General features: G+C 32.0%; 113 protein-coding genes and 2 riboswitches (1 of these 115 running past the window's edge). Of the genes, 73 read left to right on the forward strand and 40 right to left on the reverse strand.

The genetic code is table 11. The features are described from left to right. Window positions 1-246: 246 nt before the first annotated feature. Window positions 247-1,434, reverse strand: a complete 1,188-nt coding sequence (locus ACJDUG_RS11670) for a zinc-binding metallopeptidase family protein (protein WP_406770054.1) — start codon at window positions 1,432-1,434, stop codon at window positions 247-249. Window positions 1,435-1,650: 216 nt separating this feature from the next. Here ACJDUG_RS11670 and ACJDUG_RS11675 point away from each other — a divergent pair, with 216 nt between their 5' ends. The 3 genes from ACJDUG_RS11675 to tmk are packed head-to-tail and all read left to right on the forward strand — an operon-like array spanning window position 1,651 to window position 3,950. Next, window positions 1,651-1,863: a sigma factor G inhibitor Gin gene (locus ACJDUG_RS11675; protein WP_406770055.1), complete on the forward strand. Its 213-nt coding sequence runs from the start codon at window positions 1,651-1,653 to the stop codon at window positions 1,861-1,863. Then, entirely contained in the window at window positions 1,842-3,287 is a 1,446-nt protein-coding gene (locus ACJDUG_RS11680; protein WP_406770056.1) for an aminotransferase class I/II-fold pyridoxal phosphate-dependent enzyme, read from the forward strand. The genes ACJDUG_RS11675 and ACJDUG_RS11680 overlap by 22 nt, the downstream gene beginning before the upstream one ends. A 21-nt stretch (window positions 3,288-3,308) precedes the next feature. Then, the gene (tmk, locus tag ACJDUG_RS11685; protein WP_406770057.1) at window positions 3,309-3,950 is read left to right on the forward strand and encodes a dTMP kinase; all 642 of its coding nucleotides are present in this window, start codon (window positions 3,309-3,311) and stop codon (window positions 3,948-3,950) included. A 57-nt stretch (window positions 3,951-4,007) separates the two neighbouring features. Here the strand turns inward: tmk and ACJDUG_RS11690 are convergent, their stop codons facing one another. Continuing rightward, complete coding sequence (locus tag ACJDUG_RS11690; RefSeq protein WP_406770058.1) at window positions 4,008-4,232, reverse strand: hypothetical protein; 225 nt, start codon at window positions 4,230-4,232, stop codon at window positions 4,008-4,010. 375 nt (window positions 4,233-4,607) lie between these two features. On the opposite strand from ACJDUG_RS11690, the gene ACJDUG_RS11695 reads away from it, so the two are divergent. From ACJDUG_RS11695 to ACJDUG_RS11740, 10 genes are all read left to right on the forward strand, one after another. Further along, window positions 4,608-4,937, forward strand: a complete 330-nt coding sequence (locus ACJDUG_RS11695) for a cyclic-di-AMP receptor (protein WP_406766695.1) — start codon at window positions 4,608-4,610, stop codon at window positions 4,935-4,937. A gap of 39 nt (window positions 4,938-4,976) precedes the next feature. Beyond that, the gene (locus ACJDUG_RS11700; protein ID WP_406770059.1) at window positions 4,977-5,924 is read left to right on the forward strand and encodes a DNA polymerase III subunit delta'; all 948 of its coding nucleotides are present in this window, start codon (window positions 4,977-4,979) and stop codon (window positions 5,922-5,924) included. A 33-nt stretch (window positions 5,925-5,957) separates the two neighbouring features. Further along, complete coding sequence (locus ACJDUG_RS11705) at window positions 5,958-6,869, forward strand: PSP1 domain-containing protein (RefSeq protein ID WP_406770060.1); 912 nt, start codon at window positions 5,958-5,960, stop codon at window positions 6,867-6,869. A 16-nt stretch (window positions 6,870-6,885) separates the two neighbouring features. Further along, the gene (locus ACJDUG_RS11710; protein WP_406770061.1) at window positions 6,886-7,089 is read left to right on the forward strand and encodes a heavy-metal-associated domain-containing protein; all 204 of its coding nucleotides are present in this window, start codon (window positions 6,886-6,888) and stop codon (window positions 7,087-7,089) included. Window positions 7,090-7,167: 78 nt separating this feature from the next. Further along, on the forward strand, window positions 7,168-7,338 hold the full coding sequence (locus ACJDUG_RS11715) for a DUF362 domain-containing protein (protein WP_406770062.1): 171 nt from the start codon (window positions 7,168-7,170) through the stop codon (window positions 7,336-7,338). Between the two features lie 244 nt (window positions 7,339-7,582). Next, window positions 7,583-8,377 carry a motility protein A gene (locus tag ACJDUG_RS11720; RefSeq protein ID WP_406770063.1) on the forward strand — a complete coding sequence of 265 codons (795 nt, stop codon included), beginning with the start codon at window positions 7,583-7,585 and terminating at the stop codon, window positions 8,375-8,377. Then, the gene (locus tag ACJDUG_RS11725) at window positions 8,374-9,129 is read left to right on the forward strand and encodes a flagellar motor protein MotB (protein ID WP_406770064.1); all 756 of its coding nucleotides are present in this window, start codon (window positions 8,374-8,376) and stop codon (window positions 9,127-9,129) included. The genes ACJDUG_RS11720 and ACJDUG_RS11725 overlap by 4 nt, the downstream gene beginning before the upstream one ends. 176 nt (window positions 9,130-9,305) lie before the next feature. After that, window positions 9,306-10,046: a tRNA1(Val) (adenine(37)-N6)-methyltransferase gene (locus ACJDUG_RS11730; protein ID WP_406770169.1), complete on the forward strand. Its 741-nt coding sequence runs from the start codon at window positions 9,306-9,308 to the stop codon at window positions 10,044-10,046. 90 nt (window positions 10,047-10,136) lie between these two features. Further along, window positions 10,137-10,982 carry a 16S rRNA (cytidine(1402)-2'-O)-methyltransferase gene (gene rsmI / locus ACJDUG_RS11735; RefSeq protein ID WP_406770065.1) on the forward strand — a complete coding sequence of 282 codons (846 nt, stop codon included), beginning with the start codon at window positions 10,137-10,139 and terminating at the stop codon, window positions 10,980-10,982. 129 nt (window positions 10,983-11,111) lie between these two features. After that, the gene (locus ACJDUG_RS11740; RefSeq protein WP_406770066.1) at window positions 11,112-12,257 is read left to right on the forward strand and encodes a C40 family peptidase; all 1,146 of its coding nucleotides are present in this window, start codon (window positions 11,112-11,114) and stop codon (window positions 12,255-12,257) included. Between the two features lie 182 nt (window positions 12,258-12,439). Here ACJDUG_RS11740 and ACJDUG_RS11745 read toward each other — a convergent pair whose 3' ends face one another. Then, window positions 12,440-12,685 carry an AbrB/MazE/SpoVT family DNA-binding domain-containing protein gene (locus ACJDUG_RS11745; RefSeq protein ID WP_406766687.1) on the reverse strand — a complete coding sequence of 82 codons (246 nt, stop codon included), beginning with the start codon at window positions 12,683-12,685 and terminating at the stop codon, window positions 12,440-12,442. 651 nt (window positions 12,686-13,336) lie between these two features. Between ACJDUG_RS11745 and fsa the strand changes: the two genes are divergently transcribed. Continuing rightward, window positions 13,337-13,984, forward strand: coding sequence for a fructose-6-phosphate aldolase (fsa, locus tag ACJDUG_RS11750; RefSeq protein ID WP_406770067.1), 648 nt, complete (start codon window positions 13,337-13,339; stop codon window positions 13,982-13,984). 411 nt (window positions 13,985-14,395) lie between these two features. On the opposite strand, the gene ACJDUG_RS11755 is transcribed toward fsa, so the two are convergent. The 7 genes from ACJDUG_RS11755 to murI all read right to left on the reverse strand — a co-directional run bounded on the left by ACJDUG_RS11755 (window position 14,396) and on the right by murI (window position 19,053). Continuing rightward, the gene (locus ACJDUG_RS11755; RefSeq protein ID WP_406770068.1) at window positions 14,396-15,292 is read right to left on the reverse strand and encodes a selenium metabolism-associated LysR family transcriptional regulator; all 897 of its coding nucleotides are present in this window, start codon (window positions 15,290-15,292) and stop codon (window positions 14,396-14,398) included. Between the two features lie 99 nt (window positions 15,293-15,391). Beyond that, window positions 15,392-15,823, reverse strand: coding sequence for a DMT family transporter (locus tag ACJDUG_RS11760; protein ID WP_406770069.1), 432 nt, complete (start codon window positions 15,821-15,823; stop codon window positions 15,392-15,394). A gap of 127 nt (window positions 15,824-15,950) precedes the next feature. Further along, entirely contained in the window at window positions 15,951-16,409 is a 459-nt protein-coding gene (locus tag ACJDUG_RS11765) for a dUTP diphosphatase (RefSeq protein WP_406770070.1), read from the reverse strand. Window positions 16,410-16,628: 219 nt separating this feature from the next. Beyond that, the gene (locus ACJDUG_RS11770) at window positions 16,629-17,015 is read right to left on the reverse strand and encodes a DUF3783 domain-containing protein (protein WP_406770071.1); all 387 of its coding nucleotides are present in this window, start codon (window positions 17,013-17,015) and stop codon (window positions 16,629-16,631) included. A gap of 32 nt (window positions 17,016-17,047) precedes the next feature. Beyond that, window positions 17,048-17,566 carry a peptidylprolyl isomerase gene (locus ACJDUG_RS11775; protein WP_406770072.1) on the reverse strand — a complete coding sequence of 173 codons (519 nt, stop codon included), beginning with the start codon at window positions 17,564-17,566 and terminating at the stop codon, window positions 17,048-17,050. Between the two features lie 117 nt (window positions 17,567-17,683). Next, the gene (locus ACJDUG_RS11780; RefSeq protein WP_406770073.1) at window positions 17,684-18,124 is read right to left on the reverse strand and encodes a hypothetical protein; all 441 of its coding nucleotides are present in this window, start codon (window positions 18,122-18,124) and stop codon (window positions 17,684-17,686) included. Between the two features lie 143 nt (window positions 18,125-18,267). Beyond that, entirely contained in the window at window positions 18,268-19,053 is a 786-nt protein-coding gene (murI, locus tag ACJDUG_RS11785) for a glutamate racemase (RefSeq protein WP_406770170.1), read from the reverse strand. Window positions 19,054-19,371: 318 nt separating this feature from the next. On the opposite strand from murI, the gene ACJDUG_RS11790 reads away from it, so the two are divergent. Continuing rightward, the gene (locus ACJDUG_RS11790; RefSeq protein ID WP_406770074.1) at window positions 19,372-21,270 is read left to right on the forward strand and encodes a type I glutamate--ammonia ligase; all 1,899 of its coding nucleotides are present in this window, start codon (window positions 19,372-19,374) and stop codon (window positions 21,268-21,270) included. Between the two features lie 162 nt (window positions 21,271-21,432). Beyond that, the gene (locus tag ACJDUG_RS11795) at window positions 21,433-21,798 is read left to right on the forward strand and encodes a zinc ribbon domain-containing protein (protein WP_406770075.1); all 366 of its coding nucleotides are present in this window, start codon (window positions 21,433-21,435) and stop codon (window positions 21,796-21,798) included. 57 nt (window positions 21,799-21,855) lie between these two features. Here ACJDUG_RS11795 and ACJDUG_RS11800 read toward each other — a convergent pair whose 3' ends face one another. Further along, a complete protein-coding gene (locus ACJDUG_RS11800; protein WP_406770076.1) occupies window positions 21,856-22,404 on the reverse strand; it encodes a 2'-5' RNA ligase family protein in 549 nt (182 codons plus the stop codon). A 154-nt stretch (window positions 22,405-22,558) separates the two neighbouring features. On the opposite strand from ACJDUG_RS11800, the gene ACJDUG_RS11805 reads away from it, so the two are divergent. From ACJDUG_RS11805 to ACJDUG_RS11840, 8 genes are all read left to right on the forward strand, one after another. Then, window positions 22,559-22,735, forward strand: a complete 177-nt coding sequence (locus tag ACJDUG_RS11805) for a DUF1540 domain-containing protein (RefSeq protein WP_406770077.1) — start codon at window positions 22,559-22,561, stop codon at window positions 22,733-22,735. A gap of 405 nt (window positions 22,736-23,140) precedes the next feature. Beyond that, window positions 23,141-24,406, forward strand: a complete 1,266-nt coding sequence (locus ACJDUG_RS11810; protein WP_406770078.1) for a UDP-N-acetylglucosamine 1-carboxyvinyltransferase — start codon at window positions 23,141-23,143, stop codon at window positions 24,404-24,406. Window positions 24,407-24,430: 24 nt separating this feature from the next. After that, window positions 24,431-25,219, forward strand: coding sequence for an MBL fold metallo-hydrolase (locus ACJDUG_RS11815; RefSeq protein WP_406770079.1), 789 nt, complete (start codon window positions 24,431-24,433; stop codon window positions 25,217-25,219). Between the two features lie 14 nt (window positions 25,220-25,233). Next, window positions 25,234-25,803, forward strand: coding sequence for a GerMN domain-containing protein (locus ACJDUG_RS11820; RefSeq protein WP_406770080.1), 570 nt, complete (start codon window positions 25,234-25,236; stop codon window positions 25,801-25,803). 143 nt (window positions 25,804-25,946) lie between these two features. Continuing rightward, window positions 25,947-26,450, forward strand: coding sequence for an SEC-C metal-binding domain-containing protein (locus ACJDUG_RS11825; protein WP_406770081.1), 504 nt, complete (start codon window positions 25,947-25,949; stop codon window positions 26,448-26,450). Window positions 26,451-26,531: 81 nt separating this feature from the next. After that, window positions 26,532-27,011 carry a 23S rRNA (pseudouridine(1915)-N(3))-methyltransferase RlmH gene (gene rlmH / locus ACJDUG_RS11830; protein ID WP_406770082.1) on the forward strand — a complete coding sequence of 160 codons (480 nt, stop codon included), beginning with the start codon at window positions 26,532-26,534 and terminating at the stop codon, window positions 27,009-27,011. A 173-nt stretch (window positions 27,012-27,184) separates the two neighbouring features. Next, window positions 27,185-28,630 (forward strand): lipase family alpha/beta hydrolase, encoded by a 1,446-nt coding sequence (locus tag ACJDUG_RS11835; protein ID WP_406770083.1) that lies wholly within the window; start codon window positions 27,185-27,187, stop codon window positions 28,628-28,630. An 830-nt stretch (window positions 28,631-29,460) separates the two neighbouring features. Beyond that, a riboswitch (cyclic di-GMP riboswitch) is annotated at window positions 29,461-29,544 on the forward strand. Window positions 29,545-29,574: 30 nt separating this feature from the next. Then, complete coding sequence (locus ACJDUG_RS11840; protein ID WP_406770084.1) at window positions 29,575-32,331, forward strand: beta strand repeat-containing protein; 2,757 nt, start codon at window positions 29,575-29,577, stop codon at window positions 32,329-32,331. A gap of 324 nt (window positions 32,332-32,655) precedes the next feature. On the opposite strand, the gene ACJDUG_RS11845 is transcribed toward ACJDUG_RS11840, so the two are convergent. Next, window positions 32,656-33,489 carry a MurR/RpiR family transcriptional regulator gene (locus ACJDUG_RS11845; protein ID WP_406770085.1) on the reverse strand — a complete coding sequence of 278 codons (834 nt, stop codon included), beginning with the start codon at window positions 33,487-33,489 and terminating at the stop codon, window positions 32,656-32,658. 85 nt (window positions 33,490-33,574) lie between these two features. Continuing rightward, window positions 33,575-34,486 (reverse strand): N-acetylmuramic acid 6-phosphate etherase, encoded by a 912-nt coding sequence (murQ, locus tag ACJDUG_RS11850; protein WP_406770171.1) that lies wholly within the window; start codon window positions 34,484-34,486, stop codon window positions 33,575-33,577. 454 nt (window positions 34,487-34,940) lie between these two features. Between murQ and ACJDUG_RS11855 the strand changes: the two genes are divergently transcribed. From ACJDUG_RS11855 to ACJDUG_RS11865, 3 genes are all read left to right on the forward strand, one after another. Continuing rightward, on the forward strand, window positions 34,941-36,368 hold the full coding sequence (locus ACJDUG_RS11855; RefSeq protein ID WP_406770086.1) for a PTS transporter subunit EIIC: 1,428 nt from the start codon (window positions 34,941-34,943) through the stop codon (window positions 36,366-36,368). A gap of 30 nt (window positions 36,369-36,398) precedes the next feature. Next, complete coding sequence (locus tag ACJDUG_RS11860; protein WP_406770087.1) at window positions 36,399-37,445, forward strand: MupG family TIM beta-alpha barrel fold protein; 1,047 nt, start codon at window positions 36,399-36,401, stop codon at window positions 37,443-37,445. A 197-nt stretch (window positions 37,446-37,642) separates the two neighbouring features. Next, complete coding sequence (locus ACJDUG_RS11865; protein WP_406770088.1) at window positions 37,643-39,136, forward strand: WD40/YVTN/BNR-like repeat-containing protein; 1,494 nt, start codon at window positions 37,643-37,645, stop codon at window positions 39,134-39,136. A 94-nt stretch (window positions 39,137-39,230) separates the two neighbouring features. On the opposite strand, the gene ACJDUG_RS11870 is transcribed toward ACJDUG_RS11865, so the two are convergent. Beyond that, window positions 39,231-40,058: a methyl-accepting chemotaxis protein gene (locus ACJDUG_RS11870; RefSeq protein WP_406770089.1), complete on the reverse strand. Its 828-nt coding sequence runs from the start codon at window positions 40,056-40,058 to the stop codon at window positions 39,231-39,233. Window positions 40,059-40,122: 64 nt separating this feature from the next. Beyond that, window positions 40,123-41,091, reverse strand: a complete 969-nt coding sequence (locus ACJDUG_RS11875) for a Gfo/Idh/MocA family protein (protein WP_406770090.1) — start codon at window positions 41,089-41,091, stop codon at window positions 40,123-40,125. Window positions 41,092-41,314: 223 nt separating this feature from the next. Here ACJDUG_RS11875 and ACJDUG_RS11880 point away from each other — a divergent pair, with 223 nt between their 5' ends. Then, on the forward strand, window positions 41,315-42,193 hold the full coding sequence (locus tag ACJDUG_RS11880; protein WP_406770091.1) for an aldose 1-epimerase family protein: 879 nt from the start codon (window positions 41,315-41,317) through the stop codon (window positions 42,191-42,193). Between the two features lie 221 nt (window positions 42,194-42,414). Next, window positions 42,415-43,170: an exodeoxyribonuclease III gene (locus ACJDUG_RS11885; RefSeq protein ID WP_406770092.1), complete on the forward strand. Its 756-nt coding sequence runs from the start codon at window positions 42,415-42,417 to the stop codon at window positions 43,168-43,170. Between the two features lie 139 nt (window positions 43,171-43,309). Here ACJDUG_RS11885 and ACJDUG_RS11890 read toward each other — a convergent pair whose 3' ends face one another. Genes ACJDUG_RS11890 through ACJDUG_RS11900 form a run of 3 tightly spaced genes read right to left on the reverse strand, consistent with a single transcriptional unit; the run spans window position 43,310 to window position 47,790 of the window. Further along, a complete protein-coding gene (locus ACJDUG_RS11890; protein ID WP_406770093.1) occupies window positions 43,310-45,181 on the reverse strand; it encodes an ABC transporter ATP-binding protein in 1,872 nt (623 codons plus the stop codon). Then, window positions 45,178-47,400, reverse strand: coding sequence for an ABC transporter ATP-binding protein (locus tag ACJDUG_RS11895; protein ID WP_406770094.1), 2,223 nt, complete (start codon window positions 47,398-47,400; stop codon window positions 45,178-45,180). Before ACJDUG_RS11895 ends, ACJDUG_RS11890 begins: the two co-directional genes overlap by 4 nt. A gap of 21 nt (window positions 47,401-47,421) precedes the next feature. Beyond that, window positions 47,422-47,790 (reverse strand): MarR family winged helix-turn-helix transcriptional regulator, encoded by a 369-nt coding sequence (locus tag ACJDUG_RS11900; protein ID WP_406770095.1) that lies wholly within the window; start codon window positions 47,788-47,790, stop codon window positions 47,422-47,424. Window positions 47,791-48,318: 528 nt separating this feature from the next. Between ACJDUG_RS11900 and ACJDUG_RS11905 the strand changes: the two genes are divergently transcribed. The 6 genes from ACJDUG_RS11905 (at window position 48,319) to ACJDUG_RS11930 (ending at window position 56,608) form a co-directional block, all read left to right on the forward strand. Then, entirely contained in the window at window positions 48,319-49,005 is a 687-nt protein-coding gene (locus ACJDUG_RS11905) for an ABC transporter ATP-binding protein (RefSeq protein WP_406770096.1), read from the forward strand. A 55-nt stretch (window positions 49,006-49,060) separates the two neighbouring features. Beyond that, on the forward strand, window positions 49,061-51,553 hold the full coding sequence (locus tag ACJDUG_RS11910) for an ABC transporter permease (RefSeq protein WP_406770097.1): 2,493 nt from the start codon (window positions 49,061-49,063) through the stop codon (window positions 51,551-51,553). 119 nt (window positions 51,554-51,672) lie between these two features. Further along, on the forward strand, window positions 51,673-52,368 hold the full coding sequence (locus ACJDUG_RS11915; protein ID WP_406770098.1) for a response regulator transcription factor: 696 nt from the start codon (window positions 51,673-51,675) through the stop codon (window positions 52,366-52,368). After that, window positions 52,365-53,606 carry a HAMP domain-containing sensor histidine kinase gene (locus ACJDUG_RS11920; protein WP_406770099.1) on the forward strand — a complete coding sequence of 414 codons (1,242 nt, stop codon included), beginning with the start codon at window positions 52,365-52,367 and terminating at the stop codon, window positions 53,604-53,606. The genes ACJDUG_RS11915 and ACJDUG_RS11920 overlap by 4 nt, the downstream gene beginning before the upstream one ends. A gap of 138 nt (window positions 53,607-53,744) precedes the next feature. After that, window positions 53,745-53,846, forward strand: a riboswitch (purine riboswitch). Between the two features lie 110 nt (window positions 53,847-53,956). Further along, the gene (locus ACJDUG_RS11925; protein ID WP_406770100.1) at window positions 53,957-55,294 is read left to right on the forward strand and encodes an NCS2 family permease; all 1,338 of its coding nucleotides are present in this window, start codon (window positions 53,957-53,959) and stop codon (window positions 55,292-55,294) included. A 321-nt stretch (window positions 55,295-55,615) separates the two neighbouring features. Continuing rightward, window positions 55,616-56,608 (forward strand): NADH:flavin oxidoreductase, encoded by a 993-nt coding sequence (locus tag ACJDUG_RS11930; protein WP_406770101.1) that lies wholly within the window; start codon window positions 55,616-55,618, stop codon window positions 56,606-56,608. 114 nt (window positions 56,609-56,722) lie between these two features. Here the strand turns inward: ACJDUG_RS11930 and ACJDUG_RS11935 are convergent, their stop codons facing one another. After that, a complete protein-coding gene (locus tag ACJDUG_RS11935) occupies window positions 56,723-58,111 on the reverse strand; it encodes a DUF4179 domain-containing protein (RefSeq protein ID WP_406770102.1) in 1,389 nt (462 codons plus the stop codon). Window positions 58,112-58,120: 9 nt separating this feature from the next. Next, on the reverse strand, window positions 58,121-58,654 hold the full coding sequence (locus ACJDUG_RS11940) for an RNA polymerase sigma factor (RefSeq protein ID WP_406770103.1): 534 nt from the start codon (window positions 58,652-58,654) through the stop codon (window positions 58,121-58,123). Window positions 58,655-59,323: 669 nt separating this feature from the next. Here ACJDUG_RS11940 and ACJDUG_RS11945 point away from each other — a divergent pair. Then, window positions 59,324-59,941, forward strand: a complete 618-nt coding sequence (locus ACJDUG_RS11945; protein ID WP_406770104.1) for a HutD/Ves family protein — start codon at window positions 59,324-59,326, stop codon at window positions 59,939-59,941. A gap of 28 nt (window positions 59,942-59,969) precedes the next feature. Next, a complete protein-coding gene (gene msrA / locus ACJDUG_RS11950) occupies window positions 59,970-60,545 on the forward strand; it encodes a peptide-methionine (S)-S-oxide reductase MsrA (RefSeq protein WP_406770105.1) in 576 nt (191 codons plus the stop codon). 107 nt (window positions 60,546-60,652) lie between these two features. On the opposite strand, the gene ACJDUG_RS11955 is transcribed toward msrA, so the two are convergent. Next, window positions 60,653-62,956 (reverse strand): sodium-translocating pyrophosphatase, encoded by a 2,304-nt coding sequence (locus tag ACJDUG_RS11955; protein WP_406770106.1) that lies wholly within the window; start codon window positions 62,954-62,956, stop codon window positions 60,653-60,655. A 231-nt stretch (window positions 62,957-63,187) separates the two neighbouring features. On the opposite strand from ACJDUG_RS11955, the gene ACJDUG_RS11960 reads away from it, so the two are divergent. Both ACJDUG_RS11960 and ACJDUG_RS11965 read left to right on the forward strand, forming a co-directional pair. Continuing rightward, a complete protein-coding gene (locus ACJDUG_RS11960) occupies window positions 63,188-63,970 on the forward strand; it encodes a hypothetical protein (RefSeq protein ID WP_406770107.1) in 783 nt (260 codons plus the stop codon). A gap of 27 nt (window positions 63,971-63,997) precedes the next feature. Further along, entirely contained in the window at window positions 63,998-65,122 is a 1,125-nt protein-coding gene (locus tag ACJDUG_RS11965) for a radical SAM protein (protein ID WP_406770108.1), read from the forward strand. Window positions 65,123-65,230: 108 nt separating this feature from the next. On the opposite strand, the gene ACJDUG_RS11970 is transcribed toward ACJDUG_RS11965, so the two are convergent. The 3 genes from ACJDUG_RS11970 to ACJDUG_RS11980 form a co-directional block, all read right to left on the reverse strand. After that, window positions 65,231-66,292 carry a lactonase family protein gene (locus tag ACJDUG_RS11970; RefSeq protein ID WP_406770109.1) on the reverse strand — a complete coding sequence of 354 codons (1,062 nt, stop codon included), beginning with the start codon at window positions 66,290-66,292 and terminating at the stop codon, window positions 65,231-65,233. Between the two features lie 187 nt (window positions 66,293-66,479). Next, window positions 66,480-66,992: a hypothetical protein gene (locus ACJDUG_RS11975; RefSeq protein ID WP_406770110.1), complete on the reverse strand. Its 513-nt coding sequence runs from the start codon at window positions 66,990-66,992 to the stop codon at window positions 66,480-66,482. A 214-nt stretch (window positions 66,993-67,206) separates the two neighbouring features. Further along, a complete protein-coding gene (locus ACJDUG_RS11980; protein ID WP_406770111.1) occupies window positions 67,207-68,508 on the reverse strand; it encodes an Nramp family divalent metal transporter in 1,302 nt (433 codons plus the stop codon). A 223-nt stretch (window positions 68,509-68,731) separates the two neighbouring features. Between ACJDUG_RS11980 and mntR the strand changes: the two genes are divergently transcribed. Then, on the forward strand, window positions 68,732-69,193 hold the full coding sequence (mntR, locus tag ACJDUG_RS11985) for a transcriptional regulator MntR (protein WP_406770112.1): 462 nt from the start codon (window positions 68,732-68,734) through the stop codon (window positions 69,191-69,193). Between the two features lie 13 nt (window positions 69,194-69,206). Here mntR and ACJDUG_RS11990 read toward each other — a convergent pair whose 3' ends face one another. Next, window positions 69,207-70,109, reverse strand: a complete 903-nt coding sequence (locus tag ACJDUG_RS11990) for a helix-turn-helix domain-containing protein (RefSeq protein WP_406770113.1) — start codon at window positions 70,107-70,109, stop codon at window positions 69,207-69,209. 210 nt (window positions 70,110-70,319) lie between these two features. Between ACJDUG_RS11990 and ACJDUG_RS11995 the strand changes: the two genes are divergently transcribed. Beyond that, the gene (locus tag ACJDUG_RS11995; RefSeq protein ID WP_406770114.1) at window positions 70,320-71,597 is read left to right on the forward strand and encodes a dicarboxylate/amino acid:cation symporter; all 1,278 of its coding nucleotides are present in this window, start codon (window positions 70,320-70,322) and stop codon (window positions 71,595-71,597) included. A 166-nt stretch (window positions 71,598-71,763) separates the two neighbouring features. Here the strand turns inward: ACJDUG_RS11995 and ACJDUG_RS12000 are convergent, their stop codons facing one another. Further along, window positions 71,764-72,456, reverse strand: a complete 693-nt coding sequence (locus tag ACJDUG_RS12000; RefSeq protein WP_406770115.1) for a CDGSH iron-sulfur domain-containing protein — start codon at window positions 72,454-72,456, stop codon at window positions 71,764-71,766. Window positions 72,457-72,667: 211 nt separating this feature from the next. Between ACJDUG_RS12000 and ACJDUG_RS12005 the strand changes: the two genes are divergently transcribed. The 5 genes from ACJDUG_RS12005 to ACJDUG_RS12025 all read left to right on the forward strand — a co-directional run bounded on the left by ACJDUG_RS12005 (window position 72,668) and on the right by ACJDUG_RS12025 (window position 76,002). After that, window positions 72,668-73,213: a chromate transporter gene (locus tag ACJDUG_RS12005; protein WP_406770116.1), complete on the forward strand. Its 546-nt coding sequence runs from the start codon at window positions 72,668-72,670 to the stop codon at window positions 73,211-73,213. Continuing rightward, entirely contained in the window at window positions 73,213-73,737 is a 525-nt protein-coding gene (locus ACJDUG_RS12010) for a chromate transporter (RefSeq protein WP_406770117.1), read from the forward strand. The genes ACJDUG_RS12005 and ACJDUG_RS12010 overlap by 1 nt, the downstream gene beginning before the upstream one ends. Window positions 73,738-73,807: 70 nt before the next feature. Further along, complete coding sequence (locus ACJDUG_RS12015) at window positions 73,808-74,224, forward strand: acyl-CoA thioesterase (RefSeq protein ID WP_406770118.1); 417 nt, start codon at window positions 73,808-73,810, stop codon at window positions 74,222-74,224. Window positions 74,225-74,454: 230 nt separating this feature from the next. Beyond that, a complete protein-coding gene (locus tag ACJDUG_RS12020) occupies window positions 74,455-75,735 on the forward strand; it encodes an L-cysteine desulfidase family protein (RefSeq protein ID WP_406770119.1) in 1,281 nt (426 codons plus the stop codon). A 96-nt stretch (window positions 75,736-75,831) separates the two neighbouring features. Then, window positions 75,832-76,002, forward strand: a complete 171-nt coding sequence (locus ACJDUG_RS12025) for a hypothetical protein (protein WP_406770120.1) — start codon at window positions 75,832-75,834, stop codon at window positions 76,000-76,002. A gap of 118 nt (window positions 76,003-76,120) precedes the next feature. Here ACJDUG_RS12025 and ACJDUG_RS12030 read toward each other — a convergent pair whose 3' ends face one another. Further along, window positions 76,121-77,074 carry a TRM11 family SAM-dependent methyltransferase gene (locus ACJDUG_RS12030; protein ID WP_406770121.1) on the reverse strand — a complete coding sequence of 318 codons (954 nt, stop codon included), beginning with the start codon at window positions 77,072-77,074 and terminating at the stop codon, window positions 76,121-76,123. A 37-nt stretch (window positions 77,075-77,111) separates the two neighbouring features. Then, window positions 77,112-77,708 carry an HD domain-containing protein gene (locus ACJDUG_RS12035; protein ID WP_406770122.1) on the reverse strand — a complete coding sequence of 199 codons (597 nt, stop codon included), beginning with the start codon at window positions 77,706-77,708 and terminating at the stop codon, window positions 77,112-77,114. A gap of 123 nt (window positions 77,709-77,831) precedes the next feature. Here ACJDUG_RS12035 and ACJDUG_RS12040 point away from each other — a divergent pair, with 123 nt between their 5' ends. From ACJDUG_RS12040 to ACJDUG_RS12110, 15 genes are all read left to right on the forward strand, one after another. Next, window positions 77,832-78,566 carry a DUF434 domain-containing protein gene (locus ACJDUG_RS12040; protein WP_406770123.1) on the forward strand — a complete coding sequence of 245 codons (735 nt, stop codon included), beginning with the start codon at window positions 77,832-77,834 and terminating at the stop codon, window positions 78,564-78,566. Between the two features lie 72 nt (window positions 78,567-78,638). Then, a complete protein-coding gene (locus ACJDUG_RS12045; protein ID WP_406770124.1) occupies window positions 78,639-79,673 on the forward strand; it encodes a hypothetical protein in 1,035 nt (344 codons plus the stop codon). Window positions 79,674-79,772: 99 nt separating this feature from the next. After that, window positions 79,773-80,852, forward strand: coding sequence for an FAD:protein FMN transferase (locus ACJDUG_RS12050; RefSeq protein ID WP_406770125.1), 1,080 nt, complete (start codon window positions 79,773-79,775; stop codon window positions 80,850-80,852). 251 nt (window positions 80,853-81,103) lie between these two features. Further along, on the forward strand, window positions 81,104-82,222 hold the full coding sequence (locus ACJDUG_RS12055) for a substrate-binding domain-containing protein (protein WP_406770126.1): 1,119 nt from the start codon (window positions 81,104-81,106) through the stop codon (window positions 82,220-82,222). Between the two features lie 104 nt (window positions 82,223-82,326). Next, on the forward strand, window positions 82,327-83,820 hold the full coding sequence (locus ACJDUG_RS12060; protein WP_406770127.1) for a sugar ABC transporter ATP-binding protein: 1,494 nt from the start codon (window positions 82,327-82,329) through the stop codon (window positions 83,818-83,820). Window positions 83,821-83,835: 15 nt separating this feature from the next. Then, window positions 83,836-84,864, forward strand: a complete 1,029-nt coding sequence (locus tag ACJDUG_RS12065) for an ABC transporter permease (RefSeq protein WP_406770128.1) — start codon at window positions 83,836-83,838, stop codon at window positions 84,862-84,864. Window positions 84,865-84,883: 19 nt separating this feature from the next. Then, the gene (locus ACJDUG_RS12070) at window positions 84,884-85,873 is read left to right on the forward strand and encodes a sugar phosphate isomerase/epimerase family protein (RefSeq protein ID WP_406770129.1); all 990 of its coding nucleotides are present in this window, start codon (window positions 84,884-84,886) and stop codon (window positions 85,871-85,873) included. 13 nt (window positions 85,874-85,886) lie between these two features. Next, entirely contained in the window at window positions 85,887-87,038 is a 1,152-nt protein-coding gene (locus ACJDUG_RS12075; protein ID WP_406770130.1) for a Gfo/Idh/MocA family protein, read from the forward strand. Window positions 87,039-87,228: 190 nt separating this feature from the next. Beyond that, a complete protein-coding gene (locus tag ACJDUG_RS12080; protein ID WP_406770131.1) occupies window positions 87,229-87,660 on the forward strand; it encodes a DUF6241 domain-containing protein in 432 nt (143 codons plus the stop codon). A gap of 193 nt (window positions 87,661-87,853) precedes the next feature. After that, window positions 87,854-88,711 carry a nitroreductase family protein gene (locus ACJDUG_RS12085; protein ID WP_406770132.1) on the forward strand — a complete coding sequence of 286 codons (858 nt, stop codon included), beginning with the start codon at window positions 87,854-87,856 and terminating at the stop codon, window positions 88,709-88,711. 61 nt (window positions 88,712-88,772) lie between these two features. Further along, the gene (locus ACJDUG_RS12090; RefSeq protein WP_406770133.1) at window positions 88,773-89,369 is read left to right on the forward strand and encodes a flavin reductase family protein; all 597 of its coding nucleotides are present in this window, start codon (window positions 88,773-88,775) and stop codon (window positions 89,367-89,369) included. A gap of 96 nt (window positions 89,370-89,465) precedes the next feature. Then, complete coding sequence (locus tag ACJDUG_RS12095; RefSeq protein WP_406770134.1) at window positions 89,466-89,681, forward strand: hypothetical protein; 216 nt, start codon at window positions 89,466-89,468, stop codon at window positions 89,679-89,681. Window positions 89,682-89,692: 11 nt separating this feature from the next. After that, on the forward strand, window positions 89,693-90,016 hold the full coding sequence (locus ACJDUG_RS12100; RefSeq protein ID WP_406770135.1) for a hypothetical protein: 324 nt from the start codon (window positions 89,693-89,695) through the stop codon (window positions 90,014-90,016). Between the two features lie 140 nt (window positions 90,017-90,156). Then, window positions 90,157-90,714: a TetR/AcrR family transcriptional regulator gene (locus ACJDUG_RS12105; protein ID WP_406770136.1), complete on the forward strand. Its 558-nt coding sequence runs from the start codon at window positions 90,157-90,159 to the stop codon at window positions 90,712-90,714. A gap of 88 nt (window positions 90,715-90,802) precedes the next feature. After that, a complete protein-coding gene (locus tag ACJDUG_RS12110) occupies window positions 90,803-91,171 on the forward strand; it encodes an HsmA family protein (protein ID WP_406770137.1) in 369 nt (122 codons plus the stop codon). A 166-nt stretch (window positions 91,172-91,337) separates the two neighbouring features. Here the strand turns inward: ACJDUG_RS12110 and ACJDUG_RS12115 are convergent, their stop codons facing one another. Further along, window positions 91,338-91,799, reverse strand: a complete 462-nt coding sequence (locus ACJDUG_RS12115) for a hypothetical protein (RefSeq protein ID WP_406770138.1) — start codon at window positions 91,797-91,799, stop codon at window positions 91,338-91,340. Window positions 91,800-91,972: 173 nt separating this feature from the next. Between ACJDUG_RS12115 and cax the strand changes: the two genes are divergently transcribed. Both cax and ACJDUG_RS12125 read left to right on the forward strand, forming a co-directional pair. Beyond that, complete coding sequence (gene cax, locus ACJDUG_RS12120; RefSeq protein ID WP_406770139.1) at window positions 91,973-93,016, forward strand: calcium/proton exchanger; 1,044 nt, start codon at window positions 91,973-91,975, stop codon at window positions 93,014-93,016. A gap of 141 nt (window positions 93,017-93,157) precedes the next feature. Beyond that, a complete protein-coding gene (locus ACJDUG_RS12125) occupies window positions 93,158-93,508 on the forward strand; it encodes a hypothetical protein (protein WP_406770140.1) in 351 nt (116 codons plus the stop codon). 59 nt (window positions 93,509-93,567) lie between these two features. Here the strand turns inward: ACJDUG_RS12125 and ACJDUG_RS12130 are convergent, their stop codons facing one another. Then, complete coding sequence (locus ACJDUG_RS12130) at window positions 93,568-93,954, reverse strand: VOC family protein (RefSeq protein ID WP_406770141.1); 387 nt, start codon at window positions 93,952-93,954, stop codon at window positions 93,568-93,570. A 237-nt stretch (window positions 93,955-94,191) separates the two neighbouring features. Between ACJDUG_RS12130 and ACJDUG_RS12135 the strand changes: the two genes are divergently transcribed. Both ACJDUG_RS12135 and helD read left to right on the forward strand, forming a co-directional pair. Further along, window positions 94,192-94,920 (forward strand): MBL fold metallo-hydrolase, encoded by a 729-nt coding sequence (locus ACJDUG_RS12135; protein ID WP_406770142.1) that lies wholly within the window; start codon window positions 94,192-94,194, stop codon window positions 94,918-94,920. Between the two features lie 110 nt (window positions 94,921-95,030). Then, window positions 95,031-97,238 (forward strand): RNA polymerase recycling motor HelD, encoded by a 2,208-nt coding sequence (helD, locus tag ACJDUG_RS12140; RefSeq protein WP_406770172.1) that lies wholly within the window; start codon window positions 95,031-95,033, stop codon window positions 97,236-97,238. Between the two features lie 163 nt (window positions 97,239-97,401). On the opposite strand, the gene ACJDUG_RS12145 is transcribed toward helD, so the two are convergent. The 6 genes from ACJDUG_RS12145 to ACJDUG_RS12170 all read right to left on the reverse strand — a co-directional run bounded on the left by ACJDUG_RS12145 (window position 97,402) and on the right by ACJDUG_RS12170 (window position 102,266). After that, complete coding sequence (locus tag ACJDUG_RS12145) at window positions 97,402-97,863, reverse strand: peptidylprolyl isomerase (RefSeq protein ID WP_406770173.1); 462 nt, start codon at window positions 97,861-97,863, stop codon at window positions 97,402-97,404. A 239-nt stretch (window positions 97,864-98,102) separates the two neighbouring features. Next, window positions 98,103-98,264 carry a hypothetical protein gene (locus ACJDUG_RS12150; protein ID WP_406770143.1) on the reverse strand — a complete coding sequence of 54 codons (162 nt, stop codon included), beginning with the start codon at window positions 98,262-98,264 and terminating at the stop codon, window positions 98,103-98,105. Window positions 98,265-98,475: 211 nt separating this feature from the next. Continuing rightward, window positions 98,476-98,604, reverse strand: a complete 129-nt coding sequence (locus ACJDUG_RS12155) for a hypothetical protein (RefSeq protein ID WP_406770144.1) — start codon at window positions 98,602-98,604, stop codon at window positions 98,476-98,478. A 191-nt stretch (window positions 98,605-98,795) separates the two neighbouring features. Continuing rightward, entirely contained in the window at window positions 98,796-99,668 is an 873-nt protein-coding gene (locus ACJDUG_RS12160) for a hypothetical protein (protein ID WP_406770145.1), read from the reverse strand. Window positions 99,669-99,688: 20 nt separating this feature from the next. Continuing rightward, entirely contained in the window at window positions 99,689-100,141 is a 453-nt protein-coding gene (locus ACJDUG_RS12165; protein ID WP_406770146.1) for a hypothetical protein, read from the reverse strand. An 853-nt stretch (window positions 100,142-100,994) separates the two neighbouring features. Then, the gene (locus ACJDUG_RS12170; RefSeq protein ID WP_406770147.1) at window positions 100,995-102,266 is read right to left on the reverse strand and encodes a tetratricopeptide repeat protein; all 1,272 of its coding nucleotides are present in this window, start codon (window positions 102,264-102,266) and stop codon (window positions 100,995-100,997) included. A 310-nt stretch (window positions 102,267-102,576) separates the two neighbouring features. Between ACJDUG_RS12170 and ACJDUG_RS12175 the strand changes: the two genes are divergently transcribed. Then, on the forward strand, window positions 102,577-103,929 hold the full coding sequence (locus ACJDUG_RS12175; RefSeq protein ID WP_406770148.1) for an MATE family efflux transporter: 1,353 nt from the start codon (window positions 102,577-102,579) through the stop codon (window positions 103,927-103,929). A 1-nt stretch (window position 103,930) separates the two neighbouring features. Then, window positions 103,931-104,689 (forward strand): GNAT family N-acetyltransferase, encoded by a 759-nt coding sequence (locus ACJDUG_RS12180; protein ID WP_406770149.1) that lies wholly within the window; start codon window positions 103,931-103,933, stop codon window positions 104,687-104,689. A 45-nt stretch (window positions 104,690-104,734) separates the two neighbouring features. Here the strand turns inward: ACJDUG_RS12180 and aspD are convergent, their stop codons facing one another. Both aspD and ACJDUG_RS12190 read right to left on the reverse strand, forming a co-directional pair. Beyond that, entirely contained in the window at window positions 104,735-106,372 is a 1,638-nt protein-coding gene (gene aspD / locus ACJDUG_RS12185) for an aspartate 4-decarboxylase (RefSeq protein WP_406770150.1), read from the reverse strand. A 276-nt stretch (window positions 106,373-106,648) separates the two neighbouring features. Beyond that, the gene (locus ACJDUG_RS12190) at window positions 106,649-106,975 is read right to left on the reverse strand and encodes a HesB-like protein (RefSeq protein WP_406770151.1); all 327 of its coding nucleotides are present in this window, start codon (window positions 106,973-106,975) and stop codon (window positions 106,649-106,651) included. Window positions 106,976-107,164: 189 nt separating this feature from the next. Here ACJDUG_RS12190 and ACJDUG_RS12195 point away from each other — a divergent pair, with 189 nt between their 5' ends. The 6 genes from ACJDUG_RS12195 (at window position 107,165) to ACJDUG_RS12220 (ending at window position 113,298) form a co-directional block, all read left to right on the forward strand. Further along, entirely contained in the window at window positions 107,165-108,292 is a 1,128-nt protein-coding gene (locus ACJDUG_RS12195; protein WP_406770152.1) for an aldo/keto reductase, read from the forward strand. A 24-nt stretch (window positions 108,293-108,316) separates the two neighbouring features. Then, window positions 108,317-109,036: a pentapeptide repeat-containing protein gene (locus ACJDUG_RS12200; protein ID WP_406770153.1), complete on the forward strand. Its 720-nt coding sequence runs from the start codon at window positions 108,317-108,319 to the stop codon at window positions 109,034-109,036. A 94-nt stretch (window positions 109,037-109,130) separates the two neighbouring features. Next, the gene (locus tag ACJDUG_RS12205; protein ID WP_406770154.1) at window positions 109,131-110,414 is read left to right on the forward strand and encodes a 4Fe-4S dicluster domain-containing protein; all 1,284 of its coding nucleotides are present in this window, start codon (window positions 109,131-109,133) and stop codon (window positions 110,412-110,414) included. A 227-nt stretch (window positions 110,415-110,641) separates the two neighbouring features. Continuing rightward, window positions 110,642-111,805, forward strand: a complete 1,164-nt coding sequence (locus ACJDUG_RS12210; RefSeq protein WP_406770155.1) for an MFS transporter — start codon at window positions 110,642-110,644, stop codon at window positions 111,803-111,805. Window positions 111,806-111,808: 3 nt separating this feature from the next. Next, entirely contained in the window at window positions 111,809-112,459 is a 651-nt protein-coding gene (locus ACJDUG_RS12215) for a DUF6483 family protein (RefSeq protein ID WP_406770156.1), read from the forward strand. A gap of 101 nt (window positions 112,460-112,560) precedes the next feature. Further along, window positions 112,561-113,298 carry a WecB/TagA/CpsF family glycosyltransferase gene (locus ACJDUG_RS12220; RefSeq protein WP_406770157.1) on the forward strand — a complete coding sequence of 246 codons (738 nt, stop codon included), beginning with the start codon at window positions 112,561-112,563 and terminating at the stop codon, window positions 113,296-113,298. A 121-nt stretch (window positions 113,299-113,419) separates the two neighbouring features. Here ACJDUG_RS12220 and ACJDUG_RS12225 read toward each other — a convergent pair whose 3' ends face one another. Both ACJDUG_RS12225 and ACJDUG_RS12230 read right to left on the reverse strand, forming a co-directional pair. After that, the gene (locus ACJDUG_RS12225) at window positions 113,420-114,370 is read right to left on the reverse strand and encodes an SDR family NAD(P)-dependent oxidoreductase (RefSeq protein WP_406770158.1); all 951 of its coding nucleotides are present in this window, start codon (window positions 114,368-114,370) and stop codon (window positions 113,420-113,422) included. Further along, window positions 114,367-115,343, reverse strand: partial view of a UDP-glucose dehydrogenase family protein gene (locus ACJDUG_RS12230; protein ID WP_406770159.1) — the 3' portion only. 340 nt of this gene lie beyond the right edge of the window; only the last 977 of its 1,317 coding nucleotides appear in the window; the start codon falls outside the window, past its right edge; the stop codon is at window positions 114,367-114,369. Before ACJDUG_RS12230 ends, ACJDUG_RS12225 begins: the two co-directional genes overlap by 4 nt.

The following is a 115,343-nucleotide window of genomic DNA, read 5'->3' on the forward strand; positions in this document are numbered from 1 at the left end:
CGAACACGATGGTTAAGCTTCTCAGCGCCGATGGTACTGCTTGGGCGACTAAGTGGCAGAGTAGGACGTTGCTAGGTCAAAAGCATTAAGTTTAAATACTTAGTGCTTTTTTTATTTTATGAAAAGTCGCCCATGGCATTACGACGGGGTAGCCTGACACGACCAGTGCCATGGTCTAGTCTACCCATGGGAGCCCTAAATGGGCTCCCATCTGCTTGGGCAATTAAATTATAATTTTAGTATTATCTATACTATACAAGGTTTATCTTTATGTTCTTTTACTGATTCAAAGAATTCCGCTTTAATTTCTCTCAAAAGCTCTTGACTTTCTAGTAGGTCAAGCCCTGTCATAGCAAGTGCAGAGGCTGCCTTTAATATTTTATCTTGAGCAAATTCTGAAATTGTAGCTTCAGCAAAATTTGTTGTAGAATATTTAATAGTACTATTGTCAATTATTGAAATGTAGGGCTGAATGCAGGGAACTAGGTGACTGACAGTTCCAAGGCTTAACCCGGCAAGGGTGTTTTTTGGTTCTAAGGTATCGATAATGCCAGCTTCCTTAAGATTGTGAGCGAATATTCTTGAGAGAGCCTGATTTGGTATAATTTCATCATAAGGAAGCTCATCCATGGTTATTTCATAGTTAACATTCATTAAATATGCTGTCACTTTAACTAATTCTTTTATTTTCTTTTCAATTTCACAAGCTTCAATCATTTTAGAGGTTCTGATATAAAATTTAATTTCAGATTCCTTTGACTGAATATGGCGAGAATCACCATTCTTAATTCTAATACCATCAATAGCACAATTTCTTTTAAAGCCAGTTTTTAATGTACTTATTGCATTTAAGGTAAAAATAGCAGCATCAGAGGAAGAGTATTCATCTTTTTTTAAATATGTGATGAACTCTTTACTTAAATATTTTATTTTTATGGGCAGCTGGGCCATAGAGGATCCTGTTCCAGCATTCTCTATATCAGGATGAGCCATTAAGACAACATCTATATCTGTAAAGGTTCCTTGTTTTGCCATTGTAATCTTTGATCCACTTACAAACTCACCAGGGCAGCCTAATAATATTATAGTTCCGCTTTGAAATTTGTTAAGAACTTTAGTTAAACTTAAGGCTGAGCTTATAGACATGGCAGAAATTAAATTATGTCCTGTAATATGCCCAGATTTAGATGCAGCATCATATTCACAAATGAAGCAGAGTTTTGGATGGCCGCTCCCAAATTCAGCGTAAAATGCTGTAGGTATATCTAAGTAATTTTCTTTAACGCGAAAGTTCTTGTCCTTTAATAATTTCATAATGTACTTACAAGCTTTATATTCACAAAAGCTTTGTTCTGGATTATCATATAAATACTTAGAAAGGTTATATATTTCCCCCTTTATGGTAGAAAGATAGCTTTTCATCTCCTGATTCATAATTTTTGATTGCCTCCTGTATTTATCTTTATGTATTAGTTCTTAAATTTGTAATTCATATAAATTATTGTTTCCCGAAAATTAGTAATATATTTGAATAAAGTTTTAAATTTTATGTGGACAAAATAAAAAGGGAAGCCTATTTGAATAAAATATAGTATAAGAGGCAAAGTTTAACCAATAGATACTAATTAAAAAATATTATAGGGGGAAATTATGATAAGACAAGAATGTATAATATGTAGAAAGCCTCTAATTAGTGGTATAATGGTTAATGGAAAAAGAATTTGCAAATGCTGTGAGAATAGACTCCTAAGTGCAGAAATGGAAACGGATTTTTATGAATACTATAAGGACTGCATAAAAAAAACAATAGTTAAAGTTACTTTAAGGGGAGAGGATATTAGGTGTCAAAGTTACCGCTTATAGAGGGTGTTTTAAGGTACGTGAAAGAGAATAACGTGTCCTTTTCCATGCCTGGACATAAGGGAGGAGAAGGCTTTTTAGGTGTACCTGAAGTTGAAGAATTTTTTAAAAATATAATTAAAGCTGATTTGACTGAAGTTGATGGATTAGATAATCTCCATAATCCGGAAGGTGTTATAAAAGAATCATTAGATAAATTAAGTCAATTTTATAATAGCAGAAAATCCTACTTTTTAGTGAATGGAAGTACAAGTGGAAATTTAGCGATGATTTTTTCTTGTTTTAATGAAGGAGATAAGATTATAGTTGAAAGAAATTGCCATAGAAGTATTTTCAACGGTGTTGTCCTAAGAAAATTAAGGCCTGTATATATAAGAAATGAATTAATTAAAAAGTATAATGCTCCTATGTCCATTGATGTGGAGCATTTTCTTTGTTTAATAAATAAAAATAAAGATGCCAAGGGTATAATACTGACTTATCCTAATTATTATGGTATTTGTACTAATTTACAGTTAATTATTAATGAAGCTAAAAAATACAATATGAAGATATTAGTAGATTCAGCTCATGGTGCACACTTTGGAGTTTGTGAAGAACTTCCAGAAAGTGCTTTAACAATAGGTGCTGATATGGTAGTAATGAGCTCACATAAAACTTTGCCAAGCTTTACACAAACAGCCTTTCTTCATATTGGAAACAACTGCGAGATTAATATGGAAAAGGTTGACTTCTATGTAAGTACATTTTTGAGTACAAGTCCATCCTATATGCTTATGTGCTCTATGGATTATGGAAGGTATTTTTTAGAGGAGTTTGGTAAAGAAACTTATAAAGATTTAATTAAAAGGGCAAACAAATATAGGAATCTTATAAATAAATTGAATTGGGTTCATGTATTGGAAGAAAAGGATCTAATTAATGTATCTTGCTGCCAATCAAAATATCCAATTATTGACTTAAGCAGGTTTGTAATTAATGTGCAAGAAGGTTTAAGTGCCCATAAGCTTAATAATTATTTAAGGAAAAATAAAATTCAAGCAGAAATGAGTGATGGATCTAATGTAATACTAATTTTTTCTCCATTTAATTATGAGGAAGATTTCAAAATATTATATGATGCATTAATTAATTGCAGCACTAATGATATAAGTGAGCGATCTGTACCAATAAAAGAAATTTATATTCCTGAAGCAAGGTTATTGCCATATGAGGCATCAGAGAGAAAACGGGTTGAATTAAATATTGATAAGGCATTAGGAAGGATTTGTGCCTTAGCTGTAGTGCCATATCCGCCAGGAGTCCCTATTTTAAATCCAGGTGAGGTTATAGATTATAACTGTATATATATGATAAAATACTATTTAGAAAACGGAATATCAGTACTTGGTATAAATGATAATAAAATAACTGTATTAGATAGCTGATAAAATAGGAGTGTTTAAGAAATGAACAAAGGAATGTTTATAACAATCGAAGGCGGAGAAGGTACTGGAAAAACAACGCAGCTTAAACTTATTGAGGAATATTTAAAAGAAGAAAAGCTTAAGTATATAGTAACTAGGGAGCCAGGAGGAATCGATATTTCAGAACAAATAAGAAATATAATTTTAGACAGGGATAATACTGCTATGGATGCAAGAACAGAGGCACTACTATATGCAGCATCTAGAAGGCAGCACCTTATTGAGAGAGTTATACCGGCAATTAAGGAAGATAAAATCGTAATATGTGATAGATTCATTGATTCATCATTGGCCTATCAAGGCTTCGCAAGAGGCTTAGGTATTGATGAAGTCCTAAAAATAAATGATTTTGCTATAGAAGGGTATATGCCTAATTTAACAATCTATCTTGATATTGAACCTAGTATGGGGCTAAACAGAATTAATAAAGATTGTGAAAGAGAGATAAATAGATTAGATTTAGAAAGAATCAGCTTTCATGAAAAGGTTAGAGAAGGGTACCATATCCTTATAGAAAGATACCCAGATAGGATTAAGCAGGTTGAAGCGAATCAAACTATTGAAATGGTATTTGAAGATATAAAATTATATATAAATGATATATTAAAGCTAAACGCCAAATAATAAACATGGCCCTTAAATATAAGGGCCATGTTTATAAGTAAAGGGTTCATTGGTTAATTAGAATGGTTTTTCACATTCCTTGCAAGGATTGCAGCAGCTCAAATAGAAAAGTGCAATTATGAACAATATTCCATTGTCAATGCCTCCAAAGTCCTTATGATCATCTAAGTCTCTGTTTGAAAACTGCAGGAGTATTAAAATAAGGATAATTAAGGTTGGTAATGTTGGCCTTATTCCACCAAACATACCCATTGGTTCATGTTTTCTGTGTTTTCTGCTCATTAAGAAGTTCCTCCTTTATCATAAAATAGGTAAACAAATTTTAAACTTTATCTTGTGTTCTTAATTTTAGTATATTCTTTATGTTTATTTTGGTGATTTGTATGAGGGTTTAAAATAATAATTTTAGTCGAAAATATAGGGTAACATATAAAATTTTGCTTAACACTTAAATAAATATTTACATATTTTCTATTGCAAACATATAGAAAAAGATGTAAATTATATATAATTAAATAAGTTCTTTAATATGATTTAAAAGTAACATAGTAATGAATTATTGGCATATATATTAAGAAATGCAATTTAAAAAAAGTGATAAGTAGGCATAAAGATTAAAAATCTCTATGTACTATTGATAAAAAGAGGAGGGTTATTATGAAACTTATAATTGCTATTGTCCAAGATGATGATGCAGGTGAGCTTATAGATATTTTAACTGATACAGGTTTTAGAGTTACAAAGCTAGCCACAACTGGAGGTTTTTTAAAAGCTGGAAACACTACTTTAATGATTGGTGTTGAGCTTGAAAAGGTTGATGAAGTTTTGAAGGTTATTGAAGATGTATGTAAAACAAGAGACCAAGTTATTACTTCACCCTCTCCGGTAGCTGGTTCAACAGGAGTTTATGTTCCTTATCCAATAGAAGTAGAAGTGGGTGGAGCAACAGTCTTTGTAGTTGATGTAGATAAATTTATAAAGATGTGATAGATAAATATTTAAATTAGACTAAAGTAGGCGGTAGAATTGAGCTTTAATCAGATAGTAGGTCATGAGAGTATAAAAAAGCAAATTGAAACTTCTATAAGGAAGGGCATGTTTTCTCATGCCCATCTTATTATAGGTGAAGATGGAATTGGTAAAAGTATATTGGCTCGAAATATAGGACTTAGTATTTTAGAAAAAGAAGTTGATAGAGAATATGCAGATCTTATAGAATATAGAGTACCGAGTAATAAGCAGTCCATGGGAATTAAAGATGTAACTGGGAAAATAATGGTTGAAATCTATAAGAAGCCTTATGAAGGAGATAAAAAAGTCATTATTATTTATGAGGCAGATAAGATGACAGTTGACGCACAAAATGCATTCTTAAAAACTATTGAAGAACCTCCTAAGGGAGTTTTTATTATTTTATTATGTGAAAATCTTCAGGCTATTCTTGAAACAATAAGATCAAGGTGTCAGATTCATAAGCTTGAGAGACTAAACTTTGCAGAAATGAAGTACTACTTAAATAACAGGTATCCGATGCTAAAGGATGAAGAAATAAAAAGAATAATTGCGTTTAGTGATGGAATACCAGGCAGGGCAGATAGATTTATTGAAGATGAGGAATTTAAAGAAATTAGAAATTTAGCTATTAATTTATTAATAGATGTAAATAATAAGGATACAACAGAATTTTTAAAATATGAACAGCAGCTGCTCAGGTATAAAAACAACTCACAGGAAATATTAACCTGGATTTTAGCATGTATAAGAGATGCTATGGTTTATAAAGAAACAGGAAGTAGTGAGTTAATTATAAGTCAAGATAAAATTCAAAGAATAAAAGATATGGCAGCCATGTTTTCTTTTAATAGATTAAATGATATTATATATATAGTAAATGAAACTAGGCAAAAGTTAGACAGAAATGTAAATCCTTCATTATCGTATACAAATATGCTGCTTAAGTTTTTGGATACATAGTATAATTTAGTTTGTCCGCGCAAGGAGGGCTTTATGATAAAGGTAGTTGGTGTTCGTTTTAAAAAGGCTGGAAAGATATATTATTTTGATCCTGGTGATATAGATGTTCAAAAAAGTAATAATGTTATTGTAGAAACAGCCAGGGGTATTGAATTTGGAGAATGTGTTACTGGACCAAAGTTGGTGAAGGAAGAAGATATAATATCACCACTTAAAAATGTTATAAGAAAAGCTACGGAAGAAGATATAGAAAGCCATAATCAAAACAAAATCAAGGAAAAAGAAGCTTTTGAAATATGCATGCAGAAGATTTCGGAGCATAAGCTTGTAATGAAGTTAATAGATGTAGAATATACTTTTGACAATAACAAGGTCATATTTTATTTTACAGCAGATGGAAGGGTTGATTTTAGAGAACTGGTAAAAGACCTAGCTACTATATTTAGAACGAGAATTGAGTTAAGGCAAATTGGAGTAAGAGATGAATCTAAAATGGTGGGAGGACTTGGGCCTTGTGGAAGACCATTATGCTGTTCAAGTTTCCTAGGGGATTTTGTACCAGTTTCTATTAAAATGGCAAAGGAACAAAACCTTTCGTTAAATCCAACTAAAATTTCAGGTATATGCGGAAGACTTATGTGCTGCTTAAATTACGAACAAGATACCTATGAAGAAACAAGAAAAAAACTTCCTAGGGTAGGGTCAATAGTTGAAACTGAGGATGGAAGAGGAGAAGTTGTTTTTAATAGCGTTATTAAGGAAATTATTAAAGTAAAGTTTAAAGCTAAAGATGGAGAAGAACTAATAAAAGAATATGGTCTTGATCAAGTTACCTTAATATCAGGAAATTACGAAGGTACTATAGATGAAGAGGAAATTCAATTGGAAATTCAAGATGTAGATGCTGATGATAAAGAAATTAAAGAACTTTTTAAGGAAAACTAAGGGGAGCACAAACTTTATGAAATCTACGATTAAGATTGCCAATCTGAGAAGTTCATCGGATATTAATATTATTAGAGAGGCTATATCCAATAATGAAGGGGTTATAGCCTGTCAAATTAATAAAGAAAAGTCTGAGGTGAATATTGTTTATGATTCTAATTTTTTAAATGAAGATAAGCTTGTTCAATCCTTAGAGGACTTGGGATATACCATTCTATAAAAAGCCTTGAAAATGTTTATAAAAGTGTTAAAATAGAAATGGACAAACTATGTCTAATTTTTTAGGAGGTGTTATATTATGGCATTTGCAATTAGTGATTCATGTATAAGCTGTGGTGCTTGCGCTGCAGAATGTCCAGTTAGCTGTATTAGTGAAGGGGATAGCATATTTGTAATAGATGCTGATAGCTGCATTGACTGTGGAAATTGCGCTAATGTTTGCCCTGTTGGAGCACCAGTTCAAGAATAATTTTATTTAAAAAGATCGCATTTAATTTGCGATCTTTTTGTTTGCAAAAATATTTAAATTAGAATTATATATAATAATGTATTTCCTCAAGAAAATTAATAAAGTTTATTATGATATAAATATAGACTATAAATTACATAAAACTAAAGAATGTTTAATAATAAACGAATATTAAATTATGAAGGCATAATTTTGCTTTATTCGGCAATTTTTGTGGCAAGAGGGATGTAAGGAGGATGGAAAATTGACAGGGTATATTGCGATATTAGTAGGTTTTGCTTCTTTAATAATAGCATTTATTGGTGAGGGAGGGGTTATATCTGCACTTTTTCAATGGACTGCAGCATTAATAGTTTTTGGAGGAACAACTGGAGCAACAATGCTTGCTTTTCCTATTAGTCAATTAAAAAAGTTAGGTAAAATATTAAAGGTAGCATTTTCAAATAACACTAAGGATCTGCCTGCTTTAATAATTTATTTTAAGGAATTGGCTTTTAAAACAAGAAAAAATGGTTTATTGAGTATTGAAGGTGAAATAACCGCTGATGATAAAATGGATCCATTTATTAAAAAAGGACTTCAAATGATAGTGGATGGTGTGGAACCACAGTCAGTAAGAGAAATTCTAGAGCTTGAAGCAGATATGACAGCAGAAAGGCATAAAGCAGGTTATGCTGTTTTTGAGGCTGCTGGAGGAACTGCTCCTACAATGGGTATAGTTGGAACCGTACTAGGACTTGTACATGTTCTCGGTGGACTTGCCTCTAGTTCACCAGATAAGCTAGGTGAAAGTGTATCCTCAGCCTTCTTAGCAACACTATATGGCCTTTCAAGTGCCAATTTAATATTCTTACCAATTGGTGCTAGGCTTAAAAATATAGATAAGCTTGAACAGGCTGAAAAAAATCTTATAATTGAGGCTGTTCTTCTAATTCAAGAAGGAGTTAATCCAAACACCTTGGCTGAAAAACTTAAAGGTTTCTTAAATAAACAAGAGCTTGTTAAGTATGAGGCGCTAGACAAGAAGGTGGAGGCATGAGTAGAAGGAAGAAGCACGAGGAAGGCCATGATAACAGTGAACGGTGGTTATTATCTTATGCAGACTTCATAACCTTATTGATGATATTTTTTGTAATTTTATATTCTATGAGTAATCTAGATAATAAAAAGTATCAGCAGATAGCTGCAGGTTTTAATAAAGCAATGGGCGGTGGAGGTGCAACACTTATTGGAAAAGATCAAGGGACTCCAATAAATGATAACAGTGCACCTGTTGATACAAATTTAGTAAATGCTGACGAGCAGGCGAAGCTTGAACAAGTTAAAACTCTAGTTGATAAATATCTTAGCAGCAGCGGACTTAGTGATAGTGTAACGACTACTATAGAAGAAAGAGGTCTTGTTTTAAGCTTTAAGGATAGCTTGTTTTTTGACAGTGGTAAAGCTGAAATAAAAAGTGAACAGGCAAAAAAGCTTGTGGAAATAGGTAAAATATTAAACCAACCTATCATTAACAGCAGTTTTATAAGAGTAGAGGGTAATACGGATAATGTTCCCATAAACACCTATGAATATAAATCAAATATGGATTTGTCAGTTATTAGAGCCGCTAACGTGTCTGAATTATTAATTAATCAGTCTGGCATATCTCCGGAAAGAGTTTCAGCTACAGGTTATTCGGAATATAGACCTAAGGCAAGTAATAACACAGAAGAAGGAAGAGCAAGTAATAGAAGAGTGGATATTCTTATAATGAACACTAAATTTAATGAGGTGGAAAAGAATAATTAAGTGTCTAAAATAAAGCATTTTAGATGCTTTTTTTATTAAAAGTATTTACCTTTTTATAATTACTTGTTAAGATAGAAATCAAAATATATAATAAGATAATATTAGCAGCAATATTTATAATGTTAAAAACATACTTGAAAAATATAATATTTAAGAAAAATAGAAAGAGTGATTTCATGGAATATTTAAAAGATGATGAATCAATAGACGATCTTCAGCTAGGGGGTATTTATGTCATACAAAAGAAGGAGTCATTTAGATTTGGAGTAGATGCAGTTTTATTAGCTAACTTTGTAGTAGTGAAAAGAGGAATGAAGGTTATAGACCTATGTAGTGGTACAGGAATAATTCCCTTTATTCTTGCTGGGAAGACTGAGGCATCTCATATTACAGGTATAGAAATACAAGAGGAAATGACTGAAATGGCTATAAGATCAACAAAATATAATAAGCTTTCTGGTAAAATAGAATTTATTAATGGTGATTTAAAGGATGAAAAATTATTAAAGGAACTTTCAAGAGCGGACATAGTGACAGTAAACCCACCTTACAAGCTTATGAATTCAGGTATTATAAACTCAGATGATAAAAATGCAATTGCAAGACATGAGATATGCTGTACACTTGAAGATGTAATAATTGCCTGCAGAATATTACTTAAGGATAATGGAAGAATGTATATGGTTCACAGACCCGAAAGACTTGCAGATATACTTTGCTTAATGAGAAAGCATAAGATAGAGCCTAAAACAATAAGAATGGTCCACCCAAATACAAAGAAGGCACCTAACATAGTACTTATTGAGGGTCAAAGAGATGGAGGAGTATTTCTTAAATGGGAGAAACCGCTATATATATATAATGATGAAGGCGGGTATTCAGAGGAAATAGATAAAATTTATGGTAGAATTATATAAGTTAAAGCCCTAAATGGACTTTAACTGGTAATTTGCGAGTGGCAACGAGCAATCTTAAACTACCCAGTGTGACCAGTGAAAGGAGAAATTATGAGCGGGAAGCTATACTTAGTACCTACCCCGATAGGCAATCTTGGAGATATAACTCTTAGAGCCTTGGAAGTTTTAAAAGCAGTGGATTTAATAGCAGCAGAGGATACCAGGCAAAGTTTAAAGCTATTAAATCACTTTGAAATTAAAAAATCATTAATAAGCTACCATCAGCATAACGAACAAGAAAAAAGCAGCTGTATTATAGACAAATTAGAGCAAGGAGTAAATATAGCAGTTGTAACGGATGCAGGTACTCCTGGAATTTCTGATCCTGGTAGTGTATTAGTTTCTAAATGTATTGAAAAGAATATAGAGTTTGAAGTCCTTCCAGGTGCGACAGCTATTACAACCGCCTTAGTATACTCTGGACTTGATACGACTAAATTTTTGTTTAGAGGATTTCTCCCAAGGGAAAAGAAAGACAAAAAGGTAGTTGTTGAAGACTTAAAAGATAGAAAAGAGACATTAATATTTTACGAAGCACCTCATAGGATTCAAGATACACTTCAATTTTTAACCGAATATTTTGGGGAAAGAAAAGTAGCTATTTGTAGAGAACTTACGAAGCTTCATGAACAAATATTAAGGTTTACCTTAAGTGAAGCTTTAGAGTATTATAAATTAAATTCCCCTAGAGGTGAATATGTAATTGTTATTGAGGGCAAGACAGACATGGAAATCCTTGAGGAGGAAAAAGCAAAATGGGAAACGCTTTCAATAGAAGACCACATTAAAAAATATATAAAAGAGGGGCTAAATAAGAAAGAAGCTATTAAAAAGGTAGCCAAGGATAGAAACATACCCAAGACAGATGTTTACAAATATTCTTTTAATATTAATTAATAATAACTTGTTACATATAAACAGAATTAGTAAACAAGTGAAAGTACAAAGTAAATTGCGGCAATTTGTATTTTAATGTTATAATAAACTTAAGCTAAACTGAAGGTAAAGGGGAAGGGGTTTTTGTTTTTGAAAAAGAAAGTATTGTCTGCATTAATGGCAGTGGGAATAATTATTTCCATAGGCGTACCTGTGTTTGCAGATCCTAGTGAGGATCAGTTAAATAATCAATTGCAAAATCAGCAAAATCAGCTTCAGAAAAATAGCAATTCTCTTCAGGAGATACAAGGTAAAAGGCAGGAAATAGAACATAGTATAGAAAAGCTAGATTTTCAAATTGAAGGCTTAATGAGAGACATAAACGATACAAAAAGTAAGATTCAGCAAACTCAAGACCAAATTAAGCTTGCTGAAGCTGATATACTTAAGGCTGAAGAAGATATGAAGGCTGAAAAGGATATATTTAATAAAAGAATGAGAGCCATGTATATTAATGGTGCAGATGGATATTTAAATATATTATTAGAGGCTTCATCTTTTAATGACTTCCTGTCAAGAATAGAAGCAGTAGAGAAAATTATTCAAGCTGATTCAAAAATTATGTCAAATTTAAAAATAAAAAAAGATGATGTGAGCCAAAAGAAAAAGATTTTAGATGATAAAAATAATAAGCTAAATGCATTAAAATCAAATAATGAACAAAAATTGTCCAAGCTTAATGAAAGTAAAAACCAGCAGGCAAGTCTAATTTCTGATTTAAAAAATCAGGAGAGACTTTACGGCGCGGATATAGACAATTCAAAGAAAGCTATTGAGGCAATTAAAAAACAAATTGATGATTTGAGAATTTCTAGGGGCACTACTTCAGGCTATAATGACATAATCAGCTATATATTTAGTAATAATGCTGATGGAAAGCCTAGATTCATAGGAACTCCTTACGTTTGGGGAGGCTCAGCACCTTATAATTATAGTACAGGTACTGGTGGATTTGATTGCTCAGGTTTTGTACAATATGTATATAGGCAATTTGGTGTGTATTTACCTAGGACAACCTATGATCAAATTAACTCAGGTATTGAGGTATCTAGGAATGATTTAAAACCTGGGGATTTAGTTTTGTTTGGAACCTGGAGTAATCCACACCATATTGGTATATATTATGGTAAGATTGATGGAGTGGATCAATTTATACATGCACCACAAACCGGTGATGTAATAAAGGTTTCGCCACTTATAAGAGCAGATTACCTTACTGCAAGAAGAGTAAAATAAATAACATTTTAAGGGCCCTAAGTGCTTAAAACTTGCTGAACCTAGCAAGAAAAGCTTAAAGGGCCTTTTGTATGCATATTTCTAGGCTGTATTTTCTTTTGATAAATTAAAAAATAAAACCCACAGGATAACCTGTGGGAGGGGATAGAGTGTATTTATGTTAAAAGTCGTTAGCAAATAAATTATTTTTCAGTTTTTAATTCATGCATGCAGTTTTTACAAATATTTTTTCCTTTGTAGTTAATAACGTCTCTAGCATCTCCGCAAAAGATACATGCTGGTTCATACTTCTTAAGAATGATTTGTTCTCCGTCAACATAAATTTCTAAAGCATCTTTTTCTGCGATATCTAAAGTCCTTCTTAATTCGATTGGAATTACTATTCTTCCTAACTCATCCACTCTTCTTACTACACCTGTTGATTTCATAATCTTTCCTCCTAATAATTACAACATTCGACAACTTTATAAATAAATAATAACAAATATGACATAATAAGTCAAGGATTTATTTATAAAAAATTACAAATTTCTTACTAATTTCTATCTATAGCTAATATACTACCATATTATTGAAAAGTCAATATACAATTTTATATATTTCTACAAATTTTATCCCCAAAGATTTAAGCAATAACACAGTAATATCAATGGTTGCACACATTGTTCAAATAAATATGAATTAAATGTTTATTTATTAGAAAATATTTTATTAAAATAAAAATAGTAATAAAATGGAATATTAACAGGAATGTGTCGAAATATCTTATAAAAATATAGTAAATATAGGCAATATAATAAGAATTAACAATTAAAATTCATATTATAGTTTATAGTTTTACCATAAAGGTTTTTAATATACACATTATGGAATTTATGTATAATATAAAAAATTATATATTTAAGATATGTAAAAAATAAGCAATTTTATATAAAATAATATAGTGATAAAATAAAAAGATAAGCCTCAAAAAATATGAATAAATTCGAAACTATAATAATATTTGATAAATTTATTAATATGGTATAATAAATCTATTAGAAAATATTATTTCATAAAATTTACATGGAGGGATAATTATGAAATTATTTATTGACACTGCCAATGTGGAAGAAATCAAAAAGGCTGCTGCTCTTGGAGTCTTAGATGGTGTAACAACAAATCCATCTTTAATAGCAAAAGAAGGCAGAGACCTAAAAGAGGTAATTAACGAAATTTGCAGTATTGTTGATGGGCCTATAAGTGCTGAAGTTATGAGCTTAAAATCAGAAGAGATGTTAAAAGAAGGTAAAGAATTATCTAAGCTTCATAAAAATATTGTTATTAAAATACCTATGTGTGAAGAAGGACTAAAAGCTGTTAGTGGTCTTTCTAAAGTTGGAATTAGAACTAATGTTACTTTAATTTTTTCGGCACAGCAGGCTTTACTTGCTGCTAAAGCAGGTGCAAGTTTTGTAAGTCCATTTTTGGGGAGACTTGATGATATTGGAAACGGCGGCATTCAAATTGTGGAAGATATTGCAGTGATTTTTGATTACTATGGATTCGAAACAGAAATTATAGCTGCAAGCATTAGGACACCTATGCATGTTCTAGATTGTGCAAAGGCTGGAGCTCATATTGCTACTATTCCATATAAAGTTTTAATGCAAATGATAAAACATCCATTAACTGACGCAGGTATAGAAAAATTCATAGATGACTATAATAAAGTTTATAATAAGTAGAATTAATTTATTAACTAATAAAGTTTATATTGAACTAAAATTTTCCAATTATTGTTCAATATAAACTTGTTTTTTTGTAAAATATTTTACAAATATTGGTCAAGAATAAAGTAAAAAGTTTAAAAATTGAAGGAGTAAATGGGTGCTTATTATAAAATTTCATGATAAGAATTAACACTATTATTGTGGACAATGTTAGCAAAACAATTTTATGTTAATTTAAAGTTAATTATATCAAGGATTACTAGTTATCCACAAAATCTGTGCATAAAGTCAGTAAAACTGTGGATAACCATAAAATAATGTGAATAATTTTCATATTTGAAATAAAATTGGTGAATTAATTCAGTTTTTAGAACAATTATTTTGTCGAATATTTAAAATAGAAGTAGAAAGAATATATTGTCTTTTTCATTCTTCAAAGTTAAATTCGTTTTTACAAATATTATAAAATGCCTTAGCGGTAGGAGTAAGAGCTCTCCTCGAACTTGTAATCATATATATGTACCTTTTTAGCGATAAATTAGAAACCCTGCTTACCTTTATGCTTCCTGCGTTTATATAATCTTCACATACTCTTTTTGAAACAATAGATACCCCTAAGCCGCATTTTACTAATTGCAGTAAGGTATCAATGCTGTTAACTTCACATAATATATTCATTTGCTCTATATCTAATCCTAAATCAAGAAGAGCCTTTTCAAAACTCTTTCTTGTAGCCGAATTTCGTTCTCTAAATATAAATTTATAATCTAGTAATAAATCTATAGGTACGTTATTAGGAATATTTAAAGAAGGATTAGAAATAAGAACAAGTTCGTCGTTAGCAAGTTTATAGCTGTTTAATCTTTCATCCTTTATGCAGCTTCCAATTAAACCTATTTCACTGTTAAATTTAAGTATACTATCAATTATTTCACCTGTTGGCTGCTCAGTTATATTAAAGGTTACCATAGGGTACTTCTGTGAAAATTTTTCAACAAGCATAGGAACAATAGAATTACAGGGAGTACTGCTGGCAGATAATGAAAATCTTCCAGAAATGCAATTAGAGGAGTCTGACAATTGACATATGGCAGCATTTCTAGTATTAATCAAATCTAACGCATACTGTAAAAATGCTTCACCCTTTTCTGTAAGGACTACTTCTTTAGAGTTTCTATCAAATAGCTGAGAGTTAAGTTCCTTTTCTAAAGCAGAAATTTGAGCACTAATGGCTGGTTGAGATAAAAAAATTATATTAGCTGCCTTTGAGAAACTTTTATGTTTTGCTACACTAATAAAAGCCTCTATCTGTTTAAAATCCATAAAATGCTTCCTTTCTGTTAAATACTGATTAATTCAATTATAACAGTTTAATTCCATAAAAGCATTAAGATATTATAGCTAATAAGCAGTAATATAAGGTCAGCATTTCCATCTAAAAATAATAATCCCTGCAATTATAATTACTACACCAACTATTTTAGTTGAACCAAATACTATTTTTTCAGAATCAAATAATCCTAGGGCATCTATTATAGCGGCTGCACTAAGTTGAGCTACTAATATTATTGATATTGAGCAAGTAGGGCCTAAATTTTTTATACCCATCATAACTGTAAATATGATAACAACACCAAGCAGCCCACCAAGCAAATATAACTTATTAATACCTTTTATATCTTTAAAGCTGCCGTTTCCTGCAATTAAAAAAATAATTACACATAAAATTAGTCCCGTAGCTTGAACAAAGACATTTGTCTCCCAGGTTCCAATTTTATATGAAAGCCTGGTATTAAATACCCCTTGAAGACTCATAGCCACTCCTGCTATTATAGAAAAAATTACGCCTAACATAAAAAGTCACCTTCTATTATCATATTTTATTTTTAATTAGTATTATTATCTTAGTTTGCACTTTTAAGATAAATTTATTATTACTAATAAAATTCAATATAATAATTAAGGTGACAAACAGATTACACTATGCGCTGAAAACTTCGCAATTTGCGTTTAAAATGTCATCTTCTGTGAAACCTAAGAACAAGCTTAAGCTTAAAAGGTCCTCTATAATAGTTATATAATGATCTTTAGATGAACATACCATAAAGTCGTTCATATCAACAAATAAATTTAAAAAATTTTCTGTAAGCTCATATTCAACTTCTTTAACTTCAAAATCAGTTTCAGTAAATCCTTTTTCAACTCCAATACTTAGAATAAGATATATAGCTTCTATATATTTTTCTAAGATTCTTTTTCTAGCTTGTATTTTCCTAGAAGTCCAATAGTGAAAACATTTAGTTTCATTTGCTAATTCTCCAACCTTTACTTCTAAAGCTAAAAGTTTTTGATAAAGTAAAAGTTTGCCTTGTGTATCTATTTTAGATTGGATTTCTTCATCGAGTTTATTTTGATAATCATACAGCTTTTGTAAGTTCATATAAGAGCCTGCCTTTCCTTTTAAAAAATAGTATAACTATTATTTTAAGACACTTCCTATTGTACTAAATATCAATGAATTTTAAAAGTTCTGTAAACTTTTACAAAAAAATTTTTCCCTATTTTTTTAAAATTCTAATAAATTGCTTTATTATGGTACTTTAAATAATTAAGGGATAAAAAGAAAAAGAACTCCAATAGAGAGTTCTTTTAGTAAATTTTATTTAGATTTTTGCTGAATATATTTTTTTGCCTGTTCTCTTTCATCAAGCAAATGATTAACTAAGTAATAGAATTCCCAGTTAATAGAGGTGGGTGTTACAACAGCTAAGATTGGTTTAATAGTTTCATTTTCTCGTATTTTCCTCACCATTTTATCCAGTTCCTCATCGGTAAAATTATTAAATAAAATGATTTTTTCCGCAGGCAAAACCTTATCATAAGTATCCAACATAAGGCCGTTAATAATATCCTTAAGCTTCATGTTTGCCATGTTGTTTTCAATAACCTTATACTTAGGAAGTTGAAGTTCCATAAAGATCTTATGAAGTAAAGCTTTCTCTTCTTCATTGAAGCCATAAATAAGAGTCATCTTATTATTATTCATAATCAATTCTCCTTCCACTATGGAGTCAACTGTTAATATTTAGTTGGTTCTCCGTATTCTGCACCAAAAGTATCTACGGAGACCTCTTCCATTACCTGATCAGCAAGAGGCTTATCCCTAAAGTCCCTTTTAACACCAACAATCTCTTTTGCAACTTCAATACCTTCTACTAATTTTCCAAAGGAAGCATATTGTCCATCAAGATGAGGGGCATCGGAAGTCATAATAAAAAATTGACTTCCTGCTGAATTTGGGTCTGATGTCCTAGCCATAGATAAAACTCCGATAGAATGTTTTAAGTCATTTTTAAATTTGTTTGAAGTAAATTCTCCCTTTATTGAATAGCCAGGGCCTCCCATTCCAGTTCCATTTGGATCTCCTCCCTGTATCATAAACCCAGGGATAACTCTATGAAATATAACGCCATTATAGTATTTTTTATTAATTAAGCTAATAAAGTTCTTAACAGTATTTGGTGCTACTTCAGGATAAAGCTCCGCTTTCATAATTTTACCTGTATTCATTTTAATTGTAACAATAGGATTTGGCATATTTAATCTCTCCTTATCTGCATAGTTTCATCTAGTAGTTATTACCATAGTAATAATAATTATACAATACAATTCAAAAAATAAAAACCCTGCTTATGTTAATTCGCAGGGTTAAAACTACAATTCTTCAGTGGTATAATTCATAGATAGTTTGGCATTAAGTATTGGTGTTTTTGATTTTATTATAAGACTGCCTCCAGGAATAATTATTACATAATGATTAGTTAATAGGTTTGAAGTACAAGTTATAGTAGGCAGCTGTGTCATATGTGAAATATTATTATTTTCATATAAATGCTTAATTTCTAAATTTTTATTTAAGGAATAACTAACATTATCTGTCATAAAAAGCTTCAGCTCAGTACTTTCATAAGGCTTTAAATAAAGGTTGCTTATTGTATATACTAAACCGCTGTTTATGGGGTTATTAATTTCTACATATCTAAACGGAAAAGTCTCTTCAATATTTGAAGAAAATAAATTGTCTGATTCTAACAAGGTTCTATATAGAGTTAAAGGCTTTTCTCCAGTGAATTTTGATAACCAAAAAACTTTCATTTTAATCACCTTATTTCCATTGTACTTTTATAATTCAATGTATTCTAAGGTGGTGAAATATGTTCTCTAAGAAATTGCCTAATATTAAAGTATATTTTTGCAAATCATTAAGCTGTTTAAAAGTCATAAGTGAAGTTTTAAGCTTAACTATTTAATAATTTATAAGAGAAATCTATTATATTTCCACTATCTAGGGAGTTTAATATTTCAACAGTGCCTTCCTTAGCCTGATTATTCAAAGCATTAATATTTTCAAGCTGTCTTTTTAATTGCTTTGAGGTTCCTATACTTCCATCAATTATAGTAGTGTCTTTACTAAGAACTTTTGATAATTCAGCTTTAATAAAAGGATAATGTGTACAACCTAATACAACAGAATCAACTGGGCTATTTAGGTAAGGTTTTAGTTTTTCTGTTAGATAGAAATGTACTTCATCTCCATGGATTTTACCATTTTCAATTAATTCAACAAGTCCTGCACAAGGCAGAGGTACTATTTCTGCTTCGTTTTTATAAAAATTCATTAAATTATTAAATTTTGTTTCACAAAGTGTCATTGGAGTAGCCATTATTATTATCTTACCTGAATATTGATTTTCTACAGCAGGCTTAAGTGCAGGCTCAATACCTATAATAGGAATATCTTTATAATAGGCTCTTAGATCATCTATAGCAGCGCTTGTTGCAGTATTGCATGCTATAACAACAGCCTTAACCCCTTTAGAAATTAAGTATTCAACAGCAGCAAAGGTAAGTATTTTAACTTCCTCAACTGATTTCACACCATAGGGTGCATTTTTAGAATCACCGAAATATATGAAGTTCTCATGGGAAAGAAGCTTTCTTGCCTCTTTTAGAACGCTTATTCCGCCAACCCCAGAATCAAAGAAACCAATTGGTTTATTATTAAACTCTTCTTTTGTTTTTATGTTCTTCACCCCCTGAGCTCATTATATTACAATCTACAGTAATTATACTCCAAAAAACAAAAGTTGTGTAATAAAAATATTTCTTAAAATTGAAGGAATGCATTCTTTAAAAATTTCAAAAGAATGAAATAAATAATTTTGAAACCTTCAATTTTTGTATTGACTCATGTACTTTACTATAATAAAATTGAGTTTAGAGTTTGTAATAATTATTCAAAATCAATGCAAATTTATAATAGACATGTCTGTAACTAAAGCACTATATGAACGTATAATGAAAGTATTAGGATTTAAAAATTAAAATTTTAGGGGGCAATTATGTATAAGGATTTAATATATCTTGTACCTAAGAAAGAACATTCTAAAGATAGTTTGAAAAAATTTCTTGCAGATCACTCTGAAATCAAATTTGTATCATTGGTTGGTATAGATTTAGCTGGAAATGATACAGATGAAAAAATACCCGTAAAAGTATTCTTGGATGATATTGACACCTTTCTAAATGGATCAGTTCAAACTGACGGTTCATCAGTAGCCCTGCCTGGTATAGCAAGTCTTAATAACGCAAAGGTCGATATAGTAGCTGATTTAGAAGTAAATTGGTATATAGATTATAATTATGAAAATACAGACATAGAAACTAATAAGCCAGTTGGAACACTAAGAATTCCAAGTTTCTTATTACATGAAGGAAAGGCTGTAGATTCAAGAAACATACTAAACTGTTCAATAAATTATGTTAAAAATACATTGCTAAAGCTATTTAAAAACTATCCGGAATCATTAAAGGATTACGGCATTAAATATGATGATATAGAAGACATTGTTCCAACTTCAGCAACAGAACTTGAGTTTTGGGTAAAAACCCCAAATGAAAAGGCAGAAGTTGAAGAACTTTCAACTTCTCAGGTTCTTAAGGAACAGTATTGGACAAGAACAAAGGGTTCAGTTCGTACTGCCTTAGAAGAAAGCTTAATAATTATGGATAGATACGGCTTAGAACCAGAAATGGGGCATAAAGAAGTTGGTGGAGTAAAGGCAAAGATTAATGAGTCAGGCAATCTTACTCATATAATGGAGCAGCTTGAAATAGACTGGAAGTATTCAACTTCACTTCAGGCAGCCGATAATGAACTTTTAGCTAGAACAATTGTGAAAGAAACCTTTAGAAGATATGGTCTTGATGTTACTTTCCTCGCTAAGCCTATAGAGGGTGTTGCAGGTAGCGGCGAACATACTCATGTAGGCTTAGCTTTAAAATTAAAAAATAATAAAAGGATAAACTTATTTACGGCAAATAAAGATCATTATCTAAGTACAATTGGATATGCTTCTGTAATGGGTGTACTAAATAATTACGAGGTAATTAACCCTTTTGTATCAGCAACTAATGATTCACTAAGAAGACTTAAGCCAGGATTTGAAGCACCTGTATGTATAGTTACTTCCCTAGGTCACAGCATTGAAGTTCCATCTAGAAACAGAACAATTTTAATGGGTCTTGTACGTGATGTTGAAAACCCGCTTGCAACACGGTTTGAGCTAAGAGCCCCTAACCCTCACACAAATACTTACTTGTGCCTAGCAGCTTTATACATGGCAATGATGGATGGAATAAGCTATGCATTAACCAATAGAAAAACTGAAGATGATCTTTTAGCAGAGCTTTCAAAAAAACCAGGTGAAGAAGCATCATATCTACAAAAAGATAGGGCATATAGAACTGAAGAAGATGTATTTGAAGACTTTACTACTGAAGATAGAGAAAGATTTTTTGGAAAAGCCCCAGCAACTGTTTATGAAAATCTTACTGCATTTAATAAATATCCAGAAAAGTTAAATTCACTTAAAGCAGGGGATGTTCTAAACGACAAACTGATTAACAGTTTTAGACTAGCTGTTGTTAAAAGATGGCTTACTGAGATAACTGGCAGGATTATAGTGGATTATAGTGATGAAATAAGAGACTGCAAAATGCTTCATTCCATAGATAAGGCATTAGACCTTGATGTTTCAAATTGGATGTCTATAAATAACTTAAGATATTATATAATGAAGGATTCCTATACTCAGAAAAGCTTATTTACAAGAATTAAGGATGCAGTAGATGCTGCTGACTATGAGGAAGTTTCAAAACTTCAAATAGAGTTAGAGGATAAAATGAAAGAGCTTAGAGACCTATATGCAGCTTATAAGAAAAATTTATTAGATATCTAAAAGCTTTTCCTAATTAATAATTTATAAATAGCTAAAAAGTCCCCCCCCCGGGGGCTTTTTTATTTAGACAAATTACTAATTGGCTTTCTTACTTGGAATCAATTTAATTGATTTAAACATATATTATATATAGAAATATAATTGGTTTTAGGGGTTAGATTTATGGCATTTAAAGATAATTTGTTTAAAATAGGAAAATACTTAGAGGATGGAGTCTCAAATGTTGCTTACAAATCAGAAAATCTAATAGAGATATCCAAGCTGAATATGTCATTATCTTCTAATGAGAAACATATTGACGAAATTTACTTAAAAATAGGTAAGAAAATATATAAGGAATATACAGATAATAAGGTTAATGACAGCAGCTTAATAGAAAAATGCAAAGAAATAGATTCAATAAATAAAGACATAGAATGTATAAACAAAAAGATATTAAAGCTTAAAGATAGGAAGCTGTGCAAGAAATGTGGAACAGTAATGGAAAAGGAAGACGTATTTTGCCATAAATGCGGCAAACAACAATAAACAATATGAATTATGTGAGCCACGGGAACTTTTCTCGTGGCTCATTTTTTGAATTAATTAAAATGTTCTTAAAGGAAAGCTTTTTACAAGCATCTCCTTTTTATTATTTATAGGCTTCCAAAGCTCAATTTTCTCAATTTTAGCAAGTCTATAAAAGCCGTCTTTTTTAGCATCGCTGCAGGCAGCAACATATTCTTTTCCTGTCCATTCTCTAATAGCATAATTTGCGTTAGCCAGTGAAACGTGTAAGTCCCAATTTTCTATATTTTCTCTAACATTAAAACCATGTAGTTTTAATGTATCATTAATAGTTCTTGCTAAACGAATAATATATCCCTTATTTTCAATTTTTAAATTTACAGATTTATATGGAGGATCAAAGCATATAATTCCATTTGTTTCTACTTTAAATGTCTTATATGGTTTTAACACATCGGTAAGTACCTTAGAAAGTTTATCCATATCAGGATCTTCGATTGTTTCTAAAGTTATATGAAGCATAGGAGTATTTTTGTATAATTTATATTTTTTACAAATGTTTTTTTGAATCGTTTCCATAGCAGAGTAAGACTCTGTATCGAATAAAGCAACTAAATAGTATTTCATTTTTTCCCCCTTAACTAAGTAGAAGTTATAAAAGTATTATACCATATTTATTCCAAGTATAATATGAATTGTTTATTCTAATACTAAAATAGTATACAGCTTATGTATTATGTCTATGATGTATGCAATATTTAATTGTTAGGAGGAGTTAAACATGGGAACTGTAACCAATGAAAAACATAACAGCAGTATAGGATGTACTGTGAGTGAATGTAAGTATCATTGTAAGGATGATAATTATTGTACCCTGCAGCAGATTCAGGTAGTTAAGCATGAAGCCAAAGCAAATACCGTACAATGTACTGATTGTGGAAGTTTTGTATTAAGTTAAAATTAACTGTATTAGTTGTAGAAGGTAGTTTTAACTAAAAATACTTAAGACAAATCTTAAGTGTTTTTAGTAATAAACTGCCTTTTATTTTTTTATAATATGCAAGAAATTTGTATTTTAGTATCGTACTTAAGAATTCATTAAGGATTTTTAATGCTATATGAAAGTATTTATAAATAAATTGCAGATTTGCCATAGAAATTACACTTTATTTAATATATAATAGAATATTATATAATGGAAAATGTATGTTTTCTATACTTTGTGGAAAAATATACCTAATATTAAAACTATGGTATACTATTAATTTTATGATATAATGAAACTTGTAATTTAGCATGGGAAAATATGATTTTAATTGATATAGTATTATGTAATAAAAAATAAGTAAGGATGGGTACTGGCATGGATAAGCTTGTTATAAATGGTGGAAAAAAGTTGTTTGGAAAGATAGAAATAAGCGGAGCCAAAAACGCTGCTGTTGCAATATTACCTGCAGCAATTATGGCCAGCAGTGGTGTTTCTGTAATAGACAATATACCTGAAATAGAAGATGTTCAATGTATAGAAAGAATTATTGAAAGCCTTAATTGTAAGATAAATAAAAGTAATAATTGTGCAACCATAGATAGTACAGCAATTAATAGCGTTTTTGCTAATACAGATGATGTAAGAAGGATGAGAGCTTCTTACTATCTTATTGGTGCACTTTTAGGCAGATTCAAGGAAGCAAATGTAGATTTACCAGGAGGATGCGCTATTGGAGTAAGACCTATAGATCAACACATAAAAGGTTTTGAGGCTTTAGGAGCTGTGGTTACCATAGAACATGGACTTATAAAGGCAAAAGCAGAAAAGCTTATAGGAGCAAATATTTTTTTTGATGTAGTAAGTGTAGGAGCAACAATTAATGTCATGCTAGCAGCAACACTTGCAGAAGGGACAACAATACTTGAAAATGTGGCTAAAGAACCTCATGTAGTAGACGTAGCTAACTTTTTAAATTCTATGGGTGCTAATATTAAAGGTGCTGGTACTGATATAATTAGAATTGTTGGTGTCAAAGAACTAAAGGGCTGCAATTACAGCGTAATTCCTGATCAAATCGAAGCTGGTACATACATGATAGCAGCTGCTGCTTGTGGAGGTGAGGTTGTTGTTGGAAATGTTATTCCAAAGCATCTTGAGTCAATAACAGCTAAGCTGATTGAAATGGGAGTTCATGTTACAGAAAATGAAGATTCAATACTTATAAAATCAGATAGAAGATTAAAAGGTGTGAATATAAAAACACTACCTTACCCTGGATTTCCTACAGATGTTCAGCAGCCAATGACGACTCTTTTAAGCATAGCTCAGGGGAGAAGCATTGTAAATGAGAGCGTATGGGAAAGCAGATTTAAATTTGTTGATGAACTTAAAAAAATGGGAGCAAATATAAAGGTTGAAGGTAGAACTGCAATTGTAGATGGAGTTAACAAATTTACAGGTGCTGTAGTTAAGGCCACTGATTTAAGAGCTGGAGCTGCAATGATAATAGCTGGACTCGCAGCAGAAGGAACAACAGAAGTGACCTGTATTGATCATGTCGATAGGGGATATCCATACATTGAAGAAAAATTTAAAATACTTGGTGCGGATATAAGAAGAATAAAGACAGAAGATTGTTAAAGGGTTATATATAGGTGAAGGTTTATGATATTTTGTTCGTTATATAGTGGCAGCAGTGGAAACAGTATATTTGTATCCTCCGGTAAGACAAAGGTGCTTATTGATGCCGGGTTACCAGGTAAAAATATAGAAAAGGCCTTAAAGGAAATAAACGAAAATGCTTCAGAATTAGACGCTATTTTTGTAACTCATGAACATATTGACCATATTAAAGGTGTAGGGGTATTATCAAGAAGATATGATATACCCATATATGCAAATGAGCTTACTTGGAAAGCCATGAGTAGTTTAGTAGGTAATATTAAAGAGCACAATATTATGGTTATGTCTAAAAATTATACAAGCATAAAAAATATGGATATAAAAAGTTTTCCAATATCTCATGATGCAGCGGCTGCACAAGGCTATGCATTATACCATAATAAGAAGAAAGCAGCTGTTGCTACAGACTTAGGTTATTACTCTGATATAGTAAGAGAAAATATTGAAGATGCTGATGTACTTCTATTTGAAAGTAATCATGATATAGAGATGCTAAAATTTGGACCATATCCATATAATTTAAAAAGAAGAATATTAAGTGATATTGGACATTTATCAAATGAGGACTGTGGGAAAGCCATAGCAGATATGATAGATGGCTACAAGAGAAAAAAAGTTGTTTTAGGACATTTAAGCAAGACTAATAATTATCCGGAGCTTGCATATCAAACAGTAGTAAATATTTTAACTGCTAGAAAGATAAGCTTAAATAAAGATATTGGACTCACTGTAGCTAAGAGGGATATGCCAAGTAATTATGTTGAATTTTAGAGTGGGGTGAGAGCATGAAAAGGTTACTTTCAGTATTCTTATTCAGTACTTTAGTTATTACTTCAATAGGATTTACTGGGTGCGAAAAAAAAGATAAACTTAGCTCAAATAACAATGAGAAAATACAAAGTGTAGTATTGCCTAAAGAGAAAGATAATAGTATTAGTTTAGATTTATACTTTGATGGCTCTACTACAAAGGATAAAGCAGAGGTAGTTAAAGAAGAAAGGCTTATTAATAAAGAAGAGGTTATTGGCGAAATTATAATGCAGGAATTTTTAAAAGGGCCTTCTAACGTAAGCATGTTAAAGCCAGTTCTACCTAAAGAAACAAAACTTCTTAGCTTTTCTATTAAGGATAAGGTAGCTTATGTGAACTTAAGTAAAGAAGCTAACTTTGATATGACTCCAGTTAAGGAAGAAGCCTGTCTTAGAGGCATTTTAAATTCTTTGACTCAGCTTCCATCAGTATCAAAGGTAAAAATACTAGTTGAAAACAAAGATATAGAAAGCCTAGGGGGAAATTACAATATATCTAAGCCCTTTGGGAAAGATGATATTGAAAATATATTGTTGAAAAAATAAAGAAAAATTATTATAATTGTAATAAAGTTACAACAAAAGATTTACAAAAGTAGGTTAAGTCCTGAATGGACTTTTACGGGTAGTATATGATTGGTATGAACCTATTTAACTACCCAGTTTGACCAGCGAAAGGAGAAACGAGAATGAGCCTATATAAAGAATGGACAGATATGGTTGTAGAGTATGTAAAAACTAAAGGGGAAGCTGCTTTCTGGAAGGAATATGGAGCAATTGAAAAAAGTATATATACGAAACTCTTAGCAAATCATAAAGAAATTGTAAAAGGTACAGTTAAAAACTTGGCAGAAGAATTCCAAACATCAAACATATTTTTTATGGGATTTTTAGATGGGATTAATGAAAGTTTAAAAGAAAGTATTGATTTAGAAAATATAGATGAAAATTCAGAAATAGAAATAAATATAGACTTTGAGAAGCTTTATTTCAATATGCTGGATGCAAAAGCTGACTATCTATATGAACTACCACAATGGGAAGGTATCTTTGTTAAAGAAAAGAGAAAAGAAATCCAGGTAAAGTGGAGAGAAACTAAAACTATCATTAATGAAAATAAAGTAGGAAGAAATGATCCATGTCCATGCGGCAGCGGGAAAAAGTATAAAAAGTGCTGCGGTACTAATGCATAATATCAATTGTAACTTAAATGCCGACCTATTGTATAAATATAGGGCGGCATTAATTTTATAGATAAAGGATTGAGGCTAGCTATGAATATAACGCTAATAACTGTTGGGAGAATAAAAGAAAAATATCTTAAGGATGCCATTAATGAATATTCAAAAAGGCTAAGCAGATATTGTAAACTTGAAATAATTGAACTTCAGGATGAGAAAACACCTGATAATGCTTCGGAAAAGGAAGAATTTCAGATAAAGGTAAAGGAAGGAGAGGCAATTTTAAAATGTATAAGGGATAGTATGTTTGTAGTTGCCTTGGCCATAGAAGGTAAAATGTTATCTTCAGAGGAGCTTGCAGAATTTATTAAAGATGCAGGCATAAAAGGTAATAGCAGTATAGCATTTGTTATTGGAGGATCCCTTGGCCTTTCAAAGGAAGTTTTAAATAGAGCTGATTATAAATTATCTTTTTCAAGAATGACTTTTCCTCATCAGTTAATGAGAGTTATTTTACTTGAACAGGTTTATAGGGGATTTAGAATTAATTACGGTGAACCGTACCACAAATGATGTAAGTATGAATTATGTGATATTAATTAAATTGCAATAAGATTTTAAAGGTTGAGGAAAAACTCAATCTTTTTTTCATTCACCCACCATTCTTAAAAACTATGGGTTTCTGTTGAAAAATATGGTAAAATATGATTATTTAATAAGAATTCCAACCTAAGTAAGGAGAAATTATGATAGCAGCTATAATAACTTTTGCATTAACACTAATTGTAATCAGTATTGCATACTTAGATATTAATAAGAAGATACATTTACTGAATAAAATCTTTTTGCATGTGTATTTTATTTTCGCTCCTCATATTTTTTTGTTAGGGTACTTTTTTAGTGAACGTACTAAATTTGGACAAGATAACGTTATATGTAAATGGATTATTTTAGCTGAGGCAATTTTTTTCACTTTTTATATTTGGATAAAAGTAAATATAGTTCCATATGCTAGGAATCATATTGTAAACATTAGATTAAGGGTAATGATATGTGGAAGAAGTATTGTTTTATATGGATTGTATGCAGCTTTTATTCAAATCATAATATATCAAATGGGAGTTGCAACAATACAAAACCTCGCCATACCTAAGAATATCTTAATAATAGACATTGTTATTATGGCATTAAATATTATTATATTACTTACAAATGGTATGATAAGAATTTTATGTACTTCAAGAAGATTAAATATAATGAGGCGACTTATAGTAGTTTTTGGGAGCCTTATTCCAATCATAAATGCGCTTATAATGATATATGCCTGCCATATAGCAAGAATAGAATATGATCATGAATGTTATAAAGTAATTAATAATAAAGCTCGTGTTGATTCAGAAGTATGTAAAACAAAATATCCACTCGTATTAGTTCATGGTGTTGGATTTAGAGATTTAAAATACATTAATTACTGGGGAAGGATACCTAAGGAATTAATTCGCAATGGAGCAACAGTTTATTACGGTAATCAAGAAGCTTGGGGGACAGTTGAGTATAATGCAAAGGACATTAAAAATAAAATTCTTGATATTATGAAAGAAACAGGATGTAAAAAGGTAAATATTATTGCCCATTCAAAGGGAGGACTAGATGCACGTTTTATGATAAGTAAATTAGAGATGGGGGACTGTGTGGCATCACTAACCATGATGTCATCACCACATAGAGGATGTAAGTTTGTTGATATTGCTTGTAAACTTCCTGATAAAATTTACAAAGCTATTGCAAGGTTTTTTGATAAATATTATAGGTTTCTAGGGGATAAAAATCCTGATTTTTATACTGCAAGCAGACAGTTTTCAACTAAACATAGTGAAAAATTTAATGAAGAGGTAAGGGATGCTCCGCAAGTGTATTATCAAAGTTACGCAACGGTAGTAAAGAATATATTAAGCGATTATATAGTAGCCATACCTTATATTTTAGTAAGGTTAACAGAAGGTGAAAATGATGGCTTAGTATCTATTAAATCTGCTAAATGGGGTGAATTTAAAGGGGTATTAAAAAATAAACGAAGGCGAGGGATCTCTCATGGAGATATTATAGACCTAAGAAGAGATGATTATAAAGGGTTTGATGTAATAGAAAAATATGTGGAAATTGTAGCAGCACTTAAGGAAGAGGGTTATTAAACACTTATTTTATGATAAACCTTTGCTTATCGATAGCAAAAAAGAAATTAAAGGATAAATGAATAATACGATAATAGAAGTATAATAGTTTTATCTATTAATAATAAGATATTTTTATTTTTGATAGGAGAATAGAGATGAAAAACAGAAAAATGAAGATGATATCCTTAATATCTGTTTTGATAAGTTTAATGTAAAATTTGAGATTCAAGCCTTAGGACTAACTGTTGAGAGAATCAGTGGAAGTGATAGATATAGTACATCTTTAGAGATTGTAAAATATATAGATAAGAATTGTTATAATGTAAGAAAATAGTTATAAGCAATGGCTATGGTGAAGCTAATGTTTGTTTTTGAGCTTGTTCAGGTGACGCATAATGTGCATTCTGAATGAGCTCTCTTTTTATGGTTCTATAAAAGAAATGGGAAAACCTCTTTTGAAGTAGTTACGGAGGGCCGTACTACAAAAAAATGAGGTTTTTAATCAACATTTATTATTAAATGTCCATATTTGAAATATATTGTTGAAATATATTTTTTTACAATTGTTGTTAATAATTGGTATATTGGATATAATTATATTTAAAACAGCATGTTTAATATATTTTACTGATCAGAACCTATCAATGTACTATAGGATAAATTATCAACAAATTAGATTTAGATTTGATTTCTTTGTAGAAAATATTAGAAACTTATCTTTAAATTCTAATTTTATATATTTTAGCAAGCTGAATTTAAATTATACTAAAGGATGGAGGTGATCTTTCATAATATAGGACATATCTCTAATGTCGAAGATAAGAAACTAATGCTCCTGTGCAAGTTTCTTATATTAGGGGAGCTGAGAAGTGCGGTCTGTATCTGGACACTTGGGCTGCATGGAGCTAATAGTGTAACCGCCCCTCTTAAAAAACAAAAATATTTTAAGAGGAGAAAATTTTATGAACAAGAAAAAAATATCATTGGCTCTGGCTGTTACAATGTCATTAAGCATTAGTATTGGAACCAATGCTAATGCAGCGAGTGCAACTAACATCCAAACAGGTAGAACACAAATGTCAGACATAAAGGTTACTGGGGTAATTACCCCAGATAAACCTACACATAAAAACGGAGATACAACGGTTAACTTAACTGGAACAGTTACCATTGATGGCCCACAATTAGTTGTAAAAGTAGATGGTGATGATAATACTGTTGTGAAAAAAATTAGTGATACTAAATGGTCTTATTCATATGTAGCAAAATTAGATCAAAATACAGCAACAGACCCAGTGTTTACAATTGAAGCCTATACAATATACGTAAATGGAAAGCCCGCTGGTGATGTTCACACAAAAGCGACTCCTGTTACCGAAAAAGTGGATATAACTCCACCAGTTATCACCATCTCAGATTATCCGAAAGACCCGACTAACCAAGACATCACTGTTACCGTAAGTACCAACGAAGGTACACTCAATGCAACTAGCCATACTTTCACAGATAACGGGAGTTTTGATTTTGTGGCAACTGATGCAGCTGGGAACCAAACTATTAAAACTGTAAGAATTAATAATATAGATAGAGTGGCACCTACGGCGGCAGTTAATTATTCTACCACTACCCCAATAAATAAAGATGTGGTGGCTACCATAAAACCGAGTGAGCCGGTAACTTATACAAACATCGATGCTCTACCTAGTACTATTATGTTTGACTCAGATGCATCTACATTGACATTTTCTAAAAATGGAAGTTTTGATTTGACATTTGCTGATGCAGCAGGTAATCCGGGATCTATACGGGTTAACGTGGAGAATATTGACAAAACATCTCCAGTGGGTTCAATTGAGTATTCAGAAACTGCGCCAACGAATCAAGATGTCACTGTAACACTTAATGCAAATGAACCTATTACCGTAACTAATAATGGAGGGTCATTATCATATACTTTCAAGGAAAATGGAGATTTTACCTTTGAATTTGTAGATGTAGCTGGCAACGTGGGTAAGGCTATGGCAAGTGTTAGTAATATTGACAAGGTAGCTCCAACCGCAACCGTTGAGTATTCTACTCAGAATCCAACAAATAAGGATGTTGTAGTAAAAATTACTCCTAGTGAGTCAGTTACTATTTTAAACAATGGAGGAGCAGACACATACACATTTACAGATAATGGGGAATTTACATTTAATTTTGTTGATGCAGCGGGTAATAAAGGTACAGCTACCGCGGTTGTTAGCAACATTGACAGGATTGCTCCTGAAATTACTATAGACCCATTCAATTCGACTGATCCAACTAACCAGGACATTACAGTTTATGCTCATACAAACGAAGGTTCACTTAACGCAGCTAGCCATACATTTACTGAAAACGGAAAGTTTGAATTTGTTGCAACTGATGCAGCAGGAAATGTGACTTCAAAAACCGTACAAGTCACAAATATTGACAAAGTAGCTCCTGTAATTACACTTGGAGATTATAATACATCTCCGACAAACAAAGATATTACAGTTACCGCATCTACTAATGAGGGTACACTTAATGTAGATAGTCATACATTTACCTCAAATGGAAGCTTTACTTTTACAGCAACTGATGCAGCAGGAAATGTAGCTGAAAAAACCGTAGTAATCACAAATATTGATAAAGTGGCTCCTGTAATTACACTTGGAGATTATAGGACAGATCCAACTAACCAAGACATAACAGTTACCGCAACCACAAACGAAGGTACACTTAATAAAGATAGCTATACATTCACTGAAAATGGAAGCTATACTTTTACAGCAACTGATGCGGCAGGAAATCAAAGCAGTAAAACAGTTACCATTAACAATATAGATAAAGTCGCACCAGTCATTACAACAGGCAGCTATATCACTTCATTAACTAATAAAGATATCACAGTTACCGTTAGTACTGACAAAGGTATGCTTAATGTAACAAGCCATACATTCACTGAAAATGGAAGCTTTACCTTTACAGCAACTGATGAAGCTGGAAATAAAACTGATTGCATCATAGTAATCACAAATATTGATAAGGTAGCTCCTGAAATTACACTTGGTGATTATACAAAAGATCCGACTAACCAAGACATAACAGTTACCGCTGCTATGAATGAAGAAGGGTCACTCAATGCTCAGAGCCATACATTCACCACAAATGGTAGTTTTGACTTTGTAGCAACAGATCTAGCCGGTAATACTACCACAAAAACAGTTACTATTACGAATATTGACAAGATACCACCAGTAGTAACTGGAGTTATAAATGATAAATATTACAATATAGCTGTAACACCTATTTTTAATGAGGGAAATGCTACACTAAATGGAGCACAATTTACTTCAGGAACATCGGTATCAAATGAAGGTTCTTACACACTAATTGTAACAGATACGGTTGGAAACAAGACAACAGTTGAATTTACAATAGATAAAACACCACCTCAACTGATTAATGTAACATACAACAGCAAAAACCAAACAGTTACAGGGAAAGCAGAAGTGGGATCATTTGTAAATGTATCATTCATAAATAATAATAGCAATGACGGCGCTACAACTTCCGTTGCTACTGTACAAGTAACGAATGCTGATGGTTCATTTACTATTGCAGCAAAACCAAATAAAAATCAGTCGATTATTGTAACAGCTACGGATATTGCTGGTAATTCAACAGTTGTAAACAACGTACCAACAAATTAAATATTAAGGTAATCGCTCAATATTTAAGTGCATTTATAAAGTACCTTTGGCGTGACTAACCATAATAGACCATTTAGGAGTCTATCATTAATCTGTTAAAGCAAGCTGCAGAAGAAAATGAATATATTAAAATGAATATAGAAATGGACAATGGTATTTGATGCCATTGTCCATTTTGAAATTCAATGTGAAGTTAGGTGCCAGCCTCATTAGATATTAGGATCATTGGCGTTTTCCCATAACCTTCGTTATACCAGTTATGGGAACAAAAGCTGTGCTAATAAAAAGAAATAGAAATTTAGGTTTATTACAAACAGTCTGTTTTTATCTTAATTTATTTACCAATTGTCGTGAAGCCATTATATTCTTTTTGTGATCATCCAATTTATCAGAAATCATACCTAAATATAATAAGTCTGTTAAAATTAAGGATGAATTTCTTGATGAAACAGCACCGAGTCTTAAGTCCTTTTCTTGAGATGGTACATATAACACTAGATTTGTAAATTTCAATAATGGACTTTTTATAAACTGTGTTATTGAAATTGTCGTTGCTCCTTGATTTTTTGCCTGTTCCATTGCTATGTTTATTTCTTTTGTATTTCCACTGTAGCTAACCGCAAGGGCAACATCCTCTTTAGATATATAAGTTGTTGCTGCTAATTGCATATGGAAGTCGTTATAAAACACTACATCAAATCCAACACGAGATAATTTTTGAGCTAAATCATAACAACAAATTCCAGAACTACCTATACCGTATAAATAAATACGTCTAGCATTTTTCATAGCCTGAACTGCATCATTTAGGGTTTCAATTCTTAAAAGCTTGTAAGTCTGCTCTACAGCAGAAGTATCAGATGCCTTTGACTTTTTTACTATTGTTTTTAAAGAGTCATTTTGGCAAATCTTTTCAGAAAATAGTGGAATTTCTTCAGTATTATCCTTTGCAAGGTCTATTTTTAATTCACTAAAACCATTATATCCAAGTTTTTTTGAAAACCTTATAATTGCAGCTGGAGATGTATTTGTTTTGGCAGCAATATCCTGAACTGAATCATATATTATACTATTTACATTCTCAAAAATAAATTGTGAAATTCTCTCTTCTGTCTTTGTGAAATTATCACAGGATTTAATTTTATATAAACAACTCATGAAATGACCTCGCTTTAAATTTCATTGGTTAAAATTAATATACCTATAATAATTGTACCAAATTTATTGATAAATTGCATAAGATTTAACCTTTTATTTTTCTAATAGCTTTTGAAATATTACCATTCTCATTAGTTAAAATTTCACTGCAAACTTCTTTGCTTTTCTTTGTTAAAACCATACAAATTGCAACTTTAACATTATTATCACTTTCCAATAAATATTTAGAGGCCTCATCTGTTGTACAATTTGAACTTTTAGCTATAATATTTGTAGCTCGAGACACTAATTTCTCATTTGTTGGTTGAACATCCACCATTAAATTGTGATAAACTTTACCTAGCTTTACCATTAAAGAAGTAGAAATCATATTCAATATCATTTTCTGTGCAGTTCCAGCCTTCATTCTTGTACTGCCAGTAATAACTTCCGGCCCAACTATAGCCTCAATTGATATATCAGCATGTTTACCAATTTCAGATGAATGTACACATGAAATTGTTCCAGTTAATGCACCAATTTCACGAGCATAATCAAGTCCACCAATTACGTAAGGGGTTCTACCGCTGGCAGCTAGTCCAATGACAACATCGTTCTTATTTAGTTTATTATTTATTAAATCCTCTTTGGCAAGTGTAGGTGAATCTTCAGCGCCTTCTATAGCTTTTAAAAGGGCACCATATCCACCTGCTATTAATCCTTGAACTAGGCTAGGGTCCACTCCATAGGTTGGAGGACATTCACTGGCATCTAACACTCCAAGCCTTCCACTTGTACCAGCTCCTATATATATAATTCGGCCCCCTAATAACATTCTTTCATAAGCAAGATCAACTAATTTTTCAATAAATGGAATCACCTTTTCTACTGAATAAGCAACTTGTTTGTCTTCATTATTAATTGTCTTTAAAATATCTTTAGTATCCATAACATCAATATTTACACTATTTTCATTAATTCTTTCTGTATCAAGAACATTTAAATCAACTTTCATTATAATCACTCCTTTGTAACTCCATTATAATAATATTAAAATAAAATTTCAATATTATTTAAAATAATGTGTAATAAATCTTCGAAATAATTGTTGAATATTTGTCATATTTTTTATTTTTATTAATAAACTTATTATTACAAGGTAATTAAATAAACGGCTTAATTTTAATTATGTAAACAAATACATAAAGCTGGATTACACATAAACTTCATGCTGTATATTAAATTAAACTTATTATAGTTTTAAAAGTTCTAGTTTAAAAGAATGATGAAATATTATTTTAACTATAGAAACTATTTTTTTGAAATATTATTGACATATGAATTGAACAAGCTATAATAAAAGTATACCAAATAAAAAATGCAAAGGTTATCAATGATAGTAGATATGTAGCTAGGAATTATTTTTAATAAGATTTTATTTCTACTATTTATGATGACGGAAAGGAGATATTATGGATTATAAAAGAATTGCACAAGAAGTATTAAATTCTGTTGGTGGGAAAAGTAATGTTTCAGCTAACTTCACTTGTATGACAAGACTTCGAATCTCTCTTAAGGACACATCAAAGGTAAAGCTTGATGAAGTTAAGAAAATTGAAGGTGTATTGGGTGTAGTTGAATCAGACACATTACAAGTTGTTTTTGGACCAGGAAAGGTAAATAAGGTTGGAGATGAATTTGCCTCTCTTACAGGTATAGCGCTTGGAACTTCTGATGAAGTTAATGCAGAAGATCTTGCTAGAGAAAATAAGGCTGCAAATAAAGCAAAACAAAATCATCCTGTCCAAGTTTTCTTAAGAAAAATTGCTAATATTTTCGTACCTTTATTACCAGGTATTATTGCAGCAGGTTTAATTAATGGTTTAACAAATGTTATAAATGTATCTACACATAACTCCATCAGTGGAATTTGGTGGTATGAATGTATAAGAACAATGGGATGGGCGCTATTTGCATACTTACCTATATTGGTTGGTATGAATGCAGCAAAGGAATTTAAAGGCTCACCTGTACTTGGAGCATTAGCAGGAGCTTTATCAATTGCAAATGTTGCTATGCCTCTTCTTTCTAAATATGGTGCAGGCAAATTACCAGTTAACCTTCCAATAACAAACACTGTATTTAATCCAGCAGCTGGTGGATTATTAGCAGCACTTATTGGCGGTATGGTCTTTGCATTAATTGAAAGGCAAATTCGTAAAATTATGCCAGACATGCTTGATACCTTCTTTACACCATTACTAACAGTAATTATTGGCAGCTTAGTTGCATTACTTGTTCTTCAGCCAATTGGAGCTGGACTTACAACTGGAATTTTCGGGTTATTAAGCTTCTTCTATAATAGCTTAGGAGTGGTTGGTGCATATATTTTATCTGCAGGGTTCTTACCACTAGTTGCAGTTGGATTACACCAAGCATTAACTCCAATACATGCAATGTTAAATGATCCTAATGGAGCTACAAAGGGAATAAACTATCTATTACCTATTCTTATGATGGCAGGTGGCGGACAGGTTGGTGCTGGTTTTGCATTATACCTTAAAACTAAGAATAAGAAATTAAAACAACTAACTAGAGACTCATTGCCAGTTGGTATTTTAGGAATTGGCGAACCAATGATGTATGCAGTTACTCTTCCACTGGGAAAACCATTTATTACTGCATGTTTAGGAGCAGGACTTGGCGGAATATTAGCACGTATATTTAATTTAGGAACTGTATCTCAAGGTGTATCAGGATTATTTGGATTATTAATAGTTCAGCCAGGAAGTCAAATTTATTATATAATTGCAATGGTAGGAGCTTATATAGGTGGATTTGCATTAACTTATTTCTTTGGAGTTGATCATGATAGAATTGATGAGGTATATGGAAAATAATTAGATTAACTTACGGAAAAAGGTGTTATTATGAATCAATTCGGAATATCACTATATCTTGGAACTGGATTTGAAAAAAATAAAGAAATAATTGAAAAGGCCCAAAGTAATAATGCTAAATATGCTTTTACCTCACTTCATATACCTGAAGAGAGCATAGAGGATTATGAAAAAGAGGTAAAAGCGTTACTAGATATTTGTAAAATAAACAATCTAAACTTAATAGTTGATGTAGGTCCAAGAACTTTGGGAAAGCTAGGCTTTAAAGACTTTAAAGAATTAAAGCAAACAAGTATAACTCATTTACGTTTAGATTATGGTTTTACCTATGAACAAATAATTGAGCTATCTAAAGACTTTAACATTGTATTCAATGCATCAACCCTTACAGAAGAGGACATAAAAGAATTAAAAAGACTTAATGGAGATTTTTCGAAATTTTCAGCATGTCATAACTTCTATCCTAAGCCTTTAACTGGATTGTCCTTAAAGAAGGTATTGCATATGAATCAAAGGCTAAAAAGTCTTGGAATAGCTACAATGGCCTTTGTGGCAGGAAATAAAGAATTAAGAGGGCCACTTCATAGGGGATTGCCTACAGTTGAAGAACATAGAAATGGTGATATATTATTTAATGTTCTTCAATTAATAAAGAAATGTGAAACAGATATATGTATGATTGGTGATATAGATATTTCAGATGAAGACTGGAGAAAATTAAAAGAATTATCAGTAGGATATGTAGCTTTACATGCTAATATCAATGAAGAATATTCATTTGTGAAAGATACTATTCATCATGATAGACCAGATTCCAGTGAATATGTTATAAGGTCTCAGGAATCACGCGAGTTTAGTTCACAAGGGAAAATTTTCAAAGTTGAATCTTTGAAAGAACGTAAAAAAGGCAGTATTTCCATAGGAAATCTCGATTATTTAAGATATTCAGGTGAACTAGAAATCGCAAGACAAGACCTTGAATCTGAGCCTAAAGTTAATATTATAGGTGAAGTTCATAATGAGGACATTAAGTATTTAGATTATATTACAGATGGTTTAGGCTTTAAATTAATATAGCTTTATAAATAAGAAATCCATCCTTTTAATTAAGGATGGATTTCTTATTTAAGACTTATATAAAGGTTATATAAAGCCTTAAATGATAGATTAATTTAAATAGCTGAAAGTTTGATGTATAATATAGTAAATAAATATTCAAGATAAATAATTATCTTAAAAAAATATTAAGAATTATATGGGGTGTAGAGGTAGAAGTGAGAGTTAAAAAACAAATTACAAAATCAGGATTTATCTTATCATTAATAAGCTGGTCAATATTTATATTAGTATATTGGATTTCATTTTATGAAGCATATACCTTAAGTAGATTTGGACGCTTTAAGAATAATACAACTGTACTAATGGGATGTATGGTGTTTTTTTTGCTTTGGTTTATAATTCTAGTTATTAGAATTGTAAAAAAACCAGCAGCTGTAACCGAGCAAATTGAAGATGAATACAAGTTTTATTCACGCTGTAGGACTATATGGAATTTTGTAATTATACTAATTATAGTTATTATTACTTGTACTTATGGGGTAAAAATATATCATAGTTCAATAAATTATAATGGAAAGCTATCATGGTACTTACATGATTTAAAGGATAAAAGAACTGTAAAACTTGTTCATAGCCATATATATGAAAGTGGTGTAGAAGGCATATTTACAGATATCAATAAAAAAGTTAAAATGCCTGAAAAATTATATATTTCAAGTAATTTTACCCTTAATTTTGATTCTGAGGGGGCAATAACATCTTTTGATACCTTTCTTTATGGCAAGAATGATAAAGGTGAATTAAAAAGCTATTTAATTAGTTATAACAGCAGTAAATCAAAAAATATAACTATATATTTAAATGGTAATGTAAATGCAAATTATAACAATGATAAGCTCTTAGAACCATTTATTAAGACAATGAAGGTTATAAAGCTAAAGGAAGCAGTGAGCAAATGGCCTAATGAGAAGTATGGTATACTTTACTCAGGTAAGCGGAGTTTTGGATACAATACTACAGGAATTGTTTATATTGATTCAAAGGGGAATGTAACCCCTGCAGTTAATGCCTATTCAGAGATAATAGGATATACAGTTTCTGTATATGTACCTGGTAAAGAAAATGTAATCACACCAATTAGATACAACTTAACAGATGTTGTAAATAATAGCAAAGGTGTGGAACCTTCACAGAGTAATGGCAATAATCCTAATCAATATAAGAATAATGTTGATGAATTTTATTTAACAAAGCAAGTAGGATTTCGATTAGAGGTAACGGGAGCTGCTTTGGGCAGCAGGGCTTATTCATTAACTGGTACAGTTGATAGTGGGCAAACCTGGAAGACTATAAATACAGATCCTTTCTCAGGGATGCTTGGATCTGCAGCAGGAATTACTTTTTTGAATGAAAAATTAGGATTTCTTTGTCTTTCTTACAGTGGTGGAGTTAAGGGGCAACTATTTCGGACAGAAGATGGAGGAAAGTCTTATAAAAAGGTAAATTTTCCTGAAGTAAAAGCAGTATTAAGCAGTGGTGCAGAATATAATCCCTTTGATTTACCTGAAATGCCTTATGAGGAAAACGAAATTATTGATGTTCTTGTTGGACAAGGAGCAGATGGTGATTATAAGGGAGGCTGTAAAGTCTTGTATCAATCGACTGATAAGGGAATAACATGGAAATATGTAAAGGAAGTGAATAAATAAGTTAAGGTGGTGTTGAAAGTTACTTTTAAGTAATCTTTCAGCACCACCTTTAAGTAATCCAGAAATAAATGGATTTTATATAATAATCACTAAATTATAATTCATCTGCCAATTTTCCTAAAAGTTTAGCAGTTGAATTAAGCTGTTCAATAGAAGAAGCCACATCCTGAAGAGCAACAGATTGCTTAGAGGAAACTTCATCAGTATTTCCTACTTTATTATTAATTTTTTCTATAGAGGATGAAATGCTTTTAATAACATGATCTATTTTTCCTATATATTCATTAGAGGACTTCGATAATTTTCTAATTTCCTGGGCCACAATGTTAAAGCCTTTGCCGGAATCCCCTGCACGGGCTGCTTCTATAGAGGCATTTAATCCTAGAAGGTTTGTTTGAGTTGATATTCCCTTTATAAAACTTACTATATTATCTGTTTCATTAGCCATATCATTAGCAGTATTAGTTTCGTTTAGAATTTCACTATTCATGGCAGCCAATTCTTGGACGCTGGCTGAAATTTCATTTACTACTGATTCTATCTGTGATAGCTCATTAATTAACTCGTTAGTAATTCCTGTTACAGCTTTCTTTTTAGACAAGCTTTTTCCAATAGCTATGGAGCCCACAACAGTGTGTCCATCTTTTATAGGAATCATATAGGATTTGAATGCCACTCCTAGGAAGTCCTCTGGAATAATTTTAATTTCATCTTTGCCTGATTCCATAGCCTCTTTTACAAACTTTCCTGCTGCAGACCCCACTTGAATTTTACCATCTATTTCTTTACTCCCCTGATAATATAATACTTTTTCTCTATCTGTCAGCATAATCTCAATGTCATTATCAAAAAAGATATTAATATAAGGAATGGCTGTATAAACACTTTTTAATACATCATTTGTAAAATCCTCTCTCAGCATTTTATATCCCCTTTTCAATAATTTATTATATTTATCGTGCTTTAGGAATAGAAACTTAAATTGTTTATTCTCCTGGATATATAACTCCCCATTCCTGCCTTAATACATCCATAACTTGCATAACTTTTATAGACTCAGCATGAGGCATTTCCTCACATTCAAGCTCACCCTCTTTAATAGCTCTAATTGCAGCTTTTACCTCATATTCGTAGCCAGTAATCTGTTTCGGAGCTTCATAGCAGGCTAGTTCTTTACGATTAATATCATAAACTTTAATCCTTTCGTAATTATTAATATTCTCAGCTATAATAAAGCCTTTACTGCCGCTTATTATACCTTGACGATCTGTCAGTGACAGCATGGTACTTTGCAAAACAGCCATTTTTCCATCCTTGTACACAAAAGTGATACTATTTTGTGAATCCACACCTCTATCAGTTATAACTGCAGTTGAGGCAATACTTTCAATATCGCTTCCAAAGAACATTAGAGCAAAATTTATAGGGTACACTCCAAGGTCTAATAGGGCTCCTCCTGCTAAAGCAGGATCTACTAACCTTGGAACATGATTAATTACATAACCGAGATTAGCGGTGAGCATGCTAACCCTTCCTATAATGCCGCTCTCAATAATTTCATCTAAGGTTTGTCTAAGAGGCAGATACCTAGTCCAGATTGCTTCTGTAAGAAGGAGCTTCTTTTCTTTTGCAAGGTCAAACATTTCTATGGTTTGCTTTGCATTAATTGCAAAGGCTTTCTCACATAGCACATGTTTTCTGTGGTTTAGACATAGCTTTACATGTTCATAATGATGAGAATGAGGTGTTGCAACATATACGAGTTCCACCTCTGGATCTGACAGCATTTCCTCATAGGAACCATAGGCTTTAGCAAAACTGAACTCCTTTGCAAAGTCTTCTGCATTTTTAAGATTTCGAGAGGCTACAGCATAACTTGTGACTTCTTCCATTTCATTTATGGTAGCAGCCATAGTTCTTGCGATAGAACCAGCTCCTAAAATAGCCATTTTCATATAAATATTTCTCCCTTCAATACCTTATTACTATTTATATTATAAATCTTTAGATTACTTATATAAACCTATAAAGTAAAATTATGGTGTATATTAAAAATCAGCTTTTAATATAAGTGTATTACAAAAGGAAATATCTTTATTAATAATGGTATAATAAAAGTATATTAGCTTTTAGCAATGAATTTTTAAGTAATAATAAATATGCGGAAAGGATAAGAATATGAAGTATAGTTTAGAAAATACTCTTTTAAAAATTACCTTATGTGATCATGGTGCAGAGCTCCATAATATTAAGGGTAAAAAAGAAGACGTAGAGTTTTTATGGAATGGTAACCAGGAGTATTGGAAATATCATGCTCCAATTTTATTTCCAATTGTAGGGAAGGTACTTTATAATACATATATTGTTGATGGAAATACCTATTCACTTCCACAGCATGGACTTGCAAGGGTATCTGAGTTTAGAAAAATAGATGAAACAGAGTCAAGTATAACCTTTAATCTGGATTATTCAGAGGAAACTTTAATGATATATCCATTTAAGTTTTCTTTTGAAATTAAATACACTTTGGAAGATAATTCAATAGTTATTAAATATAAGGTTATAAATAGAGATAATAAAAATATCTTATTTTCAATTGGAGCACATCCTGCTTTTATGTGTCCTCTATTACCCAATGAAAGCTTTGAGGATTATTATTTTGAATTTAGCAAAAAAGAAACTACGTCAATTATGGAAGTTTCAGAGCAGGGTTACTTTACGCACAAGGAATTTTCTTATTTAAGCAATGAAAATATAATAGCTCTATCAAAAGAAGTTTTCAAGGATGATGCTTTAGTTTTTCATAATTTAAATTCTCATACAATATATATAAAATCTAGGAAGCATAATAAATTTGTAGAATTTGATTTTGACAAGTTTCCATATTTAGGTCTTTGGTCAAAGCCAACTGGAGCACCCTTTGTATGTATAGAACCATGGTTTGGACATGCAGATTTTGAGGATTTCAATGGGGAATTAAAGGATAAGGAAGGCATAATTTCCCTAGAGAAGAACAAAGAATTTACATGCCACTATAAAATTATAATACATCAATAAAGATAATTATCACAATAAAGCCTAATATAAATATGGTGTATATAACTACCTAGAACATTATTAAGTTAATGTAATCAGAATAATATAGGATTACAGAAATCTCACAAGTAATTGTGAGGTTTTTTTACGTGCCATAGAATTTAGTAAAAAAAATAGTTATAATATTAAATATAATAATTTAACTAACATCTAATTTAAAATTTTTTATAGGAAGTGATAAAGTGAAACTTGTATCTTGGAATGTAAATGGAATAAGAGCTGCTATGCAGAAGGGATTCTTAGATTATTTTAAGGAAGAAGATGCAGATATATTTTGTATTCAAGAAACTAAGCTTCAAGCCGAGCAAATTAATCTTGAGCTAGAAGGCTATCATCAATATTGGAACTACGCTGAAAAAAAGGGCTATTCTGGTACTGCTATATTTACTAAAGCAGAACCTCTAAATGTAAGTTACGGTCTTAATATCGAGGAACATGATAAAGAAGGCAGAGTTATAACTCTTGAATTTCAGGATTTTTATATGATAACTGTGTATACTCCAAATTCTAAGGAGAAATTAGCAAGGCTTGATTACAGAATGAATTGGGAGGATGCCTTTAGAAGCTATGTTATGGAGCTTGACAAGGTTAAGCCTGTAATTATATGCGGGGATTTAAACGTTGCTCACAGTGAAATAGATCTTAAAAATCCTAAGACTAACAGGCTAAATGCTGGATTCTCAGATGAAGAAAGAAGTAAATTTACAGAATTACTAGGTTCGGGATTTATCGATACTTACCGCTATTTTCATCCTGATAAGGAAGGAGCTTATTCCTGGTGGTCCTATAGATTTAATGCTAGGGAAAAGAATGCTGGATGGCGTATTGATTATTTCTGTGTATCTAATAGATTAAAAGATAAGCTTATAAGTGCAGACATTCATGCCTCAGTACTGGGGTCAGATCACTGCCCAGTTGAACTTTCTATTGAAATATAAGCTAAAAGTTATCAACAATATATTGTGTATAATGTGAATAATAAATACAAGATATTGATTGCAGAGGAAGGCATCCTCTGCTTTTTATTTTAATAAAAAATGTGGCAGGAGAAACATCTCCACGCCACATTGCACACTATTAGCTTGCTATACTGCCTTCAAATTGACTGTTATATAGGTTAGCATAGAAACCATTCTTTGCTAAGAGTTCTTCATGAGTGCCTTGCTCAACAATGTCACCATGATCCATTACAAGGATTAAATCTGCATCTCTGATTGTTGATAGACGGTGAGCTATAATAAAGCTGGTTCTATCTTTCATAAGGTTATTCATAGCCTTTTGAATTTGTACTTCTGTACGTGTATCAACTGAACTAGTAGCTTCGTCAAGTATTAATATCTTTGGATCAGCTAAAATTGCTCTTGCTATGGTAAGAAGCTGTTTTTGTCCTTGTGAGACATTTGAAGCCTCTTCGTTTAAAACCATGTTATAACCATCAGGCAAAGTATGAACAAAGCCATCTACATGAGCTGCTTTAGCTGCTTGTATTACTTCATCATTTGAAGCGTTAAGTCTTCCGTATCTTATATTTTCCATTATGCTTCCGTTGTAAAGCCATGTATCTTGAAGTACCATACCAAACATAGAACGCAAATCGTTACGTGAAAAATCTCTTATATCGTGGCCATCTACCATTATTGCACCACTATTAACATCATAAAAGCGCATTAAGAGCTTAACCATTGTGGTTTTACCTGCGCCAGTTGGCCCAACAATTGCAACTCTTTGACCTGGTTTAATCGAAGCAGAAAAATCATTAATTATGATTTTATCTGGGTTATAACCAAAATGAACATCCTTAAACTCAACACTGCCGTGAACATTATCTAATTTAACAGGAGTTAAAGTTTCAGGAACTTCTTCTTCTTCAGCTAAGAATTCAAATACACGTTCTGCTGAAGCTGCTGTCTGTTGAAGGATATTAGATATATTTGCAATTTGTGAAATTGGCTGTGTAAATGAACGAACATATTGAATGAAGGCTTGAATATCACCAACTTCAATAGATTTCTTTACAGCAAGCCAGCCTCCTAATATACACACTGCAACATAACCTAGATTGCCTACAAAGCCCATAAGAGGCATCATTATACTTGTAAGAAATTGCGATTTCCAAGCAACACCATAGAGCTTATTATTGCCTTTATCAAATTCTTCGATACTCTTTTCTTCACCATTAAAAGCTTTCATTACAATATGGCCACCATACATTTCTTCAACATGGCCGTTTAAATTTCCTAGGAAATCCTGCTGCTCTTTAAAATATTTTTGAGACTTATTAACAATGAACATTATTAGCATAAAAGATAAAGGTAGTATGCCAACTGCTACTAGGGTCATTATCCAGCTAATGCTCAGCATCATGACTAAAACACCTATTACAGTTGTTACCGAAGTAATAATTTGACCTAAGCTTTGGTTAAGGGTCTGGCTTAAGGTATCTACATCGTTAGTAACACGGGACAATACTTCTCCGTGATTTGTGCCATCAAAATACTTAAGAGGCATACGATTTATTTTTTCTGAAATATCTTTTCTAAAACCGTAGCTGACTTTCATAGATACGTTTGACATAATCCAGCCTTGAATATAACTGAATAATGAGCTTATAACATAAAAGGCTATAAGTAGCAGCATGATATTCTGGATGTAGGTAAAATCTATTTCACCAGCTCCGGATATTTTAGCAATAACACCTTCAAACAATTTGGTAGTTGCCTTACCTAGGATTTTTGGACCTACAATGGAGAAAACAGCACTACCTATAGCAAATATAAGCACTATAAACATAGAAAATTTATAAACGCTTAGATACTCTAAAAGTTTTTTCATAGTACCCTTAAAATCTCTTGCCTTTTCACCCTTCATCATAGCCATTGGGCCACCGCCAGGACGACCTCCATGCCTTCCTTGGGGTCCATTTATTTTCGATTTGTTATTCTCACTCATGCCAATTCCTCCTTTGAAAGCTGTGATAAAGCAATTTCCTGATAAGTTTCACATGTTTTCATAAGTTCATTATGAGTACCTATTCCAACTATTTTACCTTCATCAAGAACTATTATCTGCTCAGCATTCTTAATAGTTGATATACGCTGCCCTACTATAAGAACTGTGCTTGAGCCAGTTTCAGCTTTAAGCGCCTTTCTTAGCTTAGCATCAGTTTTAAAGTCAAGTGCTGAAAAACTGTCATCAAATATATAAATACTTGGTTTCTTTAAAAGAGCACGAGCAATTGATAATCTCTGCTTTTGACCACCGGATACATTTGATCCGCCTTGTGAAATTTCACTTTCAAAGCCTTCTGGCTTCTCATCAATAAATTCCATAGCCTGTGCAATTTCAGCAGCCTTTTTAATATCTTCCTCTGATGCATTTTCATCTGCATATTTTAAGTTGGACTCAATGGTTCCACTAAACAATGAACCCTTTTGAGGTACATAGCCAACTTTATCTCTTAAATCGTGTTGAGTAACTTTTCTTATATCTACTCCATCAATCAGAATTTCTCCAGCTGTTACATCATAGAAACGTGGAATTAGATTAATAAGAGTAGTTTTACCCGAGCCTGTAGAACCTATAAATGCAGTAGTCTCACCAGATTTAGCCTTAAAGCTTATATTCTTAAGTACATCTTCCTCAGCACCTGGGTATCTAAAGGATACATTGTTAAATTCAACAACCCCTTCTGATTTCTCAAACTTAACAGGCTTAATTGGATCTAGAATTGAAGGTTTTGTTTCTATGACCTCTGCAATTCTTTGACCTGAAACAGAAGCTCTTGGAATCATAATGAACATAAAGGACATCATTAAGAAGGCAAATAAAATCTGCATAGCATACTGCATAAATGCCATCATATCTCCAACCTGCATGCTGGAGTTTGCAATTTGATGAGCGCCTACCCATACAATAAGAAGGGTAACTCCGTTCATTATAAGCATCATGGCAGGGAACATTACTACCATTATTCTGTTTACAAATAAGTTTGTGCTTGTAAGATCCTTATTAGCCTTATCAAATCTATCTTCTTCAAAGCTCTCAGTGTTAAAGGCTCTAATAACCATCATTCCAGAAAGACTCTCACGAGTAACTAGATTTAATCTATCAACAAGCTTTTGAATAGCCTTGAATTTTGGAAGAGCTGCTGTAAATACACTTAATATTAGACCTAAAAGTATTACAACGGCTAAAGCTATTATCCATGACATCGACTCGCTCTTATTTAAAGCCTTTAAAACTCCTCCTACACCTATAATTGGTGCATAAATTAACATTCTTATACCCATAACAATAAGTGTTTGAATCTGAGTAATATCATTTGTGGTTCTAGTTATAAGTGAAGCTGTTGAGAACTTATCAAACTCTGTATTTGAAAATCTTTCAACATTACTAAATACGGCCTTACGTAAGTTTCTTGATAATCCTGCAGCAGTTCTTGATGCAAGAAAACCTACTATTATAACAGCAAGTGCGCTAAGTAATGATAAACCAAGCATGTAAGCTCCTGTTTTAATTACATAATTGCTTTGGATTTTATCTGTATTCATTCCTAAAGCCTTATATTCATCCTTAAGCCCATTGGCAGCACCCTGAATAATCATTTTATCACCTAAGGCAGTAAACTTCTTATCCATATCATCAGTTATTTTTGACTTTTGACTTTCAGGAAGCTTTGAAAATAATGCAAATAGATCAGTATTTGCTGGAAGCTTAGTTCCATTAAAATTTATTTCTCCGCCCTTAGCATCAGCTTTCATTTTGTCTATTCCTGAAACTGCTAAAATAGCCTTTCCCATGATTGGATTCATTTTATCGATTTCTGATTGATTAACCTTATTTAGCACATAAATATCTTCATTTGCTAAAGTAGGATACTTTTTAACATAGGTATCATAATCTGTACTTAACTTATTAACCAAGGTATAATTGCTTAAAATCTCTGATTTATCCTCTGAATTCATAAATATCTCAAGCTTATTCATCTCGCTTGCTCTAATTGCTTCTGGTACTGCATTTTCTATACCGCCCTGTTGTATGCCTATATTTACTATATTTGACATATAATCCGGTAGTGAAAGGTCGCACATAGCCTGCACAAATAACAGTACTATTGCGCCAAGAATGAGACCAATAAATGGTTTTAAATATTTTAATATTTTAGTCATTACTTTCCTCCTGGCATATTCTTATTCTTCTTCTCTTTCAATAACCTTTTCTAGTGTATCTAGACCTTTAAAAATAACATTAAGTTCTTCAGGAGTGGCTTTATTAATCATGTCCTGAAACATCTTGTTAATTTGTTCATGGTGATCTTTAAAGCTTTTTCTACATTTAGAGGTTACATCGACGTAAACTACTCTTCTGTCTTCTCTGCTTCTAGTTCTTTCAACCAAACCTTGATTTTCAAGTCTATCTAAAATTCCTGATACTGTACTGTTAGATAGGCCAAGGGTATCACTTAAATCGCTGACTTTCATTTTTCCTTGACGGGTCAAAGTTCCAATAAGCATTCCTTGAGGACCAGTTAAATTCATTTCTCTAAAACAGCCGCCCATCTTCTGTTTAAAGATAGCAGCTACTTTTTTAATTACCTTAACTACTCTAACACCTTCATTAACTGCTTCGGTTTCCGAATTTTATCACCTTCTTTTGAATTATTCGCTTATGAATTATTTGCATTATAATATTTCGTATACAAAATATATTTTACTAAGCAAAATTCATTATGTCAATTACCTTTATTATTAATCTTTTTGATATAAACGATTACAAAGTTTAAAAATTTGTTAATAATGAATTTAAGTCATAAAGGGTAAATAAGATTCTACTTCTGGAAAAAGTGGATCTTTAAAAAGCAAGAGTAAATAGATGGGGCAAAAGCTACAAAATGAGAATTGCTAATCGTTGAAAATAGTTATCAACAGCATACTGTGGAAAATGTGATTAAATACTATAAATGCTAAAGCCTAACTTACAGTACTGTAAGTTAAGCTTTTTTGTGTAAGCTAATAGTTATGGAGTTAAAAATAAATAAATCCTATAATTGTATATAGTTAAAGATACAAAACTAAGGGGAGAAACAAATGGAAATTTTAAGAGTTGAAAATTTATTTAAAACCTATGGTAAAGGCGAGAATCAAGTTGAGGCATTAAAAAATATTAATATGTCTATAAACAGAGGAGAGTTTGCGGCCATTGTGGGGGCTTCAGGTTCTGGTAAGAGCACGCTGCTTCATTTACTTGGGGGACTGGACAGACCAACTGAGGGCAAGGTAATAATTGACGGGGAAAGTATTTATGACTACAAAGAAGAACAGCTTGCTATTTTTAGAAGGAGAAAGATTGGATTTGTTTTTCAGTTTTTTAACTTAATACCTGTACTTGATGTTGAAGAAAATATAGCGCTGCCGGCACTGTTAGATAATGACAAGGTAGATAAAATTTATTTAGGCGAAATAATAAAATTATTAGGCCTTCAAAATAGAAAAACTCATCTTCCTTCAGAACTTTCTGGTGGACAACAGCAAAGAGTAACCATTGGAAGAGCTCTGTTAAATAAACCATCTATAATTCTTGCAGATGAACCAACAGGAAACCTAGACAGCAAAAGTTCAAAGGAAGTAATAGAACTTTTAAAGCTAAGTGCTAAAAAATATAATCAAACCTTACTGCTTATCACTCACGATATTAAGCTAGCAGACATGGCAGATAGAATTATTACTATTGAAGACGGGGAAATAGTTTCGGATAAATACCTAAAAAGTAAATAGGCATGAGGATTAATAATCCCAATGTACTATTAAGGAATTCAGGGGTGGATAAAGATTGATTAATAGTTATAAGCAAATAACAAATAAATATTTAAAAGCAAATAAAAAAAGAACTATATTAACTATAGTAGGAGTAATATTATCAGTTGCATTAATTTCATCTATTGGACTTTTCTTTAAAGGTATTCAGCAATCTAGCTTAGAGGATGCAAAGAAAACTAGAGGTTCATATCATGTAGCCTTTAACAAAATAGACGAAAATTTAGTTGCTAAGATCACTAATAATCCTAAGGTTTCACGAAGCGGGCTTTATCAAATTGGTATTCCAATTAAACTAACAGATAAATTATCTACAAATCAAATAATCGCCACAGACAAGGCTTTAGAGATGTTACCTTTAAGCCTTAAAGCTGGGAGATTGCCTGAAAATAATCATGAAGTAGCAGTTGAAAGGTGGATTCTTAGATATATTGATAAAGACGCAAAACTGAATAGCAAAATTAACATTAATAACAAAGAATATATTTTAAGTGGAATATTAGAGGACAATTCTTTTACTCAAATGGATAGTACGGGGATAGTAATAACAAAAGATAATAATATAAATATTAAAAATGCAATAATGCTTGTAGAAATAAGTGATGAGGCTAATATAAAAACAACACTGAAAGAACTTGAAAGCCTAGTAAAAAAGGATCAAGTTAATGAAAATTATGTTCTTCTTACAATGGAGGGCGCTGGAGATAGTTCTACCAATAATTCTTTAAATATTACTATAGGTATAATAATTTCGGTAGTTGTAATTGTAACAATTGCAGTAATTTACAATGCATTTCAAATAAGTGTAGTTGAAAGAATAAAGGAGTTTGGACTTTTAAGAGCAATAGGGGCAACACCAAAGCAAATTAGGAATATAGTATTTAAGGAAGCATCTATAATAGCAGGTATTGGAATTCCTATAGGACTTATTTTCGGCATTATTGCTATCTACGGAATTAGTATTACCTTTAAATTAATTGGAGGCAGCTCAGGAAATTTTATAGTTCCAAATGTATCTTTTGGAATAATGCTGCTAAGTTTTGTTGTTGGACTATTATCTATATATGTTTCAGCATTGGTGCCTGCGTTATTTGCTGGAAGGATATCACCGCTTGTAGCAATTAGCAGCAGGAATTCTATTAGAAAGGAGAAAATTAAGAGAAGAAATAATCCACTTATTAAGAAGCTCCTTGGTTTTGAGGGAGAATTGGCTTTTAAAAACATTAAGAGAAACAGAAAAAGATATAGAATAACAGTATTTTCTATTGTTATAAGTGTAGCTTTATTCATAACCTTTAAATACTTTACGGATATAGCTTTAGTAATGAATGCCGATACTAATGAGTCTACTAATATTAATTATTCTATATTACTTAGCAGCAAGGCACAGGAGACCGCAGAATCTATAGATAGTAATTTAATGAATAATATAAAAGAACTTAATTCAGTAGATAGGGTATATAAGCAATATAATACAACATCCTTTGAAGCAGCTATTGATAAAAGTAAGGAAGTAAAGGATGTTAAGGAAATTGGTTCCGTATATAAAGATATAACCTACAAGGGAGATGAAAAAACTGAGTTAGATGCATCTATGATGATATATGATAATGATGCATTAGAGATTTCTAAGAAATATATCCAATCAGGAAATATTGATATAGGAAAAATTAATAATGAAAATGGTGTAATAGTTATTAATAAAAATCAGGTTTACAACGGCAAAACCAATAAATCATATATTGGAGCAGTTACAGAAATTAAGGCTGGAGATGAAATACTGCTCCAAAACGTGGATAGATTGAGTGGGGATAATGAAAAGTTTGGAAACAAAGAGGTTAACAAGGTTAAGGTTATTGCAACTCTAAAGGAGGATCCTTTCAATTTTAATGGTAATATTAGCGGGCTAAAAATCATTACTACTGAAGAGGTAGCAAAAAAGCTTGTAGGACCAAATTCTATTTCCTTAACAGGTATTAATATTATCATTAAGGATGTTAATAATGAAGCATCAGCTACAAGTGAATTAGAGAATGCAATAAAAGCTAGCCCCTCTTTAAACTTAATTAATCATATAGATGTAAATAATAATTCAAAATCAAGTATACTAATGATTCAAATTTTACTTTACGGATTTGTGGTGGTTGTATCCTTAATTGGAAGCGTTAATATTGTTAATACCATAACTACTAATATAATTTTAAGAAGAAGGGAATTCGCTACTCTAAAATCCATAGGCCTTACTCAAAAGGGATTAAGTAAGATGATTGTTATTGAGGGGCTTTTATATGGCTTTATGGGAAGTTTTTATGGTTGTCTTACTGGCATGAGTCTTTCATATCTATTATTTAAAAGTATGCATGGAATAAGAGAATTTAGTTATATGCCACCAATTAAGGCAATGATAATCTCAGTTGTATTTGCTCTTCTTATAGGGTATCTGTCAGTTTTGTCTCCTTTAAGAAGAATTAATAAGGATAATTTAATAGATACTATAAGAGAGGAGTAGAAATATAGCCTTGCATCAAATTTTACTAATGATGTAAGGTTTTATTCTTTTACTATTATTTAATTTAGACTAACAATTGTGTATTATTAAAAATATAAAGCTTAAAGAGAGGTAACGCTATGAACAAATTATTGTTAGTTGAGGATGATGAGGCCTTAGCTGTTGGCATTGAGTTTTCTTTAAAGGATGAGGGATATGATGTAAATATGGCTTCTTCTTATAAAGGAGCAATAAGTTTATTTGAAACTCAAAAATTTGACTTAATTATATTAGATGTTAATCTTCCTGATGGTAGTGGATATGATTTGTGCAAGCATATAAGAATTAAAAGTGATGTTCCAATAATATTTCTAACTGCACTAGACGAAGAGGTAAATGTAGTACTTGGCTTAGAATTAGGTGGAGATGATTATATTACAAAGCCTTTTAGAGTAAGAGAATTATTATCTAGAATTAAGGCACTGCTTAGAAGAAACTCTAAAGGTGCAGCGGCAGCTCTTAAACTCATAAGTGGAGATATTATTCTTGATACTGGAGCTGCAACTATTAGAAAAGGTGACAAAAACATTATGCTTACATCTCAGGAATACAAGCTATTATTAATTTTTATGAGTAAGCCTCAGACTCTTATGAAGAGAAATGAGATATTAAGTAAGCTTACAGAAGGGGAAGAGGCATTTTTTGATGAGAATACTCTTTCTGTTTATATTAAAAGAATAAGAGAAAAAATAGAAGATAATGATAAAGAACCCAAGTATATCGTAACTCAAAGGGGGCTTGGCTATAGGTGGGCGATGGAGGTTAATGCAAGGTGAAAACATATTTTGGAAATCCAGAATTAAGGATAAGTAATGCGTTATTAATAGTTATAATAAGTTTGTTTTTATTTGCTTTATTGCTTATACAAAAGCTTAATTACGACAACTTAAAGGACAGCTATATAAATAGTATTGGCGCAATAGCTGCAAAAGTCATAGATAAAGAGCCTAGACTAGAAAATGAGGTTATGCCAATTATAACTAAAGAAATATCAAAGGAAGAAGCCTTAAGTGGGAAGAAGCTTTTAGAACAATATGGCTTAGATACAGAAACAAGTTATAGCTACTTTCCCTATATGAAGGAAACCTTAGCTAGAAACAATTATTATCTGCTAGTTATTTTTGTGTGTCTATTAATTACATTACTTACATTTAATTATCTTCAATATGGCTTTTTCTACGACAAAATAAGAAGATTAACTTCAGCAGCTGAAAAGGTGGTAGAAGGAGAGTATGATACATCTATAAGGGAAGATAAGGAAGGGGACCTTTCAAAGTTATCAATTGCTTTTAACTCTATGAGACAGGTAATAAGAAATAATATTAATGAACTTAAGAATGAAAAACATTTCTTGGTTGATTTACTCTCTGATATTTCCCATCAGCTGAAAACCCCTTTGGCATCTATGATTTTATATAATGATATAATGCTTACTAAGGAGTTAACAGTAGAGCAAAGAAGAACTTTTTTATTAAATAATAAAAATGAGCTTAATAAAATGAACTGGTTAATTAAGCAATTACTAAAGCTTGCAAGACTTGATGCTAATGCAATAGAGCTATCTAAGGAAGATATTAGTTTAAATGAAAGCTTAATGGAATCCATAGAAACCCTAGAGGACAGAGCCAAGAAAGAAAATATAAGTATTAATTTCAAGGAAGCTCAGGAAGTGATGTTCCTGCATGACAGGCTTTGGCTTGAAGAGGCATTTAACAATATAATTAAGAACGCTTTAGAACATACACCTAGCGGTGGTGAAATTGGTATAGAAATAAGTGAGAATCCTTTATATAGGCGGATAATAATTAGAGATAATGGAGAAGGAATAAAAGAAAAGGATTTACCGAATATATTTAAGCGGTTTTATAAGGTAAAAGGCTCTAAGAAAAATGATTCAGTTGGAATAGGTCTGGCCTTAGCTAAATCAATAATTGAAGCTCATAATGGTTTAATTGAGGTTAGAAGTGAAATAGGAAAAGGGGCTAAATTTATTATTACATTCTTAAAATATTAGCAAATCATTGAAATCATTACGAATGATAAAATGTGGATACATATTAAAGTTCGTTAATATATTAAAAAGCACTTGATTTATGTGGAGATATAATGTATTATTATGCTATTGGTTGAAAAATACCGAACAATTAAGTAATTTGAAATAAAAACATACCCCCGTATATGCTTAGAGATATGGTTTAAGTGTTTCTACCAGACTGCCGTAAATTGTCTGACTATGGGTGTTTATAGGTATAGGTATTTCCTATTTATAAACTCCCTTAATTTATCTGGGGAGTTTTTCTTTTCATAATTATTTAAGCCTGCACATTATTGTAGATTCAAAATAATCACTTTAGGAGGATACCTATGACAGAGAATGCATTTAACAGATCAGTGCCGAAGGCGAATCAAGGAATTTTAGAGAAAGTGTTCAAGCTAAAAGAAAACAACACTAATGTTAAAACAGAAATACTTGCTGGCCTAACAACCTTTATGACTATGGCCTACATTTTAATTGTTAACCCACAGATTTTGAGTAATACAGGAATGCCAATAAAAGCAGTATTTACTGCTACAGCACTGGCATCTTTTATCGGAACTTTAATTATGTCGCTTGTTGCAAATTACCCCTTTGGAATGGCTCCTGGTATGGGATTAAATGTATTTTTTACTTTCACAATTTGCATTACAATGAAATTTTCTTGGAGAACTGCTTTAGCAGCATCTTTTATTGAAGGACTTATATTTTTATTTTTAAATTTCTTTAAAGTTAGACAAGCTATTATAGACAGTGTTCCACAAACCTTAAAGTATGCAATAAGTATTGGAATTGGATTTTTCATATCCTTTATTGGACTTCAGGATGCAGGTATTATAGTTGCAAATCAAGCAACCTTAGTAGGATTAGGTAAGATAACAAGTCCAACAGTTTTACTTGCCTTTGTTGGAATGGTTTTAATTGCGGTTTTATACTACAAGAGTGTAAAAGGTTCCTTTATAATAGGAATGCTTTCGGTATATGTTTTGGGTATGATCTTTGGGGCTGCTAAGCTTCCAACTGGAATAGTCTCAATGCCTCCATCAGTTAGTCCTGTATTTCTTCAGTTTGATTTTAAGAGTGCAATGGTTATAGGAATTGTCCCTGTTATTATTACTATGCTATTTATAGATATATTCGACAGTGTTGGTACATTAATTGGGTTAGCTTCTAAGGCTGGTTATCTTGATGAAAAGGGAAATGTACAAAACGCAGATAAGGTTTTAACTGCCGATGCTATAGGTTCAACCATAGGCTCCTGCCTCGGTACTTCTACTCCAGTTGCCTTTATAGAATCAGCTTCGGGTATCGCTGAAGGAGGAAGAACTGGACTAGCTGGATTAACTATTGCAGTACTTTTTTTACTATCGCTTTTCTTTTCACCAATTTTAACTGCAATACCGGGCTTTGCCACAGCACCAGTTTTAATTTTATTAGGCCTTTTAATGATGGAACCAATAACAAAGATTAATTTCTCAGACTTTACAGAGGGGCTGCCTGTATTTTTAACTTTAATACTTACTCTATTAACTTATTCCATAACTGATGGATTGGCTTTTGGATTCATGTCCTATGTGCTTATAAAATTATTTACTGGAAAGTATAAGGAAATACCAAAGCCCATGTATGTTATAGCAATATTATTTGTAGTAATGTTTGTAATCTAGGAAGATAAATAAAGAATCAGTGATTTATGGAAAGTATTTATTATGTTTTAAAGAAACATTTAAAAACAACTAATATTATTTACAAAGCAAAAAACTACATTCATTAATATAATGAGTGTAGTTTTTTCTCTTATTAATTTTATTAAATTGGCGGTATAACGAAAGGCTAAATTCAAAAGTATTATCGGTACATACTATTAAGGCAATATAAAAACAGTATATTTTACTATTTTTACATAAGTTGATAACAATAAACAATAAAGTGTATAATAACTATATTATTAAAAATTATATAGGGCATTTGCGAAAGAAGGAATTACTATGAAAAATTTACTTAAACCACTTGAGTTAAATAAATTAACATTAAAGAACAGGCTAGTTATGCCGCCTATGGCTACTTCCAAGTCCGAGGAGGATGGAAAGGTGAGTCAGGCTATCTTAGATTATTATGATGAAAAGTCCAGGGGTGGCTTTATTGGCTTGATAATCATAGAGCACAGCTTTATTAGCCAAGATGGAAAAGCTAGTGCAGGTCAGTTATCAATAGCTGATGATTCAGATATTGAAAAATTAAAAGAGCTTGCAAAGCTTATTCAAAGCAATGGTTCAAAGGCTGTAATGCAGATAAATCACGCTGGCAGTGCAGCAAAAAGGGAAGTTACAGGCTGTGAGATCGTTGCTCCTTCAGCTATTATGAATCCAAGACAAGGCAGTATGCCAAAGGAGCTCACTAAGAAAGAAATTTCAGATATAGTTAATTTATTTAAAGAAGCTGCAAGGAGAGTTAAAGTAGCAGGCTTTGATGCGGTTGAAATACATTCTGCTCATGGCTATCTTTTAGATCAATTCTTTTCTCCTCTAACTAATAAGAGAACAGACGAATATGGTGGGGATGTTAAGGGACGCATAAGAATACATCTTGAAGTAATCAAGGCAGTACAAGAGGAAGTTGGCAGTAATTTTCCTATATTATTGAGATTAGGCGCTTCAGACTATGCAGAGGGCGGAGCTACTATAGAGGATAGTAAGCTTGCTGCAGTAGAATTTGAAAATGCGGGTATTGACATTCTTGATATTTCAGGGGGATTTTGTGGATATATAGTACCAGGCGCTTCAGAACAAGGCTATTTTTCACCTCTTACAAAGGCAATTAAAGAAGTGGTTTCTATTCCTGTAATTCTAACAGGTGGAATAACAGAGGCCCCAGCTGTTGAAAGTCTTCTTTCTGAGGGTAAGGCAGATCTTATTGGAGTAGGAAGGTCTATTTTAAAAGATCCAAAGTGGGCTGAGAAGGCAGTTGGAAGCTTAAAATAGTTTTTAAAATTATTAAGATTTAATTAGATAATAGGAGAAAATAGAGTATAATATTAACTAATAAAAACGTAGAGATTGAATATGATTCAATCTCTACGTTTTTTATTTGGCTATTTACTTTACATCAATTGTAAACTTTAAATCTTCTCTAATATCATATACTTTTTCATAATCTACAGCACTTAATTTATACATTTTATTAAATGATAGTGGCTCTAGGTAAGCTACAAACTTATTATTTCCAAGCTCTGTAACTACTTCTTTAGAAAGTGGATATTCCTTACCTTGACTATCTAAAATTGTTAAACCATATGGTTGAATTGCTGCAATAAGCCCATTACACTCATAGTGTATCACAGTCTTGTCATTAAGAAATTCCACTTGAGTTATTTTATAATCTCCTAGCTTTCCTTGTGACAAAACAGTAGTTTTATTTATATCAAGTAGAACATCCTTTTTATCGTTTTCCCAGCTTCCATTGCTATTTTTAATCTTCTCACTCTGGTATTTTGTATAAGTTGAAGGTATAAAGGTAACAGACTTGGTATCTTCATATATATTTCTAAATGTGTACTCCCAGTAAAATCTATTTATTTCATCGGACCCGCTGCCAGTGGCTCCTTTTGCGGATAATATTCTCCCCTTCTCATCAATTACCAAGTAATTAACCATTTCATATGATTTAGCATTGTTTTCAACAGACCTTAAGGCTGTATTTATTGGTGTAAAAACAATTTCATTTACTTTTAACCCGGGCCTTAAAGAAGATAAATCTATTGAGGTTTTAATATCTTTAACCTTTTCTTTTATCTTTTCTTTTGATACCTTAAATTTAAAATCCCAATTGCCCTTAAGTTTGTTTGAAAACTCCTTAATTTTTAAATCCATTATAAATGTATCAGGAATTGTTACATTTCCGCCTAATGTTTGTTTTTGTATTTCCTTGGGTAAATAATCTTTTGCTACATGGAAACTATCTACTCCAACATAAGTGTTTTTATTTATTAGCTGCCCTGTTCCCCTGGAGCCAAAGCTTGTTAGCATTCCATTGATTCTAAATTCTTTATCTAACATATGTGGCATATCCTTCATTTCTTCTTTGCTTTCAACCGTATAACCAATACTTAAATCAATTCCATCATAAGCTATGTTGTTAATTGTGACAGTAACCCCATTTGAGGTCCGAGATAAATTTAAATCTGAGCTATAAGCTATATAGTCTCTATCAATAAGATTTCTATCACTAAGGAATTGGAACACAGAGCTGACAACCGGAACACTTCGGGCATATGCAGGAAAGGCCACACATAAACAAGTGGCAGTAGCTATTGTTATTATTGCAGCTGCAGCAGTTCTTTTAATAAATTTACTTTTTTGTTTCTTGCGTTCAGGAAGGTTTATTATAGTTTCTTTAATTTTCATATCCAACTCTTTGGGCAAAATAATATTCTCGCTGATTGCTTTTTCTTTTAATATATCATCAATTAGTAAATCCTTATCCATATCTTTAACCTACCTTTCCTTAAGCATTTCATAGAGTTTAGTTCTTGCTCTAGAAAGTCTAGAACGAACAGTTCCTTCTGGAATACCTAGAAGTACAGCTATTTCCTTTTGTGGTATATCCTCAAAGTAAAATAAAGTAGTAGTAATTCTTAAATCCTCATCTAGTGAGTTAACAGCATTTGTAAGCTCAATACTGCTATAATCATCTGTAGAACTTATTTCTTTACTAATTTCCTCAATATGTACAACCTTACTGTTAGACTTTAGTATTGATTTGGATTCATTTATAACTATTCGAATGAGCCAAGTTTTAAAAAACTCATCTTTTCTTAGATAAATTACTCCTTCATAGGACTTTATTATTGAGTTTTGAATTGCATCCTCTATATCCTGTTTTTCTCCAAGAATGCTTAATGCGACTCTATACATAGAAACTTTATTTATCTCAATTAGACGTCCAAAGGCTTCTTTATCTCCCTTTTTAGCAAGCCTTACATCTAATTCAGAATTTTCAGCATTATTTATTTTTGAAATAAGCTCCACTTTATTCACTCCCCATTTCCTTCTAAAGGCCTTAACTAAGAACTCTTACATATATTAGATAAATTATCCTTGTGAAATGTTCACGAATAAATAAATTTTATATGCTAATATAATTAATTATATAAAGATGTGGCATAGTGACGTTTCCAGTGCCACATATGCCATTCATGCAAAGATTTTTTGACACTGAATTGGCTGAATCCGCGGAGAAAGTCCAATGTCTTTTATTAATAATCTTCCGCATTTTCAGTTAGTTGTGCAGGTGACCTGGATAAAAAGGTTTTAAATCTTTATAACATAATTTTTTACAAATACTCACTATTAGTATATCTCAGCTATAAAATATTACCAATATATTCATCTATAGTAATGTAAAGAAGTATTTTTTCGCCGATTTTTTAGCATACCAAAAGTTATTTTTTCTTTTACAAATCTAAATCAGTTAACCTTCCTAAAGCTATTTTGTATTAGTGTTATTAGCATATGTTGCAGCTTGAGGGTGCGTGTAATTTAAAGTGATGGCTAATATTTATTAATTTGATTACAATTAAGACTTAAGTGTATAATAAGTTATATTATAAAAGGTAATTAGACAATACAACTGATGAGATAAGGAATATTAATCAAACAATTACTAAACTATCAATGTAAATATTTAGTGGGGGAAAAATGGGATATAATATTGGTATTTTAAGAAAAGAAAATTATAAAATAAGCAACTGGTCGGGCGGAAGAACTACTGAGCTATTAATTTTCCCTCCTGAAGCTTCCTATAGTGAAAGAAATTTTAAATGGAGACTTAGCTCTGCAACAGTAGAGGCAGAACAATCAACTTTTACTAGCTTACCTGGTATTTCAAGAATTATTATGGTTTTAGAAGGTGAACTTTTACTTGAACACCAGGGGCATCATAAGATACAGCTTAAGTCCTTTCAGAAGGACAGTTTTATGGGTGATTGGGTTACAAATAGCTATGGCAAGGTAACGGATTTCAATCTTATGATGGCTGAAGGCTGCATGGGAAAGCTTGAGGCAATAGATATTGAGGCAGGAAAGAATCTAGAGTTATGTCTTGAAAATAATGAAGCAGATTGCTTAACTGAAGTTTTTTATTTGGCAGAAGGTGAAATTGTAGTTGTAAACGGGGAAGACATTGAGGAAAAGCTCATTGAAGGTGATTCAATTTGCATAAATGCAGCACCATCTGAAAATGGCATACTTATAAAGCTATGCAATGACTCAAAGAAAGAAGTAAAATTAGTTCGAAGCACAATACAGTACCACTAGAAAATTAAAATTAAGATAGGAGATTAAAATGGTTCAAAATATCAATGAAAACAAATATGAAACAGCAATATTCGCAGGCGGCTGTTTTTGGTGTATGGTTTCTCCTTTTGATGTGCTGGATGGAATTGTTGATGTTAAATCCGGATATACTGGGGGACATCTTGAAAATCCTACATATAGGGATGTAAAATCTCAAACCTCAGGACATTATGAGGTTATTAAGGTAATATATGATCCTAAGGTAATAGATTATGACAAGTTGTTACAGGCCTATTGGAGACAAGTAGACCCAACTGATGCTGAAGGTCAATTTCAAGATAGGGGACCTTCCTATAGAACAGCAATTTTTTATACTACAGAGGGACAAAGAATAAAGGCAGAGGCATCTAAAAAAGCAATGGAGGAATCTAAAAGGTTCCCGGGACCTATAGTAACTCCTATACTACAAGCTACCAAGTTCTATGAAGCAGAGGAGTATCATCAAGATTTTTATAAGAAAAGTCCTGTAGAATATAAGGAAGACAGAAAAATCTCTGGGAGAGATGAATTTATACAAAAATATTGGGGAGAAGAATATTACAGTATATATAATGATTTAGAGTAAGAATGCTAAATAAAAAATAAGCAAAAAAAAGAAAACGTGGAAGGAGCAATTAAATTAAACCCCTTACGCGTTTCTTCTTTTTCTTTAAATAGCAAGTTTAGGAATCTCTATAGTTTCGAGGGCTTTCTTATTCCAGCAACTTTACTAGTTTTTATAAATCTAAACCCACCGTTTTTAGAATATAAAACTGAAACAATAACAACTACAGCACAGATTGTTAAAGTAGCTATCATACCCATATCAGTGGCCTTATATTGTACTAGTACCGGAGCAGCTAATAAAGAAACTAAATTCATTACCTTTATCATAGGATTTAAAGCAGGTCCTGCAGTATCTTTTAGTGGATCACCAACCGTATCTCCTACAACCGCTGCTTTATGACAATCAGAACCCTTTCCTCCATAAAGCCCATCTTCAATTGTCTTTTTAGCGTTATCCCAAGCACCTCCTGTATTTGACATAAATACTGCAAGAAATTGTCCTGAAACAATTACCCCAGCAAGAAAGCCTCCTAAGGATTCCACCCCTAGAAGAATTCCTACAATTATTGGTGAAAGGATTCCTATAAGTGCGAGGCCTATAAGCTCCCTCTGAGCAGAAACAGTACAAATATCAACCGCATTTTGATAATCAGGTTTAACCCTTCCTTCCATTAAACCTGGAATTCTAAACTGTCTTCTAACTTCCTCAACAATCATGGCTGCTGCGCGAGTTACGGCATTTATAATAAGAGAAGAGAAAAGCCAAGGTATACATGCACCAATTAATAAGCCTATGAAAACCTTAGGCTCTGAAACTCTAATTCCAGTTGATATAAGTCTTATACCCTCATTGACGTTGAGCTGAGCTTGAATCTTCGTAACATCAGTAAGGAAGGAGCCAAATAATGAAACAGCTGCAATAACAGCTGACCCGATAGCCACACCTTTAGTAATTGCCTTGGTTGTATTTCCTGTAGCATCTAAATGGTCCATAACCTTTCTAGCATCATTATCAAGGCCAACTAGTTCACCTATTCCATTTGCATTATCAGAAATTGGTCCAAAGGAATCCATAGCAACATTGTTACCTGTAAGGGTTAGCATACCAATACCGGTCATGGCAACACCATAAAGTACATAGCTTACACCCATACCATTATAGATTAATATGGAACTAAGAATTGTAACAGCTATAACTATAGTCTGCCATACAGAACTTTCAAAGCCTGTTGCAAGACCTTTTAAAATTAAAGTAGCAGAGCCTGTTACAGAGGAAGATGCTATTTCTTTTACCGGCTTATAATGAGTATCTGTAAAGTATTTTGTTACCTCATCAAGTACTATGGCAAGTAAAATACCTACTCCAACTGAGAAGAAGGCCTTCCATTCATGCATATAAAAATGAGCTAAGAAAGCAAAAGCAGTAAGACTAAAGAGGGCTGACATATAAAAGCCTTTGTTAATGGAACTCATTGCGTTGCTATTTTTTAGATCCTTGGAGCCCTTAACTAGGTAGGTTCCTATAATTGAAGAAAGTACCCCAATTCCCCTGACAAGAAGAGGGAAGACAATCCATTTTAAGTCTCCGTTATTAATTTTCATAAGAGATAGGCCTAAAATTAATCCGGAAACAATAGTAACCTCATAAGATTCAAAAATATCAGCAGCCATACCGGCACAATCACCTACATTATCTCCAACAAGGTCAGCTATAACAGCAGCGTTTCTTGCATCATCTTCAGGAATACCTGCTTCAACCTTTCCTACCAAATCTGCTCCTACATCAGCGGCTTTTGTATAAATACCACCACCAACTCTCATAAATAGAGCAAGGAGTGTGCCACCAAAACCAAAGCCAAGAAGAGCGTCAGGTGCTGATATTCCAAATACCATAAATATTAATGTTCCACCTAAAAGGCCAAGTCCATCAGTAAGCATTCCTGTTATAGTTCCAGTTCTATAGGCAATTTTAAGGGCTTCACCAAAGCTCCTGGTAGAGGCAGAGGCAACACGAACATTTCCCTCAACAGCCATTCTCATACCAAACTGTCCGACCATTAGTGAAAAGCAGGCTCCCATAATAAAGGCAATTGCACGGCCAAAGCCAATTATTACCTTAACAGAATCAGTAGATTTTCCTGTAAAGCGAGCCATAGCTTCTTCTGATGGTGGAACCACATAGACTGATAAAAATAAAACAAAGGTAAGTACAACAATTAATGGGACGATAGTCTTTAACTGACGCTTTAAATAGGCATCAGCCCCAAGCTTTATTGCCCCCCAAACCTCTTGCATTTTTTCCGTGCCCTTGTCATGTTTAAGAATTTGAGTTCTTAACATTAAAGCGTACCCTAAGCCTAAAAATGCAATTAAAAGTACACACCATATGGCAACTATCTCAAAGGTAGTTGCATTTGTTAGGCTAAACATAAAAACATCTCCTTTAAATAGAATAAAAAAATCTCACCCAATATATATTTATGCAAGACAATATGATTTTCCTTCATATTTTTGAATATTTGTAACTTGATACATTAACTTTGTAACTTGTTACAAAAATAACGATTTAATCAATATTCAGACTACTCTATAAATTATTTATGACGTTATAAAATATAAAACGTATTACTAAATATAAAATGTTAAAGGGTGGAAGCTATTATGAAGATAACTCCAGTAAAAAAATACAATAGTCCTAATTATCCTACTAGGAGAGATGCATTAGAAAATCCAGATATATTAAAACTCTTACCTAATAGGTGGAAGAATAATATCTATGCTTCTACGGCGCTTTCAACTTTATTAATGATTACTTTAAGCGCTTGTGGAAATAAAGAAACAGCTGCAAGTGTCAAAGGTTCATTAGAAAAAAAGTCTCTGGTTGCACCAGTCTTTGAACATGGCAGTGGCAGAGGCAGCTTCGGCTGTGATTCTGTAGCACCGCCTTCATTTATATCTGAGGAAGAGGCTTTTCAAGTAGTTGAAGAAGAAGCAAAAAACTATAGTATTAGCTTTGAAAACTCTGGTAAAGAGATAAGAAATGTAAAATTACCTGTTACAAGTTTATATCCGGATCCACAAACTACAGATAGAAAAGAAATAATATCTTCAAATGTAGGCAATTTAAGGCTGGATGGTTTTGATAAGGATAAGAAAATAGGCTTTGAGTTTGTATCTCAAACAGACTACAGAGGCTGGCAAAAGAAACGAGGTATGTTTTCTACTGTGGAAACCTATGATTTTTTGTCTGCTGCTAAGGTTTTAAGAGATGGAATTAATGAGAATCATGGAGATACTTCTGTTGGAGTTTTTTATAATCCAATGATAAGTCCACAATATGGAGTGATTCTAAAGGATGTTGAAGCAAAGCTCAAGGCAGAAGAGGAACTCAAACAGCAGGTAAAGGATTTTTTTGAATGGCTTAAAGCTCAAGGAATAATTTAAAAATAAAGAGTATATAAGGAGAAAAATATGCATTACACCCTGCATTTAACTAATGGCTGCAACATGAATTGCAGTTATTGCTATGTAAACAATGAAAATTTAAAGACTATGAGCATTGAAACTGCTAGGAAAGCAGTAAACATGGCTTCTAAGGGGAAAAATAGACCTACAGGTATAGTATTTTTCGGAGGAGAACCACTGCTTTGTAAGAATTTAATTTATGACATAATTGAATATTGTAGATGGAAGGAAAAGATAGGAGAAGGGGCTTTTTACTTTAAGATAACAACTAATGGTATTCTTCTAGATGAAGCTTTTATAGAGCTTTCATTAAAGGAAGATATATTTATAGCATTGAGTCATGATGGTATAAGGGAAGCTCATGATAAACACCGGATAGATAACTATGGGAGAGAAACCTTTTCTGTTCTTTCAGATAAAGTAGAACTTTTACTTTCAAAAAGGCCCTATGCTCCTGTTATGATGGTAGTGAATCCAGACACTGCAAATTATTTTTATAACGGAGTGCTGTATCTTTATAAAAAAGGTTTCAGATATATAATAATTTCTTTAAATTACGAAGCTCATTGGACTGAGAAAAACATGAAGGAACTAAAAAAGCAATATGAAAGATTAGCAGAATTTTATTTGGATAGAACAATGAAAGAGGACAAATTTTATTTAAGCCCCTTCGAAGTTAAAATCAGTTCATTTGTAAATGGAGACAATTACTGTCATGAACGCTGCGAGTTAGGTAAGAAACAGATATCCGTGGCTCCTGATGGCTTCCTGTATCCTTGTGTTCAATTTGTAGGAGAAAAAGAATATTGTATTGGAAATGTGGATGTGGGAATTATTCTGTCAAAACAAGCTAAGTTGCATGAACTTAATGAAGAAGAAAAAGAGAGCTGCAAGAACTGTGCAATTAAAGAGCGATGCAATCACTACTGCGGCTGTATGAATAAACAGGCAACAGGGAGTATTAATAAAGTGTCACCTGTGCAGTGCAGACATGAAAGATTTCTAATTCCTATAGCAGATAAACTTGCAGAAAGACTTTATAAAAAAAGGAATGCTCTTTTTATTCAAAAGCATTATAATGAAATGTTTCCCATAATATCAATGATTGAGGATAGAACGGCAGCTAAATAGAATTATTTAAAATTATAAGATGATTTATAAAAATTAGAAGTTAGTTATATAATTTAAAGGAACCAAAACTGGTTCCTTTAAAAAGTGTTAATAAATATAGATAATGTGTTATATTGCTAAAAATTTAATACACACAGGATTTGGAATTGAAACTCCTGAGTTTACTTGTGTAAGCTTACCACTTAGTTTATCTATTAAAAACGGAACTATATTATTTGTATCTCTGTTTGCAGCAATAAGAAATTTTCCCATTGGGTCAATATTAAAATCTCTTGGATGTTTTCCATCAGTGGATGTGTGCGACACTAAAGTTAACTTTCCAGTTAAAGAGTCAATCTTAAATACAGCTATGCTATCATGGCCTCTATTTGAAGAGTATAAATACTTTCCGTCTAGTGATATATGAATAGCACTTCCAAGACTTTCTCCATTAAAGCCAGAAGGAAGTGCAGAAATATATTGAAGCTCTTCAAAGTCACCCTTTAAAGAATCATATTTTAATACAATAACTTCTGAGCTTAGTTCTGTAATAATATAAGCAAACTTTCCATTTGGATGAAAATCTATATGTCTTGGACCGCAGCCTGGTTTTAAGGCTATTTCCTTATGTTTTGATAAAATGCCGCTTTCTAAGGTGTAAATAATTAACTTATCAATACCCAAATCTACCGAACATAGATACTTTTCATCAGGAGTTAAGGCAGAAAAATGAACATGAGGCTTTTTTTGTCTTTCTCCATCTGGGCCACTGCCACTATGAACTGCTGTAGATACGGCCTTTTCTACTGTTCCATCCCTCTTTATAGGATAAACCTCCTCAATACCTCTATGATAATTTGCTGAGAATAAATAGGTGCTATTAGAATTTAGGCTTACATGGCAAGGAGAACTGCCCTCTGACACCTTGTAGTTAAGAAGCTTGAGGCTCCTAGTATCAGAATTAATGGAGAATGCAGCCACACCTCCGCTTTCACCCTTTTTTATTGTAGAATATAAGTAGCTATTATTTTTATCAATGCTTAAATAGGTTGGATTACCTAATTCAGCCTCTAATCTCACACTATCAATTGCTCCAGTGATTAAGTCCAGCTGGAGACTGTAAATTCCTTTTCCTTCACCAGTTGTATAGGTACCTATAAAGGCTTTAACTCTATTATTTTTTATACTCATGTTTTTTCTCCCTTTAAAATTCTGCGTAGCAAAATTAATTAAATAGATTTATTTATATTATACCCGATTTAAAAGAACAATATAGTCAATTAAGACCATTAAATATATATAAAAACAGACATCTAAAGAAATTACTCTAGATGCCTATTTTATTTCTTTAAAAGTTTACTTTACCCATATATAAGTTTTATGAGTGTGTACTTGTGCTGCTGCTTGTATTTGCATTAGCATTAACTAACTCACTAGAATCAGCTGAAGCTTGAGCAGCATTTGCATTTTGGAAAGAGTTTTGGTTTAATGCTTCAAGTATGTAGCTATACATTTGGGACATATCATTTGTATTATCTGGCATAATACTTATACTATCATCTGAATCCCCATCAGAGTTATCATAGCTGTCGCTATCTGTAGATTCTGCATTTGTAAGAATATTTTCCATAGACTGTAGCTGCAGCATTTGAGCTAATTTCTGGGGATCTAAAGATAGAGAACCTAAACCGCTTATTGAGTTATTTTCTACTGAAGATAATGGGTTAGTGGATGAAGCGGTTTCTTGAGTATTTTGCAGCATTCCTTGAAGCAAAGATGCAAAGGAAGAATTAGAATTATCAGTAGATAAAGTTCCATCATTTCCAGTTAAAGCTTGAAGCTGTTCTAATTGTGATAAACTAGATATTGAATTTACTTGCACTTTTTTCACTTCCTTCCGCCATAATTTTTAAAGAGTATAGAAGCTGTCGAATTATAAGCTTCATAAAAATTATAGTTTTCTATTATGGCAGTTTTGTGTCGAAATTTTAAATTTTTGTTAATAAATGATTAAGATTACTAGGAAATTATAAAATAACGCGGAAGAGCATCTAAAACCTTTCCGCGATTAATAACTGCTTGGTAGTTTAAGTTAAAACACTCTTTTATAAAAAAGTAAAATATAGTAAGACTAGGTTCATTAGTATAATAGCAGTAGTAATTATTATTCCAAGCAGCTTTACCCAAGGTTTATTAGCAAAGGTACCCATTAAATCCTTTCGCCCCGTAATAATAAGCATAGGTATTATAGCAGCAGGAAGGGCAAAGCTTAGGCATACTTGACTCATAACTAAAGCCTTCATAGGGTTTACTCCAATAACTATTATTAACATCCCTGGAAGCATAGTTAGTAGCCTTTTAAAATTTAAAGGAAGCTTTACATCCACAAAACCATCCATTACAGTTTCGCCTGCCATTGCACCAACAGTTGAAGAGGAAAAACCAGAGGCTAGCAGTGCTATTCCAAAGGCTCCGCTTGATAGGGAACCTAAAAGAGGCTGAAGGGATTTATGGGCCTGTTCAATGGAGTCTACAACTAGTCCTTGAGAATTAAACACTGCTGCTGATACAATAACCATTGCTGCATTTACAATAAAAGCAATATTCATTGCAATTGCTATATCTACTTTCTCCATCTTAAGATGTCTTTTTTTTTCTTCCAAGCTATGCTGAGTATCATTTCTATCTTGTACAAGCTGTGAATGAAGATATATTACATGAGGCATAACAGTGGCTCCAAGCATTCCTACTGCAATAAGGAGAGCCTGGCTATTAGGCAGAGAGGGAATTAATGTATGGCTTCCAACAGAAGCCCAATCTGGCTTAGCAAGAAAAAGCTCAATTGCATAGGCAATACTTATAACTGCAACAAGTATTGAAATAATTACCTCAACAACTCGTTGACCATATTTTTGAAGATAGGTTATGGCGAAGGTCACCATAGCAGTAAGAATGCCAGCTATAGGTAGTGAAATTCCAAATAATAAATAAAAGCCTAAGGCACCTCCTAAAAACTCTGCCATTGTTGTGGCCATTGCTGCAAGCTCTGCAATTATCCAAAAGCTCCAGTTAATATTTTTAGAGAAAACTCTTCTGCACATCTGAGTTAAATTGGCATTTGTTGCTATGCCAAGTTTTGCTGACATAACCTGAAGGAAAATAGCCATTAAATTACTCCAAAGAATTACCCATAAAAGGTTATATTTAAAAATGGAACCTCCACTTATATTAGTAGCAAAATTACCTGGATCTATATAGGCCACGCTTACGATAAATGCAGGACCTAGGAATTTCAATAAGACTTTAAACTTGCTGAAAACATTGGTACTGGTTATGTTTGGTACGCTCGCTATTAATGTATTTTCGGATTCTATGGCAAGCTCTTTATAATCTTTAGAAGAATTCATGTAAAACACCTCTTTATTAGCTTAAAATAAGATAGTTATTAAGAGTTAAATAAATTAGCCTTAACTAACTCTCTAATATAGGCTATGAAACAGTAAAAAGATGTGTTACAAATTTGTAATTTTTTAAAATAAATTGGCATATAATTTACTAACAAATTATTTGGGTCCGCTATTAAATGATACTACAAAATTAACAATATCTTATCCTAAAGTGGGTGAGCTTATGGACAATAACGATTTTTATACATTTAGCGAGTATATGAAGAAAGAAGACAATTCTCTTACTGCATCTATGGAGGATTATTTGGAGATGATTTACAGGCTATCTTTAAGTAATGGCTTTACGAGGATTCATGAATTGTCTGACGCATTAAATGTACAACCACCTTCTGCTACAAAAATGGTTCAAAAATTAGCTGAACTAAGCTTATTAAAGTATGAAAAGTATGGAGTAATAATGCTTAAGGAAAATGGCAAGAAGATCGGAGAAGCACTTTTAAAGAGGCATAATATTATAGAAGAATTTTTTAGAATTATTGGTGTTCCTGAGGAAAATATTTTGCAGGAAACAGAGAAAATGGAGCACACCATTTGTGACAAGACTGTAAATAGACTTAAGGATTACGTAAATTTTATACATGATAATCATGATGTGCTAAAAAGATATAAAGATTATATTGATTAAAGAATTTTTATTGCTAATTGTTATGGAAGTGGGTGCCGTAGATATAAGAGGCATCCATTTTATTTGAAGTTTTATAATAATCTCTCGGAGATAAATTGAAAGCCTTTTTAAAAGCTCTTATAAAACTTGAATAGTCACCAAAGCCGCAGTCTAAGTAAATTTGAGTAATAGGCTTGCCTTCCGTTATTAGATTGCTCGCTTTTATTAACCTCTTTTGCTGTATATAGTTATGCAAAGTATAGCCTGTATCAGCTTTAAATTTATGCATTAAGAAGTATTTACTGATATAAAATTTTGATGCTAAACGTTCTATTGATAAGTCCTCTTTTAAGTTTGAATTAATATAGTCTAGAATAGCTGCAATTCTTTCATCATATTCAATGTCAATATAAGCTGTGCTTAGTTTTCGTCTAAGAAAAGCTCTATTAATATAAACCATAAGCTGTAGAAATAATGAACTTTTTAGAACCTCATTGCCAAAATCATTATCTTTATTTGAAGCTTCTAAATTAAAAAGGATTGACTGCAAGCTTTTAACATTGTCGGCTGACAAGCGAAGCAGGCAGATTTTCTCTTTTGATGCAAGCTCAAAGCAGGTCTGTAGATTAGAATTTCCTCTATTATGGAGCTCTAGAAAACTTGAATTTACCCATAATACTATTCTTTCATAGGGGACATCCATGCTGACTATTGGTTTATGAAGGTCATGGCTATTTACAAATAGAATGTCCCAAGGTTTTAGTTTATAGACCTTTCCTTCAATTAGATAGGTTACAATTCCTGATATAAATATGATTATTTTATTAAAGTCATGGTAATGCAATTCAAACTCCATATGTTTTTTATCTATTATGTGAAAATACTCAAAGTCAGAATTAAGATAACCGCTCCTAAGTTTTATATTACTCATATCCATTTCTATATTAACACCTCGATTTAAAATTATATCTGATTATAAAATTGGAAGTACCCGTTATAATCAAAATGGTAATAATAGTTTAATAAGTTTTTAAAGTTATATCTATAAAATAGAACAACTTTTGCAATATTACAAGCACTTTTAACAATAAATATTGTAATATTATATGTTATAATTATTATAATAATTATAGATTGAGGTGGGGAAATGGAAATATTAAAAACTTATAAAACTTCAATTATTTTGCTTGGCTCTATTATCATAGGAGGAATTATTGGAGTCATATCAGGACCTAAGGCATCGGTACTTGAACCCTTTGGTAATCTTTTTCTAAACTTAATGTTTACAATTATAGTACCTCTTGTATTTTTTAGTGTATCATCAGCTATTGCTAATATGGTAAGTATGAAAAGACTAGGAAGAATTTTAGGAAGTGTAGTTTTAGTGTTCACCTTAACGGCTTTACTTGCTGCTATTCTTGGAGTAATAGGAGCATTAATAGCAGATCCTACAAAGGGTATAGATCATGGTACAATTCAAAAGCTTATGTCACAGGCAAGTGATTCCCAAAGTGCAGAAAAAGTAGGAGCGCTTCAGCAAATTGTAAACACATTTACTGTTTCGGACTTTATAAATGTATTTTCTAGAAAAAATATGCTGCAGCTAATTGTATTTTCACTATTATTTGGAGTATCAACAGCTTTAGTGCGTGAAAAGGCTGAACCAGTTGCAAGATTCCTAAAGGCGGGTTCAGAGGTTATGATGAAAATGGTTAATATAATCATGTATTATGCTCCTGTTGGACTTGGATGTTACTTTGCTTCGGTTATTGGACAACTAGGAACTCAAATTTTGCAGGGGTACTTAAGAGTATTTATTTTATATTTAGTACTTTCAGTAATTTTATATTTTGTAATACTCACGGTTTATGCTTATTTGGCTGCTGGAAAAGATGGAATTTTAATATATTGGAGAAATGTAATAACACCTTCAATCACTGCCTTAGCTACTTGTTCAAGCGCTGCGTGTATTCCTATAAATCTTGAATATACAAAAAAAATGGGTGTTCCAGATGATATTTCAGAAACAGTAGTACCGCTTGGAGCTAACACCCATAAGGATGGCTCTGTAATTGGAGGAGTTATGAAAATAACCTTCTTATATGGACTTTATGGAAAGGACATGCATAGCTTCAGTGCCATAGTTGGAATAATATTTGTAGCTTACTTGGTAGGTGCTGTTATGGCAGCCATTCCAGGTGGAGGAATGATTGGAGAAATGCTAATATTAAGTGTATACGGCTTCCCACCAGAGGTTCTGCCTATAATAGCTGTCATCAGTACTATAATAGATGCACCTGCTACACTTTTAAATTCTACTGGCAACGCAGTTTGTGCAATGATGATTACTAGAATAGTAGAAGGAAAGAATTGGCTTAAAGATAAGGTAATAAATTTAAATGAGATTGCTGCAGAGGATAATTAGTCTATAAATAGCTTGATAAAAACTAGATGCATAGTTTTATGTAGTTCTAAAAACTTAAGGTCTTATGATACAAAACAATTAAAAGAAATCGCTGAGAGAAATACAAATAAGACTCTTCAGCGATTTTTTTATTCATAGTACTATAAGTAACATGTAAAGATTCATATTATAGATTTTTGTGTGATCCATCACAATATGGAGGGGTTTTGGTGTGCTTACAAGCACATAGATACTCAGTACCATCCTTTTGAGCTATGAATTCTAAAGGTTGAAAGAAGGTACCTATATGTGCCCCATTGCAAAATGGCTGATTACTGCTTTTGCCGCATGTACACCAAAAATAAGTTTCTCCCTTCTTAAGTTCTACTGGTATAGGAGACTTTTGAGAGATTACAGATTTATCTACAGTTATTTCTCTTGTAGCTTCTTTATTTAATTCAGTATATTCGGCTCTTATTTTATCTGAAAAATCAGGGTCTTGCTTTGCCACATTTACTAGATACATCAATATGTTTCCAGGATAAGCTACATCTTCTCTTAAATGTGTTCTTTCTATAGATCTTCTGCTTAAGGCAACAATGCAGTTCTCACTATGGCTTCCCTTACATTCTTTACACAATTTACAAACACTTGCAATACTCTTTGCAATTAAGTTTTCATCATATACCTTCATGTCGTTTTGCGGTATTAATTTTATGCCGTCGCTTATTGTTTGTTGTTCGTTATTTTTTGCAGCCTTTATAGCATTTGCTGCAAACCCTATATTACACTTTGAAGGTACACATTGGCTTGTACCATAAAAATTACATTCCTCACAAAGCTTTTTTAAATTTTCCTCTACTTTTTCATATAAATTCATTTTAAGACCCCCTATTGTATTGTAAAAATATTTCATGTTATAAATTATAGCACAATTTAGGCGGCATGTATGAAATGGGTTGCGAGTTATTTTTAAATGGGAGCGTGGTACTGGAGCGTTTATTTAGGCATGTTCAATATTGGATATTAACTACTAGTTTTGCTATAATAATATTGAAGTTTTTTATTAGAAGCTTTTGAGGTGAATTATATTGAGAATTTTAATAGAAATATTTTTAGTTTTTTTAAAAATTGGTACTTTTACAATAGGAGGCGGATATGCAATGATCCCACTTATTGAAAAGGAAGTAGTTGATAAAAAAGGCTGGATAGACAGAAAAGAGTTTGTTGAGCTGCTTGCTCTTGGTCAATCTGCTCCAGGACCTATTGCCGTTGACACAGCAGTATTTGTAGGATATAAAATAGGTGGAATATTTGGTAGTATTGCAGCTGTAATAGGTTGTATTCTAACAGCATTTATAGTAATTTTAGTCTTTGCAATTTATTATATGGGAGTAAAAGATAGTGCAATTGTTCAAAGGATTTTTTTAGGAATAAGACCAGCTGTGGTTGCTTTAATAGCCGTACCAGTTTTTAGAATTGCGAAAAATTCTGATCTTACTAAAAAGACAATTTTTATTCCTATATTTACTGTTCTATTAATTGTATTTTTAAATGTAAATCCTGTCTTTATAATTATGGCCTCAGCTATTGGGGGCTTATCTTATGGAATTATTAAAGAAAGGAAAGTAAAATAATGAATGTATACATAAAGGTTTTATATGTATTCTTAAAAATTGGATTATTTAGTTTTGGGGGTGGAAATGCAATCCTTCCGCTTATAAGGCAGGAAGCAGTTAACAGCAATGGATGGCTAACTTCTAGTGAATTTACTGATTTAGTCGCTGTTTCTCAAGCTACACCAGGTCCTATAGCAATTAATGGAGCTACCTATGTAGGTTATAAAGCAGGCGGAATTTTAGGTAGTACACTAGCAACTTTAGGTGTTGTCCTTCCCACATTTATAATAATGCTTATATTTACAAGGTTTTTTATTAAATTTAGAGATAATAAATATGTAAAATATATATTTATAGGACTAATACCAGCTACAATTGGCTTAATGGCTGCAGCTCCATTACTTGTATCATCAGGATCATTTATAGATTATAAAAGCCTAATTATTTTTGCTGTAGTAGTCTTAGCATCATTTAAGTATAAAGCAGATCCGGTACTTTTAACTATAGCTGCAGGTATAGCAGGCTTAATACTATATAAGTAGGCGCAAAGGACATATTTTCGTCACCTACAGTAGAAATATCACTGATTCAACTATTAAGGAGGGTTAAATAATGTTTAAGAGTGAATCAAAAATAACGGTAAGATATGCAGAAACAGACCAAATGGGAATAGTGCATCATTCAAATTATTATGTTTATTTCGAAGCTGCAAGAGAAGACTTTATTATGGGAGCTTCTATTAAATATAAGGACATGGAAGATGCTGGAGTAATGATGCCTCTAGTGGAAACACAATGTAAGTATTACGAAGGGGCAAAATATTCAGATAGGCTTATAGTGGAAACTACTATGGAGGAGTTAAGCCCAGTTAAGGTAATCCTACAGTATAATGTAATTAGAGAAGCAGATAGCAAGCTATTAGCAAAGGGCAAGACAGTTCAAGCTTTTGTAGACAAAAATACATTTAAAATAGTAAATTTAAAGAAAAAGTATGCTGAGCTTTGGGAGAAACTTAAAAGCTTAAGTTAATAGGTTGGATGCTCCTATTTATATCATTAGTATCAGTTACATCTACTGCATAAATTTAATGCCAAGTAAGAGATAGTTTGTAAAACTGCTGGCACATATAAAGTCCGCAGTTTTTTCTATAAGGTCAAAGGGTCTAAAGCAGAAGCAGCCAATATTGGACATGCTGTTTGCAAACGTTTATAATATTAATAGGAAATTTTAATAAAGTTTATATTTATGGGGGAGAAGTTATGGATCAAAGTATTTTCTTTGAGTTACTTAATAAAGAATTAGTAGTTGCCTTAGGCTGTACGGAGCCTATTGCTATTGCACTTGCGGCAGCCACAGCAAGAAAGCATGTAAAAGGGGAAAAGGTAATTGATCTTAAGGTATTTGCAAGCGGAAACGTTATTAAAAATGCAATGTCTGTAAGCATACCCGGTACCGGCAGTAGTGGAATAAATCTTGCTGCAGCCCTTGGTTCTCTAGCGAAGGATGCTGATAAAAATCTTGAGGTTTTAAATGGGCTTACTAAAGAGGATATAGAAAATGCAAAGACGATGATTAAAGGCGGAACGGTATCAGTAAATGTAGCTGACTCATCTAAAAAGCTTTATATAGAAGTTGTCGTTCAAACTGAGGCATCAACAGCTCGAGTTATTATTGAAGACAATCATACTAATATTTCCACTATTGAAGTTGATGGTGTGATTATAAAAAATATTAAAGATAATTTTACTATAAATGAAGTTGAGCTTGATATAAAAGCTGTTAATATAGATTCCATATGGAACTTTATTAATAAAGTAGAGACAGATAAATTGGGTATAGTTAAAAGAAGTATAGAATTAAACAAAAAAATTGGGATGTATGGACTTGAAAATTCATTTGGACTACAGGTTGGGAAAACTATAATTAGCCAAATTGATAAAGGACTTATATCAGATGATCTAACAAATTATGCAATGGCCCTTACCTCTGCAGGCTCTGACGCTAGAATGGCAGGCTGCAGTTTAAATGTTATGAGTAATTCAGGCAGTGGTAATCAAGGAATTACAGCTACGCTTCCTGTAGTTGCAGTATGGGAAAAACTTGATTACTCGGAGGAAAGGCTTATAAGGGCGGTAACTTTAAGTCATTTAGTAACTATATATATTAAGTCTAAATTTGGAAGACTTTCAGCTCTCTGTGGAGCCACTATTGCAGCAACAGGAGCAAGCTGCGGTATAGTATACCTCCTAGGTGGACAGGTAAAAGAAGTAAAATCAGCTATTCAAAACATGCTGGGAAATGTTACTGGAATGCTTTGCGATGGCGCAAAGGCAGGCTGTGCTTTAAAGGTTTCAACTTGTACTAATGCAGCAATGCAGTGTGCAATTTTAGCTAATCAAGGAATATCAATAGAAGCTACTGATGGAATTATAGAAAATGATCCTGAAAGAACTATTGATAATTTATGCAGACTTGGAAATCAAGGTACCTTGGAAGCTGATAAAATAATATTAGATATAATGCTTCATAAAAGCTGTTAAACAGCGAAAGAGGAGCGACAAGGGGACATTAGAAATGTCTCCTTTTTTTATGCTATATAGATCAATATTGATTCAACTATAGATTTTTCCTTCGTTATGGATAAAGCTCAAATATACTTTTGCAAATATTATTATGATGATGATGTAATGAGAATAATGGTACATTTTAATGAAAATACACTTAAGGGTATTTCTTCTGCTGTAGATGTTGAATTACCATTTAAGGATATAATAATAGGGGCAGCAGAAGACTTTTTTGGATGGTAAGGAAAGTAAAGGTAGGCTGATTGTCTACCCCTTTTACTTTAATGAAACATTTTTACAAGCAAAGAAATAAGTATTAGATAGTAAGATGTGCCACAAGAAGCGTCCCTGTGGCACATTATTATTTGCACACAGTAATGTATCTTATAAAAGTACCTTTAGCAATAATGCACCTATCTACAATTTTAAAGCCTGCTTCCTCAAAGTAATGTTCCATATTTTCGAAAGTTATTAAAATAGCCTTATGAGCAATTTTTCTTGCAGATTTTATTATATCCAGCTGTTGCTTTAGGGTTACTGGAGTAAACACTCCATAGGGTAAATCTACTATAGCTGCATCATATTTATCTTTTATTTCGTGCATGTCGCCATTAGTAATGACATCCTCATAGCCGAAGAAGTCAAGATTTCTCTTTGCATTATCCGCTATCATAGGATTTAACTCATAACCCCTTATATTTAACCCCATAGATAATGCTTCAATAACCACAGTTCCTATGCCACAGCAAGGATCAACTAGCCTTAAGTTCTTATTATTTCCCGAGGCTATGTTCACTAATGCCCTGGCAACTCTTACATTTAGAGCATTTGAATAACTATAGAGCTTGTGATTATGTTTATCCCAGGTGTTTTTGTTATCTTCAAGCACGCCAAATATCCATTTACCATTAATATTTACCACTCCAAAAACTACTTCAGGTTCGTGAACGTCAGCTTCTCCATTTATTTTGTAGCCAATGTTATATTCTATTCTTCGCCTTTGTTCATAGGAAATGTTGTTCTCCTCAAAGTTAATATAACGGACTTTAAAGTTTTCTGAGGAAAAATTGTCCTCTAAAATTTGTTCTATTAATTCCTCCAAACTGCCGCAGGAATAAATTATAGAGATACACTGCTTTATAAAGGCACTTCTAGAGGGAATTACATAATGGAAAGAAAAAAAGTGCTTATTTAAAGGAATAATATTAAAGAGATACTTCATCTCCATCATGCATAGTTCTTTTTCTGCAGCTGTGTAATTAATAATATAAAAATATGAAAGTTCTGCAGCTTCTAAATTCTCAATGTCATTCATGTTTACATCCCCAATACTATGAAATAATATATAAATATTAGCTTCTTATAAAGGCAAGTACTTCTTTTGAGTTAAAAAGGTCTCTTACTAAAGAGGCAAATTCTTCATACAACTTATACGTTGAAAGTCCACATAAGCTTTTTGTAAGTTCTTCATAATACCATTTTTGATCACCAGCGCCAGCATTGAATTTTTTCCAAAGCTCGTTTCCAATTAAGTTATAATCTCTTACCATACTTCTAATATTGCTTAATTTATCAGCACAGGTTAAGAGCTTAATTTCTAATGGTGCAATTGCTATAAAATTAATAGTATGAGTCTTTCTAACTTTCCAGGAATCTATTTCTTCTTCAAGACTAAGTCTTGTATTTGTTTCAAGTTTATATGGCTCCGAAGCACCAATAACAAGATTTAATACATGCTTGCCGAAATTTTGTTCGATATATTCTTTAGTTATATTTGTATCTTCTAGGGTATCGTGAAGAAGGCCTGCAGTAATTAAATCTTCTTCAGCGCCATTTTCAATTAAAATAATGGCTACCTCAATAGGATGAATTACATAGGGTATTTCAGTACCTTTACGTTTTTGGTGACTGTGTGCCTGCCAGGCTGTTTGTAAAGCTAAGTTATTCATGAGTCCTCCAATGTAAATTATATAAAAAAATATATAACTATATTTTACAATTATAGTAATAAAAAATCTACATATAATTAATTCAGCTATTTAAAATTTCAAATAAATATAAAGGGAGAGAGAATGATGACTATAGATGAGAGTAAAGTGATAAAGGAAACAAAGCGTGGCTTTGATGAAGAGGATTATAGATGGTTTTCTGTGGAAGTGATGTGGAAACTTAGAAAAGCACAGGAAGAAGTTAAATGGCTGCTTAACAGAGGGTATAAAAGTAGTTCTGTTATTGATTTCATTGGTGGACATTATCAGTTTTCCTCCCGTCAAAGAGCTGCATTGCAGAGAGCTACAGCCTCTGATAACCAGTGCATAATAAGAAGTGAAAAGCTTATTGCTCCTGGAGCTTTAAGGGATAATTATATTAACATTGATGGTTTTAATCTTATAATAACTCTTGAAGTTGCATTATCAGGTGGTTTACTAATACAAGGAAATGATGAAGTTATAAGAGATTTAGCTGGCTTACGAGGAACCTACAGACTTATTGATAAAACAGATAAGGCAATTATACTTATAAAACAAATACTAATTGAATTAGGAGTAAGAGGTGTAAAGTTTTTTCTTGATGCACCAGTTTCAAATTCAGGAAGACTTAAAACTAAGATTATAGAAATACTCATTTCAAGCGATATTACCGTTGAAGTTGAGCTTGTACCTAATGCTGATGTAATCTTATCAAAATTAAAGGGAGTGGTTACAGCAGATTCTATAATCCTTGATGAATGTAAAAGTTGGGTTAACTTATCCAGAGTAATAATTGAGAAATATATAAAGAATGCATGGGTAGTTAAACTTCAATAGACCATAATATTTTTTGATAAACTCTGCAGTACAGTGTATACTTAATGGTAGAATTATACATGAGGTGAGAGTATGAAAACTTTAAAAATAGCAATGTTTGGCTTTGGAAATGCAGGTAGAGCCTTTGCAAAGCTATTAATAGAGAAACAAGAGGAAATTAGAAAAGGCTATGACTTTGATGTAAAGGTCACTGCCATAACTACTTTAATCAGGGGCAATTTAATTGATGATGATGGAATTGACTTAAGAAAAGCATTAAGAGATATTGAGCAGGAAGGATACTTTGATAAAGCATGGAAAGCCTATAAGAGCTGCAGCACAGAGGATATCCTTTTAAAGGCAGACTACGACGTTCTTATGGAAATTACAACCCTTAATATTTTTTCAGGGGAGCCAGCAATTCATAATATTACTTCAGCTTTAAATAGAAAAAAACATATTATTACGGCAAACAAAGGCCCAGTTGCTTGGAAATATAAAGAATTAAAGGAGCTTTCAATAAAGCAGGGCGTTGCCTTTTTACATGAAACTGCTGTAATGGATGGAACGCCAATATTTAATTTGGTTGAAAATAACCTGCCAACGTGCAAAATTACTGGCTTAAAAGGCATATTAAACACCACAACTAATTTTGTACTTGAGGAAATGAAAAAAGGTAATAGCTTTAATGAGGCTATAGAAGAAGGGAAAAGAAAAGGATTTGTAGAAGCTGACCCAACTATGGATATTGAAGGCTTTGATGCAGCGGCTAAGCTATCAGCCTTAATAAATGTGCTCATGGAGGGAGAGGTTACCCCCTTAAATATAAAGAGGCAGGGAATTCAAAATGTTTCTTATGAAGATATTAAAATGGCACAGGATGCTGGGAAGGTAATTAAACTAATTTGCGAGGCAAAATTTAAAAATGGAAAGATTATCGGAGAGGTTAGTCCCAAGGAAATAGAAAAGGATGAAATTTTTGCAGGAATAAGTGGTACATCCTCAGTATTAACCATTGATACAGACTTAATGGGCAAGCTTACAGTTATTGAGCACGATCCTGAAATACAGCAAACAGGTTATGGTTTATTCAGCGATTTAATAAGGCTTATTAAGCTAATAAAATAACATGTCAAAAATTTAAAATTGACCTATGAAATATGTGTATAATAAGTTAAAATATTAACTATAGACTAAAATGTAATTTTTAAAACCTAGGAGGATATGATGTTTAAGAAAGTACTTGCTATAATAATGAGTGTAATGTTAGTTGTTCCTATGGTGGCGTGTTCAAATAGTAGTAGCAGCACTAATAAAGATACTACCACTCCAGTAGAAAAACAAGCACTGAAGATGGATACTGTTATGGACTTAAAGGTATATGGCACAAATGCTAATGCAGCTATAGACGCAGCTTACAAAAGAATAGATGAAATAGAGCAAATGTCTAGTGCTAATATAGCAACAAGTGATGTTAGCCTTATAAATAAAGCATCTGGTAAGGATTATGTAAAGGTTCATCCTGAAATAATTAAAATGTTAAATACAGCTTTAAAGTTTTCTAAATTAAGTGATGGAGCCTTTGATATATCTGTAGGTCCGCTTATTAAACTTTGGGGTATAGGGACTTCCAGTGAAAGACTTCCTGCAGATTCAGAAATAAAGGCATTATTGCCACTTGTAGGTTATAAAAATATAAGCATAAATGAAAAGGACAGCAGCGTAAAGCTAATGAAGGAAGGTATGGCAATAGATCTTGGTGGTATAGCTAAAGGTTTTACTGCTGATGAAGTTATTAAGGTATTTAAAAAGTACGGTATTAAAAATGCATTAATAAACCTAGGTGGAAGTTCTATTTATACAATGGGACAAAAGCCAGATGGTTCACTATGGTCAGTTGCCATTCAGCATCCTAGAAAGGATAAAAGTGAAGGATATTTAGGTATTATTAAACTCCCAGAATCAGCACTTTCAACTTCAGGTGATTATGAAAGATATTTTATAAAGGATGGTAAAAGATATCATCATATCTTAAATCCATTTACTGGCTACCCTGCTGAAGCAGGGGTTATGAGTGATACCATTATTATAGATAGTACTACTCCAGATGCTAATATGCTTGCTGACACCCTTACAAAGGTAACCTTTGTACTAGGAGTAGAAAAAGGCATGAAAATCATAGACGACTTGCCTGGAGTTTCGGTCATGGCAGAAACTACAGATTTTAAAGTTTACAAATCAAAGTCTTGGAAGGCTGATGTTCAAAATTTAAGCTCTGATTTCACTATGGTGGATAAGGTTCAGTAAGTTAAATAAAAAGCCCTTTAATTCTTAAGGAATTAAAGGGCTTTTTTATGTCTAAAAATCAATAAACACTTTAAGTAGATATGTTGTTACATGGATGCAGCCCAATGTAACACAAGGATAGAATAACGTTAATCAAAAGAATATTATAGTATTTTAAAAATTTACTCAGTTATATAGCGTTACATTCTTACATATAAATTACTATAAGTAAGTTGTCCTAATTTTTAATTAAATGAAAAGGGGGAAAAGTAATGAAAAGATTTAAAACACGTAAGCTTGTTGCATTATCATTAGCTCTAGCACTAGCTATGTCAAGTATGCTTTTAGGCTGCTCCAATAGCAGTGGGAAAAATAGTAATGATGGTAGTTCAGGAAATGGTAAAACAGGAGGGATAAAAGAAATTGCTGTTATGGTGCCAAGTGCTGACCATGGATGGACAGGTGCAGTTCTTACTTATGCACAGGAAAAGGCAAAGGAATTAAATGCAGATGCTTCATTAAAGAATAAGTATACTGTTAAGGTCTATGCGGCAAAGGATGTAGAAAATCAAATTCAGCAGGTGGATGATTTACTTGCTGATTCCGGGAAATTAGCTGGTATAGTTATTCTTCCATATGACAACGGACTTCAAGCTACATTGGAGAAAATTGCAGCAGCAAAGGTTCCCTTTGTACAATATGATAGAGTTATCTCAAGTTCAGCTATTGATGCAAAGGTTGTTGCAAATGTAAAGGGTGATAACAAAGGAATAGGTTATGAAACTGCTAAGAGGTTTATTAAAAATGGCTTAAGCAAAAATGATTATGTATATGAAATGATAGGTGATAATTCTTCAGTACCAGAGCTAAGATCTAATGGTTTTAGAGCTTATCTTAAAGAGCAGGGCTGGACAGATGCTGAAATTAATGCAGTTGTTGTAAAATCTCCAGCTACTGGATGGAGTAGGGATAAGGGCAAGGAACTATTTGAATCTTGGTTTGCAAGTTCTCAATGTGATACTTCTAAGAAGATATGGATCTATACACATGATGATGAAATTGCAATGGGTGTATTAGAATCGTTAAATGGTTCTGCATTGGATGCAACTAAAAAAGCGGCATTCCTAGGGCAATTAAAGACTTTATCGGCATCTTCAGGTCTTGCTGAAATGTATGCAGTATTAAAGGATACTCATAAAACAATTAAGAGGCCTACTAGCTATGATCTTTTCTCAGTAACTTATGACCCTGCTATGATTCAAGAAGCAATTAAAGTTATGGTTGATTACTTAGGTGGAGCAACAAATATTAAACAAGATTATGTAATTCCAGTAAGTGTTGTTGATAAGGATAATGTTAATAACTTCAAACCATTTGGAACCTATAATTAAAAGTAATAAATTAGAAGGATGAAGGACTATGAAGCATTTTATCAGATATAAGAGCTTATTCTGATAGATGCTTCATAGAAATTTTATTGCGTAGGTGAAATCATATGGAATTGTTAAGAATGACCAATATGAGTAAATCCTTTTATGGAGTCAGAGTATTAGAAAACGTATCCTTTGATGTAAAAATCGGCGAAGTCCATGCATTACTCGGTGAAAATGGCGCAGGTAAATCCACACTAATGAATTTACTTGCTGGTGTATATGAAAAGGATAATGGAGAAGTTTATTTTAATGGAAACAAGTTAAATAATGCTTCAATAAAAGATGTTGAAGATGCAGGTATAGCATTTGTCCATCAGGAACTAAATATAATTAATGACTTAAAGGTATTCGAGAATCTATTTTTAGGAAAAGAACTTACAACTAGATATGGAAAGTTAAAGAAAAAGGAAATGATTAAAGAGACAAGAGAACTAATGCAGAGCTTAGGTGTTGATATTAACCCAACTGTTTTAGCTGATGATTTGGATACAAGTAAGAAACAGCTTTTGGAGATTGCAAAAGCTCTGTATTCTGATGCTAAGTTAATAATACTGGATGAGCCTACTACGGCACTTAATACTGAAGAAATTTCAATTTTATTTAAAATCATTGAAAACCTAAAAAATAAGGGTAAGTCTTTTGTTTTTATATCTCATAAAATGCCTGAGATTTTCCAAATAGCTGATAGATATACAATTCTCAGAAATGGGCTGCTTATTAAAAGTGGAAATATTAAGGACACTACACCTGAGAAAGTAACCAAGCTAATGGTAGGAGAGAGCTATAATGCAGGCGAAATGTATGAGGAGAGGATTCTCGGGGAGAATGTCTTAGAAATAAAAAACCTATCAGGAATGGGATTTTCAGATATCAGTTTTTCAATAAGAAGGGGAGAAATAATTGGATTTACAGGGCTGCAAGGTGCAGGGTGCTCTGAAGTATTGCAGACAATTTTTGGAGTTTTAAAGGCTGAGAAAGGATGCATATCTATTAATGGTAAGGAACTAAAACATAGCAAAATTCATAGTTCAATGTTAAATCATATTGCAATGGTTCCAGCAAACAGAAAAGAAAATTCTATTATTCCTGATATGACTTTGCTTGAGAATATATTTATTTCTGAACAAAGTATTCATTATAAACAGCAGCATATTTTTAAAAATCAACAAATTAAAAAGTATCATGAATTCAAAAAATTGCTGAATATTAAAGCTTCATACCCTAATGCCTTTATTACAAGTTTATCTGGAGGAAATATGCAGAAGGCTATTTTGGCACGATGGTTAAATATTCAGACAGATATAATACTTTTTGATAATCCTACTCAGGGAATTGATGTTGGTGCAAAAAGCGAGATTTATAAATTAATATTAGATTTATCTAAGGCTGGTAAAAGCATAATCGTTAATACACTGGAGGTACCGGAAATTCAAAAAATTGCTGATAGATGTATTGTATTCTATCATGGCAAAATAGCTGTGGAATTAAACCATTCGGAGATTAACGAAGAAACAGTAATGCTTTATGCTACCAATGCCGTCTATAAAAATAATTAGCTAAGGAGGTTCAAAATGTCTGAAGAAAGCAAATCACCCCAAAAGTTAGCACCCAAAGCAGATAAAGAATTAAATGTTAATAGAATATTTAAATTTATTTGGCTAAATTACAACTATATTATAATTTTTATTGCTATCTTTATAGCATTTTTGATTGTTAATGGAAAAGAGACAACCTGGACTAGTATTACAAACATTTTATTACATAGTGCAATATTGGGAACAATTGCACTTGGTATGGGACTTATAGTGCTTACAGGGGATATTGATTTATCTGTTGGTTCCTCCTTTGTACTAATAGGCGGTATTACAATCGTTTTTTATAATATTTCGGGCAGCATTTTTTTGACAGTTATATGTGCTGTCTTACTTGGGATTATCTGCGGCTTTATTAATGGCCTTTTGGTAGGTAAATTAAAGATGCCATCCTTTATAGTTACTCTTGCAACTATGTTAATATTTCGTTCCATTTCTCAGTATATGATGAATGAAATGGGCGAAACAAGATATAGGATTGATGCTGCAAAGGTCAGCTATAACAGCCTGTTTAGCTTTGGGAATGGAAGTGTTTTAACAATTTCTAATATAGCAATAGTCTTTTTAATAGCAGGAATAATGGTTATTTACTTAACCACTTCTATGAAGTTTGGAAAAAAAGTATATGCTATTGGAAGCAATGAGCGTGCAGCGAAACTTGCAGGAGTTAATGTAGATTGGACAAGAATACTTGTATTTATCATTTGTGGCCTTTTGGTTGGACTAGCTGCTTTCCTAAAAATTGCAAAGGATACTTCATTTGATCCAGCAACTTCGGGAAAAAATTTCGAGTTATATGCTATCTCAGCAGTAGTTATTGGTGGAATTAGTATGGCTGGTGGAAAGGGAAGGATAACAGGTATTATATTTGGTACCATGTCATTTACGATTATTGATAAGATTATAACTGCTTTGGGCATGAATGCATTATTGAATGATTCAGTAAAAGGGATTATTTTACTAATTGCAGTAGGCCTACAGATGATTAAAAGGCGTTCTAACACATAAAAATATAAGGAGGGTTAAAATGGAAAGATTATTAACTATTATGACATGTCAGTGGGCTGATTTAGATATTGAAACAATGTGCCAAAAGGCAAAGGCTATGGGCTATGAAGGTCTGGAAATGGCCTGCTGGGGGAAGCACCTAGATCCCAAAAGGGCTGCAGCAGATGATACTTATGTAAAAGAAGTATTAGATGTACTGAATAAATATGGATTAAGAATGGAAGCATTAGCAACACATATAATAGGACAGTGTGTAGGTGATTACAACGATCCAAGGCTAAATAATTTCGCTCCACCAGAATTAGCAGACAAGCCGCATGAAATCCGAGAATGGGCAATTGAGACTATGAAATATTGCGCGGTTGCTGCAAAAAGGCTAGGTTGTTCTGTTATTACAGGTTTTACTGGTTCTCCAATCTGGAAGTATATGTATTCTTTCCCCCAAACTACGGAAGAAATAATTGAAGATGGTTTTCAGGAGATATACGATTTATGGGTTCCAATTTTAGATGTAATTAAAAAGAATGGAATCAAATTTGCCCTAGAAGTACATCCTGGGGAAATAGCTTTTGATTATTACTCTACTAAGAGATTATTAGAGAAGTTTGCAGATAGGCCTGAATTCGGTATTAATTTTGACCCAAGTCATCTTATTTGGCAGGGAATTACCCCTCATCTCTTTCTTAGAGATTTTATAGATAGGATATACCATGTACATATGAAGGATGCAGCAGTTACCCTTGATGGGAAAGCTGGACTACTTGGATCACATATAGATTTTGGAGACTTAAGAAGAGGATGGAACTTTCGCTCTTTAGGTCATGGTGATGTCAATTTTGAAGAAATCATTCGCGTGCTAAATTCCTACAACTATCAGGGACCTCTTTCAGTTGAGTGGGAGGATAGTGGAATGGAACGGGAATATGGAGCTCAGGAAGCAGCTGAATTTGTTAAAAAAATTGATTTTAAACCTTCTGATTTTAAGTTTGATAATGCGATAGCAAATTAAAGGGAGAAGAAAAATGAGAAGATTGAAATTGCGTTATGGTATGGTAGGCGGTGACTTAGGCGCATTTATCGGCGGCGTACACAGACGTGCTATTGCTATAGATGAAAGGGCAGTTTTAACTGCTGGCTGCTTTAGTTCCCATGAAAATAAGAACCAAGAATGTGCCGATTTCTATAATTTAGAAAAGGATAGAGTATACAAAAGTTATATAGAAATGGCAGAGAAAGAATTTTTAAGAGAAGACAAAATAGATTTTGTATCTATAGTAACACCTAATGCTACTCATTATGAAGTGGCAAAGACCTTCCTAGAGCATGGAATCAATGTTGTATGTGAGAAACCCCTCTGCTTAACAAGAAAACAGGCAGTGGAACTAGAGAAACTCACTAAGGAGAAGAATCTATTCTTTGGTGTTACCTACACCTATTCAGGATATGCTATGGTTAAACAGGCTAGGAAATTAGTTAAGGACGGGTATATAGGTAAGGTAGTAAACATTAATGCTGAATATTTGCAGGAATGGCTTATTGATGAAATAGGAACCGGTAATGGAAGCACAAAAAAGTTATCTGTATGGCGCATGGATACTAAGTTTTCAGGTATTTCAAACTGCGTTGGTGATATTGGAACCCATATTGAGAACACAGTGTCTTACGTAACAGGACTGAAACCAGTAAAGGTAGCAGCGGTGCTTGATACCTATGGTCATGAATTGGATATGAATGCTAATATGCTTGTTGAGTTTGACAATGGTGCACATGGTGTATTCAGCTGCTCTCAAGTATGTATAGGTCATGCCAATGGTTTAGTAATTCGTATTTTTGGAACAGAGGGAGCCATTGAATGGAAACAGGAAGATCCAAACTATCTTTTTGTAACAAAAAAAGGGCAGCCCATGCAAATTTATAATAGAGGAATGGGATATATAAATGGGCGTGCTGCACTGATAAATCGTATACCATCAGGCCATCCAGAAGGACTTATGATTGCATTTGCAAATATATATCAAGCAGTAATAGAGGCTATCTTAAAGAAAGAAAATAATGAAATGATTACTGAAGATGATTTAGATTTTCCAAGTGTAAGTGATGGCAGAGAAGGTGTAAATTTTATTCATGCGGTTGTAGAGAGCAACAATAAAGGTTCTAAATGGATAGAACTTTAAAAGACTATAGTTAAGGATAATTTATAAAGAGTAATAAAAAATCAAATTGTATATTTTACCACCATTTAGGCAAAATTTATTATATATAAGCAGCTTAACTTAAATTTATAGCCATCAGAAAACTGGATATTTTTTCTTCATGCTGCATAAGATGCTTATATTCAGCTAATAATGATTCGGAGTGGTAAATATGATAAAGAACAATTTGCTTAGGATACTTAAGTCAACGAGATTTAAATTTATTGTATGTGTTTTAGCAGCTTTTACAGCCTTATTTTCAATTTCCTTTAATATCGGTGAGAAGCTCTACGTTAGATCACATAGTGAAACTGATAAAACAGTGTTTGGAATAACTCAGGAACAGCCTTTAAATATTAATAGCGAGCTAATTATATATGATAATATGAAAAATATTGCCAGTGATATAATGAACGGAATAGCAAATAATGAAACTAATATTAAGATTAGCAAAGAGAAACTTGATTCTATTAGAGTCATTGTAAATAAAATGGGTTACAATGATAGAGAATACATTTTTAACATATTAGATAGGTGGGAAAGTGGAAACTTTAATATGATAACTGATGAGCATAATTACTTTTATTTAAAATTAAAGCAATAAGCGTCATATATATGTTTATTATGTGGTAAGGTGAATTTTCCTTTACCACTTTCTTATTTAATTAGTATTGGTTTTTGTTTATTCAGATAGTAAAATATTAATATTCATTAATATTTGTTCTAGTCATTAAACAATCTGCTATAATACTATTGTGAAAGGAATAAAAGTTTTATTAATATAAGGGGATGTACATATGAGTACAATGCAATATTTTAGTAAACCAATAACAGAAATAATTAAAGCTAGAACATCCATTAGAACATATGATCCAAAAGCATTAGATGAGAAGGAAAAGAAGAATTTAGATAACTACATAAATACTATAGATGCTCCTTTTACCGGAAGCACACGCTTTAAAATTGTTGATAATGCTGCTGCGATAAATGATAATATCAAGCTTGGTACCTATGGTGTAATAAAAGGAGCTTCATCATTTATAGCTTCTGCAGTAGGCCCGGGGGAGTTTAACTTAGAGGAGCTCGGTTATAAACTTGAAAGGATTATTTTATATGCAACATCACTTGGAATAGGTACCTGCTGGCTGGGTGGTACTTTTAAAAAAGGTGAATTTTCAAAGGCTATGAAGCTTGAGGAAGGTGAGATTTTACCTATTATTAGCCCCATTGGCTATAAGTCAGAAAGTAAAAGCATTGTTGAAAAGCTTATGAGAAAAGCAGCAGGTTCAAGTAATAGAAGAAATTGGGTAGATATCTTCTTTGATGGCAGCTTTGATAAAAAGCTTACACCTGAGGAAGGTGGGAACTTTAAAGATGCTTTAGAGATGCTGAGATTAGCACCTTCAGCATCAAATAAGCAGCCATGGAGATTAGTAAAGGATAAAAGCACTTTTCATTTTTATCTTTATCATGCTAAGGGCTATTCAAATTCTTTAGGCTTTGATATGCAGAGAATAGATATGGGAATAGCTATGTGTCATTTTGACTTAGTTTTAAAGGAAGCAGGCATATTTGGCAAATTTAAAGAGCTAGAGCCAAGTATTAAAGAGCCAAACGATAATTATGAATATATTATCAGCTGGGTTTTAGAATAAATTAGAAAAGTATTTAATTAGCTGCATTATAAGATAGCTATTAGATGGAGAGGATTAAACAATGACTAAAAGAAGTTTTAAAGGCAGCGCAATTTTAAACCCAGTACCTGCAGTGCTTATAACTACTCAAAATAAAGCTGGAAAAACAAATGTATTTACCGTTGGCTGGATTGGGACAGCTTGCACTAGGCCACCAATGATAACTGTTTCCATAAGACCTGAAAGATTGTCCTATGAATATATAAAAGAAACTATGGAGTTTGTGGTTAATCTTCCTACAACCTCCATGACGAAGCTTCTTGACTATTGCGGAGTGGTTTCAGGCAGGAAGCTAGACAAAATAGAAAAATTAGGTTTAAAACTAGAAGCTTCAAAAAAGGTTTTAGTTCCTTCACTAGAAGCATGCCCAATAAATATAGAATGTAAAGTTAAAAATATTACGCCTTTAGGAAGTCATGATTTGTTCCTTGCAGAAGTTGTCTCAGTTTCAGTTGATGAGGCTGTTATTGACAGCAGGGATAAAATTCATTTGGAAAAAGCTAATTTAATTGCCTATTCACATGGTGAGTATTTTGCCTTAAATAATAAGCCTTTAGGAAAGTTTGGATATTCTATTGCTAAGAAACATAAAAAGTTAAATAAGCCAAAAAAGGAATAAAAAATTTACAGAAACTTTAATTATTAAGGTTTCTGTTTTTTTATTTTTGTCAACAATATTATTAGTATATTAATAAGTATAGAAGGGAGGATTTTTATGGATATTAAAATAACTACAATGTGTAAAAAATCATATACTTTCTTTTCGGTAATATTGCTTTCGGTATTGCTAACAATCAGTGCAATTTTAATTGATTTTAAAACACTTAAGGCTTCAACTGTAAGTAGTATATCCTCAGCTAGTAAGGAAACAGCACAAAAGCGTATAGGTTATATATCAAAGGTATATGAGAGTAATAAAAAAAGTTTTTAAGCTTTGATGACGTGAGGTTTCTTACCGGTAAGGAAGCAGTAGAAGCAGCTAAAAAAGATGGAAATGCTATATTTGAAAATGGTCAGTATTCAGTATTAGATGATTATTATATAGTAAATGAAAATAAAGGACTCATAAATTATGCAATAGATGACAGTGCTTCGCTAAGTTTATTAGGTTTTATGGTAAGTAATAATGGTGATGATATTACAAATAAAGCTGTGGATTATGATAGCTTTAAATTGGCAGTAAATAATAAAAGTTATCCAAAACTATGTTATATTTATTTACAAGGGAATACTGTTTTAAAAGTTGAAAGTCAATATATTCCATAGATAAAATTTGATAGTATGTAAACCAAAAAACAGCTATAATATTCACAAATTATTTAAAAAATATTATATAATTATATTGACAGTATTACTAAAAGATTATATAATGAACATAGTTCATATGGATCATGAGGTGTTTAAGTTTGTCAAAGATAATTGATAATTTACAGGAGATAATTTTAAATAAGGCAAAGGAAATTTTAAGCAGGGAAGGCTATTCAAAGTTAAATATGAGAGCTATTGCAAAGTCCTGTGATATTGCCCTTGGTACCATTTACAATTACTACCCTACTAAAAAGGAACTAATTCTCGCAATGATGGTTGATTACTGGCAAGAGTACTTTAAGGTAATTCATGTTATAATTAATTCTGAAGATGAATTCTATTTAAAGCTAAATAAGACTTTTATTGAGTTAAGTGGATTTATTAGTAGATTTAAAGCTGAATGGCTAAAGCCCGAACTTTATGAAAATCCAGATTATGTAAAGAGCGGTATTGAAAAAGAATTAATTTATATGGAAAAGCTGATTAATGAAATTGAAACTCTGCTTTTAAAAGAGGAAGCCAGTAAGAATATTAAACTCAAGTTTGAAGCAAAAGAAACTGCAAAGTTTATTTTAATGAATTTTGTAGCCATGAATCAAATGCCTTTTTTTCAATATTCTACTTTTGAGAAATTTATTAAAGAAATATTAAATTAAATCATATCTTGAAAGATATGATTTTAAAATACATCAAAATGAACATAGTTCATGATTTTAATGAACAAGTGCAAAAGGAGGAATTTAAATGTTAGTTTATGCTGCTTCATCTATTACTTTAGCTCTTATTTTTTATACATTTGGTGTTTGGAGTGAGAAAAGGCAAGGCAAATTAAAACTATGGCATGTTATAATTTTCTGGTGTGGACTTGTCTGTGATACATTAGGAACAGCCTTAATGTTTAAAATTGCAAAAGATGGCTTTGATCTTAGTTTCCACGGAATTACAGGAATGTCAGCTATTGTACTTATGCTATTCCATGTTCTATGGGCAACAGTTGTTTTACTTAAAAACGATGAGAAAATGAAGCTTGAATTTCATAAGTTTAGCATTATGGTTTGGATTATTTGGCTCATTCCTTTTATATCCGGCGCTATTTTTGGAATGGCACACTAATTAAAAATTTTAGTTTAATTTTATACTTTAAACAGTAAGACCTAACAATTTAAAAAATTGTTAGGTCTTACTGCAATAAAATTAATATATTTTAATTTAATGAGGGGTTTAATGAAAACTCTTTTATGGGATAACTACATGATATAGTTAGTATATGTGAAATCTTTTATTGGGGCTGACTATTGGAGGACGGTGGTACAGCATTCTTCTGATTATTATTATTGCTATTATTATTGTTGTTGTTAAAGGGTCTCATATTAAAATTACCACCATTAAATTTGCCATTAGGCATCTGTTTAAACATGCCCTTTCTGTTTATCGTAACTCTTCCCATATTATGTCTATCTATTTCTCTTCCAGCTATTAGACCTGCTCCAAAGCAGACAATAGCCACTATTATTAGAGGTATTGCTCTTTTAAAAAAAGGACTGGAATTTTTAAATCTTTGTTTTAATATTGTACAAATTTTTACCTTACTTACATCCTCGTGCTTAGGCTCTTTAAGCTCATTGCTAGTAATATTTTTTTCACCTTTTACATCTGTATTACTGCTGTTATTTTCTTTTTCTATTTCAGTATTATCTATTGTTTCATTATTGAAAACTTCTCTTTTAATTTCCTCACTCATATATTTCAACTCCTAAAACTTTTTACTTTATGCTATCATATTAAAATCATTATATTGCAATAAGGTGACAACTTTATGAATAAATAATTAATAATAAAAAATATTATAGGTTTAAAAATCCGTAATTATAGTATAATAATGGTATATTTTAACTTAATAAGGGGGCAGTTATTTTGAAGTTTTTGAGATATTTACTTATTTTTATTCCTATAAGCATTTTAGCGGAGCTAATCCATTTATCCCCTACCCTGGTATTTATTTTTTCTGCACTTGCAATTGTTCCTTTGGCAGGACTAATGGGAGAAGCCACTGAAGAAATATCCTTTTATTCCGGACCTAAGATCGGAGGCTTTCTAAATGCAACCTTTGGAAATGCAACTGAGCTAATAATATCTATTTTTGCACTGAAGGCAGGTCTTTTTGATGTAGTTAAGGCGTCTGTAGCAGGCTCTGTAATCGGAAATATATTGCTAGTTTTAGGGGCAAGTATGTTTATAGGGGGTATTCACCATAAGGTTCAAAAGTTCAACAAAAAGGTTGTTGAGGTTAGCTCCAGCATGCTTTTATTCGCAGTTATAGGATTAAGTGTTCCAGCTATATTTACTCATACAGTAAATAAGGAACTCTTAAATACTAAATATGAATCACTTAGTGTTGCAGTTGCACTAGTAATGTTTGTAATATATTTATTAAGTCTTTATTTTTCATTTTTTACCCATAAGGACATATATTCTGTTGATCACGAGGAGGAAAGTAGAGCTTCCTGGTCTCTTAAAAGTGCAATTTTAGTATTAGTTATTGCTACTGTAATAATAGCAATTGAAAGTGAATTTTTAGTAAGTGCAGTAGAACCAATGACGAAAAGCATAGGCTTAAGTGAATTCTTTGTAGGTATAATTTTAATTCCCATAATAGGAAATGCAGCTGAACACAGCACAGCAGTATTGATGGCGCTTAAAAACAAAATGGACGTGGCAGTAGAAATTGCAATTGGATCAAGTCTTCAAATAATATTATTTGTAGCCCCGGTACTTATATTCTTAAGTCTTCTATTTAAGCCTATGAGCATTATATTTAATGAATTTGAGCTAATAGCATTAATTGTTTCAGTATTTATAGCAAATCGAGTAGCAAATGATGGGGAATCAAATTGGCTTGAAGGCATTCAGCTTTTAGCAGTATATATTATAATTGCTATATCCTTTTTTGAAATATAATAACTAATGAACAGATAATATCAATTTAAAGTGAATATCATTAGATGTAAAATAAAATTATTCTATATGTATTTAGCTAAGGAGGATTATAATATAATAAACTTACGATTGATTATTGTATGATAGGAAGGAATAGAACAGATGATAAATATAAGATTTGGAGTAATTAAGGATAATTTAAAGCTTTTAAATTCAATTTTAGGTGAGGCAGTTAACTATGGAATTTGGTCTGTATTTTATGGTGATGAGGAAATATCAACTTTAAAAAGCCTAAAAGGTAAAGTTGCTGTAAAGTATGAGGAAAGTATTTCCAAAGATCAAGGAAGCTACCCATTAGAGCTTAGCTTTAAAGAAGGTCAGATATTTAAGAAAGTTATAGTATTTTATCTTACGAATAATTTCAAGAACTTAAGCAGAAAAGAATTTGAAACAATTACTGACTTTATATTATTTGTAGACGATAGCTTGGCTTTTGAATTAGAAGAAATATAAAATGACAGCCCTATGCTTTATTATTTATGAAGAAATAATAAAGCATAGGGCTGATATTTTTAGTATCTATTAACCTCGTGTTTTCCTGGAAGTATTTCTATCCAATATCCATCCGGATCATTGACAAAGTATAAACCCATTGGCTTATTTTCGTAGCATATGCAGCCCATATTTTTATGTAGTTCATAAGCTGCATCAAAATCGTCAACTCGCACGGCAAGATGGATTTCATTATCACCTAAATTATAAGGATCAGTTCTGTCTCTAAGCCAAGTAAGTTCTAACTTATGGCTTGTGGCACTGTCTCCAAGAAAGGCAAGTTTAAAGCTTTTATCTGGCTGTTCATGGATCCTCACAACTTCAAAGCCTAGAGCCTTCTTATAGAAGTTAATACTCTTTTCTAAGTCTAAAACATTTATGTTATTATGGTCAAAATTAAACTTCATGCAATATCCTCCTTAATTGTATAGAGTAATTATTGGTTATTAGAAATACATATCCCTTTATTTTGTAGATAACTTTAATTAATTGTTTTACAATTTATAAATTCTAATAATAATATTATAGCTCATTATTAATATTTTAGAAGGCAATATGTAAGATTTTCTAACTAATAAATTGATAATTTATTAGTATTATATAATAATAGATATTAATATAGAATTTTAAATGAGGTGGATAGGATGAAGGTAAATTATTTATATAACAGCAGTTTTAAAATAGAAACTAAAAATTATGTTTTAATTTTAGATTATTATAATGATTTTGTAGAAGGTAAAGAAAGAATCAGCAGCAAAGGTGTAATTGGCAGAGAGGATTTAGAAACTAATAAGGAAGTGTTGGTTTTTAGCTCTCATAGCCATGGAGATCATTTTAATAAACTTATTTTTGATTGGAATAAAATTAATCCTAAGATTAAATATATTTTAAGTAGTGATATTAAAGCTGAAAATTCTGCTTTAGATATTACAAAAATTTCTGCCTATGAAGAATTGCAAGTTATGGATGTATATATTAAAGCCTATGGATCAACTGATATTGGAATTTCTTTTCTCATTAAGGTGGACGGAATCACTATTTTTCATGCTGGAGACTTAAATTGGTGGGATTGGTATGATGAAAGTGATGAAGATAATAAAATCATGGAGAAGAAGTTTAAAGAGGAGGTTTACAAAATAAAGGGAGAGAGAATAGATGCAGCCTTTTTTTCCGTTGATTCAAGGCTTAAGGGTAGTTTTGCACTTGGACCAAATTATTTTATTAAGGAGTTAGCTCCAAAAGCATTTATACCAATGCATTTTAGAGAAGATTTTGAAGTTACTAAGGAATTTGCAGATAAAAATATAGCCTTAAGTACAAAGGTATTTGAGATAAAGAATAGAGGAGAAGAATTCATCATCCCTCTACCTTAATTATATCATAAATAAAAAGTAAATTACAGACTGTTAAATCACGTCTTTTTTCAGTATACTTAATAAGCATTTATACTGGATATACCCATTATAAGGGAGGCGTATGTATGATGAATATTAACGACTTTGAATGGAAACAAGAAAATGAATGGCTTCAGAAGGTTCTTCTAGAAGCTCAAAAGCAGCTGGATGAAAAAGTTTATTATAAAGACAGATTTAAAAAGGAAGGTATTGAAACACAAAGGGAATTATGGCAGGAACTAGGATCTGTTTCCATAACTAATGGAATGGAGCAGATAGTAGAATTCATGAGCTTCATTGATAGAATGAAAATGGAAAAGAGAAAACATGAAGTTACAAGAAGGTTTCAGGAAAAATACGAGAGAATAGTTCAATCGCCTTATTTTGGTAGAATTAATTTTCACGAAGAAGGAGATGAGAAAGCCGAGAAGTATTATATAGGAATCTCTAACCTTGTAAATGATAATCTTGATTTTCTTGTATATGATTGGAGAGCCCCAGCTTCCAGCATGTTTTATGATTATGAAATTGGAAAAGCAAGTTATAAATGCCCTGAAGGTATCATTGATGGAGAGCTTGTCCTAAAAAGGCAATACAAAATCAATAAGGGCGAAATTAAATACATGTTTGACAGCAACCTGAAAATAGATGATGAAATACTTCAGGAAATATTAGGCAAGAGTACTGACAGCAAGATGAAAGCCATAGTAACAACTATTCAGAGAGAACAAAATAAGGTGATTCGAAACGAAGAGTACAATAACCTCATTGTTCAGGGACCAGCTGGAAGCGGGAAAACCTCTATTGCTCTTCATAGAATAGCTTATCTTCTTTATAAGCACCGAGAAGAAATAACAGCTGAAAATATAGTTATATTTTCGCCTAATGAAATTTTCAATGATTATATATCAAACGTACTGCCACAGCTTGGAGAAGACAACATCTACCAGACTACCTTTAAAGAATATATGCATAAGTCACTAGGTGGCAGCTTTATAAAGGAAAATTATACTGATCTCATGGAATATATACTAAGCTCAAAGAAGTCTGAAAGCTATGAAAGAAGAATGATAAATATTAAATACAAGGCATCTTTTGAATTTCTAACTAAGCTAAAGAATTATATAGCGTATATAGATAAAAAGGACAGAGCCTTTGTGGATATAGTTTTTAAAGATAAAATAATAGTATCTGCAAAAGATCTTAAAGAGCTGTATTATAAGGATTATATAAATCTACCACTTAAAAGAAGACTTAATAAACTAAAGGAAAGAATTTTATTTCTCCTAAAGCCCTATGAAAAAGAACGTGTAAAGGAAATCTATGAGGAGTTTTGGAACACAGGCTCTTATATAGAAGAAAGGGAAGTTACCGAGAAAAGTATTACTTTAGTTCATGAAGAAATGAAGGATATATATGATAAGATCAATAGCATAACACACTTTAATTTAATAGATATTTATAAAAAGCTCTTTAAGGATTTAAAGCCTGAAATTAGAGACTATACTTTAGATAGCCTTAGTTCACATTTACTTAATTATGAAGATCAATCGCCCCTTTTATATCTAAAGGTAGCTTTAGGAGATCTTCCAAGAACATCAGAAATAAAGTATGTTATAATTGACGAGGCTCAAGATTACACACCGCTGCAGTATGAAATTTTTCATCTACTTTTTAAGGGTGCAAGCATAACAATGCTTGGGGACCTCAACCAATCCATAAATCCATTTATGAATATAGGAGACTATAGTAATATTGAGCACATACTCCCCATAACTAATACCTGCATTATAAATCTTACAAAAAGCTATAGATCCACCATGGAGATTACTGAATTCTCAAGAAGGATTCTAAATAAAGAAGTTACAGAAGATTATGTAGAAAGAAGTGGAGATAAGCCTTTAATTCTTGGTTTTTCAGATGAAAAGTCAATAAAGGAAAGAATTCTAAAAGATATAAAAACCTACAAGGCGGAAGGCTATAAGTCCATTGGGATAATAACGAGGACAATTAAGGAAGCAAATGAGCTGTTCTCCTTTTTAAAGGATAAGGAGGAAGTCAAATGTATAACTAAGGAGGATGACGAATATATAAACGACGCCCTTGTTATACCATCATTCCTTGCAAAAGGTTTAGAGTTTGATATTGTGCTTATTTATAATGCAGGAAATGAAAATTACTGCGGTGAGGAGGAAAGGCTTCTGCTATATACAGCCTGCACTAGGGCGCTTCATAAGCTGCATGTGTATTATTCTGGGGAACTTACTCCTTTATTAAATAAAAGCATTGAACAATAAGGAATTAACACAGTTTATTGAAATAATTATTTAATTAGATAAAAATTAGACACTGAACTTGCATAAGGCACTGAGATTGCTGATTTTTTGAAAAATTCCAGTAATCTTCAGCGTTCTCTGTTAAGTTCAGTGTCTAAATGTTTTTTAAAGAAAATTTAATTCGTTATTTTATTTCCACAGTAACTTTTTTCATTTTTTGTGGAGTAAGAGGTTTATTTTGATCATCTCTTTTTACACTTACTATTTTATCAACCTCATCAATTCCTTCAGTAACCTTTCCAAAAGCAGCATAGTCTCCATCAAGCTGAGGTGTATCCTTTACCATAATAAAAAACTGGGAACCAGCAGTATTTGGTTGGTCAGTCCTAGCCATAGAAATAACCCCTCTAGTGTGTTTTAGTGGATTGTTAAAGCCATTACTTGAAAATTCTCCAGGAATAGTATATCCAGGTCCACCTGCACCAGTACCTTCGGGGTCTCCGCCTTGAATCATAAAGTCTGGAATTACCCTGTGGAAAGTAAGTCCATCATAAAAGCCCTTCTGAACTAGACTAACAAAGTTATCTACAGTTTTAGGAGCTGTGTCAGGGTAGAGTTCTACTTTAATTTTAACTCCATCCTCCATTTCAAAAGTAACTATAGGCTTCTTGCCACTATATTTACTTTTATAAGCCGCAGTAGTACTGCCTTGATTATTAGTAGCAGCATTTTTTTGGGTATCAGAAGTATTACTTGTAGATTTACCACATCCACTTAAAGAGATTATAAAGACTAAGGTGATGGCTGACAATAATAATTTTTTTAATTTCATTTGTTTTCCTCCTTGATTTACCTTAAAATAAGGATATTTATAATCTATTTATTTTAAGCTGTCTTAAAGCCATAGTTTAATTTTCTTTTCTTTATTTTTTGATTATATGGCACAAAATAATCATTAAAATTTAACTTTTTCATTAAAATGTCACTTACTTTAACTTTAAAAACATTACTTATTCTTAATCCGGTGTTAAGTTGAAATTTAGCCATCAGTCAATCTCTTTCATTTTTTCCTTAATTGTTCCATAACAATATTTATTTCACCTATAATTAAATGTAAAGTTTTTATATTATATCATGAAAATATTACATTTAAAATAAAAATAAAAAAATGGTTTATCACATTAATAGCAATAAGCCTTTTTTTATCAATACTTCACGTGTTTTGATGAATGTATGACTTTTTATTAAAATCATACATTCATTTAAGACGTAAAGTAAGAATAGTCCCTCCTAATGTTCTCCAAATCCATGTTTGACCATCTGTTATTTTATTTAAGTTTATACTTAATGTGCTTATCTTTTCATCTTGTACTTCATTTGATTTCACTGCATTATCTAATTTTTCCCTTAGATTGTTATATCCATCAAATTTTAGTTTCTATCCTTACAATACGTTCTAAAATTTCCTGCATAGTATTGTCCAAACTCATCACCGTCCTTTTTAATTAAAAAAATACACCCAATTAATGGGTGTACATAGCAAATAATATACCTAATTCAATTTTTTAATTTATACTATTACCATCCAAATGTTAATCTATATTGCTGGCAGCCTGCTTCAAGTATATCAGTATCTGTACCTGCAAATCCGCCACCCCAGCCTGCATTTAGATAGCTTTCTGTTGAATTTAAATAATTGTAAACAACTTCCCATTTATCGTCTCGATATGTAGTTAGGCATAAGTAACCCGAGTCTGATCTAACTCGATAGTTCCATCGCCTATATTCAAAGCAAACGCTACTATCTATATAATTTGTTATTACTCCACCAGCCACACCTGTACCTGCAGCAATTAATATAGCTGTTATTGTAACTGGAGCAGTGACAAATCCTACTAATACGCCTATTATTACACCTACAGCTGTTCCAGCAGTAAATGAAAATCTTTTTGCCAATTCTCTCCAACTTTTTTCATATTTCCAATACAAATGAGCATTCATCTGGTAATAAGAACTATAATAATCTTTTATAAGTGAATAACCATCTCCATAGTTAACTAAGGGTGTCACCAAATTACTTGATTGTACTGCATTTGCTGAAATATTAGGTGTTGGTGACATTTTAGTCTTGGTGGTATCTACAGTCTTGATGTGATTACTTATTTTATCATGCGTAATATCACCAGAAGATTTGGTTAGAGTAATATCTCCAGAATTATTATTAACAACAACTGTTTGATCTAGTTTGTCATTTATGTATACCTTGATTGTTTTAGTGTTGGTGTCACTACTATCTATTGTTGCAGTTGTATCTGAGTTAATTTTTAATGTTTCAATCTTAGAATTTGTTTTTACTGAAGTTGAATTTTCCTTAGCAAAAGCCTGCAAAGAAATACTAGTAATTAATGTTAAGCTGATAAAAAAAGATAGAATCTTTTTCGTATTTAACATATGGAGCTCCCCCAATATATTTATTTCATTAAATGATATTCGCCATTTATCGGATTAAATATATATACCTTTTCCCCCTCTCTATCATTAGTGTAAATCAAATATGCTTTTCCAATAAAATATTTTGGGCTGTTTATCATTTTAATGTTTACCAATAATTTATCCTGTAATTTTAATTCTTTTGCCTGCTCATTTTTTAATATAATATTTTGTGCTTGTATAAAAGAAAACTGAGGCAAATTGAAATAAAAAGTAAAAAAAACAATTAATAAAAAAATAATATTAAATATTATATGTCTTGTTTTTATACTCCCTTTATTACTAAGATATAGATTTAGAAATATTAGCATTACAAAAATACCATTAAATAAATACATAGTTATAATTGAATTAAATACAAAAAAGTTTATTATATTTAAAACTACAAGTGAAATAACATTAATTAGCAATAAAACAATGATACTTTTTTTCATATTTACCCTCCAATCTTCAAAACAAATAATTATTAGTAATATAATGTTAATATAGTATAAATTTTCAATAACAACAGTACAATATCGTGAAATGCGCTTATTTAGTCGTAAATAATTTATAATATGTCGTGAAATGTGTATTTTTTATCATAAATGATAGATTTATTGCTTCATACTGAGCCTCCTTAAAATTAAAATATTTCTTGGGTTCCTGCGATTTATTTTTGGTAAGTGTACTATCTTAATTTCTGTCATTGTAATCCCTAATTAAGGATAAGTATTCTTAAGAATTTTTAATGGGGTTTAAAATATATTTCAATTAAATACCGGCCATTTAATTGAAATTAAATTATATTTTTCAAAATATTTAGACTTGATGATTTAGCACTGCTAATTTTATGAATATTTTCTAACGATATGAATGATAAATATAATAGCACTATTGATGCTTATACATTATTCATTTATAGAGAATTAAAAGTAGAATTTGCTGCTCTATCATGTTCAATCATAACTACTTAGTATGTATGAGTAGTTGAAATTATAGTTGCATATAACCACTTATGTAATTTTGTTCCATGACACAATAATAACATAAACAAAATCAAAAAGCTACAATATTTAATAAATATTGTAGCTTTTTGGTAAACTATATACTTACTTATTTATATGTACTTGTAATGTACCAAGACCAGGCGGATCTTGCTCATTGGGTTGAGCATATGCTAGCAAAAGAGATATAGCTATCGTTATAACAGAAATCGAAATCCCCATAAACTTAAAAAACCTTTTATTCATTATTTTCACCCCTTAATATAATAGTATCATTATAGCATAAAATGACACTATTATATTAAGTATTTCGTATCATTTCTAAATATTTTTTCGACATTGTATAGTCATGCTCATTCATATATATTTCAGCTAATTTTGAATATATCTTTATTAGTTCTGATTTTTTTTCTTTTACATTCAATAATTCAACCAGATGGAGATGTACTCTTTTTACACTTTCAAAATCTTGTTTATAGGAATATATCTCTGCCAGAATATAATAGGCTGATACTTCCACTTCCATATTAGGATTCTGCTTTATGTGATCTAAGCTCATATTAACAATGTCTTTTGCTTCTGTGAAGTTTTCCATTTTCAAATATACACGAGCCTTATCGATATAGGTATAAGGTAAATTGTTTTTGTCTATGTCAATTCTTATACGCTCTGCCATCTCAAAATAATTCAAGCTTGTATCAAAGTTATTCAATTCTGAGTAGATATCACCTAAATTATTGTATATATAGCCTAAAATATCATTATGTTTACCACTACATTGATTAATTAGTTCATCATAGATTGATATGGCCTTATTAAACATGTTCTTTCTTCGATAGCAATTTGAAATTAGTATTTTTCCATAAGCATAACTTGTAAAATCACCCTTTTTATCACATATAGAATCATATTCATTTAAATACTTTATAGCTTCATCATAGCGCTCTAATTTTTTATAAGACCTTCCCATGTTATAAACTACTTTCATTTTAGTAGATAAATCATTATATAATGATGAATAATAATATGCCTTGTTTAAGTAAAATAAAGATTCTAAGTACATTAGCATATTTGTTTTGCAAATGCCCATTCTATTATATAAGTAACTAAGAGTTGACATTAACTGAAGCTTTATAGAAATAGTTACTGAACTTAAATAATGTTCAAATGAATAGCCGTAATAGCTTTTTTGATAAAATATATCACCAAGTAACTTATGGGCTTCTGCCTGAATAGATTCTAGACTAAACTTCTCAGATATATCAAGTATAAGATTTAGTTCCACCAGCGAAGGGTTTTTTCTGAATTTTTCAATACAATACCTTTCTGCATCTTCAACAGGAGTTCTTTTAAAGTATTCATCATCAATCTTAATTTCTATGCCTATTTTAGTGGCCTTTTCTATAAACTTGGTTGCTAACACATGAGAAGTTTCACTGGAAACACCTCGTTTATCAACTTCTATTAGACTAATAAGTCCTCTAGTAACATTTTTTCCCTGAAGATCATGTTGTTTCATATTAAGCAGCTTTCTCAACTTTTTAACCTTTTGCCCAGAAGTTAGAAATTCCAACTTAGTCACTCCTTTAGTCAAATTACACAAATTATCATTAATCCGATTATTAATTATTCTTATATAGATAAAAATCCTGCAAATTAATTAAGTTCTCTATAGTTTACAATATTTTAGCAATAATACAGATTAATTATACCATAAATCCGTCGCTAATATCTGTGGCTATAAAAGGATATAATTTTACTTGTTGAAATAATAGAAAAATAAAATTCCACATACATATAACTATAATCTGAAATAATAAGAGGAAATTTGAAATAAATGGTGAATATATATGCTATGCAATTTATTAGGAGTTTAATATTCTATGAGTGAATTAATTACTAAATTTAAGCTTACCTCAGACCTAAAGAAGATATTTACACTTTCCTGGCCAGTAATGCTGGGAATGATACTGCAAAGCTTGCTTGGAACAGTTGATATGATATTTATATCAAGGATTGGAACCAATGAACTTGCAGCAGCCTCCTTAGGACTTACAACAATAAATGTAGTATTTGTATTATCAACCTTGGTTTCAGCCGGCACAATAGCACTTGTAACTAGAAGCTATGGGGAAGGAAATATGGGGAAAGTAAGCATGTACAGCTCAGAATCCTTTTTGCTTTCGGCCGTAATTGGAGGAGCACTTAGCATAATATGTTTTGCTTTTACAAAACCTTTGGTAATTTTATTGTATAATCCGGATGCTGTAATTTTGGAATTGTCCTATAATTATATATCCATTTTATTTTTAGGTACTATTTTTGTGTTTTTAAATTCAGCTTTGAGAACTATAATGCAGGCCTTGGGGGATACAAAAACACCACTTTATGTTTTTGGCGCCTCAAACATACTTAATATGGCATTAGCACCGCTTCTAATTTTTATTTTTAAACTTGGAATTAGGGGAGCAGCACTTGCTGCAGTTTTATCTTCAATTTTTTCTTTTATGTTAATTAATTACTATCTAATAAAGAAGCTTTATGAGGGCAGTTTGAAAGTATTTTTAAAAAGTATGAGACTTGAAGCTAAAAGCAGCATAAAGATATTTAAAATAGGAGGATGGGCTTGTATTCAACAACTTGCAAGACCATTAACAGGAATGCTTATGGTAAGGCTTGTATATGAAGTAGGAGGAAAGGATGCATCTGCAGGTTTTGGTGCCGGGGGCAATGTATTTAACTATACCTTCATATTTCTTGTAGGACTTTCCACTGCAATAGCCATAATGGTTGGACAAAGTCTAGGAAGAGGAGATAAGGAAGCTTGTGACAATATAATTAAAGAAGGAATGAGGCTTGCAGTAATAAATATGCTTATATTTGCATTGCCATATTTTATTTTTCCTAATTTGATGATGAAATTATTTACAAAGGATTTTAATGTTATAAATGAAGGAGTGCACTATTTAAGAATAGTTTACCTTGGGGTAATTTTTGTTATTTTCCCAACCATATATGGTGGAGTATTTCAGGGAGCAGGGGATACATTTCCGCCTATGATTTCATCTATTACTGCAAATGTTATTATGAAATTGCCTTTAGCGTATTTACTTGCATTAGGTTTTAACATGGGCACAAACGGCGTATGGGCTTCAATTGGATTGTCAGTGGTTATTGAAGCTGTAATAATAATTTTTTATTTTAATAAAGGTAAATGGAAGGAGAAAAAGATTTAAAATGCTAATACTTACGCAAAATTCAAAAGCTATTGTGGATTTCTTAAAAAAGGACTTGCTAATAAATTTAAATATTATGGGAATTATTGAAAATGAACCCAAAGCTAAGATATTTGTTGATAATGTGGAAAACCCAAAAGGTATAGTTGTGGATAACGGATATTTTCATTACATATATTCTAAGGAAGATAATTTTCTAGAAAAAATAATGGAAAGCTTCAACAAAGATGGATATTATGGATTTTCTGCCATTGAAAAATCCATAGCTGATAAAATTAAGGATAGATACAAAGTAATAGATTGGGATAACCCTTGTACACTTTACTATCTACCGAAGGAAAATCTTAATTTAGAAAGTATAAAGAATGAAGTAAGGACAATTGATGTTAAGGATGCTGAAACTATCAATGGTTTTTATGAGTTTCAAGGGCCTGATAGCTTAGAGGAAATAAGAAAGGATATTTTAGAAAGGCCTTCCTCTGGGGTGTATAAAAATGGAGAATTGGTCTCTTGGGCGGTTACCCATGATGACAATTCCTTAGGTATAATGTATACAAAGAAAGAGCATAGAAGGATGGGCTATGCTGAAGATGTTACTGTTGATTTAGCAGCAAAGCATATTTTGCAGGGCAAAATACCCTTTTTACATATAATAGAAAGAAACAATATGTCTCCAGGTCTTGCTAAAAAGTGCGGGTTTGAGGAGTGCGGTAAGGTAGTTTGGTTTGGAATTAAAGTAGGAAATCCAAAAGAAAATTAAAATGATGTGGCAGAAAAAATGCTCTTTCTGCCACTTGTCTTAGGCTTAGCTGGTTGTAGTTGACTTTCTCCAATCTTCAACATACTCTTCTAAAATTTTGTGAAGCACTTCTCCTATTCTGGAGTAGGCCTCGTCATTTAGATTGGCTAGGGATATTCTTATGGACCATTCAGGACCTTGAAAGCCGCCTCCGCTAAGTAATACAATTGAAGATTCTTCTGCTAAACGATAAAGTATTTCAACGGGTTTATGATTATTATTAAGGTATTTACTAAATTCTTCACCATAATAGAATGAGGCCCATTCAAGGAGGTCAAATTCTGTATAGTAAGCAGCATCATAAGGATCTTTTCTTAGATCAAGTCCTAGTCCTTTGAAAAGCAGCTCTTGCCGCCTCCTGCAAATTTCCTTTGTAAGTTTTTTATAAAGGTTTTCTTTATCTAATAGTGCAAAGGCAGAGAAAAAGCACATTTGAACTTGCTGAGGAGTAGATAATCCTGCTGTATGATTAAGGGCTACCTGCCTGCTGTCTGCAACAATCCTATCAATAAATGGGATGTTTTCCGGATTTGTAGATATTCCACTGTAGCGCTTCTTTAGTTTTTCAGTCATATCTTCAGGTAGCTCCCTAATAAGCTTATCAAATATATTATTTTCATGAATAACAATTGTTCCAAGGCGCCAGCCTGTCACTCCAAAGTATTTTGAATAGGAATAAACACCTATAGTGTTATAGGGCAAGTCAGCCATGAGAGAACGATAATTATCTACAAAGGTGCTGTATACATCGTCAGAAATAACCATTAAATTAGGGTTATGATTATTTACAATATCTATAAGGTATTTAGCTGAATCAGGCTTGATGGCTACAGAAGGGGGGTTACTTGGATTAACTGCAAACAGCGCCTTTATACTTTTATCTTTTAATTTATCCAGCTCTGAGTTAGGATATTGCCAAGTATGAGTACCATCTGCAGTAAGCTCAGATGCCTTTATAAAAATAACTTCAAAGTTATATCGCGGAAGCAGAGGAATTTCCAGATAAGGAGTAAAAATAGGAACCATAAGTGCTATTTTATCCCCCTTTTGAATGAGTTCATTGGCTATCATGGTGTCAAATATATAGCACATTGCTGCGGTTGCTCCTTCAACTGCAAATATATGAAAATCATCCTCAGCTAAGCTATTATAACGCAGCTCTTGAACAAGATATTTATGAACCACTTTTTCTATATGTATAAGCATTCTATCGGGTACGGGGTAATTATCTCCTATAATTCCATCACATAATTCATGAACCCAATTATCTGCATTAAAGCCTAAGGTATTAATCCCATAGTCTATTATGAACTTTAAAAGCTTGTTTCCCGGAAGATCTGAATGCTCTTCTATATAATTAAAAAACCTGTCGCTTATCCCTTGTTTTTTTGGCATCCCAGCTAAATCACCATTTTGCCATATTCTTTTTGTTTCTTCTACAGCAAATAAGCCAAAGGTAAAAAAAGCTTCTCTAGGTGTTGAAGCTGTCCAATTAGGGTTTCCACGGCCTGCATCAAGCAGTGCATGAGCACTTTTTTCCTTTTGACCTTCCGCAAGACTAATTAGCTTGTTTTTAAATTCAAAGGGACTTATTTTTCCATATATTTTTTCAATTACTTTTCTTTGAACATTGTTTACATCCATATGAGATCACATCCTTATTTATATAGATAAAACTAGATTGTGTAAATTTGAAAAGAATATGTAAGCTTTTAAAGAACAAAAAAAACATGGATTAGTACAATATCAGATTTTGCGGCAATATATTTGAGATTAAAGCTTTCATTTTAATTTAATAGTCATAAAATATTAAAAAAGAAATAAAGGAAGTCAAACGACTTCCTTTAAAAACTTCTATATTTCTTAAACTATTTTAAAGCTTTGTCTAAAGATAAAGTGCCAATAGCTCGTAAAAACTTTTTAATGACAGCCAGAACAGCCGCTGCATCCGCCCTCAAATTCAAGTAATGGTCTAAGTGTCATTCCTCTGCCTTCATTTTCTTCAGTTGATAAAATGGTTAGTAAGCCATATTCATCTATGATGGAAGGTTTAACATAAAATGTAATCCCGTTTACTTCTTGAACTATATCATCTTCCTCCTTCACACCTTCAGCAATATTAAAGGAAGGACCACTACAAGCTAAACCTGCGAATTCAATTCTTATTTTGTAATCATGTATGTCATTCTCATCTAGAAAAGCTTTAAACTCTTCCGAGGCTTCATTGCTTATTATAATTTTGTCCATAATGCCTAACTCCTTTATTAATAAAGTTTTGAAAATAATTAATATTTGATAATTAATTTCATTTTCTATATATTTATTATGCGATTTATTTTTTAAATTTGCAAGTATTATTTATATAATATAGTTCACTGGTTATTAATATAGTGATAAAATTATATTGTTTAAGTATGGAATTTGGGGGGGCATAAAATGATTTATAGAGAATTTGGAAAAACAGGAATCAAGGTTTCTACCTTAGGTTTTGGAGCAATGAGGCTTCCAATGATAGAGGTTGATGGTAAAAAATCTATTGATGAAGATAAGGCTATACCTGTAATTCATAGAGCTCTTGAGCTTGGCGTGAATTACGTGGACACTGCTCCGTATTACTGCGACGGACTAAGTGAAATAACAGTTGGAAAAGCCTTAAAGGGCTGCAGGGATAAGGTTTATTTATCAACTAAAAATCCAATTGAAGATGCCTCAGGAGAGCACTTTTTAGAAAGATTAGAAAAATCATTAAGAAAATTGGATACTGATTATATAGATTTTTACCATATGTGGGGAATAAGCTTAAAGACATATGAGGAAAAAATAAATATACCTGATGGTCCGCTGCAGGCTGCTCTAAAAGCGAAGGAACAGGGACTTATAAAACATTTATCCTTTTCCTTTCACGACAAACCAGAAAACATGATAAAGATAATTGATACAGGATATTTCGAGACTGTTCTATGTCAATATAATCTATTAGATAGGGCAAATGAAAAAGCTATTGAATATGCCCATGAAAAAGGCCTTGGAACTGCAATTATGGGTCCTGTTGGCGGTGGCAGGCTTGGTGCACCATCAGCAGTAATTCAAGAGATGCTTAAGGGTAAGACAAAGAGCACTGCAGAAATGGCACTAAGATTTGTTTTGGCTAACCAAAACGTATCTTTAGCCTTATCTGGAATGAGCACTATAGAAATGGTAGAAGAAAATGCAGCAGTAGCTTCTATACCAGGAGTGCTTACTTTAGAAGAATTAAAAAAGGTAGAAGAAATGCTGGAAGAAAATAAGAGGCTATCAGAGCTATATTGTACGGGATGTAATTACTGCATGCCATGCCCGCAAGGATTAAACATTCCGCATATTTTTAAGCTGATGAACTACAATAGGGTTTATGGGTTAAAGGACTATGCAAAAGAAGAATACAGCAAATTAAAGGTTCTAGGGAATAAAACAGGTAAACCAGCTGATGCCTGCGTAGAGTGTGGAGCCTGCGAAGCTAAATGTCCTCAGCACCTTAAGATAATTAATCAGCTAAAAGAAACAAGTGCAGCACTTGATTGTTAATATTAAGCCTAGTTAAATAATAATATGTTTAAGGGAGCAAGTTTACTAGAGCTGCTCCCTTATATTAATGCAGTAAATGATAGGTGGAGTAGTAATATGGGAAATAATATAAAAATATTAAGGCCTAAGTTTTCAAATAATTTATTATTAATGGATATATCACAGCAAGATATGGCAAAGGACAGTTCATTTTCAGAAGGAATTGTTAAAGATTGTTACATTGAAAATTGTAAAGCTGAAGGCGTTTCTTTTAAAGAAATATCATTTAAAAATGTTATATTCGCGGAGGTATCCCTTCAAAATGCAGAGCTAATAGACCTTAGATTCGAAAACTGCGATTTATCAAATGTTGATTTTAGAGAGTCTACAATACATAGGGTTGAATTTATAAATTGTAAGCTTGTTGGTATTAATTTAAGCGATGCTACACTAAGGAATGTGATTTTTGAAGAGTGTAATGGACAGTATGCATTTTTAAAATTCTCAGATTGTAAGCAAGTTCTATTTATTAATTGTAAGTTGAGGTTTTCTGATTTTCAGGAAAGCAAGCTTTCTAAAGTTGAATTTAGAAATACGGATTTAATTCAATGTCAATTATCTGGGACTAAACTTAGTGGCATAGATTTATGTACTTGTGAGATTGATGGCTTATCAGCAAGAATTGAGGATGTATACGGAGTTATTGTAACACCTGCCCAGGCTATTACTCTATCTACATTAATGGGTATAGTAATTAAAGTTTAGAATAATATATAAGGAAATTACATGATAAGTAAAATATTTACATAATGTAGATTGTATGATATATTCAAAGGAAATAAGAATTGGTGGTGAAAATATGTCTCATATTGTAGGAAAAGAGGCTTACAAAAGTCTAGAGGAAAGAATAAACAGATTTCCTCAGGGAGCACCCCCTTCTGAAACCTTATATAAAATACTAGGGTTATTATTTTCAGAAAAAGAGGCATCCCTTGTAGCTCAGCTTCCAATAAAACCGTTTACCGTAAAGACTGCAAGCAGAGTATGGAAAATGGATGAAGCTTCCACAGAAAGAATACTTCAGGAGCTTTCAAGCAGAGCCATACTTTTAGATATGGAACATAATGGAGTGTCAGAGTACGTGCTTCCTCCTCCAATGGCAGGTTTTTTTGAGTTTTCCATGATGAGAACAAGGCATGATATAGATCAAAAGCTCTTAGGTGAGCTATATTATCAATATTTAAATGTTGAAGAAGACTTTGTAAAGCAGCTTTTTCTCGGAACTGAAACGAGGCTTGGAAGAGTTTTTGTACAGGAAGAAGTACTTTCAAATGAAAATAAAGTGGAAATTCTAGACTTTGAAAGAGCAAGTCATATAATTAAGGAGGCCTCTCATATTGGAATAAGTACTTGCTACTGTCGGCATAAGATGTATCATGTAGGAAAGGCCTGTGATGCACCTTTAGATATATGCATGACCTTTAATGGAACGGCCTCATCACTTATAAAGCATAGTTATGCTAGAAAGGTTGATGCATCTGAGGGCTTGGAGCTTTTACATAAGGCTTATGAACATAATTTAGTACAATGCGGTGAAAATGTAAGAGAAGATGTGAGTTTTATATGCAACTGCTGTGGCTGCTGCTGTGAGGCAATGCTTGCTGCTAAAAAATTTGGTATGCTGCATCCTGTTCAAACTACCGCATATATTCCTAAGGTAAACACAGAAAACTGTATTAATTGTGGAAGCTGTGTTAAGGCTTGCCCTATTAATGCAATTGAAACCAAGGAAATAGAAAATGGACTTGGAGGAATGAAAAAGGTTGTAAAGATAAACGAGGATATATGTCTTGGCTGCGGAGTATGTGTAAGATCCTGCCATAAAAATAGTCTTTTTCTAGAAAGAAGACAGGAAAAAATTATAACTCCAGTAAATTCAGTACATAGACTAGTACTTATGGCTATAGAAAATGGAACTCTGCAAAATTTAATCTTTGATAATCAAGCCTTTGGAAGTCATCGTGCTATGGCAGCTGTACTCTCTACTATATTAAAGCTGCCACCAATAAAACAGGCTATGGCTAGTAAGCAGATGAAATCTGTTTATTTAGATAAGCTCATAAGCAAGGTAATGGCAGAATAAATGTGTTAAGAGACATAGTAAAAGGGTTCTAAACTATGATATACTTGTACTATGTTCAATACAGTTAGGTGTATAAGTATTGATAAAGCTTATGTTCAGATAAAAGTCCTAAATGGACTTTTATGGGTAACCTAGCTGATTGGAAGCTGCGAGTACAGGTTACCTAGTACAGAGGAATACTAGGGGGGGTTTTTATAGAAAGGTACATTAATAGATTTAGAATGTTTATGTTTGTGTACTGGGGAATGGTGCTAAGTGTTACAGGTATGTATACTATGTATGTTACTCAGCTTGGGTTTTCTAAGCAGGAAATAAGTATTATGGCTTCTATATATACCTTAGCTGCACTAATAGGACAGACTTTTATTGGCTATCTTGTAGATAAATTAAAAAGGACGAAAGCTATAATGCTTATTACAATAAGTATGGGAGTATTAGTAGGTATAGCAATTAATTTGGCCAAGGTAAGCTGGCACTTTTATACATTGCTGTTTATCTGGGGATTTTTCGTGGTAGGTACAAATTCTATTTCAGAGGCATGGATATTAAATACTCTTAAAATCTATGGTAAACAAAATAACTTTGGTAAAATAAGGGGCTTCGGGTCAATAGGTTACGGCTTTTCTGCTATTGTTATAGGCTTCTTATTAAGCAAGTTTGGCTGGCATATTTATAGCTGGTATATTACACTCATAGTAATCCTAACCCTGATCTTAATACTTATGCTTAAAGACTTTAATCCCAATATTGATAAAGAAAAGGTTTTAAATGTTGAAGCAGTAACCTTTAAGGAAGCTTTAAGTGAGGTTTTTAAAATAAAGCCCATCCTTATTATGATTATTATAATGTTTATGTACACCTTTGTTATGAGGGGTATATACAGTTATCTAGGGATTCTTCTTTCTGACTATGGCGGGGGTCCATTGAGCTTGGGCCTTTCTTATTTCTTTGATGCATCACCAGAGATAATTACCTTTTTCTTAACTGTCAGTCTGCTTAAGAAATATCATGGAAAAACATTAATCTTTGCTGCCTTTTTACTTCAAATTGTAAGGCTAACCGTAATTTTAATATTTAATAATGCCTTTGCTGTAATTATTATGGGTATATTTTCAGGCTTTGCCTATGGCCTTTCTGCAGCATCCTATAAAACCTATATTTATGAGCTTGCACCAGCTAAATATAAGGCCAGCTGTATGAGTATAGCAGAATCTATAATTGGGCTTTCTGGAGTAGTTGGCGTACCTATCTTTGGCGTAATTATTTCAAAGTTTAATGCCAATACTGCCATATTATTTGGGCTGATTATTGATATAATTGTTGCAATTATTATGTTAAAGGATATAATAACTTCTAAGAAAGCTTTTAATAAACAAAGTCGGATGGTGTAATAAATGATAAAAAATGATTACTTAACTACAAAATTGAAGGAACTTTCTGAGCTAATAACAAAGGTTTTAAAATCTAATGATAATAAGCAGCTAGAGGAAAGCAGGGAAATGGTAAATGAAGCCTTTAAAAGGCTTTTAGGCTTAAATTCCGGGCTTTCAGAAAGCCTTTCCTATAAGGATTTAATGAAACTTGTAGGTGCTTATGAATCTTCTGAGGCCTTAAAGTTTGTAATTCTGGCTCAGCTTTTAAAGCTTGATGGGGACATGTACAAAGCTGAAGGTGAGGAAATAAAAAGCTTTAATATATATCTAAAAAGCCTTAATATTTATATTAAAGCAGTTCTGCTAGATAGCGACTTAATAGAGCAGGGCGAGAAAATAATAGATGAAATTGTAAATGAAGTAGAAGAATATGAGCTGCCGAAGGAAAGCAGCCTGCTTTTGTTTAACTACTATGAGCTTGTAAATAAATATGATAAGGCAGAGGATATACTCTTTGACCTTCTAGAGGACACTGACAACGAAGAATATATAGTAGCAGAGGGAGTTAACTTCTATGAAAGGCTTTTAGAAAGATCAGAAGAAGCTTTAGAAAATGGAAACTTACCTTTAGAGGAAGTTAAAGAAGGCATTGCAAGGCTAAGGACTGAATGATTAATAATAATTTAGCTTTAATATAAAAGTTTAAGAAGTGGAATATCTTATAAAGAGATTATACGAGGAATACAATAGGGTTAAAATAAGGCAGGTACATTATGGATAAAAGCGTAAAAATTTTAGGAATAGATTTTTCTAATAGGAGCTTAAAAGAAACTGTTGAGCTTATTGATAAAAAGCTTAGTGAAAATATAGGTAAAACCTATCATATAATAACGGCTAATCCTGAAATTGCACTTGATATAGAAAAAGATGCAGAGCTTAAAAAGATATCACTTGATGCTGATTTAATAACTGCTGATGGTATAGGAATAATTTTAGCTTCGAAATTAAAAAGGGAGCCCCTACCTGAAAGGGTGACAGGCTATGAATTGCTTTTGGAGCTTTTAAAACTTGGAAATGAAAAGGGCTTATCTTTTTATTTCTTAGGTTCCTCTGAGGAAGTAAATAAGGAAGCTTCAGAAAAAATTATGAAAAACTATCCTAATATTAAGCTTTTAGGAAGACATAATGGATATTTTAAGGGTGAGGAAGAATTAAAGATAATAGAGGAAATAGAGGCTTTAAGGCCTGACTTTCTCATAGTAGCTCTTGGAGCTCCCTTTGCTGATAAGTGGATTTATAAATATAAAGGTAGACTTACCTCAAAAATTACACTTGGAGTTGGAGGAAGCCTTGATGTAATTTCAGGAAAGGTTAAACGTGCACCGGATATTTGGCAGAAGCTCAACTTGGAATGGCTTTATCGCCTAATATCCAATCCTTCAAGATGGAAAAGACAGTTGAAGCTGCCTGTTTTTGCAGTTAAGGCAATTTCAGAGGCTATTAGAAAATAAAGGGTTTTTAAAATAATTCTAAAAAAATTTAACGAAAATATATAAAATATGATACAGTCATCTGTTCATGAAAGATATTTTATATATTTTCGCTTTTTTGATTGCATTTATATATTAAAGATTATTTGTTTTCAATTTTAAACCAATTAATAAATTCTTCAATTCCTTTTTCAATTGAAACCTTTGGAGAATAATTAAGAAGGCTTTGAGCCTTGGAAATATCTGAAAAGGTATGAGGAACGTCTCCTAACTGCATTAAGGTATAATCTATTAATGCCTTTTTTCCTAAGTTTTCTTCAATAAGGGTAACTAAATATTCAATATTAGTAGGGCTTGAGTTTCCTAGATTAAAGATTTCAAAGCTGCAATTTAAGTCTATAGAACTTACAATACCGTCTAGAATATCATCTATATAAGTGTAGTCTCTGGAACTTGTTCCATTGCCGAATATACTTATAGCTCTTCCTTCTGAAATCCTGCTTGTAAAATTATATATTGCCATTTCAGGTCTTTGCCTTGGACCATAAACTGTAAAAAACCTTAAACAGACTATAGGAATGCCGTATAGATTATTAAAGGTTTTGCAGAATAGTTCACCGGAAGCTTTAGCTGCGGCATAGGGAGAAATTTGTGATTGAGTTGTGTCAGTTTCTTTAAAAGGTAAAAAATTGTGGCCGTAAACTGAGGATGAGGAAGCAAATATAAACTTTTTAGTGTTATATTTCCTTGCACACTCTAATAGGTTTACAGTTCCTTTTATATCCACGTCAATATATTCAAGAGGATTATTTAGAGACCTTCTTACACCCGCTAATGCAGCCAAGTGAATAATTATATCTACCCTATTAAGATTGAAAATAGAGGTTAAGAGATTTTTGTCTAGAATGTCTCCGTCAATAACCTTGTAATTTTTATTTTCTAAAGCATTTTTTATATTTTTTATTTTTATTAAAGGACTATAATAATCATTGAAATTATCTAAGTTGATTACATTATAGCCAAGAACTAATAACCTTTCACAAAGGTTTGAACCAATGAAGCCTGAGCCGCCAGTAACTAATACGGTTTTCATAATCGCCCAACTCCCTCATAAATAAACCCATAGGCCTTTATTATGCTTGGGTCATAAACATTTCTAAGGTCAATAAAAATATGATTTTTAACAATTTTATTAAGCTTACTAAAATCAATATTCTTAAATTCTTCCCATTCTGTAATAAGAATTATTGCATCACTATTAATGGAAGCCGAGTATAAATCACTGCAGTACTCAATGTTAAGACTTGGATAATCATGTTTTACATTTCCCATAGCCTGAGGATCATACACTTTAATAGATGCGTTTAATTCCAGTAAAGTCTTAATTATTGGTATAGATGGAGCTTCCCTAATATCATCTGTTTCTGGTTTAAAGGAAAGACCTAATATTGTAATATTTTTGTCTTCAATTAAACCTATGGTTTTCGTAATCTTATCAAGGATTATCTTTATTTGATTATGATTTACTTCCACTGCAGCCTTTACTATTTGAGGTATATAGCCAATTTGCTTACCTGTAGTTAAGAGTGCTCTAGTATCTTTTGGAAAACAGCTTCCTCCGTAACCCGGTCCTGCATTTAAAAACTTAGGTCCAATTCTGTTATCTAGACCCATAGCCTTAGCAACCACTGTAACGTCGGCACTCACGAGCTCGCACATGTTAGCAATTTCATTAATAAAACTTATTTTAGCTGCTAAGAAGGCATTAGAGGCATATTTTATTAATTCAGAGGTTTCAAGATTCGTTTCAATAAAGGGTATTCCACCTTTAATAAGTGGCTCATATATTTTTCTCATAATGGCAAGTGCACTTTTATTTTCTCCGCCAACTACTATTCTATCAGGTTTTAAGAAATCTTCTATGGCAGTTCCTTCTCTTAAAAACTCAGGATTGGAAATAACATCATATTCAAGGTTAATGTTTCTATTTATTAGAATATTTTTTATTAATAATTTAATTTTCTGGCCAGTTTTAACGGGAACAGTACTTTTGGTTACTATAATTT

It is taken from the genome of Candidatus Clostridium stratigraminis (genome assembly GCF_045310675.1).
Lineage (GTDB): Bacteria > Bacillota > Clostridia > Clostridiales > Clostridiaceae > Clostridium_AT > Clostridium_AT stratigraminis.

Excerpts from the sequence above, each read along its gene's own strand:
- ACJDUG_RS11670 (WP_406770054.1), bottom strand. The coding sequence starts at position 1,434 with ATGAATCAGGAGATGAAAAGCTATCTTTCTACCATAAAGGGGGAAATA.
- ACJDUG_RS11990 (WP_406770113.1), bottom strand. The coding sequence starts at position 70,109 with ATGGATATGAGTAATATAAAACTTAGGAGCGGTTATCTTAATTCTGAC.
- ACJDUG_RS12015 (WP_406770118.1), top strand. The coding sequence starts at position 73,808 with ATGTTTAAGAGTGAATCAAAAATAACGGTAAGATATGCAGAAACAGAC.
- ACJDUG_RS11895 (WP_406770094.1), bottom strand. The coding sequence starts at position 47,400 with ATGACTAAAATATTAAAATATTTAAAACCATTTATTGGTCTCATTCTT.
- fsa (WP_406770067.1), top strand. The coding sequence starts at position 13,337 with ATGAAATTATTTATTGACACTGCCAATGTGGAAGAAATCAAAAAGGCT.
- ACJDUG_RS11800 (WP_406770076.1), bottom strand. The coding sequence starts at position 22,404 with ATGAAATACTATTTAGTTGCTTTATTCGATACAGAGTCTTACTCTGCT.
- ACJDUG_RS11900 (WP_406770095.1), bottom strand. The coding sequence starts at position 47,790 with ATGGGCGGCTGTTTTAGAGAAATGAATTTAACTGGTCCTCAAGGAATG.
- ACJDUG_RS11980 (WP_406770111.1), bottom strand. The coding sequence starts at position 68,508 with ATGAATTCTTCTAAAGATTATAAAGAGCTTGCCATAGAATCCGAAAAT.
- ACJDUG_RS11945 (WP_406770104.1), top strand. The coding sequence starts at position 59,324 with ATGGGATATAATATTGGTATTTTAAGAAAAGAAAATTATAAAATAAGC.
- ACJDUG_RS11820 (WP_406770080.1), top strand. The coding sequence starts at position 25,234 with ATGAAAAGGTTACTTTCAGTATTCTTATTCAGTACTTTAGTTATTACT.
- ACJDUG_RS12180 (WP_406770149.1), top strand. The coding sequence starts at position 103,931 with ATGCTAATACTTACGCAAAATTCAAAAGCTATTGTGGATTTCTTAAAA.
- ACJDUG_RS12045 (WP_406770124.1), top strand. The coding sequence starts at position 78,639 with ATGAAAACTTTAAAAATAGCAATGTTTGGCTTTGGAAATGCAGGTAGA.
- ACJDUG_RS12060 (WP_406770127.1), top strand. The coding sequence starts at position 82,327 with ATGGAATTGTTAAGAATGACCAATATGAGTAAATCCTTTTATGGAGTC.
- aspD (WP_406770150.1), bottom strand. The coding sequence starts at position 106,372 with ATGGATGTAAACAATGTTCAAAGAAAAGTAATTGAAAAAATATATGGA.
- ACJDUG_RS11715 (WP_406770062.1), top strand. The coding sequence starts at position 7,168 with ATGGCATTTGCAATTAGTGATTCATGTATAAGCTGTGGTGCTTGCGCT.
- ACJDUG_RS12220 (WP_406770157.1), top strand. The coding sequence starts at position 112,561 with ATGGATAAAAGCGTAAAAATTTTAGGAATAGATTTTTCTAATAGGAGC.
- ACJDUG_RS11745 (WP_406766687.1), bottom strand. The coding sequence starts at position 12,685 with ATGAAATCAACAGGTGTAGTAAGAAGAGTGGATGAGTTAGGAAGAATA.
- ACJDUG_RS12090 (WP_406770133.1), top strand. The coding sequence starts at position 88,773 with ATGACTAAAAGAAGTTTTAAAGGCAGCGCAATTTTAAACCCAGTACCT.
- ACJDUG_RS11935 (WP_406770102.1), bottom strand. The coding sequence starts at position 58,111 with ATGGATAAGGATTTACTAATTGATGATATATTAAAAGAAAAAGCAATC.
- ACJDUG_RS12160 (WP_406770145.1), bottom strand. The coding sequence starts at position 99,668 with ATGTTAAATACGAAAAAGATTCTATCTTTTTTTATCAGCTTAACATTA.
- rsmI (WP_406770065.1), top strand. The coding sequence starts at position 10,137 with ATGAGCGGGAAGCTATACTTAGTACCTACCCCGATAGGCAATCTTGGA.
- ACJDUG_RS11690 (WP_406770058.1), bottom strand. The coding sequence starts at position 4,232 with ATGAGCAGAAAACACAGAAAACATGAACCAATGGGTATGTTTGGTGGA.
- ACJDUG_RS11890 (WP_406770093.1), bottom strand. The coding sequence starts at position 45,181 with ATGAGTGAGAATAACAAATCGAAAATAAATGGACCCCAAGGAAGGCAT.
- ACJDUG_RS11780 (WP_406770073.1), bottom strand. The coding sequence starts at position 18,124 with ATGAAAGTTTTTTGGTTATCAAAATTCACTGGAGAAAAGCCTTTAACT.
- mntR (WP_406770112.1), top strand. The coding sequence starts at position 68,732 with ATGGACAATAACGATTTTTATACATTTAGCGAGTATATGAAGAAAGAA.
- ACJDUG_RS12135 (WP_406770142.1), top strand. The coding sequence starts at position 94,192 with ATGAAGGTAAATTATTTATATAACAGCAGTTTTAAAATAGAAACTAAA.
- ACJDUG_RS11805 (WP_406770077.1), top strand. The coding sequence starts at position 22,559 with ATGGGAACTGTAACCAATGAAAAACATAACAGCAGTATAGGATGTACT.
- ACJDUG_RS12175 (WP_406770148.1), top strand. The coding sequence starts at position 102,577 with ATGAGTGAATTAATTACTAAATTTAAGCTTACCTCAGACCTAAAGAAG.
- ACJDUG_RS12225 (WP_406770158.1), bottom strand. The coding sequence starts at position 114,370 with ATGAAAACCGTATTAGTTACTGGCGGCTCAGGCTTCATTGGTTCAAAC.
- ACJDUG_RS11815 (WP_406770079.1), top strand. The coding sequence starts at position 24,431 with ATGATATTTTGTTCGTTATATAGTGGCAGCAGTGGAAACAGTATATTT.
- ACJDUG_RS12030 (WP_406770121.1), bottom strand. The coding sequence starts at position 77,074 with ATGAATGACATTGAGAATTTAGAAGCTGCAGAACTTTCATATTTTTAT.
- ACJDUG_RS12110 (WP_406770137.1), top strand. The coding sequence starts at position 90,803 with ATGTTAGTTTATGCTGCTTCATCTATTACTTTAGCTCTTATTTTTTAT.
- ACJDUG_RS12145 (WP_406770173.1), bottom strand. The coding sequence starts at position 97,863 with ATGGAGGATGGAGTTAAAATTAAAGTAGAACTCTACCCTGACACAGCT.
- ACJDUG_RS12070 (WP_406770129.1), top strand. The coding sequence starts at position 84,884 with ATGGAAAGATTATTAACTATTATGACATGTCAGTGGGCTGATTTAGAT.
- ACJDUG_RS11955 (WP_406770106.1), bottom strand. The coding sequence starts at position 62,956 with ATGTTTAGCCTAACAAATGCAACTACCTTTGAGATAGTTGCCATATGG.
- ACJDUG_RS11705 (WP_406770060.1), top strand. The coding sequence starts at position 5,958 with ATGATAAAGGTAGTTGGTGTTCGTTTTAAAAAGGCTGGAAAGATATAT.
- ACJDUG_RS12055 (WP_406770126.1), top strand. The coding sequence starts at position 81,104 with ATGAAAAGATTTAAAACACGTAAGCTTGTTGCATTATCATTAGCTCTA.
- ACJDUG_RS11860 (WP_406770087.1), top strand. The coding sequence starts at position 36,399 with ATGAATCAATTCGGAATATCACTATATCTTGGAACTGGATTTGAAAAA.
- ACJDUG_RS11675 (WP_406770055.1), top strand. The coding sequence starts at position 1,651 with ATGATAAGACAAGAATGTATAATATGTAGAAAGCCTCTAATTAGTGGT.
- ACJDUG_RS11725 (WP_406770064.1), top strand. The coding sequence starts at position 8,374 with ATGAGTAGAAGGAAGAAGCACGAGGAAGGCCATGATAACAGTGAACGG.
- ACJDUG_RS11730 (WP_406770169.1), top strand. The coding sequence starts at position 9,306 with ATGGAATATTTAAAAGATGATGAATCAATAGACGATCTTCAGCTAGGG.
- ACJDUG_RS11880 (WP_406770091.1), top strand. The coding sequence starts at position 41,315 with ATGAAGTATAGTTTAGAAAATACTCTTTTAAAAATTACCTTATGTGAT.
- ACJDUG_RS12080 (WP_406770131.1), top strand. The coding sequence starts at position 87,229 with ATGATAAAGAACAATTTGCTTAGGATACTTAAGTCAACGAGATTTAAA.
- ACJDUG_RS11795 (WP_406770075.1), top strand. The coding sequence starts at position 21,433 with ATGGCATTTAAAGATAATTTGTTTAAAATAGGAAAATACTTAGAGGAT.
- ACJDUG_RS11870 (WP_406770089.1), bottom strand. The coding sequence starts at position 40,058 with ATGCTGAGAGAGGATTTTACAAATGATGTATTAAAAAGTGTTTATACA.
- ACJDUG_RS11755 (WP_406770068.1), bottom strand. The coding sequence starts at position 15,292 with ATGGATTTTAAACAGATAGAGGCTTTTATTAGTGTAGCAAAACATAAA.
- ACJDUG_RS12085 (WP_406770132.1), top strand. The coding sequence starts at position 87,854 with ATGAGTACAATGCAATATTTTAGTAAACCAATAACAGAAATAATTAAA.
- ACJDUG_RS11905 (WP_406770096.1), top strand. The coding sequence starts at position 48,319 with ATGGAAATTTTAAGAGTTGAAAATTTATTTAAAACCTATGGTAAAGGC.
- tmk (WP_406770057.1), top strand. The coding sequence starts at position 3,309 with ATGAACAAAGGAATGTTTATAACAATCGAAGGCGGAGAAGGTACTGGA.
- ACJDUG_RS12210 (WP_406770155.1), top strand. The coding sequence starts at position 110,642 with ATGTTTGTGTACTGGGGAATGGTGCTAAGTGTTACAGGTATGTATACT.
- ACJDUG_RS11840 (WP_406770084.1), top strand. The coding sequence starts at position 29,575 with ATGAACAAGAAAAAAATATCATTGGCTCTGGCTGTTACAATGTCATTA.
- ACJDUG_RS12195 (WP_406770152.1), top strand. The coding sequence starts at position 107,165 with ATGATTTATAGAGAATTTGGAAAAACAGGAATCAAGGTTTCTACCTTA.
- ACJDUG_RS12200 (WP_406770153.1), top strand. The coding sequence starts at position 108,317 with ATGTTTAAGGGAGCAAGTTTACTAGAGCTGCTCCCTTATATTAATGCA.
- ACJDUG_RS12150 (WP_406770143.1), bottom strand. The coding sequence starts at position 98,264 with ATGGCTAAATTTCAACTTAACACCGGATTAAGAATAAGTAATGTTTTT.
- ACJDUG_RS12215 (WP_406770156.1), top strand. The coding sequence starts at position 111,809 with ATGATAAAAAATGATTACTTAACTACAAAATTGAAGGAACTTTCTGAG.
- ACJDUG_RS11875 (WP_406770090.1), bottom strand. The coding sequence starts at position 41,091 with ATGAAAATGGCTATTTTAGGAGCTGGTTCTATCGCAAGAACTATGGCT.
- ACJDUG_RS11710 (WP_406770061.1), top strand. The coding sequence starts at position 6,886 with ATGAAATCTACGATTAAGATTGCCAATCTGAGAAGTTCATCGGATATT.
- msrA (WP_406770105.1), top strand. The coding sequence starts at position 59,970 with ATGGTTCAAAATATCAATGAAAACAAATATGAAACAGCAATATTCGCA.
- ACJDUG_RS11835 (WP_406770083.1), top strand. The coding sequence starts at position 27,185 with ATGATAGCAGCTATAATAACTTTTGCATTAACACTAATTGTAATCAGT.
- ACJDUG_RS11775 (WP_406770072.1), bottom strand. The coding sequence starts at position 17,566 with ATGCCAAATCCTATTGTTACAATTAAAATGAATACAGGTAAAATTATG.
- ACJDUG_RS12115 (WP_406770138.1), bottom strand. The coding sequence starts at position 91,799 with ATGAGTGAGGAAATTAAAAGAGAAGTTTTCAATAATGAAACAATAGAT.
- helD (WP_406770172.1), top strand. The coding sequence starts at position 95,031 with ATGAATATTAACGACTTTGAATGGAAACAAGAAAATGAATGGCTTCAG.
- ACJDUG_RS12050 (WP_406770125.1), top strand. The coding sequence starts at position 79,773 with ATGTTTAAGAAAGTACTTGCTATAATAATGAGTGTAATGTTAGTTGTT.
- rlmH (WP_406770082.1), top strand. The coding sequence starts at position 26,532 with ATGAATATAACGCTAATAACTGTTGGGAGAATAAAAGAAAAATATCTT.
- ACJDUG_RS11930 (WP_406770101.1), top strand. The coding sequence starts at position 55,616 with ATGAAAAATTTACTTAAACCACTTGAGTTAAATAAATTAACATTAAAG.
- ACJDUG_RS11845 (WP_406770085.1), bottom strand. The coding sequence starts at position 33,489 with ATGAGTTGTTTATATAAAATTAAATCCTGTGATAATTTCACAAAGACA.
- ACJDUG_RS11760 (WP_406770069.1), bottom strand. The coding sequence starts at position 15,823 with ATGTTAGGCGTAATTTTTTCTATAATAGCAGGAGTGGCTATGAGTCTT.
- ACJDUG_RS11825 (WP_406770081.1), top strand. The coding sequence starts at position 25,947 with ATGAGCCTATATAAAGAATGGACAGATATGGTTGTAGAGTATGTAAAA.
- ACJDUG_RS11810 (WP_406770078.1), top strand. The coding sequence starts at position 23,141 with ATGGATAAGCTTGTTATAAATGGTGGAAAAAAGTTGTTTGGAAAGATA.
- ACJDUG_RS12190 (WP_406770151.1), bottom strand. The coding sequence starts at position 106,975 with ATGGACAAAATTATAATAAGCAATGAAGCCTCGGAAGAGTTTAAAGCT.
- ACJDUG_RS12125 (WP_406770140.1), top strand. The coding sequence starts at position 93,158 with ATGATAAATATAAGATTTGGAGTAATTAAGGATAATTTAAAGCTTTTA.
- ACJDUG_RS12025 (WP_406770120.1), top strand. The coding sequence starts at position 75,832 with ATGGATAAAGCTCAAATATACTTTTGCAAATATTATTATGATGATGAT.
- ACJDUG_RS12035 (WP_406770122.1), bottom strand. The coding sequence starts at position 77,708 with ATGAATAACTTAGCTTTACAAACAGCCTGGCAGGCACACAGTCACCAA.
- ACJDUG_RS11970 (WP_406770109.1), bottom strand. The coding sequence starts at position 66,292 with ATGAGTATAAAAAATAATAGAGTTAAAGCCTTTATAGGTACCTATACA.
- ACJDUG_RS11965 (WP_406770108.1), top strand. The coding sequence starts at position 63,998 with ATGCATTACACCCTGCATTTAACTAATGGCTGCAACATGAATTGCAGT.
- ACJDUG_RS11915 (WP_406770098.1), top strand. The coding sequence starts at position 51,673 with ATGAACAAATTATTGTTAGTTGAGGATGATGAGGCCTTAGCTGTTGGC.
- ACJDUG_RS12040 (WP_406770123.1), top strand. The coding sequence starts at position 77,832 with ATGATGACTATAGATGAGAGTAAAGTGATAAAGGAAACAAAGCGTGGC.
- ACJDUG_RS11770 (WP_406770071.1), bottom strand. The coding sequence starts at position 17,015 with ATGAATAATAATAAGATGACTCTTATTTATGGCTTCAATGAAGAAGAG.
- ACJDUG_RS12095 (WP_406770134.1), top strand. The coding sequence starts at position 89,466 with ATGGATATTAAAATAACTACAATGTGTAAAAAATCATATACTTTCTTT.
- ACJDUG_RS11960 (WP_406770107.1), top strand. The coding sequence starts at position 63,188 with ATGAAGATAACTCCAGTAAAAAAATACAATAGTCCTAATTATCCTACT.
- ACJDUG_RS11925 (WP_406770100.1), top strand. The coding sequence starts at position 53,957 with ATGACAGAGAATGCATTTAACAGATCAGTGCCGAAGGCGAATCAAGGA.
- ACJDUG_RS12205 (WP_406770154.1), top strand. The coding sequence starts at position 109,131 with ATGTCTCATATTGTAGGAAAAGAGGCTTACAAAAGTCTAGAGGAAAGA.
- ACJDUG_RS12165 (WP_406770146.1), bottom strand. The coding sequence starts at position 100,141 with ATGAAAAAAAGTATCATTGTTTTATTGCTAATTAATGTTATTTCACTT.
- ACJDUG_RS12130 (WP_406770141.1), bottom strand. The coding sequence starts at position 93,954 with ATGAAGTTTAATTTTGACCATAATAACATAAATGTTTTAGACTTAGAA.
- ACJDUG_RS11695 (WP_406766695.1), top strand. The coding sequence starts at position 4,608 with ATGAAACTTATAATTGCTATTGTCCAAGATGATGATGCAGGTGAGCTT.
- ACJDUG_RS11765 (WP_406770070.1), bottom strand. The coding sequence starts at position 16,409 with ATGAACTTACAAAAGCTGTATGATTATCAAAATAAACTCGATGAAGAA.
- ACJDUG_RS11995 (WP_406770114.1), top strand. The coding sequence starts at position 70,320 with ATGGAAATATTAAAAACTTATAAAACTTCAATTATTTTGCTTGGCTCT.
- ACJDUG_RS12020 (WP_406770119.1), top strand. The coding sequence starts at position 74,455 with ATGGATCAAAGTATTTTCTTTGAGTTACTTAATAAAGAATTAGTAGTT.
- ACJDUG_RS11790 (WP_406770074.1), top strand. The coding sequence starts at position 19,372 with ATGTATAAGGATTTAATATATCTTGTACCTAAGAAAGAACATTCTAAA.
- ACJDUG_RS11855 (WP_406770086.1), top strand. The coding sequence starts at position 34,941 with ATGGATTATAAAAGAATTGCACAAGAAGTATTAAATTCTGTTGGTGGG.
- ACJDUG_RS12010 (WP_406770117.1), top strand. The coding sequence starts at position 73,213 with ATGAATGTATACATAAAGGTTTTATATGTATTCTTAAAAATTGGATTA.
- ACJDUG_RS12065 (WP_406770128.1), top strand. The coding sequence starts at position 83,836 with ATGTCTGAAGAAAGCAAATCACCCCAAAAGTTAGCACCCAAAGCAGAT.
- ACJDUG_RS12000 (WP_406770115.1), bottom strand. The coding sequence starts at position 72,456 with ATGAATTTATATGAAAAAGTAGAGGAAAATTTAAAAAAGCTTTGTGAG.
- ACJDUG_RS12075 (WP_406770130.1), top strand. The coding sequence starts at position 85,887 with ATGAGAAGATTGAAATTGCGTTATGGTATGGTAGGCGGTGACTTAGGC.